Source organism: Arthrobacter sp. P1_D4 (genome assembly GCF_056406115.1).
The window spans coordinates 1-114669 of sequence record NZ_JBFUAU010000007.1; the positions used below are offsets into that span (position 1 = coordinate 1).

General features: G+C 68.1%; 101 protein-coding genes, 6 tRNA genes, 1 pseudogene and 1 riboswitch (1 of these 109 only partly in view). Of the genes and pseudogenes, 66 read left to right on the forward strand and 42 right to left on the reverse strand.

What is annotated here, in order from left to right; all coding sequences use genetic code 11:
* Both AC1D0A_RS07875 and lipB read right to left on the reverse strand, forming a co-directional pair.
* A pseudogene (locus AC1D0A_RS07875) lies at positions 1–145 on the reverse strand (lipoyl synthase); the annotation flags it as partial.
* Entirely contained in the window at positions 142–810 is a 669-nt protein-coding gene (lipB, locus tag AC1D0A_RS07880) for a lipoyl(octanoyl) transferase LipB (RefSeq protein WP_476945515.1), read from the reverse strand. The pseudogene AC1D0A_RS07875 and the gene lipB, both read right to left, overlap by 4 nt.
* A 107-nt stretch (positions 811–917) precedes the next feature.
* Here lipB and AC1D0A_RS07885 point away from each other — a divergent pair, with 107 nt between their 5' ends.
* The 6 genes from AC1D0A_RS07885 to AC1D0A_RS07910 all read left to right on the forward strand — a co-directional run bounded on the left by AC1D0A_RS07885 (position 918) and on the right by AC1D0A_RS07910 (position 7340).
* On the forward strand, positions 918–2543 hold the full coding sequence (locus AC1D0A_RS07885) for a serine/threonine protein kinase (protein WP_476945516.1): 1626 nt from the start codon (positions 918–920) through the stop codon (positions 2541–2543).
* Positions 2544–2622: 79 nt separating this feature from the next.
* Positions 2623–2988, forward strand: coding sequence for an amino acid permease (locus tag AC1D0A_RS07890; RefSeq protein ID WP_476945517.1), 366 nt, complete (start codon positions 2623–2625; stop codon positions 2986–2988).
* Between the two features lie 16 nt (positions 2989–3004).
* On the forward strand, positions 3005–3910 hold the full coding sequence (locus tag AC1D0A_RS07895) for an APC family permease (protein WP_476945518.1): 906 nt from the start codon (positions 3005–3007) through the stop codon (positions 3908–3910).
* A gap of 194 nt (positions 3911–4104) precedes the next feature.
* Positions 4105–5547: a glutamate/gamma-aminobutyrate antiporter GadC gene (gene gadC, locus AC1D0A_RS07900; protein ID WP_476945519.1), complete on the forward strand. Its 1443-nt coding sequence runs from the start codon at positions 4105–4107 to the stop codon at positions 5545–5547.
* On the forward strand, positions 5544–5990 hold the full coding sequence (locus AC1D0A_RS07905) for a hypothetical protein (RefSeq protein WP_476945520.1): 447 nt from the start codon (positions 5544–5546) through the stop codon (positions 5988–5990). The genes gadC and AC1D0A_RS07905 overlap by 4 nt, the downstream gene beginning before the upstream one ends.
* 3 nt (positions 5991–5993) lie before the next feature.
* Positions 5994–7340 (forward strand): M20/M25/M40 family metallo-hydrolase, encoded by a 1347-nt coding sequence (locus AC1D0A_RS07910; RefSeq protein ID WP_476945521.1) that lies wholly within the window; start codon positions 5994–5996, stop codon positions 7338–7340.
* Between the two features lie 9 nt (positions 7341–7349).
* On the opposite strand, the gene AC1D0A_RS07915 is transcribed toward AC1D0A_RS07910, so the two are convergent.
* The gene (locus AC1D0A_RS07915; protein WP_476945522.1) at positions 7350–8243 is read right to left on the reverse strand and encodes a TIGR01777 family oxidoreductase; all 894 of its coding nucleotides are present in this window, start codon (positions 8241–8243) and stop codon (positions 7350–7352) included.
* A 74-nt stretch (positions 8244–8317) separates the two neighbouring features.
* Here AC1D0A_RS07915 and AC1D0A_RS07920 point away from each other — a divergent pair, with 74 nt between their 5' ends.
* A complete protein-coding gene (locus AC1D0A_RS07920; RefSeq protein WP_476945523.1) occupies positions 8318–11911 on the forward strand; it encodes a S41 family peptidase in 3594 nt (1197 codons plus the stop codon).
* Positions 11912–12019: 108 nt separating this feature from the next.
* Here AC1D0A_RS07920 and AC1D0A_RS07925 read toward each other — a convergent pair whose 3' ends face one another.
* Positions 12020–12448, reverse strand: coding sequence for an OsmC family protein (locus tag AC1D0A_RS07925; protein ID WP_026266249.1), 429 nt, complete (start codon positions 12446–12448; stop codon positions 12020–12022).
* 134 nt (positions 12449–12582) lie between these two features.
* Between AC1D0A_RS07925 and AC1D0A_RS07930 the strand changes: the two genes are divergently transcribed.
* Entirely contained in the window at positions 12583–12966 is a 384-nt protein-coding gene (locus tag AC1D0A_RS07930; protein WP_476945524.1) for a VOC family protein, read from the forward strand.
* A gap of 83 nt (positions 12967–13049) precedes the next feature.
* Here the strand turns inward: AC1D0A_RS07930 and AC1D0A_RS07935 are convergent, their stop codons facing one another.
* From AC1D0A_RS07935 to AC1D0A_RS07950, 4 genes are all read right to left on the reverse strand, one after another.
* A complete protein-coding gene (locus AC1D0A_RS07935) occupies positions 13050–13400 on the reverse strand; it encodes a hypothetical protein (RefSeq protein ID WP_028276422.1) in 351 nt (116 codons plus the stop codon).
* 150 nt (positions 13401–13550) lie between these two features.
* Positions 13551–15314 (reverse strand): 2-oxoglutarate dehydrogenase, E2 component, dihydrolipoamide succinyltransferase, encoded by a 1764-nt coding sequence (sucB, locus tag AC1D0A_RS07940; protein WP_476945525.1) that lies wholly within the window; start codon positions 15312–15314, stop codon positions 13551–13553.
* Between the two features lie 126 nt (positions 15315–15440).
* The gene (gene lpdA, locus AC1D0A_RS07945; RefSeq protein ID WP_476945526.1) at positions 15441–16826 is read right to left on the reverse strand and encodes a dihydrolipoyl dehydrogenase; all 1386 of its coding nucleotides are present in this window, start codon (positions 16824–16826) and stop codon (positions 15441–15443) included.
* A 267-nt stretch (positions 16827–17093) separates the two neighbouring features.
* Positions 17094–18620, reverse strand: coding sequence for a leucyl aminopeptidase (locus AC1D0A_RS07950; RefSeq protein ID WP_476945527.1), 1527 nt, complete (start codon positions 18618–18620; stop codon positions 17094–17096).
* A 375-nt stretch (positions 18621–18995) separates the two neighbouring features.
* Here AC1D0A_RS07950 and AC1D0A_RS07955 point away from each other — a divergent pair, with 375 nt between their 5' ends.
* The 4 genes from AC1D0A_RS07955 to AC1D0A_RS07970 all read left to right on the forward strand — a co-directional run bounded on the left by AC1D0A_RS07955 (position 18996) and on the right by AC1D0A_RS07970 (position 24648).
* On the forward strand, positions 18996–19934 hold the full coding sequence (locus tag AC1D0A_RS07955) for a proteasome assembly chaperone family protein (RefSeq protein ID WP_079553781.1): 939 nt from the start codon (positions 18996–18998) through the stop codon (positions 19932–19934).
* Positions 19935–19968: 34 nt separating this feature from the next.
* Positions 19969–21300 carry an MFS transporter gene (locus AC1D0A_RS07960; RefSeq protein ID WP_476945528.1) on the forward strand — a complete coding sequence of 444 codons (1332 nt, stop codon included), beginning with the start codon at positions 19969–19971 and terminating at the stop codon, positions 21298–21300.
* A gap of 185 nt (positions 21301–21485) precedes the next feature.
* Positions 21486–23036: a DUF4192 family protein gene (locus AC1D0A_RS07965; protein ID WP_476945529.1), complete on the forward strand. Its 1551-nt coding sequence runs from the start codon at positions 21486–21488 to the stop codon at positions 23034–23036.
* Between the two features lie 283 nt (positions 23037–23319).
* Positions 23320–24648, forward strand: coding sequence for an RNA polymerase sigma factor (locus AC1D0A_RS07970; RefSeq protein ID WP_028276426.1), 1329 nt, complete (start codon positions 23320–23322; stop codon positions 24646–24648).
* Positions 24649–24920: 272 nt separating this feature from the next.
* On the opposite strand, the gene AC1D0A_RS07975 is transcribed toward AC1D0A_RS07970, so the two are convergent.
* Positions 24921–25142: a DUF7455 domain-containing protein gene (locus AC1D0A_RS07975; protein WP_026266251.1), complete on the reverse strand. Its 222-nt coding sequence runs from the start codon at positions 25140–25142 to the stop codon at positions 24921–24923.
* 250 nt (positions 25143–25392) lie between these two features.
* Here AC1D0A_RS07975 and AC1D0A_RS07980 point away from each other — a divergent pair, with 250 nt between their 5' ends.
* Complete coding sequence (locus AC1D0A_RS07980) at positions 25393–27501, forward strand: DNA gyrase/topoisomerase IV subunit B (RefSeq protein WP_476945530.1); 2109 nt, start codon at positions 25393–25395, stop codon at positions 27499–27501.
* 169 nt (positions 27502–27670) lie between these two features.
* Positions 27671–29197, forward strand: coding sequence for a M20/M25/M40 family metallo-hydrolase (locus AC1D0A_RS07985; protein ID WP_476945531.1), 1527 nt, complete (start codon positions 27671–27673; stop codon positions 29195–29197).
* A 102-nt stretch (positions 29198–29299) separates the two neighbouring features.
* Here the strand turns inward: AC1D0A_RS07985 and AC1D0A_RS07990 are convergent, their stop codons facing one another.
* The gene (locus AC1D0A_RS07990) at positions 29300–30289 is read right to left on the reverse strand and encodes a M56 family metallopeptidase (RefSeq protein WP_476945532.1); all 990 of its coding nucleotides are present in this window, start codon (positions 30287–30289) and stop codon (positions 29300–29302) included.
* A gap of 6 nt (positions 30290–30295) precedes the next feature.
* On the reverse strand, positions 30296–30682 hold the full coding sequence (locus tag AC1D0A_RS07995) for a BlaI/MecI/CopY family transcriptional regulator (RefSeq protein ID WP_018772400.1): 387 nt from the start codon (positions 30680–30682) through the stop codon (positions 30296–30298).
* A gap of 320 nt (positions 30683–31002) precedes the next feature.
* Here AC1D0A_RS07995 and AC1D0A_RS08000 point away from each other — a divergent pair, with 320 nt between their 5' ends.
* From AC1D0A_RS08000 to AC1D0A_RS08015, 4 genes are all read left to right on the forward strand, one after another.
* On the forward strand, positions 31003–32598 hold the full coding sequence (locus AC1D0A_RS08000) for a cytochrome ubiquinol oxidase subunit I (protein WP_243179398.1): 1596 nt from the start codon (positions 31003–31005) through the stop codon (positions 32596–32598).
* A 62-nt stretch (positions 32599–32660) separates the two neighbouring features.
* Positions 32661–33710 carry a cytochrome d ubiquinol oxidase subunit II gene (cydB, locus tag AC1D0A_RS08005; protein ID WP_223917101.1) on the forward strand — a complete coding sequence of 350 codons (1050 nt, stop codon included), beginning with the start codon at positions 32661–32663 and terminating at the stop codon, positions 33708–33710.
* 8 nt (positions 33711–33718) lie between these two features.
* Entirely contained in the window at positions 33719–37375 is a 3657-nt protein-coding gene (gene cydD / locus AC1D0A_RS08010) for a thiol reductant ABC exporter subunit CydD (RefSeq protein ID WP_476945533.1), read from the forward strand.
* Between the two features lie 21 nt (positions 37376–37396).
* A complete protein-coding gene (locus tag AC1D0A_RS08015) occupies positions 37397–38470 on the forward strand; it encodes a GNAT family N-acetyltransferase (RefSeq protein ID WP_476945534.1) in 1074 nt (357 codons plus the stop codon).
* A gap of 81 nt (positions 38471–38551) precedes the next feature.
* Here the strand turns inward: AC1D0A_RS08015 and AC1D0A_RS08020 are convergent, their stop codons facing one another.
* The 7 genes from AC1D0A_RS08020 to AC1D0A_RS08050 form a co-directional block, all read right to left on the reverse strand.
* On the reverse strand, positions 38552–39070 hold the full coding sequence (locus tag AC1D0A_RS08020) for a DinB family protein (RefSeq protein ID WP_243179378.1): 519 nt from the start codon (positions 39068–39070) through the stop codon (positions 38552–38554).
* Between the two features lie 176 nt (positions 39071–39246).
* On the reverse strand, positions 39247–39870 hold the full coding sequence (locus AC1D0A_RS08025) for a DUF305 domain-containing protein (protein WP_476944234.1): 624 nt from the start codon (positions 39868–39870) through the stop codon (positions 39247–39249).
* Between the two features lie 761 nt (positions 39871–40631).
* Positions 40632–42083, reverse strand: coding sequence for a multicopper oxidase family protein (locus AC1D0A_RS08030; RefSeq protein ID WP_476945535.1), 1452 nt, complete (start codon positions 42081–42083; stop codon positions 40632–40634).
* Between the two features lie 8 nt (positions 42084–42091).
* Positions 42092–42349, reverse strand: coding sequence for an SHOCT domain-containing protein (locus AC1D0A_RS08035; protein ID WP_476945536.1), 258 nt, complete (start codon positions 42347–42349; stop codon positions 42092–42094).
* 173 nt (positions 42350–42522) lie between these two features.
* The gene (locus AC1D0A_RS08040) at positions 42523–43926 is read right to left on the reverse strand and encodes an MBL fold metallo-hydrolase (RefSeq protein ID WP_476945537.1); all 1404 of its coding nucleotides are present in this window, start codon (positions 43924–43926) and stop codon (positions 42523–42525) included.
* 123 nt (positions 43927–44049) lie between these two features.
* Positions 44050–44808, reverse strand: coding sequence for a sulfite exporter TauE/SafE family protein (locus AC1D0A_RS08045; RefSeq protein ID WP_476945538.1), 759 nt, complete (start codon positions 44806–44808; stop codon positions 44050–44052).
* The gene (locus AC1D0A_RS08050; RefSeq protein WP_243179366.1) at positions 44805–45416 is read right to left on the reverse strand and encodes a rhodanese-like domain-containing protein; all 612 of its coding nucleotides are present in this window, start codon (positions 45414–45416) and stop codon (positions 44805–44807) included. The genes AC1D0A_RS08045 and AC1D0A_RS08050 overlap by 4 nt, the downstream gene beginning before the upstream one ends.
* A 124-nt stretch (positions 45417–45540) precedes the next feature.
* Here AC1D0A_RS08050 and AC1D0A_RS08055 point away from each other — a divergent pair, with 124 nt between their 5' ends.
* A complete protein-coding gene (locus AC1D0A_RS08055) occupies positions 45541–45798 on the forward strand; it encodes a metal-sensitive transcriptional regulator (protein ID WP_476945539.1) in 258 nt (85 codons plus the stop codon).
* Positions 45799–45971: 173 nt separating this feature from the next.
* Positions 45972–46355 (forward strand): VOC family protein, encoded by a 384-nt coding sequence (locus tag AC1D0A_RS08060; RefSeq protein WP_243179363.1) that lies wholly within the window; start codon positions 45972–45974, stop codon positions 46353–46355.
* A gap of 120 nt (positions 46356–46475) precedes the next feature.
* Here the strand turns inward: AC1D0A_RS08060 and AC1D0A_RS08065 are convergent, their stop codons facing one another.
* Positions 46476–49004 carry a DNA gyrase/topoisomerase IV subunit A gene (locus AC1D0A_RS08065; RefSeq protein WP_476945540.1) on the reverse strand — a complete coding sequence of 843 codons (2529 nt, stop codon included), beginning with the start codon at positions 49002–49004 and terminating at the stop codon, positions 46476–46478.
* 67 nt (positions 49005–49071) lie between these two features.
* Here AC1D0A_RS08065 and AC1D0A_RS08070 point away from each other — a divergent pair, with 67 nt between their 5' ends.
* From AC1D0A_RS08070 to AC1D0A_RS08080, 3 genes are all read left to right on the forward strand, one after another.
* Positions 49072–51783 (forward strand): bifunctional acetate--CoA ligase family protein/GNAT family N-acetyltransferase, encoded by a 2712-nt coding sequence (locus AC1D0A_RS08070; RefSeq protein WP_476945541.1) that lies wholly within the window; start codon positions 49072–49074, stop codon positions 51781–51783.
* Positions 51784–51863: 80 nt separating this feature from the next.
* The gene (locus tag AC1D0A_RS08075) at positions 51864–52607 is read left to right on the forward strand and encodes a DUF5998 family protein (protein WP_223917079.1); all 744 of its coding nucleotides are present in this window, start codon (positions 51864–51866) and stop codon (positions 52605–52607) included.
* Position 52608: 1 nt separating this feature from the next.
* The gene (locus AC1D0A_RS08080) at positions 52609–53898 is read left to right on the forward strand and encodes an alkaline phosphatase family protein (protein ID WP_476945542.1); all 1290 of its coding nucleotides are present in this window, start codon (positions 52609–52611) and stop codon (positions 53896–53898) included.
* A gap of 94 nt (positions 53899–53992) precedes the next feature.
* Here the strand turns inward: AC1D0A_RS08080 and sepH are convergent, their stop codons facing one another.
* Positions 53993–55420, reverse strand: coding sequence for a septation protein SepH (gene sepH / locus AC1D0A_RS08085; protein ID WP_476945543.1), 1428 nt, complete (start codon positions 55418–55420; stop codon positions 53993–53995).
* A gap of 322 nt (positions 55421–55742) precedes the next feature.
* On the opposite strand from sepH, the gene AC1D0A_RS08090 reads away from it, so the two are divergent.
* Positions 55743–56042: a DUF4193 domain-containing protein gene (locus AC1D0A_RS08090; RefSeq protein ID WP_243179335.1), complete on the forward strand. Its 300-nt coding sequence runs from the start codon at positions 55743–55745 to the stop codon at positions 56040–56042.
* Between the two features lie 117 nt (positions 56043–56159).
* Here AC1D0A_RS08090 and AC1D0A_RS08095 read toward each other — a convergent pair whose 3' ends face one another.
* Positions 56160–56645: a DUF3093 domain-containing protein gene (locus tag AC1D0A_RS08095; protein ID WP_476945544.1), complete on the reverse strand. Its 486-nt coding sequence runs from the start codon at positions 56643–56645 to the stop codon at positions 56160–56162.
* Positions 56646–56818: 173 nt separating this feature from the next.
* On the opposite strand from AC1D0A_RS08095, the gene dut reads away from it, so the two are divergent.
* The 4 genes from dut to AC1D0A_RS08115 all read left to right on the forward strand — a co-directional run bounded on the left by dut (position 56819) and on the right by AC1D0A_RS08115 (position 59544).
* Entirely contained in the window at positions 56819–57337 is a 519-nt protein-coding gene (gene dut / locus AC1D0A_RS08100; RefSeq protein WP_230010969.1) for a dUTP diphosphatase, read from the forward strand.
* A 182-nt stretch (positions 57338–57519) separates the two neighbouring features.
* Positions 57520–58266 (forward strand): DUF3710 domain-containing protein, encoded by a 747-nt coding sequence (locus AC1D0A_RS08105; RefSeq protein WP_243179332.1) that lies wholly within the window; start codon positions 57520–57522, stop codon positions 58264–58266.
* Entirely contained in the window at positions 58259–58714 is a 456-nt protein-coding gene (locus AC1D0A_RS08110) for a hypothetical protein (protein ID WP_243179330.1), read from the forward strand. The genes AC1D0A_RS08105 and AC1D0A_RS08110 overlap by 8 nt, the downstream gene beginning before the upstream one ends.
* Positions 58711–59544, forward strand: a complete 834-nt coding sequence (locus tag AC1D0A_RS08115) for a DUF3159 domain-containing protein (protein WP_476945545.1) — start codon at positions 58711–58713, stop codon at positions 59542–59544. The genes AC1D0A_RS08110 and AC1D0A_RS08115 overlap by 4 nt, the downstream gene beginning before the upstream one ends.
* Positions 59545–59626: 82 nt before the next feature.
* Here AC1D0A_RS08115 and AC1D0A_RS08120 read toward each other — a convergent pair whose 3' ends face one another.
* Both AC1D0A_RS08120 and AC1D0A_RS08125 read right to left on the reverse strand, forming a co-directional pair.
* Positions 59627–60370 carry a potassium channel family protein gene (locus tag AC1D0A_RS08120; RefSeq protein ID WP_018772421.1) on the reverse strand — a complete coding sequence of 248 codons (744 nt, stop codon included), beginning with the start codon at positions 60368–60370 and terminating at the stop codon, positions 59627–59629.
* Positions 60371–61042, reverse strand: a complete 672-nt coding sequence (locus tag AC1D0A_RS08125; RefSeq protein ID WP_028277003.1) for a potassium channel family protein — start codon at positions 61040–61042, stop codon at positions 60371–60373.
* Between the two features lie 154 nt (positions 61043–61196).
* Here AC1D0A_RS08125 and AC1D0A_RS08130 point away from each other — a divergent pair, with 154 nt between their 5' ends.
* The 12 genes from AC1D0A_RS08130 to AC1D0A_RS08185 all read left to right on the forward strand — a co-directional run bounded on the left by AC1D0A_RS08130 (position 61197) and on the right by AC1D0A_RS08185 (position 76261).
* Positions 61197–63173, forward strand: coding sequence for an APC family permease (locus tag AC1D0A_RS08130; RefSeq protein ID WP_173403080.1), 1977 nt, complete (start codon positions 61197–61199; stop codon positions 63171–63173).
* A complete protein-coding gene (locus AC1D0A_RS08135; protein WP_476945546.1) occupies positions 63170–64543 on the forward strand; it encodes a class I SAM-dependent RNA methyltransferase in 1374 nt (457 codons plus the stop codon). Before AC1D0A_RS08130 ends, AC1D0A_RS08135 begins: the two co-directional genes overlap by 4 nt.
* A 224-nt stretch (positions 64544–64767) precedes the next feature.
* A complete protein-coding gene (locus tag AC1D0A_RS08140) occupies positions 64768–67581 on the forward strand; it encodes an aconitate hydratase (RefSeq protein WP_476944123.1) in 2814 nt (937 codons plus the stop codon).
* A 108-nt stretch (positions 67582–67689) separates the two neighbouring features.
* Positions 67690–69663 (forward strand): 1-deoxy-D-xylulose-5-phosphate synthase, encoded by a 1974-nt coding sequence (dxs, locus tag AC1D0A_RS08145; RefSeq protein WP_028277006.1) that lies wholly within the window; start codon positions 67690–67692, stop codon positions 69661–69663.
* 74 nt (positions 69664–69737) lie between these two features.
* Entirely contained in the window at positions 69738–70295 is a 558-nt protein-coding gene (locus AC1D0A_RS08150) for a hypothetical protein (RefSeq protein WP_028277007.1), read from the forward strand.
* A 66-nt stretch (positions 70296–70361) separates the two neighbouring features.
* Positions 70362–70580 carry a helix-hairpin-helix domain-containing protein gene (locus AC1D0A_RS08155; protein ID WP_243179305.1) on the forward strand — a complete coding sequence of 73 codons (219 nt, stop codon included), beginning with the start codon at positions 70362–70364 and terminating at the stop codon, positions 70578–70580.
* A gap of 71 nt (positions 70581–70651) precedes the next feature.
* Positions 70652–71629, forward strand: coding sequence for an aldo/keto reductase (locus AC1D0A_RS08160; protein WP_243179303.1), 978 nt, complete (start codon positions 70652–70654; stop codon positions 71627–71629).
* A 113-nt stretch (positions 71630–71742) separates the two neighbouring features.
* A complete protein-coding gene (locus AC1D0A_RS08165; protein ID WP_476945614.1) occupies positions 71743–72771 on the forward strand; it encodes a nucleoside hydrolase in 1029 nt (342 codons plus the stop codon).
* Positions 72772–72915: 144 nt separating this feature from the next.
* Positions 72916–73737 (forward strand): ECF transporter S component, encoded by an 822-nt coding sequence (locus tag AC1D0A_RS08170; protein WP_243179295.1) that lies wholly within the window; start codon positions 72916–72918, stop codon positions 73735–73737.
* A gap of 50 nt (positions 73738–73787) precedes the next feature.
* Positions 73788–74546 (forward strand): energy-coupling factor transporter transmembrane component T, encoded by a 759-nt coding sequence (locus AC1D0A_RS08175; RefSeq protein ID WP_476945547.1) that lies wholly within the window; start codon positions 73788–73790, stop codon positions 74544–74546.
* Positions 74543–76135 (forward strand): ABC transporter ATP-binding protein, encoded by a 1593-nt coding sequence (locus AC1D0A_RS08180; RefSeq protein WP_476945548.1) that lies wholly within the window; start codon positions 74543–74545, stop codon positions 76133–76135. The genes AC1D0A_RS08175 and AC1D0A_RS08180 overlap by 4 nt, the downstream gene beginning before the upstream one ends.
* A 24-nt stretch (positions 76136–76159) precedes the next feature.
* Positions 76160–76261, forward strand: coding sequence for a VOC family protein (locus tag AC1D0A_RS08185; RefSeq protein WP_476945549.1), 102 nt, complete (start codon positions 76160–76162; stop codon positions 76259–76261).
* Here the strand turns inward: AC1D0A_RS08185 and AC1D0A_RS08190 are convergent.
* The 9 genes from AC1D0A_RS08190 to AC1D0A_RS08230 form a co-directional block, all read right to left on the reverse strand.
* On the reverse strand, positions 76258–78510 hold the full coding sequence (locus tag AC1D0A_RS08190; RefSeq protein ID WP_476945550.1) for a 3-hydroxyacyl-CoA dehydrogenase NAD-binding domain-containing protein: 2253 nt from the start codon (positions 78508–78510) through the stop codon (positions 76258–76260). The two genes, AC1D0A_RS08185 and AC1D0A_RS08190, sit on opposite strands and share 4 nt — an antisense overlap.
* Positions 78507–79844: a thiolase family protein gene (locus AC1D0A_RS08195; protein WP_476945551.1), complete on the reverse strand. Its 1338-nt coding sequence runs from the start codon at positions 79842–79844 to the stop codon at positions 78507–78509. The genes AC1D0A_RS08190 and AC1D0A_RS08195 overlap by 4 nt, the downstream gene beginning before the upstream one ends.
* Positions 79845–79992: 148 nt before the next feature.
* Positions 79993–81351: an HRDC domain-containing protein gene (locus tag AC1D0A_RS08200; RefSeq protein WP_476945552.1), complete on the reverse strand. Its 1359-nt coding sequence runs from the start codon at positions 81349–81351 to the stop codon at positions 79993–79995.
* Positions 81352–81412: 61 nt separating this feature from the next.
* A complete protein-coding gene (locus tag AC1D0A_RS08205) occupies positions 81413–82060 on the reverse strand; it encodes a DUF3000 domain-containing protein (RefSeq protein WP_018772438.1) in 648 nt (215 codons plus the stop codon).
* Between the two features lie 72 nt (positions 82061–82132).
* A complete protein-coding gene (locus AC1D0A_RS08210) occupies positions 82133–83221 on the reverse strand; it encodes a threonine aldolase family protein (RefSeq protein WP_476945615.1) in 1089 nt (362 codons plus the stop codon).
* 128 nt (positions 83222–83349) lie between these two features.
* On the reverse strand, positions 83350–84132 hold the full coding sequence (locus AC1D0A_RS08215; protein ID WP_459384439.1) for an SDR family oxidoreductase: 783 nt from the start codon (positions 84130–84132) through the stop codon (positions 83350–83352).
* The gene (locus AC1D0A_RS08220) at positions 84129–85535 is read right to left on the reverse strand and encodes a DUF6421 family protein (RefSeq protein ID WP_476945553.1); all 1407 of its coding nucleotides are present in this window, start codon (positions 85533–85535) and stop codon (positions 84129–84131) included. Before AC1D0A_RS08220 ends, AC1D0A_RS08215 begins: the two co-directional genes overlap by 4 nt.
* A 164-nt stretch (positions 85536–85699) precedes the next feature.
* Positions 85700–86224: a peptide-methionine (R)-S-oxide reductase MsrB gene (gene msrB, locus AC1D0A_RS08225; protein ID WP_476945554.1), complete on the reverse strand. Its 525-nt coding sequence runs from the start codon at positions 86222–86224 to the stop codon at positions 85700–85702.
* Positions 86225–86238: 14 nt separating this feature from the next.
* Entirely contained in the window at positions 86239–86727 is a 489-nt protein-coding gene (locus tag AC1D0A_RS08230) for a hypothetical protein (RefSeq protein WP_028277022.1), read from the reverse strand.
* 137 nt (positions 86728–86864) lie between these two features.
* Between AC1D0A_RS08230 and AC1D0A_RS08235 the strand changes: the two genes are divergently transcribed.
* Positions 86865–88217, forward strand: coding sequence for an alpha/beta hydrolase family protein (locus AC1D0A_RS08235; protein ID WP_476945555.1), 1353 nt, complete (start codon positions 86865–86867; stop codon positions 88215–88217).
* An 86-nt stretch (positions 88218–88303) separates the two neighbouring features.
* Here AC1D0A_RS08235 and ybaK read toward each other — a convergent pair whose 3' ends face one another.
* The 3 genes from ybaK to AC1D0A_RS08250 all read right to left on the reverse strand — a co-directional run bounded on the left by ybaK (position 88304) and on the right by AC1D0A_RS08250 (position 90290).
* Positions 88304–88801 (reverse strand): Cys-tRNA(Pro) deacylase, encoded by a 498-nt coding sequence (ybaK, locus tag AC1D0A_RS08240; RefSeq protein WP_476851506.1) that lies wholly within the window; start codon positions 88799–88801, stop codon positions 88304–88306.
* Positions 88802–88828: 27 nt separating this feature from the next.
* On the reverse strand, positions 88829–89302 hold the full coding sequence (locus tag AC1D0A_RS08245) for a SufE family protein (protein ID WP_476945556.1): 474 nt from the start codon (positions 89300–89302) through the stop codon (positions 88829–88831).
* A gap of 70 nt (positions 89303–89372) precedes the next feature.
* Complete coding sequence (locus AC1D0A_RS08250) at positions 89373–90290, reverse strand: sulfurtransferase (protein ID WP_476945557.1); 918 nt, start codon at positions 90288–90290, stop codon at positions 89373–89375.
* A gap of 226 nt (positions 90291–90516) precedes the next feature.
* Between AC1D0A_RS08250 and zapE the strand changes: the two genes are divergently transcribed.
* Entirely contained in the window at positions 90517–91554 is a 1038-nt protein-coding gene (gene zapE, locus AC1D0A_RS08255) for a cell division protein ZapE (protein ID WP_028277027.1), read from the forward strand.
* Between the two features lie 174 nt (positions 91555–91728).
* Here zapE and AC1D0A_RS08260 read toward each other — a convergent pair whose 3' ends face one another.
* From AC1D0A_RS08260 to AC1D0A_RS08285, 6 genes are all read right to left on the reverse strand, one after another.
* On the reverse strand, positions 91729–91998 hold the full coding sequence (locus AC1D0A_RS08260) for an antitoxin (protein ID WP_243179173.1): 270 nt from the start codon (positions 91996–91998) through the stop codon (positions 91729–91731).
* 248 nt (positions 91999–92246) lie between these two features.
* Positions 92247–92321: transfer RNA gene (locus AC1D0A_RS08265), tRNA-Val, on the reverse strand.
* Positions 92322–92359: 38 nt separating this feature from the next.
* Positions 92360–92432 (reverse strand) — tRNA-Gly (locus tag AC1D0A_RS08270).
* Positions 92433–92487: 55 nt separating this feature from the next.
* A tRNA-Val gene (locus AC1D0A_RS08275) sits at positions 92488–92562 on the reverse strand.
* Positions 92563–92601: 39 nt separating this feature from the next.
* Positions 92602–92672: transfer RNA gene (locus AC1D0A_RS08280), tRNA-Cys, on the reverse strand.
* Between the two features lie 46 nt (positions 92673–92718).
* Positions 92719–92791, reverse strand: a tRNA-Gly gene (locus AC1D0A_RS08285).
* A 381-nt stretch (positions 92792–93172) separates the two neighbouring features.
* Between AC1D0A_RS08285 and AC1D0A_RS08290 the strand changes: the two genes are divergently transcribed.
* The 15 genes from AC1D0A_RS08290 to hisF all read left to right on the forward strand — a co-directional run bounded on the left by AC1D0A_RS08290 (position 93173) and on the right by hisF (position 105203).
* Positions 93173–93244, forward strand: a tRNA-Val gene (locus tag AC1D0A_RS08290).
* Between the two features lie 86 nt (positions 93245–93330).
* Entirely contained in the window at positions 93331–94176 is an 846-nt protein-coding gene (locus AC1D0A_RS08295) for a cytochrome (RefSeq protein WP_243179171.1), read from the forward strand.
* A gap of 109 nt (positions 94177–94285) precedes the next feature.
* Positions 94286–94858 carry a peptide deformylase gene (gene def / locus AC1D0A_RS08300; protein ID WP_243179169.1) on the forward strand — a complete coding sequence of 191 codons (573 nt, stop codon included), beginning with the start codon at positions 94286–94288 and terminating at the stop codon, positions 94856–94858.
* A complete protein-coding gene (gene fmt / locus AC1D0A_RS08305; RefSeq protein WP_476943874.1) occupies positions 94855–95775 on the forward strand; it encodes a methionyl-tRNA formyltransferase in 921 nt (306 codons plus the stop codon). Before def ends, fmt begins: the two co-directional genes overlap by 4 nt.
* Entirely contained in the window at positions 95772–97373 is a 1602-nt protein-coding gene (locus AC1D0A_RS08310; RefSeq protein ID WP_476945558.1) for an RsmB/NOP family class I SAM-dependent RNA methyltransferase, read from the forward strand. The genes fmt and AC1D0A_RS08310 overlap by 4 nt, the downstream gene beginning before the upstream one ends.
* Before the next feature lie 66 nt (positions 97374–97439).
* Positions 97440–98096, forward strand: a complete 657-nt coding sequence (gene rpe, locus AC1D0A_RS08315; RefSeq protein WP_476945559.1) for a ribulose-phosphate 3-epimerase — start codon at positions 97440–97442, stop codon at positions 98094–98096.
* 106 nt (positions 98097–98202) lie between these two features.
* A riboswitch (FMN riboswitch) is annotated at positions 98203–98354 on the forward strand.
* 94 nt (positions 98355–98448) lie between these two features.
* The gene (gene pnuC / locus AC1D0A_RS08320) at positions 98449–99147 is read left to right on the forward strand and encodes a nicotinamide riboside transporter PnuC (protein ID WP_476945560.1); all 699 of its coding nucleotides are present in this window, start codon (positions 98449–98451) and stop codon (positions 99145–99147) included.
* A gap of 89 nt (positions 99148–99236) precedes the next feature.
* Positions 99237–100343: a bifunctional diaminohydroxyphosphoribosylaminopyrimidine deaminase/5-amino-6-(5-phosphoribosylamino)uracil reductase RibD gene (gene ribD / locus AC1D0A_RS08325; RefSeq protein ID WP_243179590.1), complete on the forward strand. Its 1107-nt coding sequence runs from the start codon at positions 99237–99239 to the stop codon at positions 100341–100343.
* On the forward strand, positions 100343–101029 hold the full coding sequence (locus tag AC1D0A_RS08330) for a riboflavin synthase (protein ID WP_243179154.1): 687 nt from the start codon (positions 100343–100345) through the stop codon (positions 101027–101029). Before ribD ends, AC1D0A_RS08330 begins: the two co-directional genes overlap by 1 nt.
* Positions 101026–101739 (forward strand): 3,4-dihydroxy-2-butanone-4-phosphate synthase, encoded by a 714-nt coding sequence (ribB, locus tag AC1D0A_RS08335; RefSeq protein WP_476945561.1) that lies wholly within the window; start codon positions 101026–101028, stop codon positions 101737–101739. The genes AC1D0A_RS08330 and ribB overlap by 4 nt, the downstream gene beginning before the upstream one ends.
* Before the next feature lie 13 nt (positions 101740–101752).
* Positions 101753–102448, forward strand: a complete 696-nt coding sequence (gene ribA, locus AC1D0A_RS08340; protein ID WP_243179150.1) for a GTP cyclohydrolase II — start codon at positions 101753–101755, stop codon at positions 102446–102448.
* Between the two features lie 44 nt (positions 102449–102492).
* A complete protein-coding gene (gene ribH / locus AC1D0A_RS08345) occupies positions 102493–102978 on the forward strand; it encodes a 6,7-dimethyl-8-ribityllumazine synthase (protein WP_243179121.1) in 486 nt (161 codons plus the stop codon).
* Between the two features lie 157 nt (positions 102979–103135).
* Complete coding sequence (locus tag AC1D0A_RS08350) at positions 103136–103399, forward strand: phosphoribosyl-ATP diphosphatase (protein WP_018772463.1); 264 nt, start codon at positions 103136–103138, stop codon at positions 103397–103399.
* A gap of 104 nt (positions 103400–103503) precedes the next feature.
* Positions 103504–104346: an ATP phosphoribosyltransferase gene (gene hisG / locus AC1D0A_RS08355; protein WP_028277039.1), complete on the forward strand. Its 843-nt coding sequence runs from the start codon at positions 103504–103506 to the stop codon at positions 104344–104346.
* A gap of 80 nt (positions 104347–104426) precedes the next feature.
* Positions 104427–105203 carry an imidazole glycerol phosphate synthase subunit HisF gene (hisF, locus tag AC1D0A_RS08360; protein WP_026536975.1) on the forward strand — a complete coding sequence of 259 codons (777 nt, stop codon included), beginning with the start codon at positions 104427–104429 and terminating at the stop codon, positions 105201–105203.
* A gap of 97 nt (positions 105204–105300) precedes the next feature.
* On the opposite strand, the gene AC1D0A_RS08365 is transcribed toward hisF, so the two are convergent.
* Complete coding sequence (locus tag AC1D0A_RS08365; protein ID WP_028277041.1) at positions 105301–105945, reverse strand: TIGR03085 family metal-binding protein; 645 nt, start codon at positions 105943–105945, stop codon at positions 105301–105303.
* A gap of 177 nt (positions 105946–106122) precedes the next feature.
* Here AC1D0A_RS08365 and hisI point away from each other — a divergent pair, with 177 nt between their 5' ends.
* The 9 genes from hisI to gltB all read left to right on the forward strand — a co-directional run.
* On the forward strand, positions 106123–106581 hold the full coding sequence (gene hisI / locus AC1D0A_RS08370; RefSeq protein WP_243179119.1) for a phosphoribosyl-AMP cyclohydrolase: 459 nt from the start codon (positions 106123–106125) through the stop codon (positions 106579–106581).
* A gap of 122 nt (positions 106582–106703) precedes the next feature.
* Entirely contained in the window at positions 106704–108281 is a 1578-nt protein-coding gene (locus AC1D0A_RS08375) for an anthranilate synthase component I (protein ID WP_476945562.1), read from the forward strand.
* Positions 108281–108973: a Trp biosynthesis-associated membrane protein gene (locus tag AC1D0A_RS08380; RefSeq protein ID WP_476945563.1), complete on the forward strand. Its 693-nt coding sequence runs from the start codon at positions 108281–108283 to the stop codon at positions 108971–108973. The genes AC1D0A_RS08375 and AC1D0A_RS08380 overlap by 1 nt, the downstream gene beginning before the upstream one ends.
* Before the next feature lie 130 nt (positions 108974–109103).
* Positions 109104–109400, forward strand: a complete 297-nt coding sequence (locus AC1D0A_RS08385; RefSeq protein WP_243179094.1) for an HGxxPAAW family protein — start codon at positions 109104–109106, stop codon at positions 109398–109400.
* Between the two features lie 2 nt (positions 109401–109402).
* A complete protein-coding gene (gene trpC / locus AC1D0A_RS08390; RefSeq protein ID WP_243179093.1) occupies positions 109403–110221 on the forward strand; it encodes an indole-3-glycerol phosphate synthase TrpC in 819 nt (272 codons plus the stop codon).
* Positions 110222–110348: 127 nt separating this feature from the next.
* Positions 110349–111713: a tryptophan synthase subunit beta gene (trpB, locus tag AC1D0A_RS08395; protein ID WP_243179091.1), complete on the forward strand. Its 1365-nt coding sequence runs from the start codon at positions 110349–110351 to the stop codon at positions 111711–111713.
* Positions 111710–112531: a tryptophan synthase subunit alpha gene (trpA, locus tag AC1D0A_RS08400; RefSeq protein WP_476945564.1), complete on the forward strand. Its 822-nt coding sequence runs from the start codon at positions 111710–111712 to the stop codon at positions 112529–112531. The genes trpB and trpA overlap by 4 nt, the downstream gene beginning before the upstream one ends.
* Before the next feature lie 3 nt (positions 112532–112534).
* Entirely contained in the window at positions 112535–113824 is a 1290-nt protein-coding gene (gene lgt / locus AC1D0A_RS08405; protein WP_476945565.1) for a prolipoprotein diacylglyceryl transferase, read from the forward strand.
* 268 nt (positions 113825–114092) lie between these two features.
* Positions 114093–114669 carry the 5' end (the start) of a glutamate synthase large subunit gene (gene gltB, locus AC1D0A_RS08410; protein ID WP_476945566.1) on the forward strand. It continues 4040 nt past the right edge of the window, so only the first 577 of its 4617 coding nucleotides appear in the window; the start codon lies at positions 114093–114095; its stop codon lies off the right edge, out of view.

A 114669-nucleotide genomic window follows, 5' to 3' on the forward strand; every position in this document is an offset into this window, starting at 1 on the left:
CCTTCTTGACGAGGTTTTTGAGCTGGACGAACTCCGGGCCCATCTGGACCTTGGCCTTGATCCATTCCGGCTTCCGTTCCACCGGTGTGGCCGCGTTTCGCTGCTCAATGCGCAGCATCTTCCGGCCTTCTGGTGCCAGTGTCACAGTAGAGCTCCTTCTGGGGTTGCAACTAGGGCTTGTTCATTCTTGCGCAGTTCTTCGATGATCCGCGACACGAGGTCCGCCGGGGTGACGTCCCTGCCAAGTTCCTGGGTGATAGTGGTGACTCCGGCGTCGCTGATCCCGCAGGCGATGATCTGACCGTAGGGGGCGAGATCGTTGTTGCAGTTGATCGCGAAGCCGTGCATGGTGACGCCTTCGTTGACGCGGATGCCGATGGCCGCGATCTTGCGGTCCGGACCCTTTTCGTCCTGTTCGATCCAGACGCCCGCGCGGCCCTTGATCCGGACGGCGGCGATGCCGTAGTCCGCCAGGACGGCGATGATGACCGCTTCCAGCCGCTCCACGTAGTCGCGGATGCCAGCCTTGTTCTTCAGTTTGATGATGGGGTAGCCAATGAGCTGGCCGGGGCCGTGCCACGTCAGCTTGCCGCCGCGGTCCACGGCCACAACGGGAGTTCCGTCGAAGGGCCGTTCATGGTCTTCGGTGCGCTTGCCTGCGGTGTAAACCGCGGCGTGTTCGAGCAGCAGTACAGTGCTGGGCGCGGTGCCTGCGAGGACCTTTTCATGCAATTCGCGCTGGATGTCCCATCCGCGCGTGTAATCGACGAAGTCCGGGGCGAGACCCAGCTGTTTGAACTCAAGAGTCATGGCATCAAGCTTAGACCCCGCCGCACCCACCTCCCGTTTGTGTGCTTAAGCTCTCATGCCTGTGGATAACTTCTGCACGATTCCGCGCAATCGACTATTCCTTGGGTATGGAAGATCTCCCGCCGGCCGCCGGTGAGGCCCCCCAGGTTCCCGGTTACGACGTCGGACGCCTCCTGGGGCGCGGCGGCAGCGCCACGGTCTGGCTGGTCACCGAACAGTCAACGGGCCGCGAGTTCGCCCTCAAATGCTTCGATGCCGACCGCGCCGCACCGGAAGAATCCGAGGCCGAGGACGTCATGCGGCGCGAAGTCCGGATCCTCTCCGCCCTGGCACACAGCCACCTGCTTCGCGTGCACGCCGTGGTGCGCCTGCCGGTTCACGACTCTGGCGGCAGCGGCCTCGGGCTTGCGCTGGACTACGCACCCGGCGGCTCGCTTGCGGCGCTCGTGGGAAGCCGGGGACGTCTGGGTCCCGGCGAAACGGTGACGGTCCTGACTCCTATCGCGCAGGCGCTGGCATACCTTCACGGCCAAGGCTTCACCCACGGTGATGTGGCCCCCGGCAACGTGCTTTTCACGGCCGAGGGCAAACCGCTGCTGGCCGATCTCGGCGTCGCGCGCATGATGGCCGACGCCGCTCCGGTCGCGGAAGAGGGCACAGCAGGTTTCCAAGATCCCGCCCCCTCGGACGCTGTGCGGGCCGGGCTGCAGCCCGAACGCGACATTTACTCCCTGGCAGCCTTGGGCTGGTATTGCCTCACCGGACGGGCCCCTGAGCCAGGGGCGCATCGTCCACCGCTGAGCCTTCTGGTCCCGGAGGTGCCGGCAGCGTTGGTGGCCGCCCTCGAAGCGGGGTTGAGCGGTGAGCGCCGGGAGCGTCCCCCGGCGGCGGAGTTTGCCGCTATGGTCTACCGCAGCGCCCGGGCGGAGCCCGTCGATCTGTCGGTCTCCGTGCACCCCACGGTCATCCCCCAACTGCTCACACGCAAGGCCGTGCAGTCCGGCCCGGGCCGGCGTCCAGGCGCTGTCCGGAAAGCCGGACTCCACCGCGGATTCCGAAGGTCCCCCGCGCGGCGGGCGCTGCTTCCCGCTCTCGCCGCTGCAGCCCTGGTGGCCGGCATCTGGCTGCTGGCCGGTGGCGGCCCGGCCCCCGACGCCGTCGCCGGGCTGTTTCCGGGGTTCGGCCCGGGCGAGAGCGTGCCGGTGCAGGCAGGAGTTGCCGCGGGTCAGGAGAGGCCGGCGGCACCGTCGGAGGGTCCGGCGGGCGTCTCGCCGCCCTCCACGGCCGACGGCGGGGCCACCGTAGTCCTTCCCGACCTGGAGGCGCTGCTGGCCTCGCCGGATCCGGCGGAGGCCGTCCGCGGTCTCGCCCGGCTTCGCTCGCTCGCGCTCAGCTCCGGGGACTTCGGCCTGCTCGATGACGTCAACGCCCCGGGGTCGGCAGCCGCCGCTGCCGACGCGCGGATCCGAACGCAGCTCAGCGCCTCCGGCCATGTCCTGGCCGGCTTCTCGACCTCCCTGACCCGGATTGAGGCCACCGCGGACAGCAGCCCCGCCCGGGCCGTGGTGGCCATCACCACCGCGCCGTCCGCGTACCGGGAGCTCGATGGGAACGGCGCCATAGTGGCTGAGGTTCCCGCCGCCTCCGCGCAGCAGCTTCACCTCGTCCTGGTGCCCGTCGATGGGCGTTGGCAGATTCAGGACGTTCTACCCCCGGGGCCCGAAGCGGGCTAGGGTTCCGCCGTCGGGGGACCGGTGGTAGCCTCCCTGCGAGACGGCTGCTTGCGAGTGCCTGACGCCGGAGAGGGACGCCATGTCGACCACGGTTCCGAAGAAGCAGATGACCGTCATCCAAGCAGCGTTCATCGGGGTGGGTTCCATGGTGGGCGCGGGAATCTTCGCGCTGCTGGGCGCAGCCGGCGCCGTCGCCGGCTCGGCCGTGTGGGTGTCCTTTCTCATCGCCGGCGCCATCGCCGGCCTTCAGGGGTACTCGTTTGCCAAGCTCGGCGCCACGTACCCGTCAGGCGGAGGCATGCTCGCCTACCTGGCCCGGGGGTTCGGGGAGGGGCACGTTACCGGGATCGTTTCGTGGTTGTTCTATGTGACCGGCGCGATCGTGGGGGCCATGGTGGCGTCGTCATTCGGGGGGGTATGCCAGCGCGGTCCTGACCGGTCGTGACCCAACCTGGGCCAAGGTGTTCGCTGTCGCCCTCATCGTGCTCATGACCTTCCTGAACGCTGTCGGTTCCACGGCGGTGGCCAAAGTCCAGTCGCTGATCGTGAAGGCGGTGCTGGCCATCCTGTCCGTGTTCGCAATTGTCACAATCGCGAACTGGAACCCCGCTCTCCTGGATCCGGCCGGCTACCCGGGCGTTCGCGAGATCATCGCGAGTGTGGCGTTGACGTTTTTCGCCTTCCTCGGGTTCGGCGTCATCACCTTCACCGCGAAGGATCTGCCTGCCCCGTCCCGTCAACTGCCCCGCGCCATGTACCTGGCGCTGGCGATCGCCACGACGGTGTACGTCGCGGTTTCCCTGGGCGTCTTCGGAACCTTGACCGCCGACCAGGTCGTCGCCTACGGCGCCACAGCGCTGGCCGAGGCCGCCAAGCCGACGCTGGGCCAGTTCGGATACGTGCTGATGGTGGTCACCGCCCTGCTCTCCACCGCCGGGGCGGTGAACGCCACCCTCTACCCCTCCGTGGGGATGACCCGGCACCTGGCCTCAGTGGGCCAGTTCCCGCCGGTGTTCGGCCGATCCGTGGGTCGCCGGCAAGTACCGGTCGGACTGCTGGTCATGGCCGGCCTCGCGGCCGTGATGGTGCTGCTGTTCAACCTGAACAGCATTGCCTCCCTCGGAAGTGCGGTGGCACTGCTCATTTTCTCCGCCGTCACCCTGGCCCACTTCAAGGTGTACCGGGAGACCGGCGCCCTGCTTTTCATGCTCATCATCGCCCTGATCGCGACCATGGGCACGTTCCTGGTGTTCTGCACCACCACGCTCGTCAACGAACCCGCAACCGCCGCCGCGCTGGTGGTCATCCTTGCCCTAGCGCTGATCACCGATTTGCTGTGGAAGCGCACCCGAAGCCGCGCAAATTAGCACTCCGGCGATCTGACGTATAGGGGAGTTGGGGACTGTTCCCCGCTAATTCCTAGGTCCATGCTGTAGGCACCGAGCACTTTGTGTGATAAGGGGGCAGTGGGCATGTTCAAGCCGACGACTACTCGCCCCAGGCGGTTTAGCTCCGCCTGGCCCGTGGCGCAGACCACGGGGCACTTGAGGGTGTGGCTCACGTGAGCGAACAGGCAGTGACCCGGCCGAAGGCACCACCGGCCGTGTGGATCTCGTGGGTGGCCCTGGCACTGATGACCACGAGTTCGGTGGCCAGTCTCCGTGCTGCCCCGACCATGGCCGTCTACGGCCTCGCTTCAGTCTTCCTCTACATCGTTCCCGCGATCGTCTTCCTCCTGCCCACGTCCCTCGTGTCAGCTGAACTGGCGTCCGGCTGGAAGGGTGGCGTCTACAACTGGGTATCGTCCGGAATCTCCAAACCCATGGGCTTCCTGGCGGTGTGGTGCCAGTTCGCGATGACGATTTTCTACTATCCGACCCTGCTGGGATTCGTCGCGAGCACCCTCGCCTACGTCTTCAACCCGGCGCTGGCCAGCAGCGGCGTGTGGACGGCCTTGGTGATCGTGGTGTTCTACTGGGCCGGCGTGTATGTCTCATCCCGCGGCACGAAGGGCGTGGCAGGCCTGGCCAGCGGTGGCCTGATCATCGGCACCCTGATCCCGGGTGCCTTGCTCGTCATCCTGGGTGTGGTCTTCCTGGGCCAGGGCAACCCGTCCGCCGCTCCGATGACCGCGGCAAACTTCTTGCCCGAATGGGCCGGGCTGGCCAGCCTGGTGCTGATCGTGAACAACTTCCTGTCCTACAGCGGCATGGAGATGAACGCGGTGCACGTGTCTTCCCTGAAGGACCCGCCCAAGGAATACCCGAAGTCGATGTTCCTGGCCATGGGACTCGTACTGCTGATCTTCATCCTGCCGGCGCTCGCGATCAGCTGGATCGTCCCGGCCGATGAACTCTCCCTCACGGCGGGTGTCATGCAGGCCTTCGACGCGGTGCTGTCGTCCTTTAACCTGCAAGGCCTCACTCCGATCCTCGGCATCATGCTGGTTGCTGCCTCCCTCGGCGGCATGCTGACGTGGCTGGCCGGTCCGTCCAAAGGCCTGCTGCTGATCTCGCGTGAGGAAGGCTACCTCCCGCCGTTCCTGCAAAAGCTGAACAAGAACGGCATCCAGCAGAACCTCCTGGTGGTCCAGGGGCTCGTCACTACCGTGATCGCGCTCGGCTACGCGCTCATCCCGGATGTCTCCAGCGCGTACTGGATTTTCTCGGTAATCACCACGCAGGTCTACTTGATCATGTACCTGCTGATGTTCGTGGCCGCGGTCCGGCTCCGCCGTAACGACCCGGAGCACCCGCGTGGCTACCGGGCGCCGATGCTGATCGGGCTGTGCGGCGTCGGCTTCGCAGCCTCCCTGGCCGCGCTGCTTGTCGGGTTCGTTCCGCCGTCGCAGTTCGGCGACGGCGATCCGCTCGTTTATTTCCTGATCGTGGGCGGCGGCGCACTGGGGCTCGGGCTGCTCGTGCCGTTCCTCTTCTACAGGTTCCGCAAGCCTTCCTGGAGGCTGCCCGACCAACAGACGCAGACGGAGGTCCCGAAGTCATGAGCACGCATCAGGAGTCCTCGACCAAGCGCAGCCGCTCGGTCGTTTACATCGTTGCCATGGTCCTGCTCGTGGTGTTCGCCGTCGTCGCACTGCTGAACTTCAGAACGGCGAGGGAGACCCAGCAATCCCTGGCGAAGGCCGACCAGCTGATCGCTGAGATTGAATCCGCCGGCGGGACGGCACCCTCGCGCGAGCAGATAGCCCGGGTGCTCGGTGACGACGGCGGCGCGGTTTGCGCGAACCCGAACGACGCGCTGAGCCGGGCCACCTTCTTGAGCCAGCTGGCGAACGGGGCAACCGGGCCCGGATACAGGCCGGTGATCGCGAACGCCCGGATCGCCGTCGGCGAGCTCGCGATTATCAAGGTCTATTGCCCGGACCAGCTCGCTGAGTTCCAGGAGTTCATCGACGACCTCAAGACGTCCACCACCGGTGGTGCGTGAGCCGTGGACCTGCGCGCCCGCATCACCGATCTGATGGGTCCGGCACGGGAAGAACTCGCCGAGTTCGTGGCCATCCGGTCGGTGGCGGATGCGCGGCAGTTTCCCGTCGAAGAGTGTGCCAAGGCTGCCCAGTGGGTGCTGGACAAGTTCGCCGGACTCGGATTTTCGGATGTGCACCTCGAACGGACCCCGGATGGCTCCGACGCGGTGGTGGGCTCCAGGCCCGGACCCGACCCGGACGCGCCCACCGTGCTCCTCTACGCGCACTACGACGTCCAGCCACCCCTCGATGACTCGGCATGGCGGACCCCGCCCTTCGAGCTCACTGAAGTGGACGGCCGCTGGTACGGCCGGGGCGCCGCCGATTGCAAGGGCAACATCCTCGCCCACCTGCTCGCCCTGAGGGCGCTCGGCAACGACGTACCGGTGAACCTGTTGCTGGTGGTCGAAGGGTCGGAGGAACAGGGCACCGGCGGGCTCGAGGCGTTCGTCGCCGGTCACCCGGACCTGCTCCGTGCCGACACCATCCTGGTCTGCGACACCGGCAACGCCGCCGTGGGCCACCCCGCAGCGACCGTGACCCTGCGCGGGATGGTCAATGTCGTGGTGACAGTGGAGGCGATGGCGTCAGAGCTCCACTCCGGCATGTTTGGCGGTGCGGCCCCCGACGCGCTCGCCGCACTGATCTCCATGCTGGCATCACTGCGGGACCGGCAAGGCAACACGACGGTCACGGGATTGGACAACGCCCAGACCTGGACCGGCGCCCCCTATCCGCCAGAGCAGTTCCGCACCGACGCCGGCGTCCTGGAGGGAGTGTCCTTGCTGGGGGACGGCACCGTGTCTGACATGCTCTGGGCACGGCCCGCGGTCACCGTGCTCGGCATCGACTGCCCGGCAGTGACCGGCTCGACGGCGGCGATCGTGCCGCGGGCCGCGGCACGCCTGAACCTGCGCGTCCCGCCGGGCATGGCGGCCGCCGACGCCCACACGGCGTTGGTCAGCCACCTCAAGGCCGCCGCGCCCTGGGATGTCCACGTCACGGTGGACCTCGAGGCGATTGGGGCACCATTCCAGGCGGCAGTTGGCGGCCCGGCCTTTGAAGCCATGAGCGCCGCGATGTCCCAGGCCTACGGCACGCCCATGACAACCCTGGGGCAAGGGGGATCGATACCGCTCTGCAACGTCTTCGCCGACACCTACCCGGGCGCCGAGATCATCCTGCTCGGCGTCGAGGAGCCACTCGCCCTGATCCATGCACCGAACGAGAGCGTCGATCCGCGCGAGATCAGGGCCCTGGCCGAGACCCTGGCCCTCTTCCTCCAGAGGTACCCGACGCTGCACGGCTAATAGCGGCAGCTAGCCGCGCCCCGCCACCCAGGCGGCGGCCCCGGCGAGGGACGGGTGCTGCCAGGCGAAGCTGTTTTCCGCCAGGACGGCCGGCTCTAGCCGCTGGCTCGCGAGCAGCAGCTCTTCGGCGAGATCGCCCATCACCAGCCGCAGCACCGGGGCGGGTACCCGCAGCGCCGCCGGCCGGTGCAGCGCCCTGGCCAGTTGCGTGATCAGGGAATTCACATCTGCGACTTCGGGGGCGCAGACGTTGACCGGCCCGGAGACGGGCGCCGAGAGAAGGAAGGAAAAGGCGGCGGCCACATCCGGCAGCGTGATCCACGGCCAGAACTGCCGGCCATCGCCGAGCGGGCCGCCGACGCCCAGGCGCAGCAGCGGCAACAGCCGGCCCAGTGCGCCGCCGGAACGGCTCAGGACGACGCCGGTGCGGGGCGTGACCACCCGGACTCCGGCAGGCGCCTCATGCGCCGCGGCCTCCCAGTCGACGCAGATCCCGGACAGGGTGCCGGTGCCGGCCGGCGCGTTCTCGCGCAGCACCGCCGTACCGGCGTTGCCGTAGTAACCGGAGGCCGACTGGCTCAGGAACACGGCGGGCGGCGCGTCGGTGCGCGCCATGGCGGCCGCGAGGGTCCGGGTAGCCCCCAGCCGGGAGGCGCGGAGCTCGTTGACCCGCGCCTTGGTCCAGGGCCGGTCGCCGATCCCGGCGCCGGAGAGGTTGACCACCGCGTCCGCGCCCTTCAGCGCCGTGTCGTCGATCCGGCCGGCGGCCGGGTCCCACTGGAACTCGGCTGGGGACGCAGGGGCACGCCTGACCAGGGCGACGACGTCGTGCCCCTCGCTGCGCAGTGCACCCGAAAGGGCAGTTCCGATCAGCCCGGAGGCCCCGGCAATAAGGATTCGCATGATCCATCTCACCATGCCCGGCACGGCCGCGAAACCTCCCGGGCCGTAAGGACCGTTGTGGCTATGATCGAACGATGACCCCCTCGAGTTACTTCCGTTTCCCGCATCTGCACGGCGATCTGGTCACCTTTGTGGCCGAGGACGACGTCTGGATTGCACCCGTGGGCGGGGGCCGCGCCTGGCGCGTATCCTCCCTGCAACTGCCGGCCCGCAACCCCCGCTTCACCCCCGACGGCAAGCGTCTGGTCTGGACCGTCGTCCAAGGGACTGCCCCGGAAGTCGTCACGGCAAACGTCGACGGCGGCGGCTACAGCCAGTTGAGCTACTTCGGCCACCCTTCCACCCGGGTCAAGGGCTTTACCCCGGACGGCGACGTCCTGGTCACCAGCGCGTTCCGCCAGTCCGACAGCCGTCACACCCACGCCTACAGCCTCCCCGTGACCGGCGGCTGGGCGCAGGAACTCCCGTTCGGCCCGGTCGAGTCCGTGGCCTATGGCCCCGTCGTCGGCGACGAACGCCCTGTGGTGCTCGCCAGCGTCCTCTCGCGTGAGCCGGCCTGGTGGAAGCGCTACCGCGGCGGCGCCACCGGCAAGCTGTGGATCGACGCCGACGGAAACGGTGAATTCGTCCGGCTCGCTGCCGCGCTGGACGGAAACCTCACCGACCCCCTGTGGGTCAAGGGACGGATCGCGTTCCTGTCCGACCACGAGGGCTACGGAAACCTCTATTCCGTCCTGCCCAACGGCAGCGATCTGCGCCGCCACACGGACCACGAGGACTTCTATGTCCGCCACGCCGCCACCGACGGCGAACGCGTGATCTTCGAATCGGCCGGTGAGCTCTGGCTGCTGCCCAGCCTCGACGCCGAGGCCGTCAAGCTCGACATTGTGCTCGGTTCCGCCTCGCAGGCGCGCCGGCCCGCCCCGCTGAAGCCCTCGAAGCACCTTGGCGACGTCGTACCGGACCGCACGGGCGCGTCCAGTGCCGTCGAATCCCACGGAACCGTCCACTGGCTGCGGCACAAGGACGGCCCTTCCCGCGTCCTTGAGGCCACCCCGGGCGTACGGGCACGGCTGCCGCGGCCCTTCGGCGAGGGCCGGATCGCCTATGTCGCCGACCACGACGGCGTCGAGGCACTGTACCTGAAAGCCATTGCGGCGCCCCTGGCCGGAGCGGCTGCGGCAGCATCGAAGGCCCCGCAGCCGGCCGTGCAGTCCGCTGCCGAGTCAACGGCCCAGCCGGCAGCTTCCGCCGGGGACGCCGGCATGCGGTTGCCGAAGCCGGTGTCCGCAGCCGCGCTGACCGGCGCAGGATCAATCCCCGCCGCTGCAGGCGGTTCCGTGTCCGGCCCGGTCACAGCGATCCCGGCCCCGGCTGCCGCAGACGCAGCCGGCTCGATCTCCGGCTCCGAGCCCGACCGTGCCGGTGCCGCCGTGGAGGCCGCGCCCGCCTCCGATGAACTGACGCGGATCGACTTCCCCAAGCCCAGCCGGGCCAGCGCCATCGAAGCCAGCCCGGACGGGCGCTGGCTCGCCGTCGGCACGGCCTTCGGTGACATCTACCTTGCCGACACCCGCGCGGGCACGATATCCCAGCTGAGCAGCATCGGCGAGGGCAGCATTGAGGGATTCACATGGTCCCCGGACTCCGCGTGGCTCGGCTGGTCCGAGCCGGTCACGTCCTTCGGGTCCCGCAGCCGGCTCCGGATCACCCGGATCGACGGCGGCACTGGAGCTGCGATCATTGACGTCACCGACGGCCGGTTCCGCGACGAGTCGCCGTCGTTCACCCCGGATGGCAAATACCTCGCCTTCCTCTCCAACCGCAGTTTCGACCCGGTTTACGACGGGCACTCCTTCGATCTGTCCTTCCCGAGCCCGATCAAGCCGTACCTCGTCGCCCTCGCCGCCGACACCCCGTCGCCCTTCGGCCCGAGCGTCGACCTTCACTTCGACGCCGATGCCGACGCCGAGGCAGGTGCCGCCGGAACAGCGGGTGCTGCGTCCGGGCCGCAGCCGGCGGCCGAACCCGTGCCGTCCGTGCGGGTCGACGCCGAGGGTCTGGCCCACCGCGTCATCGGGGTCCCGGTACCGCAAGGCAACTACGCCGGACTCACCGCCGTCGCCGGCGCCCTGCTCTGGCTGGACAGCGAGCTCGCCGGCACCACCGGTGAGGGCCGGGCCAGCCTTGAGGACAAGGGCGCGGCGCCGAGCCTGGTCCGTTACGACCTGGCCAAGCGCCGCACCGCCACGATCGTTGAGGCCCTGGACAGCTACCGGCTCTCCGGCGACGGCGAAAAGATCGTGTTCATCCAGGACAAGCAGATCCGCGTGGCGCCGGCCGCCGCCAAGGCCGATGAGGACTCCGACCAGCTGGTCAAGGTGGACCTTGGCCGCATCCGGGTGCAGCTGGACCCACTTAGTGTGTGGGGCCAGGCCTTTGACGAGGCATGGCGGCTCCAGCGCGACTTCTTCTGGACCGAGGACATGGCCGGCCAGGACTGGGAGTCCGTCCACGCCCGCTACCGCCCGGTGGTGGAACGCCTCGGCTCCCATGACGACCTGGTGGACCTGCTGTGGGAGCTGCACGGCGAGCTCGGCACCTCCCACGCCTACGTCCGGCCCATGGCCGCTGTCGAGAACGGCAGCAGCCCGCAGGGCCGCCTCGGCGCGGACCTGGGGTTCACCGGCGAGGGGTGGGAAATCACCCGCATCCTCGCGGGGGAGTCCTCGGACCCGCTGGCCACTTCGCCGCTGACCCGTCCCGGCGCCGACGCGAAGCGGGGCGACATCCTGCTGGCGATCGACGGCGTCGAACTGACCCAAACGCGGACCCCGGCGATGCAGCTTGTCGGSGCGGCCGGCCGCGCCGTGGAACTTACCCTGCGCAATGGCGCCGGCCATGGTGCGGCCGCGGGCGCCCAGCGCCGCGTGGCCGTGGTCCCGGTCAAGGACGAGGAGCGCCTGCGCTACCAGGAATGGGTCTCCGGCAACCGGCGAACTGTCCGGGAAGCCTCGAACGGGACGTTCGGCTACCTGCACATCCCGGACATGATGGCCAACGGCTGGGCACAACTCCACCGCGACCTCGACACCGAAACGGCCCTGGACGGACTGATCGTCGATGTCCGGCGCAACCGTGGCGGCCACACCTCCCAGCTCGTGGCCGAACTCATCGGGCGCAAGGTCACCGGCTGGAGCATGCCGCGCGGGGAAAAGCCGCGGACGTACCCGCACCACGCTCCCCGCGGACCGGTCATCATTCTCACCGATGAGTTCGCCGGCTCCGATGGCGACATCATCACGCAGGTCTCCAAGCTGCGGGGGATCGGGCCCGTCATTGGCACCCGCACCTGGGGCGGCGTCGTCGGGATCGACAACCGCTTCGCGCTGGCCGACGGCACCGGCGTCACCCAGCCGCGCTACGCCACCTGGTTCGCCGGTGGCGTTGGCTGGGGCGTGGAAAACTTCGGCGTCACCCCTGACATCGAGGTGACCTTCCCGCCGCACGCCTACGCCGCCGGAACCGACCCGCAACTGGAATACGGCATCGGGGCGCTGAAGGAAATGATCCAGGAACTGCCCACGGACCGTCCGCCGCTGCGCGAGGGTTACCGCCGGGTCCGGCCCGCACCGCTGCCTGCGCGCCAGCAGGCCGGCCAGGCCTAGGCGCTCCCGGGCGCGGCCCCCACAGACGGTCCGCGCAGGACAGACGGCAAGGCCCCCGCCACCCTGGATATCCCAGGGCGGCGGGGGCCTCGTCGTACTGCGGCCGGGCTAGGAGGCCAGGGTGGCGTCCAGGGTGATTTCGATGCCGGTCAGGGCAGCGGAGACGGGGCAGCCGGTCTTGGCTTCCTCGGCCAGCCGCTGGAAATCGTCGGCGGAAATGCCCGGGACGCGCGCGGCCAGGGTGAGGTGGCTGCCGGTGATCCCGGTACCCGGCTGGAACGTCACGTCAGCCTTGGTGTTGATCTCCTCGGCCGTGTGGCCGGCCTGGGCCAGGGCGTTGCTGAACGCCATCGAGAAGCACGCGGAGTGCGCTGCCGCAATGAGCTCCTCGGGGCTGGTCTTGCCCTCGGCGGCCTCGGCGCGCGCCTTCCAGGTGACGTCGAAGTTGCCCAGCCCGGAGCTGTCCAGGGTGGTGTTGCCGGCGCCTGTCATCAGGTCGCCATTCCATACAGTGTGTGCGGTGCGTGTTGTAGCCATGTCCACTCCTCGACGTCGTTGTGAATCAGGGGTCCGGCTGGTGCCGGAGCCTGCCGTGATCAATCCTAGGGATTCTGTGCGGCCGCCGCACGGGGGTTCCGCTGTCAGAGGATTGTGACCCGTACAGTGTCGTCATGGAACTTACCGAAGATGCGCAGGTGCCAGGGGCGCCCGTGGCGCGTATTGCCACGATCATGGTCAACGCCGTCGATGCCGGGCGCCTGGCGCAGTTCTGGGCCGACTTGTTGGGTACGGCCGTCTCCTCGCGCTTCGAGCAGTTCGTCTGGCTGGAGCCCGCCGGCCCAGGGGCCCCGCAGCTGGCCTTCCAGCAGGTCCAGGACCCCACGGAGGGCAGGCGGCGCCTGCACCTGGACATCCATGGGCCCGACCCTGCGGCGTTGCGCGCCCGCGCCGAGTCCGTCGGTGCCGGGTTCGTGGAGGGCAATGGTATCGGCGACTTCCACTGGGATGTGATGCAGGATCCCGAGGGCAACGAATTCTGCATCGCCGGCGACTGACGGCTTAACGGTGGCAGTTAAACAACGACGGCGCCACACCCCCGCGGGGGAGCGGCGCCGTCATGGCGGGTGCAGTCAGCCGGTTACTGCCACAGGGTCGCGATCGCAACGTTGAGCAGTGCCAGGCCGCCAACGCTGTTCGCAAGGCCCTTGCTGATCGGCTCGCCCTTCTTGTACTTGCGGCGGCCAATGAAGGCCAGGACGCCGACGATCAGGGCGATGACAAGCTTGACGCCGAGCTTGGCGTAGTTGGCGTTCATGTCCAGGACCGGGATCAGCCCCATCATGATGATGCCCGTGATCAGCTGCAGCATCGCGCCGTCGAACTGGCGCGGGTGGACGGTGGGCTTCTTCATCTGGCCAATCCAGATGCCGACAATCATGGCGGCGCCGATGATGTGCAGGAAGACCATGACGTTATAGACGATGTTCATGGCATCAGTGTAGCCAGAGTCTTCTACGCACCGTAGTAGGACCCGCCGCGGCCCCGGGGAGGAACAGCAAAAACGGCGACGGCGGCACGGGCGCCCGGGGGTTTCCCACCGGMGCCCGCACCGCCGTCGCCGTCGGTGTGCTTTTGGACCCTAGAGTCCGAGGTCGGCCTCGAAGGCGCCTTCCTCAAGGCGTGCCTTCAGCGTCTGCAGGAAGCGTCCTGCGTCGGCGCCGTCGACCAGGCGGTGATCGTACGTCAGGGAGAGGTACATCATCGAACGGATGGCCAGCGAGTCATCGCCGTTCTCGTCGGCGACCACTACGGCCCGCTTGACGATCGCGCCGGTGCCGAGGATGGCAACCTGCGGCTGGTTGATGATCGGGGTGTCGAACAGGGCGCCCACCGAACCGATGTTGGTGATGCTGAAGGTGCCGCCGGAGAGCTCGTCCGGGCCGATCTTGCCGTTGCGGGTGCGGTCGGCGACGTCGGCAATCTTGCCGGCCAGGCCGGCCAGGTTCAGGTTGCCGGCGTCCGAGATGACCGGAACCAGCAGTCCCTTGTCGGTGTCCACCGCAATCGCCAGGTGCTCGGCGTTGTGGTAGGTGATCTCCTGCTTGTCCTCGTCGTAGGAGGCGTTGACCTTCGGGTGCTGCTTCAGGGCCTCGGCAACAGCCTTGGCGATGAAGGGCAGGAAGGTCAGCTTGGAGCCGTTCTGGGCCTGGAAGGAGTTCTTGGCCTTGGCGCGCAGCTTGGCAACCTTGGTCATGTCGACCTCGTGGACCTGGGTCAGCTGGGTGGAGATGTCCAGCGACTCGCGCATGCGGCGGGCAATGACCTGGCGGATGCGCGGGGCCTTCTGCACGGTGCCGCGCAGCGAGGACGCAGCACTTGAAGTCGGCACAGTGGTCGAGGCGGCTGCCGGCGCAGACGCGGCGGGGGCTGCAGCCGGTGCTGCCTTTGCCTCGGCAGCTGCCAGCACATCCTGCTTGCGGATGCGGCCGCCGACGCCGGTGCCGGTGAGGGCCGCGATGTCGACGCCCTGCTGGTTGGCCAGCTTGCGGACCAGGGGAGTGACGTAGCCGGACTCTGCCGGTGCGGCAGCTGCTGCCGCAGGCGCGGGAGCTGCCGGGGCGGCGGGCGCTGACGGAGCGGCCGCTGCGGGAGCTTCCTGCTTGGGAGCCTCCGGTGCTGCTGCCGGGGCGGGGGCGGCCGGCGCTTCCTGCTTGGGAGCTTCCGGTGCTGCATCCTGCTTGGGGGCCGCAGCGGGCGCCGGTGCTGCCGGTGCCGCGGCGCCGGAACCGATGACGGCCAGAACGGAGCCGACCTCGGCCGTCTCGTCCTCGTTGACGCGGATTTCCAGGAGGGTTCCGGCAACCGGGGACGGGATTTCGGTGTCGACCTTGTCGGTGGAAACCTCGAGCAGCGGCTCGTCGACCTCTACGGTGTCGCCGATGCTCTTCAGCCAGCGGGTCACAGTGCCTTCGGTGACGCTTTCACCCAGGGCAGGCAGCGTGACGTCGTGTCCTTCACCTGCCGGAGCAGATTCCGGAGCGGCGGCAGGGGCCTCGGCGGCCGGAGCCTCCGCGGGAGCCTCTTCTGCGGCCGGCGCCGCTGCGGCGGGAGCCGGTGCCTCTTCGGCGGCTGCGGCCGGAGCCTCTGCCGCAGCCGGGGCGGCGTCGCCGGAGCCGATGCGGACCAGCGGGGCGCCAACTTCAGCGGTCTCGTCCTCGGCGACGAGGATTTCCTCGATCACGCCGGCGATCGGAGAGGGGATCTCGGTGTCTACTTTGTCGGTGGAGACTTCGAGCAGCGGCTCGTCCACCTCTACCCGGTCACCGACCTGCTTGAGCCAGCGGGTGACGGTTCCTTCGGTGACGCTCTCACCGAGGGCGGGCAAGTTAACGGATTCAGACATGTCGTCCCCGTTCTCCTTATTGATCTTTAGTGCGGATGATTGCTGCCTTGGTCGAGCTTAGTGCACCCGGTTTTTCGGGCCGGGTGCACCAAGCTCTGAGTTCATGCGGTGGTGCGGGCGGAGCTGCTAGCCGTGGAGGGGCTTGCCCGCCAGCGCCAGATGCGCCTCGCCCAGGGATTCGTTCTGGGTGGGGTGGGCGTGGACCAGCTGGGCCACGTCCTCCGGGTAGGCTTCCCAGTTCACGATCAGCTGTGCTTCACCGATCTGCTCGCCCATGCGGGCGCCGATCATGTGGACGCCGACGACGGGGCCGTCCTTCTGGCGGACCAGCTTGACCAGGCCGGACGTGCCCAGGATGGAGCTCTTGCCGTTGCCGGCCAGGTTGTATTCCTGGGTCTGGATCTGGTCCTCGCCGAACTTCTCCTTGGCGGCCTTCTCGCTGTAGCCGACGGTGGCGATCTCGGGTTCGGAGTAGGTGACCTTGGGGATGTTGACGTCCTCGACGATGACCGGCTTCAGGCCGGCGATCTCTTCGGCGACGAAGATGCCCTGCTGGTAGCCGCGGTGCGCGAGCTGCACGCCGGGGACGATGTCGCCGACGGCGAAGATGTTGCCGACGCCGGTGTGGAGGCGCTCGTTGGTGATGACGAAGCCGCGGTCGATCGTGATCCCGGCCTCTTCGTAGCCGAGGTTCGCCGTGACGGGGCCGCGGCCGACGGCGACGAGCAGGAGGTCGGCCTCGAAGGTCTTGCCGTCCACGAGGGTGACCTTGACGCCGTCGTCGTTCTGCTCGACGCCCTGGAAGAAGACACCGGTGGAGAACTTGATGCCGCGCTTCTTGAAGGCGCGCTCGAAAGCCTTGACGATCGTGGCGTCCTCGTTCGGAACCAGCGACGGGAGGCCTTCGACGATCGTGACGTCGACGCCGAACGACTTCCAGACCGAAGCGAACTCGACGCCGATCACGCCGCCGCCCAGGATGATCGCGCTCTTGGGGATGTAATCCATGGTCAGGGCTTCGTCGGAGGTGATGACCTTGCCGCCGATTTCCAGGCCCGGCAGGGTGCGGGAGTACGAGCCGGTCGCGAGGACAATGTTCCTGCCCTTGTACGCGGTGCCGTTCACGACGACGGTGTCGGTGCCCTGAAGCTTGCCCTCACCCTCAATGACGGTGATGCCCTTCTTGCCCTTGATCAGACCCTGCAGGCCCTTGAACTTGCCGGCAATGATGCCGTCCTTGTAAGCGTTGACAGCGGTGATGTCGATGCTGTCAAGGGTCACGTTGACGCCGTACTTGGCCGAGTCGCGGGCGTGGTCCGCCAGCTCTGCCGAGTGCAGCAGGGCCTTGGTGGGGATACAGCCGTTGTGCAGGCAGGTACCGCCGAGCTTGCCCTTTTCGATGAGGCCGACGGTGAGGCCAAGCTGGACAGCACGCAGTGCGGTGGCGTAGCCGCCGCTGCCGCCGCCGAGTACCAGGATGTCGAATTCTTGCGCAGTTGCCTGATCGGCCACTAAAACGCTCCCTCGCGTGAACGATGACACGAGAGTACGCATCATCTGGTCTTGGAACCTGTCTGCTGTGATTGTGCCAGCCGGCCGGTTCCCTTTCATTTGTGACTACTACATTGGGGTCTGCTTCTGGGAAACAAGGTTTACCTTAGCGAACCACTAATACATGCTCCACCTTGCCATGGCGTTTGTGGAGCGCTTGTGTCCAGTGTCACGCGCCTTTGTGGCCGGGAAGGCATCGCCGCCCCGGCCACAAAGCCGCGATGCGCGCTAGACGGTCTTGGTGAGGATGTCCTCGACGTAGGCCACCAGGGTGCGGACGGTGCAACCCGTGCCCTGTTTGTGGTTGTAGCCGTAGGGGCTGCCGTTATTGAACGACGGGCCGGCGATGTCGATGTGCGCCCACGGGATCTGTTCCCCGTCCTTGCCCTTGCCGACGAACTCGCGCAGGAAGACGGCCGCCGTCATCATGCCGCCGTGGCGTTCGCCAATGTTGGCGATGTCGGCGACCTGGGAGTCGAGGCTGGCCCGGAGTTCTTCCGGCAGCGGCATGGGCCAGACGAGCTCGCCGGCCCGGTCCGCGGCGGTCTTGATGGCGCCGGTGAGGGAGTCGGAACCCATCACGCCGGCGGTGCGGTCGCCCAGGGCAATGAGCTGGGCACCGGTGAGGGTTGCGACGTCGATGATGGCGTCCGGGAATTCCTGGCTGGCGGCGACGATGCCATCGGCCATGACCAGGCGCCCCTCGGCGTCGGTGTTGAGGACCTCAACGGTCTTGCCGCCGAACATCGTCAGAACGTCTGCCGGGCGCTGTGCAGCGCCGGAGGGCATGTTCTCGGCGATGCAGAGCCACGCGGTCGCCTTGACGGGCAGCCCGAGGCCCGCGAGGGCCAGGACGGTGTTGAGGACGACGGCGGCACCCGCCATGTCGGACTTCATGTCGCCCATGCCCAGGGCCGGCTTGATGGAGATGCCGCCCGTGTCAAAGGTGATGCCCTTGCCCACGAGGGCGATCTTGGCCGTGGCCTTCGCCGGGGCGTATTCGACCTTTACGAGGCGCGGCTGCCGGGTGGAGCCCTTGCCGACGCCGAGGATGCCGCCGAAGCCCTCCTTCTCAAGACGCTTCTCGTCCCAGACGGTCACCTTCACCGGCAGGCCCTTGGACAGTTCCTTGGCGGCGTCGGCGAAGGACTCGGGGTAGAGGTGGCTCGGCGGCTGGTTGACCAGCGTGCGGGTCGCGTTCACGGCCGTGCCGATCAGGGATGCCCGGTTCAGGACCGGCGCCAGCGCCTTGTCCGTGGCGAAGTCGGTGCGGATGATGACGTTCTTCACCGGGTCCTTGAGCCCGTCCTTGGAGGACCGGAACTCCGTGTAGGAGTAGGCGCCCATCGCGGCGCCCTCGGCGACCGCCGCAACCTCGGCCAGGGTGGTCGTGGGCAGGGCCAGGGTGACGGTGGCGACGCCGGCCAGCTGGCGGACGGCCGAGCCGGCGGCACGGCGCAGTGCCTCCTCGGAGAGCGGCTTCGTGGCGGAAAGCTTGCCGACGCCGGCGAGCAGCAGGATGGTCGCCCCCGCCTCGGGCAGGCCGGGCAGCCGGTGAGCCTGGTCCGCCGCGCCGGTGATGCCAAGAACGCTCAGTGATTCCGCCAGGGCCTCCGCGGCCTTGGCCGTCAGCGGATTGTCGAGCAGAACGGGGCCGTCAGGACCCTGTCCGACGCCGATGACGAGGGCATCGCTGGGGGACTTCTTCAAATCCCCTGCGACTGCACTAAGTTTGACTTCACTATTCTTGACCACGAGGACAGTCCTCAATTCTCTGTGATGGTTCTCGGTGATATTCGGCAGGAACTGCATGTTTGGCGTCCTGCCACGGATCCCGGGGCGCCGTCGGTTTGGGACGCAACCCGGTGTCTGCAAAACAGGCCCTAGGGCCATCACCGATCGTAGTCTCTCGACCGTGCGGAAATTCAATCGAATGAGAGCTGGAGCACACCCCGGGCAGGAATTAGCCCGGGTGCCGGGGCGTTGTATTGGTAGAGACGCTGCGGAGCGATGAGTGCTCCATGGGACTGGCCGGCAGGATGCGCCTGACTGGCCGTTCCGCCAGGCACCGCCCGAATGGCGGACTGCGCCCCGCTTCTCCCACCGCCGCCATCGTGAAAGGAACACGCCGTGATTGAACGGATTTCCGGCTCTTTGCTGGATCCCCAGTCGCTCTATATCCGTGATGACGCGCTGTTCTCCAGCACCGAACTGCGCGGACTCAACCTCGTCATGGGGTTCACCGGCTTCGCCGACGCGGGCCACGTGGTCCGGCAGATCACCGCAGAACTGCTGGACACGCTCGATGCCGAGATGATCGCCGAGTTCGACGCCGACCAGCTGATCGACTACCGGTCCCGGCGCCCGCAGGTCAGCTTCGTCGAGGACCACCTGCAGGACTACCAGGCACCGAGCCTGGCGCTCTACCGGCTGGTCGACGGACTGGGCAGCCCGTTCCTGCTCCTTGCCGGGTTCGAGCCGGACCTGCAATGGGAGCGCTTCGCGCGCGCCGTCGTCGGTCTCGTCGAAGAGCTCGACGTCAACCTCGTCACCTGGATCCATTCGATCCCGATGCCCGTTCCCCACACCCGGCCGGTCGGTGTGACCGTGCACGGCAACCGGCCGGAGCTGATCGAGGGAATCTCTGTCTGGAAGCCCACAGTGGAGGTGCCGGCCGCGGTGGGCCACATCCTGGAGCTGCGGCTGACGGAGGCCGGCCGGAACATCGCCGGCTATGTGATCCATGTGCCGCACTACCTGGCCGAAGCCGAATACCCCACAGCCGCCGTCGCCGGGCTCGAGTACCTGGGCGCGGCAACGTCGCTCATGCTGCCGACCGACCGTCTGCGCGAGGCGGGACGCGAGGTGGGCCGGCAGATTGCCGAGCAGATCGAGGCATCCGAGGAGGTCCAGCAGGTGGTCTCACGGCTGGAGACCCGGTACGACGAAAAGGCCGAGGGGACGGTCCGGAGATCGCTGCTGGCAGACGAGAACGACCAGCTGCCCAACGCCGACGCTCTTGGTGCCGCCGTCGAGGCGTACCTGGCCCGTAAAGAACCCGGCGAATAAATACTATTTATCCTGAGCCGGGCATAATGGGGGAGTGACCTCTCCCCGCGCCTGGCTGATCTGGATCGTCGGGATCTTCGCCTATCTCGTGGCGGTCAGCCAACGGACCTCCTTCGGGGTGGTCGGCCTGGAGGCAACGGAACGCTTCCATGCCAGTGCCGCGGAGATCTCCTTCTTCACCGTGCTGCAGCTGCTGGTTTATGCGGCGCTGCAGATTCCTGTGGGCATTCTGGTGGACCGGTTTGGCTCCCGCGCGATGCTCGCGGGCGGCGGTGTCCTGATGGGACTCGGCCAGCTTCAGCTGGCGTTTGCCGACAACATTCCCGGCGGAGTCCTGGGACGTGTGCTGGTGGGCGCCGGTGACGCCATGACGTTTATTTCCGTCATCCGGCTCATCCCGCTCTGGTTTGCCCCGGGGCGCGTCCCGCTCCTGACGCAGTTGACCGGCATGTCCGGCCAGCTCGGCCAGCTCTTCAGCGTGGTGCCGTTCGCCATGATCCTGCACTCCGCGGGGTGGACTCCCGCCTTCCTGACGCTCGCCGCGATGTCCGGCCTCGCCGTCGTGCTGGTGCTGATCCTGCTCCAGGACCTTCCGCCCGGGCACTCCGCACCGGCACAGTCCCAGGGGCTGCGCGCCACCGGCATTTCGCTGGGACACGCCTGGCGGCAACCCGGGACCCGGCTCGGGCTGTGGAGCCACTTCACCGTCCAGTTCAGCGGCACCGTTTTTGCCATGACGTGGGGCTACCCTTTCCTGATTTCCGCCGAGGGACTGGACCGCGGCACGGTCTCGGCCCTCATGGCGCTGTACGTCGCCGGCGCCATCGCCGCCGGACCCCTGATGGGCCGATTCGTTGCCCGGCATCCGCTGCGGCGCTCCACTATGGTGCTGCTCATTTCCGGATGCACCGCTGCCGCCTGGGCGGCGGTTCTGCTGGTGCCGGGACGCGCGCCGCTCTGGCTCCTGGCTGCGCTGGTGGTGACCCTCGCCGTCGGCGGCCCCGGTTCCATGATCGGCTTCGATTTCGCCCGGACCTTCAACCCGGCCCACCGGCTCGGCACCGCCACCGGGATCGTCAACGTGGGCGGCTTCATCGCAGCGCTCGTGTCCATTTACCTGATCGGGCTGGTGCTCGACGTCCTGCATGCCTCTGGGTTCTCGAAGGGGGAGCTCTACGGCCTGGATCCGTTCCGCGTGGCCCTGAGCGTGCAGTTCCTGCTGCTGGCCGGGGGAGCAGGAGCCATCATGGTGACCCGGCGGAAGGTCCGGCGCCAGATGGCGGCCCAGGGAGTCATGGTTCCGCCGCTGCTCAAGTCCCTGGCCGAGCAGCGCAGGCTGGTCGCGGAGCGCCGCCGCACGCCCTGAACCAGCTGTTTGGGCGGTATGGGCTGGTCTGCCGGCGATTGTCATCAGGCGTTCGTGCCTTTGTGCGTCCAGTCACTGTTGCTTATCCACGGATGGCTATCCCCGGTCGTCTATCCACCGTCGTTTATCCACATAGCGCAACCCGGTACTGTCGCCGGGGACGCGGCCGCCGCGAAGCTGGGCTTATGACAGCTCCCGATCACCTGAGAATCACCGGCCCCGAAGACATCCTGGGCTTCATCCCGCACTCCCTCGGCTACTGGCCGGAAAACAGCCTCGTGGCCATGACCTTGCAGGGCAAACGTCTCGGAGCCACCTTGCGGGTCGACCTCCCCGTGCCCGGAGGCGGCTCAGGCCGGAAGGACATGCTGGCCGGTTTCGCCCGAAATGTCGTGGCCTATCTGCAGGCGGACGACGCGGCCGACGGTTCGCTGCTGGCCTTCTTCACTGACGCCGACTCCGACGCCGACGCCGACACGGAGACGGACAGCGCCGGCGACGGCCATGCGTGGGCGGACCTGCTCAAAGAACTCGAGCTTGCCCTTGAGGCAGCCGGATTGCCGTTGAGGGATGCCTGGATTATCGGTACTGAGTTCTGGCGCAACGCACACTGCAGCGATCCGGACTGCTGTGGGATGCCCGGCCGTCCGGTCGAGCAGATCAGGAACAGCAGGCTCAACGCCGAGATGGTCTACCGCGGCAGCAGCGTCGGCGCGGTCCCCGGCACCCAGGGGACCAGCCCGGCGCCGCTGCCGGTGGACCCCGCGGTGAGCCTTGCCGAGTGCGGCTGGGCGGAGCAATTCTCCCCGCGACGGCGGGACCGGGCCCAATTCGACCAGGTCCTCGATGTCTGGATGATGGCCATGCAGGCCGCCATTGGCCAGGAGCCCCTTCCGGTCCCCACCCCGGGTGACGTGGCTAGGGGTGCCGTCCCCGACGCCGGGACCGACGCCGGGACCACCGGCTCCGGGACGCCCGACGCCGGGACCGACGCCGGGACCACCGGCTCCGGGACGCCCGACGCCGGGACCGACGCCGGGACCACCGGCTCCGGGGCGCCCGATCCCTGGACTATTGGCCGGCCGCTTCAGCTCTCACCGGAACTCGCCGGCTACCTGCGGGCCAGTCTGTGCATTCCGTCATGGCGGGATGCGGTCCTGGTGATGGCGGCCGCCGGACGGTCCGCGGCCGAACGCGGCGCCGAGGACTTCGGTATCTTCGACCCAAACCCCGGGTCCGCCGCTTTCCCCGATAACACGCCCGCCTCAAGGCCCCGACCGACGCCCAGCCCCCTGCCGGGTCCAATGTCCGGCCGCACTTCCCGGTCCAGGACCGCTCCGCGGATGCCCCTGCCGGTGGCACCCGGCAGCGGCGGGTCCGCCGCCGGCGCCGTGCCTGCAGCCGGAGCTGTTCCCGGTTACGGAGAAGTCCTGCTCGGACTGGCGCCGTCGGTTCCGGACTGGACCCTGATGGTCGGGCTCGAGCGGGTCCTGGAACGGCTCGGCCCCCTTGGTGACGGGGAAGCAACGGCAGCCGCCGTGACGGCGCGGGGCTGGATCGAATGGTGCCGTGGCCGCGGCTCCTACGCCGACGCGCTCTACCGTCAGGCCTTGCAGGGCCACCCGGGATACAGGCTCGCGGAACTGCTGGCAGAGCTTGGCCGGCGCGGCACCCTTTGCGGCTGGGCTGCCAGGCGGGAGGCGGCCTGGCAGAAGTTTGCCCCGGACGCGGCATGAGGTCCTGACGCGGCGTGCGAGCCGCCGCGATATCGTCGACCCGGCGTCGCGAAAGGCACCCGGCCTGAAAACCGTGAGACAATGGTTGCCGAGACCCGGTTGGGTCCGTGTATCAAGTGCCCTAAATGATCCTTGGAAACAGGGAACATTAAGGCCGCGCCAGCAGTTCTACTAAGTGGCTCTGCTGGTCGTGGTTGCACCTGATGTTGAACACGGACTTGACAGGGTCATAGTGGTGTTGCCCGTATGGTGATTCCGCAGACCGCAGCTAGAAAGGTTTTCAGTGACCCCGTCTTCCGCGAAGAAGGAACCCGCCGACCAGGCCGAATTGTCCCCTGAGGAGAAGAAGGCGGCGACCAACGCCAAGCGCGCCGCCACGCGCGCAGCCAACAAGGCTGTCAAGGACGCCGCTTCCGCAGAGGGTGGCGACACCGTCGCCAAGCCTGAGCCCAAGAAGCGCGGGCCCAAGCCCGGCGCGAAAGCCGCGGCAGAAGCCGCCGGCAACTCTGCCAGTACGTCTGACGATGACGTCGACGCCGAAGAGGATCTCGACGACATCACGCCCGACGCCGCCGAGCTCGGCGACGAAGTAGAAGGCGAGGAAGTCGCCGGCAAGGCCGCGGCCACCACCGGCTCCGGCTTCGTCTACTCCGACGCCGACGACGACGACGCTCCGGTGCAGCAGGTTATGTCTGCCGGCGCCACCGCCGACCCCGTCAAGGACTACCTGAAGCAGATCGGCAAGGTCGCCCTGCTGAATGCCGAACAGGAAGTAGACCTGGCCCTGCGGATCGAGGCCGGTCTCTTCGCTGAAGAAAAGATCGCCGCCGACGACGGCACTATGGACCCGAAACTCAAGCGCGAGCTCGAATTCGTCATCCACGACGGCAAACGGGCCAAGAACCACCTGCTGGAGGCCAACCTCCGCCTCGTCGTCTCGCTGGCCAAGCGCTACACCGGCCGCGGCATGCTGTTCCTGGACCTGATCCAGGAAGGCAACCTGGGCCTGATCCGTGCGGTCGAGAAATTCGACTACACCAAGGGCTTCAAGTTCTCCACCTACGCCACCTGGTGGATCCGCCAGGCGATCACCCGCGCCATGGCCGACCAGGCCCGCACCATCCGCATCCCGGTGCACATGGTGGAAGTCATCAACAAGCTGGCCCGCGTCCAGCGCCAGATGCTGCAGGACCTCGGCCGCGAACCCACCCCGGAGGAACTGGCCCTCGAACTCGACATGACCCCGGAAAAGGTCGTGGAGGTCCAGAAGTACGGCCGCGAGCCCATCTCGCTGCACACCCCCCTTGGCGAGGACGGCGACTCCGAATTCGGCGACCTCATCGAGGACTCCGAAGCCGTGGTTCCCGCGGATGCCGTGAGCTTCACCCTGCTGCAGGAACAGCTGCACTCGGTGCTGGACACCCTCTCCGAGCGCGAAGCCGGCGTGGTAGCAATGCGCTTCGGCCTTACCGACGGCCAGCCGAAGACTTTAGACGAAATCGGCAAGGTCTACGGTGTGACGCGTGAGCGCATCCGCCAGATCGAATCCAAGACCATGTCCAAGCTGCGGCACCCGTCGCGCTCACAGGTCCTGCGCGACTACCTGGACTAAGCGCCACTGGTCGCAGACCGGGTAAAGGTTCCCAGCAATGCGGGGTCGCTTCCCGCCCATCCTCACCGGAGGAACGGGCCGGAAGGGACCCCGCATTGCTTTTTGCCGCTGCGGCGGGGTGCACGGCACCTAAGCGAACCGGCACCTGACGAACCAGCACTTAACGAATCAGCACTTAACGAATCAGGGCCCCTCCGGTATGGAGGGGCCCTGATGCAGTGGTCTCAGGTCGCCGGGAACCCTGTAGGGTGCCGGGCTGAAGCCGGTGCGGTCTAGTCGACCGGAACCGGAGCCTTCTGGTGAAGGCGGTCAGTCTCATCATGCCAGTCTGAACTGAGCGGCTTGAGGGTCGGTTCTACGGCGCGTGCGTGGTGGCCGCAGAAAAGAAGCTCACCGCCGGAGGCACCGAGAACAACTCGGACATATGCCTGTGCTCCGCAACGATCGCACCGGTCTGCGGCGGTCAGTGTGCGGTCCGCAACTGCTGTTGTCATGTTCGGCCTCCTTAGTAGATCGGTATACCTATATAACCAGCATTCGTGGCCAAACCATGGCACGGATGGCCTACTTTCGCTGTCCGCGTATCACGTCTCAGTAACGGCGGGTGGCCGGAGTGCCCCCGCGGGGAGTGGCAGACCATCGATCACCCGGAGTCCGACTAACCTAGGAAGAGCGTCAAATTCTGTGACTGCCGCCTGCGCACGCTGCGGTGGCTGTCCCGATCCTGTAAGGAGTTCACGACCCGTGGCACCCAGTTCTGATTACACCGCCCGGCACCTCTCCGTGCTGGAGGGCCTCGAGGCCGTCCGTAAGCGCCCGGGCATGTACATCGGCTCCACGGACTCCCGCGGCCTCATGCACTGCCTCTGGGAAATCATCGACAACTCCGTCGACGAGGCCCTCGCCGGCTTCGGCCACGACATCAAGATCATCCTCCACGCGGACAACTCGGTCGAGATCCACGACGACGGCCGCGGCATCCCCGTGGACGTCGAACCGAAAACCGGGCTGACCGGCGTCGAGGTCGTCTTCACCAAACTGCACGCCGGCGGAAAGTTCGGCGGCGGCTCCTACACCGCTTCCGGCGGCCTGCACGGCGTGGGCGCCTCGGTGGTCAACGCGCTCTCGGCCCGCCTCGACGTCGAAGTGGACCGCGGCGGCAAGACATACAAGATGTCCTTCCGCCGGGGGGAACCGGGCCGGTTCAAGGATCCGGGCACCAAGCCGGACCCCGCGACTCTCTTCGAACCCTTCATCGACGGCTCTGTGCTCGATGTCGTGGGCAAGGCCAAGCGCGGCGTGACCGGAACCCGGATCCGCTACTGGGCGGACCGGCAGATCTTCACGCCCGACGCCAAATTCTCCTACGATGACCTCGCCGCGCGTGCGCGCCAGACCTCGTTCCTGGTCCCCGGGCTGAAGCTCACGGTCCGGGATGAACGCAGGATTGCCGGCACGCCCGGAGAATCGGGCCCGCATGAAGAGGTTTTCCACCACGACGGCGGCATCTCCGAATTTGTCGACTTCCTCGCCGCCGACCCCGCCGTCACGGATATCTGGCGTCTCCATGGTGCCGGGAAATTCAAGGAAACCGTCCCCGTCCTCGACGAAAAGGGCCACAGCCAGCTCGCGGAGGTCGAACGCGACTGTGAGGTCGACGTCGCGCTGCGCTGGGGGATCGGCTACGACAGCACGGTCCGGACCTTCGTCAACATCATTTCCACGCCCAAGGGCGGCACCCACCAGTCCGGCTTCGAGCAGGCCCTGCTCAAGACCTTCCGGAAGGCCGTGGAGACCAATGCCCGCAAGCTCAAGGCCGGCACCGACAAGATCGAAAAGGACGACATCTTCGCCGGCCTGACCGCGGTCCTGACCGTCCGGCTGGCCGAACCGCAGTTCGAGGGCCAGACCAAGGAAATCCTGGGCACCTCCGCCGTCCGGGCGATCGTGGCCAAGGTGGTGGAACAGGAGATCACCGCGAAGCTGACCTCCGCCAACCGCAACGACAAGGCCCAGTCCGCGCTGCTGCTGGAAAAGATCGTCAGCGAGATGAAGTCCCGCATCTCGGCGCGGGTCCACAAGGAAACCCAGCGCCGCAAGAATGCGCTGGAAACCTCCTCCATGCCCACCAAGCTCGCCGACTGCCGCACCGACGACGTCGGACGCTCCGAACTGTTCATCGTCGAAGGCGACTCCGCACTCGGCACCGCCAAGCTGGCGCGGTCCTCCGACTTCCAGGCGCTCCTGCCGATCCGCGGCAAGATCCTCAACGTCCAGAAGGCCTCGGTGGGGGACATGCTCTCCAACGCCGAGTGCGCTGCTCTGATCCAGGTGGTGGGGGCCGGTTCCGGCCGCACGTTCGACATCAGCGCCGCCCGGTACGGCAAAGTGATCCTGATGACCGACGCCGACGTCGACGGTGCGCACATCCGGACCCTGCTCCTGACGCTCTTCTTCCGCTACATGCGTCCGATGATCGACGAGGGGCGCGTCTTCGCCGCCGTCCCGCCGCTGCACCGGGTGGAGGTCGTCAACGCCGGCCAGAAGGCCAACGAGATGATCTACACCTACTCCGAGGCTGAGCTCCATGTCCTGCTGGCGCGGCTCGCCAAGGACGGCAAGCGCTACAAGGAACCGATCCAGCGGTACAAGGGGCTGGGCGAAATGGATGCGGAGCAGCTGGCCGAAACCACCATGGACCCGCGGCACCGAACGCTCCGCAAGGTCGGGATCGAGAACGCCAAGCAGGCCGAAGAGACTTTCGACCTCCTCATGGGCTCGGACGTGGCGCCGCGCAAGGATTTCATCATTGCAGGCGCCGCCAACCTGGACCGGGAGCGCATCGACGCCTGACGTTCCGCCGGCGGGGACGGGGCCGGCGACGTAAATCTGTGCCGTCGCGGCTGCTTCGCCGGCGCCTGGTTCTCTCAACCTTTGCCCAAGGTGCTTCCGATAGCTTCATCTCACCCATGCGGGCAAGGACGCCCGGATCGGATTCCGCAGCCGAATCCAGGAGAACCCTATGAAGCAACGCCGGAATATCCGCCGTGCGGCCATCGCCGCCTCGATCGGACTGGCGGCCAGCCTTGCGCCGCCCGCACTCGCTGACAACGGAACAAACACGGCACCCCTGCGCGCTGCCGTGTCGGCAACAAACATCATGAAACACCTCGCCGCCCTCCAAGCCGTCGCGGACGCCAACGGTGGCACCCGGGCTGCCAGCACTCCGGGATACGAAGCCTCTGCCCAGTACATCGAGCGCAAGTTGTGGGCCGCCGGCTACACCCCGGTCCGCCAAACCTTCCCCTACGAGCGCTACGACACCGTCTCGGCGTCGATGGAGCGCCTCTCGCCCTCCCCGCGAACCTACGCCTATGACGCCCCGGACGGCTTCCTCGATATGAACTATTCCGGTTCCGGCAACGTCACGGCCCCGCTGAGCGCCGTCGACATCAACCTGGCCGGCGACCGGGCCTCCACCAGCGGCTGCGAGGCAGCCGACTTCGGCGGGTTCACGGCGGGCAACATCGCCCTGCTCCAGCGCGGCACCTGCACCTTCCGGGTCAAGGCGGACAACGCCGCCGCGGCCGGGGCGGCAGGCGTCATCATCTTCAACCAGGGCAATGCGGACCCGGCGGACGAGCGCTTTGCCCTCTTCGGCGGCACGCTGGATGCGCCTCAGGCAGGTATCCCGGTGGTCAGCACCAGCTTCGCCACCGGCGCCGATCTCGCCGGGCTGAACGGCGTGAGCATGCACCTCGCTGTGAACTCCACCGTCACCAAGCTGACCTCGTTCAATATCCTGGCCGACACCGGCGGACGCGCGGACCGCACCGTCCTGGTGGGGGCGCATCTGGATTCCGTGCCGGAAGGGCCGGGCATCAACGACAACGGCACCGGGACAGCCGCCATTCTCGAGACGGCGATCCAGCTGAAGAAGTCGGGCCAGACCCCCGTGAACAGGGTCCGCTTCGCCTTCTGGGGAGGGGAGGAGCCCGGACTTGTCGGCTCCGACTTCTACACATCCCAGCTGACGACGAGCCAGATCAGGGCCCACGCGGTCAACCTCAATTTCGACATGGTCGGCTCGCCGAACTTTGTGCGGTTCGTCTACGACGGCGACGGCTCCTCCTTCGGCACGAAGGGCCCCAATGGCTCCGGGCTCGTCGAGAAGGTCTTCCTGGACTACTTCAAGTCCCAGAACCTGCCTACTGCGCCGACCCAGTTCGACGGGCGCTCGGACTACTCCGGGTTCATCAACAACGGGATTCCGGCGGGTGGCCTGTTCACCGGCGCGGAAGACCTTAAGACGGCGGCGGAAGCGGCAGTGTTCGGCGGGATACCGAACGTGGCGCATGACGCCTGCTACCACCAGGCCTGCGACACCATCGCCAACGTCAACACCACTGTGCTGGAGCAAATGGCCGACGCGATCGCCCACTCGACACTGACCTTCGCCATGACCACCTCGGCGATCAATGGAACGTCCAAGGGCAACGGGTCCGGCAACGTCGACCTCCAATTCAAGGCCAGCAAGCTGCTGAAATAGCGGCGCTGATGGCTAACCTGGCCCGAAACCGGCCGCTCCGCCGCTGCTGTGGCGGGCGGTCCGGCGCCGGGGCCGGATGACAGGACTGGCAGGGAGCCGGACTTAGCCGAGCAGGCCAGGGACCAGCAGCAGGGCCGTCGGCACGGCCAGCAGCAGCACGCAGCAGGCCAGGACAGCGGCGCGCAGCGGTTCCGGCAGCGGCGGCTGCGGCGAGAGCAGGCGGCTGACGCGTGACGCCGTTGTACCCGCTGAGCCGCTGCCTCCGGTGGCGCCGGGCTGGCCGGGGTCGCCGTCGGCCACGCCGGGCTCGCCGAACGCCAGGCGCACCGCGGGGGTGGCCGGGGACCCGCTGGCCACAATGGCAATCGCCCTGATCAGGGTCGCCTTGCTCTCCGTCTTGAGCGCAACGTCGTCGGCCAGCATCTCGATCAGGGAGTTGACCGACTCCTGCGCCAGCCGGGTGGTGGGCAGCCAGGGCAGCGCCTGGCGCCACGCGGCGAAGGCCCACAGCAGGAGGTGGTGGCGCTGGCTCAGGTGGGCGTTCTCGTGAATCAGCACGGCACGCAACTCATCGGGCTCCAGGGCGGCCATGAGGCCGTCGGAGAGAACCGTCACGGACCGTGCGCCGCCGGGCAGGCAGTACGCCACAGGCGAGTCCACGTTCAGGACCATCGTCCCCGGGCCGTCGGAGGACGGCGACGCCAGGAGGTCCAGCAGCTCGCGGTGGCGGCGGCGCTGGCGCTGGATCTTGTAGTACGTCAGCAGCAGGGTAAATACCAGGTGCGCCGTCAGCAGGGCCGCTGCCGAGAGCGCAAAGATGTGCCAGAAGCCCAGTTCCGTGGTGGGGGCATTGTGGAAGACCATGCCAGCCAGCGCCCGCAGGCCCGAGAGCAGGTTGTCCCCGACCGGCTCGAGCCCGTAAACCAGCATGGCGCCGATCATGGACAGGCCGCCGGCCAGGGCGATCGCCTGCCACAACAGCATCGCCGTGAAGGGGGAGCGGGCCGGCCACTGGGCACGGGAGAGGAGGATAGGCACCGGCCACGCCAATGCTATCGCCAGGACCGCCAGAAAATATGAGGTCCAGAACATCGGGCGCTAGCTGCGGCCCAAAAGCTTGCGCAGGGTTTCTGCCTCGTTATCCGTGACGGAACCAATGAACCGGGCCAGGACGGCTTCGCGGTCCGGAGCGGAGCCGAGGACCTCGTGCATGAGTTCCGCGGTGTGGTCCGCACGGCTCGAGACGGCTTGGTAGCGGTGCGGGCGGGTGCCGCGTTCGCGTTCCACCAGGCCCTTCCGCTCAAGGCGCGAGAGTACGGTCAGCACCGTGGTGACCGCGAGGTCTTTGCCCACGTGTCCGGCGCTGCCGTCCTGGGGCTGGGTGCTTTGTGCGAGGAGGTCCCGCAGCGTATTGGCTGTCGCAGCTTCTTGGCCTGCCCAGAGCAGGTCCATCACTGCCCGTTCCAGTTCACCGAGACTTGCCATTGCGTACATCCTTCTATGCCTGCCGCGCCGGCGTCATGCTGGGAAACTGCTGGTGCCTGCCGGGGCGGTGTATGTGAATACTTCGTTTACAAATTTACCGCGTTTTGCGCGTTCTTTCTACATGAAGTAGAACACGGCCGCCCGGCGTGTCGCGCCGCCGGCCCCGGGGCGGCGGGACAGGGGCTTTTTTCCATTGCAGGCCGTGACGTGCCGTGGGAGTCTGAGTTACGGGGAAGCGGCGATGTGTTCTACACTCTGTAGAAGAATCATTTCTACGCCACGTAGAAGTTGCTCGGACCTAGCCAAAAGTAGGGACTGCCTTGGACGCCTTGGAAATCGCACGCTGGCAATTCGGAATCACCACGGTCTACCACTTCATGATGGTGCCGCTCACGATCGGCCTCGGGCTGGTGGTGGCTGTGATCCAGACGCTCTGGTACCGCACCGGCAAGCCCGAATATCTGCGTATGACCAAGTTCTGGGGCAAGCTCTTCCTGATCAACTTCATCATGGGCGTGGCCACCGGAATCGTGCAGGAGTTCCAGTTCGGTATGGCCTGGAGCGAGTACAGCCGCTTTGTCGGTGACGTTTTTGGCGCCCCGCTGGCCCTGGAAGCGTTGTTGGCGTTCTTCGTCGAGTCAACCTTCCTGGGCCTGTGGATCTTCGGCTGGAAACAGCTCAAGCCCGCCATCCACCTGGCCTGCCTCTGGATCGCCGTCATTGGCTCCGTCTTCTCGGCCTACTTCATCATCGTGGCCAACAGCTGGATGCAACACCCCGTCGGCGTCGAAATGGTCAACGGCCGCCCCGTCATGACCGACGCGTGGGCCGTCTTCACCAACAACACGGCCCTGGTCGCCGTGCCCCACACTCTCTTCGGTGCCCTCGCCGTCGCCGGCGGGTTCCTGCTCGGCATCGCCTGGTACCACCTGTGGCGCCGCCGCCACGACGGCATCGACACCATCGGGGCCGACGGCAAGGTGATCCCCGGCGAAGCCGCCGGCATCCTCGGCCGGGACCGCAGCGACCACACCGTCTGGATCCGCTCGCTGAGGATCGGCGCCGTCGTCGCCATGATTTCCTTCGCGGGCACCGCCGTCACCGGAGATCTGCAGGGCAAGCTCATGTTCGAGCAGCAGCCCATGAAGATGGCCGCCGCCGAGGCAGCCTGCCATGATGGCACCGGCTTCTCGGTCCTCAGCGTCGGCAACCTCGGCGCCAAGAACTGCGATGACATCGTGGCCGTGATCGAGGTCCCGGGCATCCTGTCCTTCCTGGCCAAGGGCGACTTCACCACGGAGGTCAAGGGCGTCAACAGCCTGCTGGGCGAGTACCAGGACAAGTACGGCACTACCCTGCCGGACAACCCCATCTACGGCGACCGCGCCGGACAGCAAATCCAGTACGTGCCCGTCATGGAAGTCACCTACTGGGGCTTCCGGATGATGATCGGCTTCGGCGGCGTGGCCGCCCTCGCCGCCCTTCTGGCGCTGTGGGCCACCCGCAAGGGAACCGTGCCGGCCTCCCGCGGCCTCATGCGCTTGGCGGTGTTCGGGATCCTCGCACCGTTTGGTGCCAACGCGGCGGGCTGGATCTTTACCGAGATGGGCCGCCAGCCGTTCGTCGTCGCCCCCAACCCGGACCCCAGCGGCATCGACCAGGTCTTCATGTTCACCGCCGCGGCTGTCTCACCGGGAGTCTCGGCCGGAGAGATCCTGACCTCCCTCGTGGTCCTGACCTCCATCTATGCTGTGCTGCTGGTGGTGGAGGTCAAGCTCCTGGTCAAGTACATCCGCGGCGGCGTGGCCTCGGCCATGCCGGAACTTGCCCACGCCCCCGTTGACGAAAACGAGGACAACACCCCCCGGGGCGGTCCCGGCAAACCCGACGACGACGTCCTGGCGTTCGCCTACTAGGCGCCCGCCCGGCACCCCACCACCCAGCAACCCACACGAAAAATACGCAGAGGATTCTCAGCATGGAACTGCTACCCACCATCTGGTTCGTTGCCATCGCGGTGCTGTGGACGGGCTATCTCTTCCTCGAGGGCTTCGACCTCGGCGTCGGCATGCTGATGAAGGGGTTCGCCCGGAACAACACCGAACGCCGCGTCCTGATCAACACGATCGGCCCGGTCTGGGACGGCAACGAGGTCTGGCTCCTGACCGCCGGCGGCGCCACCTTCGCGGCGTTCCCGCTCTGGTACGCCTCGCTTTTCTCCGCCCTGTACCTGCCACTCCTGCTGGTTCTCGTGGCGCTCATTTTCCGGGCGGTCGCCTTCGAATACCGCGGCAAGGTGGACAACCCCCGGTGGCGCGCCCGCTGGGACTGGGCCATCTCGGCAGGGTCGTTCGTCGCGGCCTTCGGCGTCGGCGCCGCACTGGCCCTGACCACCACGGGACTGCCGCTGAACGCCAACGGCGACCGCGAGGGCGGCCCCTTTGCCTGGTTCAGCGGTTACGCCGTGCTCGGCGGACTCGCCGTCGTCGGATTCTCCCTCCTGCACGGTCTCGGGTTCCTGGCGCTGAAGACCGACGGCGAGGTACGCCACCGGGCGCGGGCCTGGTTCGTCCGGCTGCTGCCTGTGCTGCTGCTGCCCATGGCCGGCTGGGCGGTGAGCCTCCAGCTCCTCAGCGGCGAGGCCTGGACCATCGCCGCCGTGGTCGCCGCCGTCGTCGCCGCGGTCCTGGCGTGGAATTTCGCCCGCAAGGGGGCCGAAGGCCGTGCCTTCATGTCGCTGGGTGCCTTCCTCCTGCTCGGCAGCGCCTCCATCTTCGGTGCCGCCTTCCCCGTGGTTCTTCCGTCCACGCTGGATCCCGCGTTCAATCTCACCGTCTCCAACGCCTCGTCCTCGGACTACACCCTGGGCCTGATGAGCATTGTGGCGTGCATCGGGCTGCCGCTGGTCCTGGCGTACCAGGCCTGGACGTACTGGGTGTTCCGGCGCCGGGTGAGCGCAGCGCATATCCCGGAGGCGCACAGCTTCCTTCCCGCGATCGCCGCCAAAGCGCTGGCACCGAAGGACTAACTTCCCAGATGAGACCGTTCCCCGCCGGCCCCTCGACCCGTTCCGCCCTCTACCTGCTGGGACTGCTTGCCGCCCTGAAGGCGCTCTCGCTCGTGCTCATGGCGCAGGCCGTGGCTTCGATGCTCGCCGGACTCGCCGCTCATGACCCCGCCTGGGCAGACCAGCTGGTTCTGGGCGCCGCGGGGGCAGTGCTGCGCTCACTGACGGTATGGGGCCAGTCCGTGGCCTCACGCCGGGCGGCGCTCGGAGTGAAGGAGGAGCTGCGCTCGCAACTGCTGGAGCAGGCGCTCAGGAACGGCACGCGGTCTGCCGGGCCCGCCGACGGCGGCCTCGCCGTGCTGGCAACCCGGGGCCTGGATGCCCTGGATAGCTACTACACCCAGTTCCTGCCCGCGCTGGTGAACTGCGCGGCCATTCCGCTGCTGCTGGGCGCCCGCATCCTGTTCGCCGACTGGGTCAGCGCCGTGGTGATCGTGCTGACGGTGCCGCTGGTGCCGCTGTTCATGATCCTGATCGGGCGGTACACCGAGGAACGTGTCAGGGACGCCCAGTCCGCACTGGCACGGCTCTCCGGGCACATGCTCGAGCTCGCCAAAGGCCTGCCCGTCCTCGTGGGCCTGGGCCGGGCCTCGGCCCAGCGCCAGGCGCTGGAGGACATGTCCGAGGAATATCGTTCCCGGACCATGGGGACATTGCGCACGGCCTTCCTCTCCGCCCTGGCCCTGGAGCTCATCTCGACGATTTCCGTGGCGGTCGTCGCCGTGTTCATCGGCGTCCGCCTGGTCCACGGCGACATGGCGCTTGAGGCAGGGCTGCTTGCGCTCATCCTCGCTCCCGACTGCTACCTTCCGCTCCGGGAGCTCGGCACCGCACACCACGCCAGCGACGACGGCCGGGCAGCGCTCGCCGAAACCACAGCAGTCCTCGCGGACCCCGGAGCCGCACCCCTGGATCCGACGCCGGCCTCCGGTCCTGCTGCCGGCCCGCCCGCCGTCACCGTGGACGGACTGACCGTCCGCTTCGGCGGAGGCACGGACGCCGCGGTCGGACCGTTGAGCTTCACTGCCGCGGCCGGCCAGATCACGGCACTCGACGGTGCCAGCGGCGCCGGCAAGAGCACCGTGCTCGGAGTCCTCTCCGGGACCGTCGGGACGGACGCGGGGACCGCCGTGTCCGGACGCCTCGGAGGATTCACGACGGCGGAGGTCGCCTGGGTGCCACAGCACCCCGTCATGGTGGCCTCCACGGTGCTGGACGAGATCCGGCTGTATCTCGGCGTTCCCGCCGCCGCCGCCGGCACCGAGGTGGGCGGCACCGACGTGGGCGCGGAAGCCGATGCGGCAGTGAGGTGCCTGGCAGCCGTGGGCGCGGGGCACCTGGCGGCCAAGCACCCGGCCGAGCTGAGCCCGGGAGAGCTGAGGCGGGTTGCGCTGGCCCGCGGGCTGGCGAGGATCGAGGCCGGCGCCCGCGTACTGCTCCTGGATGAACCCACCGCCCATCTGGACCGGAGATCGGCCACACTGGTCAATCGGGCCCTCGCCGGGCTCCGCGGAAAGGTCACCGTGCTGCTCGTTGCGCACGACCGGCACACCCGGGACCTTGCCGACACTCTCGTCGCGGTGACGCCGGGCGCCGGCGGCCACCACGGCGGTGAACCTCCGGCCCTCGTCCCGCCACTGCCGGCATCCGCCGGGGGAGAGCCGGGCGTGCGGGCGGCGGCTATCCGGCCGCCCTTCCTCGTGGACGCCGCGGCGCCGGGCCACAGCCAGGGCCCGGCCCCAAGCCCGACCCCGGATCCGGCTCCGGGCCGCCCCGAAACCGGCACCGCTCCTGCCGCGGCCGCCGGTTCGGCCCGCTCAATCGGCTCCGTCTCCGGCTCCGGCTCCGGCTCCGGCGCGGCCGGCCCGTCCGGTTCGGTCCCTGCCCAGCTGCGTCGCCTGCTGGCCCCGGTCAAGGGCCGGTTCGCCGCCGCCGGAGCCGTAGGCACGTTGGCGGCCCTGTTCGCCGTCGCCCTCGCGGGGCTGTCCGGCTGGCTCATCATCCGGGCCAGTGAACAGCCGCCCATCCTGTACCTGCTCACCGCGATCGTCGGCGTGAGGTTTTTCGGCGTCGGCAGGGCGTGCCTGCGGTACTCCGAGCGGTTGCTGCTGCACGATGCCGTGTTCGCCGCCTTGACCCGGCTCCGGGGCCGGCTCTGGGAGTCGCTGAGCCGCCGCGCGCTGTCCCTGCGCCGGCTCCTGCAGGGCGGCAACGTACTCGGCACCGTGGTGGACGACGTCGACACGGTCCGCGAGCTTTTGCCCCGCGTCGTGCTGCCGCCCGTGACCGCCATCGCTGTCGCCGCGGCCGCAGTGGCCGGGATCGGGCTGCTGCTTCCCGCTGCGCTGCCTGCCGTGGCCGCCGCAGCGCTACTGAGCATTGTCGTTGCCCCCGCCCTGGCGTTGGCCGCCGACCGCATGTCCGCCGGCACCGAACAAAACCTCCGTTCCGGCGTGCTCCGTCACGTTGCCGCTGCCCTGGACGCCCGCGCAGAACTGCACGCGAACGGCGTCAGCGCCCCCGTGCTCGCTGCGATTGGCCGGGCGGACCGGGCCGCGACGGCAGCCTCACAGCGGTCGGCATGGGCGGAGGGTCTCGGCCAGTCCCTGACCGTCCTGGCCTGTGCCGTGGCCGCCCTGGCCAGCGCCGTGCTGGCCGCCCCGCTCGCCCTGAGCGGCGCGGTCGAACCGGAGACTGTTGCCGTCGTCGTCCTCGTGCAGCTGGCCCTGGTGGACCCTTACGCGGCCATCACCACGGCCGTGCGGCAGTATCCCGCGCTCCGCGCCGTGATGCGGCGGATCAGCGCGGCAGGAGTCCTTGAGGCGGGGGCGAACAGTGACGCGGACGGCGGCGCCGCAACGGGCGGACTGGTGCCCGTGGCTTCGCGGCCCGGCGGCCGGCCAGGGATTGAACTCGTGGACCTCGCTGCCGCGTGGCCCGGCGGCGGAAATGTCTTCAGCGGACTCACGGCCGAGGCCCGCCCCGGGCGCTGGCTGGCCGTCACCGGCGCCTCCGGCTCCGGCAAGTCGACCCTCCTGGCCACGGTCCTGGGGTTCCTGCCGGCGGCCGGCGGCCACCTGTACCTGAGCGGACGCGCCGCCTGGTGCCCGCAGGAGGCACACCTGTTCGACTCGACCATCCGCGGCAACCTTCTCCTGGCGCGGCCGGAGCCGGCTCCCGCCGGTACGGACAGTGCGCAGCGTGGACCCGGCGGCGCCGTGGTGGCCAACGGGGACGAGCAGCTGCGGGCTTCCCTCGACGCCGTCGGACTCGGCCCGATGCTGGCCCGGCTTGAGGACGGCCTGGACACCCGGATCGGCCCGGGCGGGGCCTTCCTCAGCGGCGGAGAGCGTACGCGCCTGGCCGTTGCGCGCACGCTCATGACCGGGGCCGACGTCATCCTGCTCGATGAACCGACTGCGCACCTCGATGCCGAGTCAGGCAGGCTCATGCTCGCCGAATTGCGCGACGGGCTGCGCGACCGGACCGTTGTCCTGGTCACCCACAACCCGGACGATATCGACGCCGCGGACACCAGACTGGACCTGGACGCCGCAGCCGCGGCTGCCGCCACGGGCGCCGCGGGCGAGGGTCCGGCGACGGCGGCCGTGCTGGCGCGCGGGTAACCCGCCTATTAGCCTGTTGCCATGAACCGCAACGGCGAGCTCCACCCCCGGCAAGCACTTGACCCCCGGCTGTCCTGGCGGCCGGCGGAGCGCCGCGACCTCGACGCGTGGGCCGGCCTGATTGCCCGCACGGCCGCCGTCGAGCAACCCGTCTGGTTCGAGCGCCAGGCGGATCTGGAACAGATCCTGGAGTCGAAAAATAACCCGGTAACGGCGAACACCATCATCGGCTTCGATCCGGAGGGCGTTGCCCGGGCCTACGGCCGGATCACCAAGAACCGCGACGGTGACAAGGCGAACGGCTCCGGCTGCGTTGACCCGGAGTGGCAGGGGAGCGGGATCGGCACCTTGCTGCTGGGTTGGATGGAACAGCGGACCAGGGACCGCTTTGCCGAGGACGCACGGCCTGCCGGCACGGTTGGGGATGCCGGCGATGCCGGCGACGGCGATGCGGGCGGCACCGGGGGCGTCCCGCGCCCGAGACTGCGGCTCCATACCGAGCAGCAGCACCAGCACCAGGCCGCCTTGTTCGCCGGTTCCGGCTACGGCATTGTCCGCTATTACAACGAGATGCACCGGCCACTGACCCAGGCTGTGCCTGAATCCTCCCTGGACCCCGGACTGGAGCTCGTCACTTTTGGGCCGGAGCTGCATGAACCGGTGCGGCTGGCGCACAACGCGGCATTCCGGGACCACTGGGGCAGCGAGCCCCGCGACCAGGAGGGTTGGGGCTATGTGGTGAATGATCCGCAGGCCCGGCCGGACCTGAGCGGCGTCGTGCTGGACCGTTCTACCGGCACGGTGGCCGGGTACCAGTTGGCCACCCACGACGTCGAGGCCGCCCTGACCCGCGGCTTCCGCGAAGGCTACACGGAGCTCCTTGGCGTCCGGCGGGAGTACCGTGGCCGGGGCATCGCGCAGGTGCTCTTGGCCGATGCCATGCGCCGCTTCGCCGCCGCGGGCATGGACGTGGCCTCGCTGGATGTCGACTCGGAGAACCCGACCGGGGCCCTCGCGCTCTACCTCAAGATGGGCTATGTGGCCGTCAACCGGAGCATGGCGTGGGACAAGGAGCTTCAGCCGGCCGTGCCGTAGGGGCCGCCTCAGGGAACCGCAGACCCTGCGGCTTCCCGCCGGCCGTCCGCGCGCCTGCCGTCCGCGCGCCAGTTCTTCGCGTTAGCCGTCCACGTCGTGGAGGTGGTGGACGACGTCGTGCAGGAAATACTGCGCGAAGGTCAGGACAGTGAACACTGAGCCGTTGCTCCGGGTCCCCAAGCGGACCCAATCCTCCTCCTTTACCCGTGCGAAGGACGCGGCAATCTGCTCGCCCTCCGCCGTCAGCTCGACGCCGACCTGGGCTGGATCGGCGTTGGCGTAGTCCTGCTCGATTGCCGTCTTGTCCTGGTCCCAGTCATCGAACCGGGCATCGTCCTCGGACAACATGAGGGACAGGCGGTGATCGAAAAGTGTGAAGACGTCCCGGACGTGGCAGCCATACTCGAGGACGGACCACGTGGCCTCGTTGGGCCGTTCCGTCGCGTCCGGCCGTCGGAGGGCTGCACGCCACCGCGGGAGCATGCTGATGACGATCCCCGGCACCGTGGCCGGGGTCGCGGTGGAGACATCGAAACCGCACTCGGGGCAGGGCTGCGACAGGACCCAAGTCCAGTCCTTGGAATCCGGAATGATAGGCATTCCAGCAGTGTAGGTGCATTCGTTCCGCCGGGCATCCCGGCCCGTCGCTGCAGCCGGTGCGGCACCCAGGTACGAGGCCAAAGCAGCACCGCCGTCGGCCGATGCTTTGGACTACGTCGGCCGGGGCCGCCCAGTTGACGGCCCCGGTCCGAAGGCGGACCGGGGCCGGGACGCTGCTAGAGGCTGGCCAGCAGGTCCTTCATTTCCTGGATTTCAGCTTCCTGGGCGCTCACGATTGCCTTGCTCAGGCTGAGGGCGTCAGGGTTCTTGCCTTGGCTGCTTTCAGTCTTGGCCATCATCACCGCGCCCTCGTGGTGGACGATCATCTGGGCCAGGAACAACTTGGCCGCGTCGGCGCCCTGGGCGGCATCGAGCTTCTTCAGGTCGTCGTCGCCCATCACCCCGTCACCCATGCCATGGCCGGACGCCATCTGGGCGGGTTCGTTCCAGGTCTTGAGCCAGCCCGTCATCTGCGCGATTTCGGGTGCCTGTGCGGCCTTGATCTTTGTGGCGAGCGCGGTGATCCGCGCGTCCATGCCCTGCTTCCTGAGCATCATGTCGCTCATTTCCACGGCCTGGGCGTGGTGCGGGATCATCCCTTGGGTGAACATGGTGTCTGCCGCGTTGTGGTCCGCGGTTGCGGGCGCCGAGCTGGACGACGTGCCCATGCCGCCGCTGCCCATGCCCGGCATGGTGCCGGCGGGTGTGCTTCCGGAGGTGCCGGCGCAGCCGGCAAGGGCGATGGCGGCGGAAATGCCGAAGGCAGAAATTGTGGCAGAAATGGTCAGGGTTTTCTTCATGGGGTCAGGTCCTTCAATCATCAATCAGCGTTGTGGCACGCCTGCGGATGACACGCCCGCGCCGCTGGAAGAACGGGATGGAGCGTGCCGGGTAAGTGGGGACGCCGGACAACGACACGGCGCGATCCCGTCTTACGTCCGGCTGATGGACAGATCGCCCGGCGAAGGACTTGCGGGGAGACAGCAGTAGGCCCTGACGGCGGCGTCGCCGTGCGTGTCCGGGTTGTGCATCGAGGCCGGCGCCATGCCAGGTGGGGGCGCGGCCAGGGACGTCATTGCCGCCGAGGGCACACAGGCCGAGTGCATTGACGCAACGGCGGCGCAGTTCGATTGGCATACGCACGACACCGCGGGGGCAGCGGCCCGGCTGTCGGCCGTCAGGTCGGGACCGGCTGGGGTCGCAGGGCGCGGAGCCAAGGAGTCATGGCCCATAGTGCGCTCTTGCAGGGCATGGGCGGCCGGATGAGGTGCGAGGCCGGTCTCCGGCCGGGAAGATGGCCCCGCGGCTTCCGCGGAGGATGTCACCGCGGTCATGGCATGAGCGCCATGCATTCCGGTCATGACGTGCATCCCGAGGAATCCAGCCACGACAGCCAGCAGGCCCGCTAGCAGGAAGCCGCGGCGAAGGGCGGTTGCGGCATGGCTCATGAAAGCTGCGGCCATGGCATTCTCCCTCCGGTTGGCAGTGTTGGATGGTAGCCAGGTCAAGGCTACAGGCTGGGCATTGGCCGGGCCGTCGTCGGGATACTTGCTCCCGGTGGCTAGCGGACTTCGATGACGCCCATCATTCCTTGGTCCTCGTGGTCCAGGATGTGGCAGTGGTACACGGAGCGGCCGGTGAAATCCTTGAAGTGGATCCGGACCCGCACCTGCCCGTTGGCGGGTATGTTGACGACGTCACGCCAGACGGGCTGGCCCGGCGCCTGGCTCTGTTCCTCGATGATCTGCATCGGCCAGACGTGCAGGTGGAAAGGATGGTCCATCGGGCTGGGATTGATCAGGGTCCACTCCTCCACCGTCTGCGCGGCCACAGTGGAGTCCGTCCGGCTTGCGTTGAATTCACGGCCGTTGATGGTGAAACTCATTCCCATCCCCATGCCCATGCCGCCGACGGCGAAGGTCAGCTGCCTGCGGGCGGCAACGGCCGCGGTCCTCAGGTCTGCCGCTGCGGGCCGGGCCGGCACCGCCGGAGGAGGAGCGGCCGGGGCGCCGGAGACCGAGAGGGTCGCCAGCACGAGATCCCCTGTGCCCTGGGCGCCGTTGGGGGCTGGCCCTGCCGGTCCCGTCATGCCGGCCATGCTGCCACGGTTGTAGTAGACGGCACTGAGAGTGGCGTCGCCCTCGACAGCTGTGACCAGGACATCTGCACGGTTGCCCGGCGCCAGCAGCACCTCGTCCGCGTTCCGGGGCGTGGGGAAGCGGCCGGAATCCATGCCGAGGAGCTGCATCTGCTGCCCGTCCAGGCGCAGCTGCAGGTAGCGGGCCACGCACGTGTTCACGATCCGCCACCGCTCACGCTCGCCCGGCCGGGCGGAAAGTTTCGGGTTGCTTTGTCCGTTCACCAGGACAAGTTCACCTTCCCGGCCGAGCATCCGGTCCATGGGCGAGGGGCCGGCGACGGTTCCGGAGCCGTCCAGGGTGATGTCAGAGACGACCATCACCCGCTCGCGGCTGACGTCCACGGGCTGTGCGTCCTCGACGATGATCGCACCGAACAGGCCGGCGAAAATCTGATCGGCGACCATGCCGTGATGATGGGGGTGGTACCAGTACACGCCGGGCGGGTGGTCCGCAGGGAGCCGGTACTCGTAGCGGAACGAGTGGCCGGGCTCGACGACGTTGAAAACGTTGTCTCCGTTGCCCTGGGGTGAAACGTGGAGTCCGTGGACGTGCAGGTTTGTCGGGACGTCCATGCTGTTGACCAGCTCGACGGCGAACACGTCCCCACCCCTCAAACGCAGGGTTGGGCCGGGGATTCCGCCGTTGTAGCCAAGCGCCGAGGCCTGCTGGCCGCCGAGCTGCACTGAGCCAGCGGACGCTTCGAGCCGGACCTGCAACCGTCCGTTGCTGCTGCGCAGCTGCTTCGGCTCGGTGAAGTCTCCGCCCGCGACGGTCGAGAACCGGGAACTGCCCGTCCACCAGAGCCCGGCTCCGCCGGCGGCTATGGCTGCCGTGCCGAGGCCGCCCAGCCGGAGCGCGTTCCGGCGGCTCATTGGGAGCACTATTGGTCCTCGCCGAGAACCTTTAGCTGCTCGCGGTATTGCTCCGCCGTCAGTTCACCCCGGGCAAAGCGTTCATCGAGGATCTGCCGGGCCCGGCTCCTGCCGGGGTAGGGACCCTGCGGTCCCTGCATCCCGCCGTGAGTGCCGCCTCCGGCAAACATGCGCACGGCGACCAGTACCAGCAGCGCTATGCCGATGAGCAGGAGTACGCCCCACATCCACATCCAGCCCATATTCATGCCGTAGCCCCACATCAAGACCGGTGCCCTTTCGCCTCAGACCATTGCTATTCCGATTCTTTGGCCGACCTCGGCTGCCCGGTAGAGTCCGAAGGCCTTCCCGCCCGGGAGCCTTCGACGCCGTCCGGCGGCGGTCTCCGTTGGCTTCGCGTGCCTCTGGCCGGCGTGGCGACGGACGTCCCTTCCCAGGGTCAGCGGGATGAGGCCACGGAGTGCCGGTGGGCGGCCCAGGCCGCGTAGCTGCCGTCGAGTTCAACGATGTCGTACCCGGCGCGGCGCAGGGCGCTGGCCGCGACGGAGTTGCGGATGCCGCTTTGGCAGTAGGTCACGATAGTGCCTCCGGCCGGGAGTTCGTCGAGGTGCCACATGACGCGGCCGCCGCTGAGCTGGTGGGATCCGGGGATGTGTCCGGCCAGGTGCTCGGTGCGGTTGCGGACGTCCAGCACCATCGCAGCGTCAAAGTCGGCCAGATCGGCAGGCTGGATCAGCCGCGGGGTAGAGGTTGGCAGGCCTTCGACGCCGGTGAGGTAGCCAGCGATGTTGTCGATGCCGACGCGGACCAAGTGATCCCACATCTCTTGGGCCTGCTCCGGCCCGGCGGCCAGCAGAACCAACGGGTTCTTATCGGTTTCCGGGTTCACGACCCAGGCGCCGTAGCTGGCCACTGACTTGCCGGCGGGGATGTTCAGGGAGCCGGTGACGGTGCCCTCATGGACCTCGGTGTTGGAGCGGGTGTCTATGAAGGTTGCCTTGTCCGCAGCCAGATCCCTGGCCACGGCGGCGATGTCCAGCTCCTGCAGCGGGGCACGTTCCCTCAAAATTGCCGGGCCGATACGGTTTTCGCGCTTCATCCGCCCGAAGTAGGCGTGGGCGTCCGGCTGGCCGTCGAGAAGCTCATTGACGAACCCCTGCTCGTCGTTCGCGGCGAGGTACGGGCCCCACCAGGCGTAGAGCCGTTCGTAACCGACGGTGGTGGAGGGGATGGCGCCCAGGGCCTTGCCGCAGGCGCTGCCGGCGCCGTGGGCCGGGTGGACCTGGACGTAGTCGGGCAGGGGCAGGAATTTGTCCCGCAGACTGGCGAAGAGCTGCCTGGCACCCTCAAACCGTGTGTCCACGCCGCCGGCCGCTTCGTCCAGCAGGTCCGGGCGCCCCAGGTCACCGGAGAAGACGAAGTCGCCGGAGAGCAGGTAGCCGGGCTGGTCGCTGAAGGCGCCGTCAGTCACCAGGAAGGACAGGTGCTCCGGGGTGTGGCCCGGGGTATGCAGAGCCTGGATGGTGATGTTGCCGAGTGCGATCCTGTCGCCGTCGTAGAGCCGTTCGCCGTCGAATTCGTACTGCCAGTCCGGGCCACCTTCGCCGGAGACGTAGATCGTGGCGCCGGTGGCGGCGGCCAGCTCGCGGGTGCCGGAGAGGTAGTCGGCGTGAATGTGGGTTTCGGTGACGGCCACAATCTTCATGCCGTTCTTCTCGGCCAGTTCCTGGTAGACCGCGATGTCCCGGCGGCCGTCCACAACAACAGCCTCACCCTTGGCCTGGCAGCCAATCAGGTAGCTGGCCTGGGCGAGGTCTTCATCGTAAATGCGCTCGATAAGCATTGGTGCTCTCCTTCGTGGGGGAAGTTTGGTATCTGATCCTGCGTGCCGGCTGTGCCAGGTTTTCGGTAGGGCGTTAGGGGTCCCGCTGGAGCTTCTCCAGCGGCAGGGTTGGGGGTTGGCGGGTCAGGCGGTGACGGTGCTCGTTGTGACCCATGCCGCTACGACAAAGATGAGCATCGCGAAGGAGACCCGGATGTGCTTGTCCTGCAGCCGGCGGGCAAGCCGGGCAGCAAAGAGGGATCCAAGGATGGCCGGGACCGCGAAGCCCAGAACCGTGGGCCACTCGATCGTGAAACCTGCGGCGTGGGCCCCGAAGCCCGCCGTCGAATTGATCACAATGATGGCCAGGGAGGAACCGACTGCCTGTTTCATGCGCAGCCCCAGGAACAGTGTGAGAGCCGGGGTGATCAGGAACCCTCCGCCCACACCCAGCAGCCCTGTGAGGAACCCGACCAGGAGGCCAACCCCGACGGCCTTTGGGGCGCAGGTGCGGAAAGCCCTGGTGGGCCCGATGCTGCAGGAACCGTCGGTTTCCTTGGTCCGCGCGAGCATCCGGATCCCCGCGATCACCATGATGCCAGCGAAGGCGAGCATCAGGATGTTCGGATCGAGCAGGCGGCCCAGAGCGGTTCCGGCCCAAGCGGCAGGGATGCCCGCGGCACCGACAATCAGGACCACTGGCCAGTTGATGCCCTCACGGAGCCTGGGCACCAGTGCCGCCAGGGACGAGATGCCCACCACGAGCAGGGAGGTGGGAATGGCCTCCGCGGGGCTCATGCCCACGCCGTAGACCAGGGCGGGAACGGCGATGATCGACCCGCCGCCACCCACCACACCGAGAACGATGCCGACGACGAGCCCCAGAGACAGGGCCGCGATCATGCTGCCGGAGCCTGCTCAGCCGGAACAACCGGCAGGTTCATGATGGCGGTTTCGCGCGTGGGCTCCGTGGCGGACTTGTTCCACGGCAAGGCCGAGATGGCCCGGCCCATGGCGCAGGTGTTGGTCGCCGCGGAAAAGGTCAGGCCAGCGCCGATGACGCCGGCAAGCGTCCGGATCCTGGGGGAGACGAACTTGCCGCCAGCCAGGCCGAGGACCACCAGCGACCCGGCGGCGAGACGGACCTGCCGCTCCAGGTCCCAGCGTTCCTTGCCCTTGACCACGTCACCCCCGGCCGCTGCGAAGCCGGGGACGCCGCCGGTCAGGACGTAGGCCGTATTGATGCCGGAACTGCCGAGGCGCTGCCGCGCCTGTTCAGCGCGGGCCCCTGACTGGCAAACGAGGACGACGCGGCTACCCAGACGGGCGGCAAGCTCATCGGTGTGTTCGGACAGCAGCGGCAGCGGCACGTTGTATGACCCGCGAATGTGCATGGACTCGAACTCAGCGGCCGAACGGACGTCAATGATCATGAGGTCCTGATGCTCGGTGACCCAGCTGCGCAAGGTCTCCGGAGCGAGAGCGGAAATGGCGGTGGAAGGCGAAATCATGGGGGCCTCTCGAAAGGGGTCGTGGGTGAATACCCCACCGAGTATGGCAGATACCCGCGGGGGTATGCAAAATACCCGGTGGGGTATATGGTGATGGCAAGCCCCCTACGCCTTTGGAGACCTCATGCAACTCGATCCGACTGAACTAACCCCCGTGGTCAACCGCCTCAAGCGCGCCCAGGGTCAGCTCGCTGCTGTGACCCGCATGCTGGAGGAGGGCGGGGATTGCAGGGCCATCGTCACGCAGTTGGCGGCCGTCTCGAAGGCTCTGGACAAGGCCGGATTCGCGATCATCGCCAGCGGACTTGAGCAATGCCTCGTCCGCGAAGACACCACCATGGGCCGGAAGGAGCTCGAAAAGCTCTTCCTCTCCCTCGCCTGACCAGCGGGGGACATCTCGCCTAACCAGCGGGCGACATCCGGGCGCCGTGTCGGGGCAGTTCCGCACCAACGCCCCCGCCGGCCAAGGAATTCAGCGTCGCGGTTTCTCAGGTACGTGGGGGATGGGGAGGAGTATCATTCCTTCCGGGGGGCGGGCCTGGAAAGAGAATAGCCATGCTCAAGGACAAGCAAGTCGGCGCAGTGCTACCGGCAGCGGACATCGCCCGTGCACGGGATTTCTACCGCGATAAGCTCGGGCTCGAACCCGAGAACGCGGATGCCGAGGACAACCTGCAGTACAAGTGCGGCGGAGGTACCGGCTTCCTCCTGTACCAGACGCCCAATGCCGGAACGGCCAAGAACACGCAGATCGGCTGGGTGGTCGAGGACCTTCCGGGTGCCGTTGCGGAACTCCGAGCCAAGGGAGTCGTCTTCGAAGAATACGACTTCCCGGGCCTAAAAACGGAGGACGGCATCGCCACCACTCCGGACGGAAGCTCGGCCGCGTGGTTCCTGGACACGGAGGGCAACATCCTGAGCCTCAACCACATGCCCTAGCGCCGGCACACAGGATGCAGGCAAGGCTTCCGGGGCTGAGATCTCCGGAGGCAACGCTTGATCACGAAGCCCGGCCGGAGCGCGACAGCGCCGCCGGCCGGGCTTCGTTCGTCCGCGGTCCTACGTGTCGTTGCCGGCTTCCGGGTCCTCTGACCACGCCATGCTGGGTCCAATGGCGTCGATCGCCTGGGACAGCGGAATGCCGGAGCCGTCGCGGCGGCCATGCTCGCCGGGGAGTGAGCGCGCCACACCTGCCAGGGAGGACGCCTTGGCCGGACCGTGCCCAGCCCAGCCGAGCAGCAGCGTGTCCTCGCCCTTGAGGAAACGGTGTGCCCGCACCCCGGCAGTCGCCCGGCCCTTGATCGGGTACTCGGCCAGGGCGGTGACCTTCGCGGCCCCGGGGGCTGTGCCCGGCAGCGCGCCTTCGGTCCCCGCGATGGTCACGACGACGGCGGCGGCGTCAGCGGCGCTGGCGGTCCCGAAGAACATCACCCGGTCCCCGGCGGCCAGCTTGATCCCGGCCATGCCGCCGGCCGTCCGGCCCTGCGGGCGGACGGCGGAGGCGCTGAAGCGCAGCAGTTGGGCCTGCCGCGTGATGAAGACGAGGTCGTCGTCGTCGGACCCGGCGGGGGCAACGCCCACCACAGTGTCCTTGTCTTTGAGCGCGATCGCTTCCCAGTCTTCGCGGTTCAGCGGATAGTCCGGCTGCACCCGCTTGACCACGCCCTGGGCGGTTCCGATTGCCAGGACCTGGTCCAGCGGTGCGAAGGCCACGAGTGATTCCCCCTTGAGCAGAGTGATGAAATCCTTGGCCGCTACCCCGCCGGCCATGTTGGGGGTACCCGAGGTTGGCGGCAGCACAGGCATGTCCATGACCTGCAGGCGCAGCATGCGGCCCTGCGAGGTCACGGCGGCGATCTCGCCGCGGGCGGTGGTTTTGACCACGGAGGAGAAAACGTCATGCCGGGTCCGCGGTCCGGCCTCGGCCAGGCTGTCCTGGTTGGCGGTGCGGGCAATCTGTCCGGACACGGTGAGGATGGCCCAGCAAGGATCGTCCGCGATCTCAAGGGCCAGCGGTGCGGCCTTGCCCTTGGCCCCGGCGGCTGCGCCCAGTGCCGCGGCGACGGTGGGGGAGACGGCCTCGGATTCCAGCAGGACGGTCCGGCGCGGTGTGCCGTACTTCTCCGCGATCTCGCCGAGTTCGTCGGACACCAGGGCACGGAGCAGCACGGGGGAGCCCAGGATCGCCTCAAGCTCCGCGATCTCCCGGCGGAGCTCCTCCTGCTCCTTCTCCAGCTCGACCCGCGAATACTTGGTCAGCTGCCGCAGCCGCAGTTCCAGGATGTAGTTGGCCTGGATCTCGGAGAGATCGTAGATGGACATCAGCCGGGTACGGGCCTCGGCCACCTCGTCGGAGGACCGGATGATCTGGATGACCTCGTCAATGTCCACTATCGCGACCAGGAGGCCTTCGACCAGGTGCAGGCGGTCCTTCTTCTTGCCCAGCCGGAACGCGGTGCGGCGCCGGACCACGTTGATCCGGTGGTCCACGTAGACCGAGAGCAGCTGGAGCAGCCCGAGGGTCTGCGGCTGGCCGTCGACGAGCGTCACGTTGTTGATGCCGAAGGAGTCTTCCATCGGGGTGTAGCGGTAGAGCTGCTGGAGCACGGCAGTGGGGTTGAAGCCGTTCTTGAGCTCAATGACCAGGCGCAGGCCGTGCTTGCGGTCGGTGAGGTCCACGACGTCGCTGATGCCGGTGAGCTTCTTGCCGTTGACGGCATCCTTGATCTTCTCGATCACCTTTTCCGGGCCCACCATGTACGGCAGTTCCGTGACCACCAGGCCGGTGCGGCGGGCAGAGAGCTGCTCGATGTCCACCTTTGCCCGGGTCTTGAAGGAGCCGCGGCCGGTGGCATATGCGTCGCGGATGCCGTCCAGGCCCACGATCCGGCCGCCGGTGGGCAGGTCCGGGCCGGGGACGAACCTCATGATGTCCTCGAGCGTGGCGTCCGGGTTGTCGATCAGGTGCCGGGCCGCGGCGATGACCTCCACCAGGTTGTGCGGGGCCATATTGGTGGCCATGCCGACGGCGATGCCCGTCGCGCCGTTGACCAGCAGGTTGGGGAACGCGGCCGGCAGCACGTCCGGCTGGGTCAGCTGGTTGTCGTAGTTGGGAACGAAATCGACGACGTCCTCGTCGAGGTGGTCGGTGAGGGTCAGGGCCGCGGCCGCCAGCCGGGCTTCCGTGTAGCGGGGCGCCGCCGGGCCGTCGTCGAGCGAGCCAAAGTTGCCGTGTCCGTCGATCAGCGGCAGCCGCAGGGAAAAGTCCTGGGCCATGCGCACCATGGCGTCGTAGATCGCGGCGTCACCGTGCGGGTGCAGCTTGCCCATGACCTCGCCTACCACGCGGGCGCTCTTGACGTGGCCGCGGTCCGGGCGCAGCCCCATGTCGGACATCATGTAGAGGATCCGCCGCTGGACGGGCTTCAGGCCGTCGCGGGCGTCGGGGAGGGCCCGCGAATAGATCACCGAATAGGCGTATTCGAGGAATGAGCCTTCCATCTCGGACGTGACATCGATATCGACGATGTTCTCAACGAAATCCTGGCTGGGTTCCCCTGCCGGGGGCGTGGTTTGGCGGCGTGCCATAAGGCTGGTGGATCCTTCTGAGGGGTGCTGAACGGGTACTGCGTAAGTTTATGACTAGGCTAAGCCTATGGTGGATCAGCCGGCGGACGGCGTATATCCGGAATATTGGGAAGCCGATGTTGTCCTGCGCGACGGCGGCACGGCGCACGTGCGCCCCATCCACCCCTCCGATGCAGATGCGGTCCAGGCCTTCCACGTGGGCCAGTCCCAGAAGTCCATCTACATGCGCTTCTTCGCCTTCAAGTCCAGGCTTTCCAGCAAGGAACTCAAGCGCTTCACCGAGGTGGACTACAAGGACCGGGTGGCCCTGGTGATCACCATCGGGGGCGAAATCCTGGGCATCGGCCGTTACGACCGGCTCGATGACCCGGCCGAGGCCGAGGTCGCCTTCAACATCGCCGACGCCCACCAGGGCCGCGGCATCGGCTCGATCCTGCTCGAACACCTCGCCGCCGCGGCCCGCGAGAACGGGATCCGCAAGTTCAGCGCCGAGGTGCTTCCGGAGAACCGCAAGATGCTCATGGTCTTCTCCGACGCCGGCTACGACGTCAAACGCCACTTCGACGACGGCGTCGTCAGCCTCGAGTTCAACATCGACCCCACCGACAAATCCCGCGCCGTGATGGAATCCCGCGAGCACCGCGCCGAGGCCCGCAGCATCCAGGAACTGCTCGCCCCGGCGTCCGTGGCCGTGATCGGAGCCAGCCGCAAATGGGGCACCGTGGGCTACCAGCTGCTCGAGCATGTCATCGAAGGCGGCTTCAGCGGCCCGGTCTATGCGATCAACCCGGAGGCCCTGGAACTGGCCGGCATGCTCTCCTTCGCCCGGCTCTCCGAGGTTCCCGGCCCGGTCACGCTCGCCATCATCGCGGTCCCGTACGACGAGGTCCCCAAGGTGGTCCAGGAATGCGCGGCCGCCGGGGTCAAGGGAATCGTGGTGGCCACCGCTGGGTACGCGGACGACGGCGAACGCGGCCTGGCGCGCCAGCGCGAACTGGTGCGGCAGGCCCGGGAAAACGGCATGCGCGTGATCGGCCCGGCGTCCCTGGGCATCGTCAACACCAACCCGGCCGTGTCCCTCAACGCCTCGATGGCACCGGCCCTGGCCCGCCGCGGCGGCCTGGGGCTGTTCAGCCAGTCGGCCGCGATCGGCGTCTCCCTCTACGCGGCCTCCAGCCGGCGCCGGGTTGGCATCTCGACCTTCCTTTCGGCCGGCAACCGGGCCGACGTCTCCGGCAACGACATGATGCAGTACTGGGAAGATGACGCCGACACCACGGCGGTGGGCCTGTACCTGGAATCGATCGGCAACCCGCGCAAGTTCTCCCGGCTGGCCCGCCGCCTTGCCCGCACCAAACCGGTGATTGTGGCCAAGTCCGACGCCATGGGCCTGAACCTGCCGCCCGGTCATGCCGTCCGCACCACCCAGGCTCCCTCGGAAGCGTTGGACGCCATGATGCGGCAGGCGGGGGTGATCCGGGTCGAGACCATCGAAGAGCTCATGGACGTCGCCCAGATCGTCTCGAGCCAGCCGCTGCCCGGGGGCCCCGGCATCGCCGTCTTCAGCAACTCGCGCGCCCTTGGCAAGGTGGTCGCGGACAGTGCCGCCCGCCAGGGGCTCGGCGTGGAACGGATCGTGACCGACGTTGACCTCGACGCGGGCATGTCACGGGCGCTGCCTGCCCTGCGGCGGAGCCTGCAGGAAACCCTGACCGCGGACACGGTGCACGCCGCGGTGGTCGCGCTGCTGCCGGCGCACGGTCTCACCGTCGAAAAGATCGCCGGTGTGCTGGCCGAATGCTCCGCGGCGGCCGGCAAGCCGGTGGTGGCCGCCTTTAGCGGAATCCTTGATCCCTCCATCTATGTGGAGGGCATGGTCGGCGCCGAACCTGACCAGCCCCACCAGGCCGCCCCCGCTCCGCCGGTCCCGTGCTACTCCAACCCGGGTGCGGCGGTGGCGGCCCTTGCCGCCGTCGTGCGCTACGCCCAATGGCTGGACCGGGACCAGGGCCTGTTCGTGGAACCCGAAGGGTGCCACCCGGAGCCCGCCCGGGCGGACCTGGAGGTCCTTCTGCGCGATGTGGGCGGCGAGCAGCTCGTCCGGCTGGACCAGGACACGGCCGCCCGGCTGCTGGGCCACTACGGCATCCGGCTGGTCCCGTCCGTCGGGTTCCAAACGGCGGAGGAGGCCGTGGCCGCGGCCGGGCAGCTCGGCTGGCCCGTGGCATTGAAGACCACGGACCCGGCCCTGCGGCACCGGCTGGACCTGGGAGGTGTGCGGCTGGACATCCAGGACGCCGATTCGCTGCGGCGCAACGTGCTGGAGATGCGCAAGTCGCTCGAGCGGTACGGCTCGCCGTCCCTGGAAGTGCAGACCATGGTGCCCGTGGGGCAGGCCTGCACTTTCCGCGCCATCGAAGACCCGCTACTGGGGCCGGTGATCTCCTTTGGCCTGGCCGGAGACGCCGTGAACCTGCTCGACGACTGGGCCCACCGCGTGCCGCCGCTCTCCGGTTCCGACGTCCACGACTTCATCCGGGCGCCCCGGGCGTCGCGGAAGCTTTTCGGCTACCAGGGCCTGCCCGCCGTCGACGTCGCGGCGCTCGAGGACCTCGCCGCCCGCCTCACCAGGCTGAAGGACAACCACCCGGAGATCGCGCTGGTGCATTTCAATCCCGTCCTCGCCGGGCCCGATGGTGCCTCGATCCTGGCCGCCGATGTCAGGATCGCGAACGCCGCCCAGCGGACCGACAGTGCGCGCCGGGCGATGCGCAGTTAGGGTCGAACCTCCCGGGCTGCAGCCCGTGTCCGGGGCCCGGCAGTTAGCAAGTCCCCAGCTGATCTGTGAAAATGGAGACTATGAGCACCCAGCCTCCAGCACCCAAGCCCCTGGCGACCGCCCCCGCACGCCAGACCGCGCACCACCACGGCCTCCATGACCACAGTGCGCAGGGCCAGAGCCTGGAAGGGGCCCTCCAGCAGGCCGGTTTTTACCCCCGGCTCGTGGCCGACGTCGTCGCCGATGCCCTGGATGGCCGTGATTGCGTGGCCCACCTCGTACATCTCGAGACACACTTCGACAGGGCCGAGGTCCGCCGCCACATCACCGTTCTGGTGTTGACCGACGACATGTTGGTCATCACCCATGTCGACGACCAGCAGCTCGACGAGGCCGGCGAGCAGACCGTCGCCCAGGTGTCCACCGAGTCCGTTCCGGTCACCCAGATCCGCTCGGTGGTCTTGAGCTATGTCTACGCCCAGCCGCAGGACTACAAGCCTTCCGACCCTGTCCGCGAGCTGACGTTGTCCATTGCATGGTCCGGCGGCCAGCGCCTCGACATGGGTCCGGCCAGCTGCGGGGACCCGCAGTGCGAGGCCGATCACGGCTACAGCGGCACCATTGCCCAGGAAGACATCGTCCTGCGCATCAGCGCCGAAGCGGACGGCCTGCAGGCCGTACAGGACGCCAAGCTCTTCGCCCGCGCCCTCCGTGCCGTGAACACCGGCTCCGCGGCGCCGGTCCCGCACAACGGGCCCGGGCTGCCGCCCCGACCGCGGATGGGCGTGTTCGGAAACCGCCTCAGCCGCGGCCACCAGCGCTGACATGGCCCATCTCCGTCAGCCTGAGCCAGCCGAAGATCAGCTGTCAATCCCGGTATTGGCTCCCTCCCTGGCCGCCGACGCCGCCGCCGTCCCGCTGGCCGCCGGCGCTGGTCCGTCCCCGCTCCCGGCCGCCCCGGCGTTCGGACACCGTTCCATCGCCGAGGTGCTCACCAGCGCCGCCGCCAGCCTGGGTGTCCCGGGCTTTGAGAACAAACTGAACCTTCCGGCCGCCAAACGCGTGTGCGTGGTGCTGGCCGACGGGCTGGGCCGGAACCTGTTGAAGCAGAAGAGCGCCCACACCCCGTTCCTGCGTGCGGTCCAGCAGGCCGGCCAGGGCCAGGTGCCCGTGTCGCTGGACTCGGCGTTCCCGTCCACCACCGCGGCATCCCTCGCCAGCTTTGGCACCGGACTGTCGGCGGGCCAGCACGGCATGGTGGGCTATGACGTCCTGGATCCGGATCAGGACCGGGTAGTGAACATGCTGGGCAACTGGGACGCCGGCGTGGACCCGCGGACGTGGCAGCCGTTCCCCACCGTTTTCGAACGGGCCGCGGAACACGTCGGTGTCACGACGGTCAGCCTGCCGCAGTTCAGCACCTCGGCCATGACCGAGGCCGCGCTCCGCGGAGGCCGCTTCCTCACCGGAACCACGTCGCACGCCCGGACCGAAGCTGCCGCCGAGGCCATGGCCAGCGCCGGTCCCTCGCTGATGTACTTCTATGTCAATGAGCTCGACAAGGCCGGGCACCGCCACGGCTGCCAGTCAGCCCAGTGGGAGCACCAGCTGGAAGAACTCGATGCCACGGTGCGCCGGCTCAACGCCACCCTGCCGGCCGGCACCACGGTGCTGCTGACGGCGGACCACGGAATGGTGGACGTGCCCGAATCGCAGCGGATCGACTACTCCGCGGAGCCGGCGCTGCTCGCCGGCGTGCGGCACACCGCTGGAGAGCCGCGCATGGTCCACCTCTACCTCGAGGATAGGACGGACGACGCCGCCCGCGGCCGCCTGCTGGCCAACTGGCGGTCCCGTTTCGGGGACAGAATATGGGCCTTCACCCGTGAGGAAGCGATCGCGGGCGGCCTGTTCGGCGACGTGCGCGCCGAGGCCGTCTCGCGGATCGGCGAGGTCATGATCGCGGCCCGGGACGCGCTGGCGCTTTATGATACACGCAGGGTCCGGCCCACTGCCCTTGAGGTTGTGGGCCAGCACGGTTCCCTGACGAAAGCCGAGCGGGAAGTCCCGCTGCTCTACTTCCAGGCCGACGGTAAAAAAGCGCCCCGCGGCTGACGCTCCCGCCTGAATTCGGGACGGAAATCCCTGCCTGAAATTTCGGGACGGAAATCCCTGCCTGAAATTCTTGCCGGAAACGCGGGCCCGGCTCTTATTGGTCGTTGCGGGTTCCGAAGACGATTTCGTCCCAGCTCGGAACGCTGGAGCGCTTCGGCTTGGCCGGCTGGCGCTCGGGCTGGTCCGTTCCGGGCTCGTTCCGGGCAGCGGCGTGGGATTCGCGGTGCTGCCGCCGGGACGTTCCGCCGCCGATCAATTCATCCAGGCCCGGGCTCGCGGTCGGGCCGCTCTTAGGGGCCGGGCGCAGTTGCGAGGCCGCGATGGTGACTTCCCGGGTCTCGGTGCTGACGCCATCGTGCAGTTTCAAGGCATCGTCCTCCTCCGGGAGGCGCGGTGCGAGGCTCAGCCGCGAGAGCATCGACGGCCTGCCGTCGCGCCGCCGCGTGAAGGGGTCGGTTTCCGACGGGGCGGCCGCCTCCACTGCCGGTACGTCCGGCAGGCCGGGGTTGATGAGGGCCGGGTCGGTCTGGGCCGGGGCGGGATCGCCCTCCGCAGCGGATTCGGGGACGGCATCCGGTTCCACAGCTGCCGGAAGCCCGGCTGCTTCCGGGACCTCCGAGGGACGGGGGTGGGCCGCGGGGACGCCGGTGGTCAGGAGCGTGGCAAGGGCGTCGTCCGCGTCCTCGTCCACGCCGATCCGCTGTCCGCGGCGGGAACGCAGCATGTCCAGCAGCCCGTCGGCGTCTTGTTCCTGGTGGATCCTGTCCTGCTGGAGCAGCATCTGGTGAATAATGCTGTGCTGGCCGGTCGCTGTGCGGGCCGCTGCCTCGGCATCGGTTTCAAAGTCGAAAGGCCGGTCGGAGACGGCGGTAAGGCGCCGGGTCGGCACGGGGCCTTCGAGCGGCTCAAGTTCGCTCAGCTGCTGGGCCCAGCGGTTGGCGTTTTGCAGGGTCTTCCGGGCGGGATGGAAGGTCCACAGGGCCGGCGGCTCCTCGCCGATACCGGCCGGGCCGCCGGGCTTGGGCTCGAAGCGGGCCACCACGTTCCAGCTGCCGTCGGGACGTCGCCAGGAATCCCACTCAAGTGTTGAGGGCTCGACGCCGTAGGCCCTGAGCCGGTGCTCCACCATCTCGCTGAGGGACGCCGGGTTTTCACCGAACACCGACCGGTAGGCGTCGTGGCCCGGGGCGGGGGAGGCGACCTCCACCTTGCGGGCCTGCTGCGCGATGTACTCGCGTTCGGCCAGGACCGGGCCCTCATAGCGCTGGACTTTCTCCAGCGGAATTCCGGACAGTTCCGCCACTTCGGCGGCGGTGGCCCCGTTGCGAATCCTGGTCTGGATGTCGCGCGGCGACATGGCAATAGGGGGTGCGGCCGCGCTGGACGCGGTCTTCGCCGACGTCCGGCTGGCTGCCACCCGAAGTGCTTCATCGATCGGCAGCTGGAACATCTCGCCGCCGGTGCCACTCAACAGGAGATGCTCTCCGTCGTCGTGGACGCCTACAAGCCGTAGATCCTGCATACAAATCCTCCACCCTGGCATTACTAACAATCGAAACTCTGCCACCAGCCGGATGCATTTCGGCTTAGGACGGCAGGCGCGCCGTGATTTTCCGCTACTTTCCGCCGGTTTTTGCCGGTCTGCGGGAGAGATCGGGGCGAGGGGACCGGTGGGCTCTGGCATTCGGGAGGCGCTTAAGCAAAAATGACCCGACACCGGGCACAAAAACCGCATGTCCGGCGTTACAACGGTGAACCGTTCCCGGAGCCCAGGGTTACCATCCCGGCGGGCCATCCTGGAACGGCGAATCAATCGAACGAATGCGGAGTGTGAGCAACAAATAATGGCGACTGATTACGATGCGCCGCGTAAGACCGAAGAAGACATCAGCGAGGATTCGATTGAGGCTCTGAAGGCGCGGCGTACGGAGAAGCCTTCCGCCGTGGTGGATGAAGATGAGTCCGACCTCGCCGAAGGCTACGAACTTCCCGGCGCGGACCTGTCCGGGGAGGAACTGCTGGTCCGGGTCCTGCCCGCTCAGGCTGACGAATTCACGTGTGCCTCCTGCTTCCTCGTCCGCCACCGTTCGCAGATTGCCCGCGAAAAGGACGGCCTCAAGTACTGCAAGGATTGCGAGGGCTAGGCGCGCGGCAGTCCTGACCAGGAACCCGGATTCCGGGCACGCATCTCAGGACCGGGGAGGGGGCGACGTGAGGTCCCCTCTGGGAGTTGGGGAGAGCCGTGCAGGAGGCGGTGGGAACTAAGCGTTGAGCGCGGCGATCAGTTGCTCCGGGTGGCGGCTGGACGCCAGCCAGTACGGGGTGCGGTCCGAGGGGTCCTGGATCTCGATCCGGACCACCGGATCCACCCAGCCGCGGATACACAGGAACGCCAGCCCATTGAGCCGGGTGCCCCGCTCCGCCGTCGCTTCTTTGCCCCGGAACGCCGTGGCCTTGCCCAGGAACCCGCGATCAATCGTGGCCCTGCCCACCTTCAGGGTGGTCCTCGTGACCGTGATTGACGGCGTGGACAGGACCAGCAGCACGGAGATGATGACGAAGAGCACGATCGCTGCGGTAATACCGGCCCAGATGCTGATGGGCGCCAGCATGAGGATCCCGGCGCTGGAGAACCCCGCCGCAACCAGCCAGATCCAGAAGTTCGGCCAAAGCTTCTCGGAGTAAAGGGCAGTGGAGTCGCTCGGGGCGCTCTTCGGGGCAGGCGCGGCTGCGCTGGATTCGGGCATAAGCACAGCTTTTCATCTTTCCCGGGCTATTTCACCTCGGCCCCGCCCGGCTCCAGCCCTGGATCCACCCGCATTCACCCGCATCCACCGCGTACCAGTCCCGCGGGCGGCGTGCGCGGGCAGGCCGGCGGCGGCTAGGACGATGTTCCTTGCGGGCGTTAGAGTGAGGGACTGTGACTGAAGAAAACACCGCCGTCGCCAGTGCCGCCCCAACGGCCAGCGACGCAGCCTACGGAACGCCCACCTTGACGGTACAGCTGAAAATGCTCGACGACGGGCTCGAGCCGCCATCGTACGCGCACCCGGGCGACGCGGGCGCTGACCTTCGTGCCCGCGAGGACGTCGTCCTCGCCCCGGGGGAGCGCCGCCTCGTCCCGACAGGCGTCTCGATTGCGCTCCCGGATGGATTCGTTGCGCTGATCCACCCCCGGTCCGGCCTCGCCACCAAGCACGGACTCACGGTGGTGAACGCCCCGGGGACCGTGGACGCCGGCTACCGCGGTGAAATCGCGGTGACACTGCTCAATACGGACCGGGACGAGGCGATCGAGCTCCGCCGCGGCGATAGAATTGCACAAATGGTCATTCAGCGCGTGGAGTACGCCAGGTTCCTCCCGGTCGAGGAGCTCGACGGCTCCGTCCGCGGCGGGGGAGGCTTCGGCTCCACCGGCGGTTTCGGCGGACCGGCCTGAGCGCAGGCCCCGGCAACACCACGGGAGCCAACTGCGTTTCAGCAGTGCCGCAGGCACCGCAGCACATGCAGTCAATGATGCACGGAATAAGGAGCCGGCCGCGGGGTAGCGGGCGGCCACGCGGACAGGCGCCAGGACGGCGCCGGGCGGCGGTACAGGATCACAACTGAAGGAGACACCCCATGGTTTTTGGGCGCGGCAGGAAAGCCAAACAGGAGCAGCCGACCGGGGCCGATACGGACCAGAACGCTGTGGCCACGGAAGCTGCTGGTGACGCCGCCGCGACACCGGCCGGGAACGTTGCCAAAACCGCCGGCCGGGCCGCGACGGGCCCCTTCGACGTCTCGGAAATCGACGACCAGGACGGGTATGTGGACCTCGGTGCGCTGCTGATCGCACCCCGGGAGGGACTCCAGCTCCGCTTGGAGGTTGAAGAGGCGAGCCAGCGCGTCGTCGCCGTCACCATGGACCTGGAGGGATCGAGCCTTCAGCTGCAGGCCTTCGCCGCCCCCCGCTCCGAGGGCCTGTGGGATGAAATCCGTGAGCAGATCGGGCAGTCGGTCGGCAGCCAGGGCGGCCAGGTCGAGGAAGTCGAGGGCAGCTTCGGCACCGAACTCGTGGCGAAGCTTCCCGCCGGCGGCGCGGACGGCAGCCAGGGGTACCGCGTGGCCCGGTTCATCGGCGTCGATGGCCCGCGCTGGTTCCTCCGCGGAGTCTTCGGCGGCGAGGCAGCCCTTGACCGCGACGCGGCGGCCGGACTGGAGGGGCTCTTCCGGAAGATCGTCGTGGTCCGCGGCGAGAACCCCATGCCGCCGCGTGACTTGCTGCAGCTGCGCCTGCCCAAGGACACCGCCGCTGCACCGTCGCCGCAGGCGGCCCCCGAATTCGAACAGCCCGAACGCGGACCGGAGATAACTCAGATTGGCTGATGCCGCCGGCAAGAAAGCCACCGCCGCCATGTCCGTCCGGGACTTGCCGGACCGCGGGCGGGTGCTGTGCCACGGCTTCATCGAGTCCGTCACGTACGTGCCCGCCAACCAAGTGGCTTCCTTCATTGCGATCCTGATCGATCACGACCTACCTGCGCCCGTCAGCCGTTTCCCGGGTTTTGGTGCCAAAGCCGGCTCCGGTGCCGGGGCGGCCAGCAGCCTGCCGGTCAACGGGGTATCAACACACCGGGTGCGCCCCGGCGCTCAGCGCCAGCGGCCGGCCGGTCCCAAGGAGCGGCTGCGCGTTGTTTGGCTGGGCCGGCGCCGGATCCCCGGCGTCGACGCCGGAACAGAGCTCCGGCTCGAGGGCATGGTCACCATCCGCGACGGGCTGCCCACGATCTTCAACCCACGCTACGAAATACTCTCCCGCCAGGAGGAGCAATGACCTTGCCCGAACACCCCGAGCGGGACCGCCCGGAGCGGCCTCAGCAAGACACCGACCGGCAGGAGCCGGCGGAATCCGCGGACGGCGGCCGGGACATCTCCGCACCCGTGACTTCCGAGCCCACCACCGCCCAGCCCACAACCGCCGCGCCAACTGTCGCTCAGCTTGCCGGGGACTACGCGGCCAAGGCCGGCCTGCACCGGTCGAGCAACGGCAACATTGATGTGCTTAGAAGCGCCGGCGGCATCCAGGGCATCGCCGAGAGCATCCTCCCGGGCCTGGTCTTCCTGATTGCCTTCACCATCGACCGGGAAAACCTGGCGATGGCCGTCACGGCCTCCCTGGCGGTGGCCGCCGTCTTCACCGTGGCGCGGCTGGTTCAGCGCAAACCACTGACGCAGGCTCTCGCCGGCTTCATCGGCGTCGGCCTCTCCGCCTGGCTGGCCACCTCGACCGGCAAAGCAGAGAACTTCTACGTCCTGGGGTTCTTCACCAACGTCGGCTACATCCTGGCAATGTCGATCTCCGTGGCCGTGCGCTGGCCGATCGCCGGCCTGCTCTTCGGCTTCATCCGCAACGAGGGCCTGGAATGGCGCAAGGACCCGAAACGGATCAGGGCGTACAGCATCGGCACGTGGGTGATCGTTGCCGTGCTGGTCCTGCGGCTCGTGGTGCAGGTTCCGCTCTACTTCATGGGCGAGCAGGGCCTCGCCGCCCTCGCCACCACCAGGCTCATCATGGGCGCGCCGCTGTACATCCTCGGCATCTGGATTGCCTGGCTGATCACCCGGCCGGCCCCGGTGCCCGCCGCGGCCCCAGAGGCCAACTGACCCGATGCGCTATCAGATATGGCCGTTCCCAAACTTCGGGAACGGCCATATCTGATAGCGCATCTATTGGGAGCGGAACGGATCAGCCGTCGAAGCCGTCGTCCCCGGCCGGCTGGGTGCCGTGGCCGTGCTGGTCCGAGGTCACCGGGTGCTGGTCCTCCAGCGGTGATTCGGGCGCCAGCAGGGCGCGGAGGTCGTCCTCGGCCGCGATCGTGGTGACAAAGAACAGCTCGTCGCCGCCGTCGATCACGTCGTCGCGGCTCGGCGTGATGGGCGCCTGGTCCCGCAGGATCGCAACGAGGGTGGCGTCCTCGGGCCACTGGACATCGCCCACGGTCAGCCCGATCACATGCGAGTCGTGCGGGACCGTGAACTCCACCAGCGAGGACACCCCGGTCTGCAGTGTCAGCAGCCGCACCAGGTCACCGATCTCCACCGCCTCCTCCACCAGGGCGGTCATCAGCTGCGGGGTGTTGACCGCGACGTCGACGCCCCAAGAGTCGTCGAACATCCAGTCGTTCTTGGGGTTGTTGACCCGGCCGACGGTACGCCCGACGCCGAATTCCGTTTTGGCCAGCAGCGAGACCACCAGGTTGACCTTGTCGTCACCGGTGGCGGAGACCACGACGTCGGCGTCCTCGAGTTTGGCGTCCTGCAGCGTGCTCAGCTCGCAGGCATCACCGACCAGCCAGTGGGCTCCGCGCAGCCCGCTCCGGCCGATGACCTCCGGCTTCTCGTCGATCAGCAGGATTTCGTGCTTGTGGGCCAACAACTCGCGGGCGATCGAGGACCCGACGCTTCCGGCACCGACGATGACGACTTTCACTCAGGACTCCTTGGCGGGGGATTTGGCGAGAATATGGCCGATTTCCGAGCTCCGGTCCACGTTCAGCATGGCGTGGACGGTGTCGCCGTCCTGGTAGGACGTGCCGGCAACGGGCAGCATGCCCTCGCCGAACCGGGTCAGATACGCGATCCGGATGCCGGCCGCCTTCTCGATCGAGGAGATCGGGTGCCCGATCCAGTCCGGGTTAAGGTCAACTTCGGCGAGGACCAGCCGGCCCGAGGGCTCCCGGTAGTCGCCGGCGATGTGCTGTTCGGGCAGGATGCGGCGCAGCACCTGGTCGGCGCTCCAGCGGACCGCGGCGACCGTGGGAATGCCGAGGCGCTGGTAGATTTCGGCGCGGCCCGGATCGTAGATCCTGGCCACCACATGGGGAACGTGGAAAGTCTCCCGCGCCACCCGGGTGGCGAGGATGTTGGAGTTGTCGCCGCTGGAAACGGCCGCGAAGGCATAGGCCTCCTCGACGCCTGCCCGCTTCATCGTCTCGCGGTCAAACCCGACCCCCGTGACCTTCCGTCCGGAAAACCCGGTGCGGAGCCGCCGGAAGGCGCGGTCATCCTGGTCGATGATGGCCACCGAATGACCGGCGTCCTCGAGCGTGTGTGCCAGGGTTGACCCGACACGGCCACAACCCATGATCACGAAGTGCGCCACAAGGGCCTCCTCTTGGTTCTGCGTCTGATACTGCGTAAAACTCTACCGGCCACGCGGTGCCGGAAGGCCACGGCCACGGGGCGCCGGCCGACGTCCTTGCGGACGCCAACTTCGCCGTCATGACATCGCGTCCGAATCAGACTAGCTTTGTGTGGTGCTGACAATTTTCAATGCCGTGAAGCGGGTGCTGGTAGGCAAGCCCTTCCGGAACGACCGTCTGGCCCACACGCTCTTGCCGAAGCGGATCGCGCTGCCCATTTTCGCCTCGGACGCGCTGTCCTCGGTGGCCTATGCCCCGGATGAAATCCTCCTGACCCTGGCCCTGGCCGGCGTGAGCGCGGTCGCCATCGCTCCGTGGGTGGGCCTCGCCGTCATGGTGGTGCTTCTGACCGTCGTGGCCTCCTACCGCCAGAACGTCCACGCCTACCCCTCCGGCGGCGGCGATTACGAGATTGCCAACGTCAACCTGGGCAAGTTCGCCGGCCTCACCGTGGCCTCGGCGCTGCTGGTCGACTATGTGCTGACGGTGGCTGTGTCCATGTCGTCGGCCGCGACGTACCTGACCACCGCCGTGCCCTCGCTGCACGGGCAGCAGGCGGCGATTGCCACGATCGGCGTCATCATCCTGGCCCTCGTGAACCTGCGCGGGATCAAGGAGGCGGGCAGCGTCTTCGCCGTCCCGACCTACATCTTCATGGCCTCGATCCTGGGTATGACCGCCGTCGGGGTCTTCCAGGCCGCAACCGGCCAGCTGGGGCAGGCACCGTCGGCGGCGTTCGAGATTGTGCCTGAGCCGGGCTTCGACGAAGGACTTGTCGGTCTGGCCGGCGCGTTCCTGCTGCTGCGTGCCTTCTCCTCCGGCGCGGCGGCCCTGACCGGCGTCGAAGCCATCAGCAACGGTGTGCCCAACTTCCAGAAGCCGAAGAGCAAGAACGCGGCCACCACGCTGCTGCTGCTGGGCGTGATTGCCTCGGCCATGCTCGCGGGCATCATCTACCTGGCCAACGCCACCAAAGTGCACATCGTGCTGGACCCGGCGACCGAATTCCTGCTGAACGGCAAACCGTTGGAAGAGGGCTACATCCAGAACCCGGCCATCAGCCAGATCGCGCAGACCGTCTTCGGCGAGGGCTCCATCCCGTTCTATATCGTGGTGGCCGCCACCGGCGTCATCCTGGTGTTCGCCTCCAACACGGCGTTCAACGGTTTTCCGGTGCTCGGCTCGATCCTGGCGCAGGACGGCTACCTGCCGCGCCAGCTGCGCACCCGTGGCGACCGGCTGGCCTTCAGCAACGGCGTCCTGGCCCTGGCGGCCGGCGCCCTGGTGCTCATCATCGCCTTCAACGCCGACGTTACAAAGCTCATCCAGCTCTACATCGTGGGCGTCTTCATCTCCTTCACGATGAGCCAGCTGGGCATGATCCGGCACTGGGGCCGGGAGCTGAAGCTTTCCAAGGAACCTGCCGTGCGGTTGCGCATCATCAAGTCCCGGACCATCAACACGGTGGGCTTCTGCATGACCGCCCTGGTCTTGGTGATCGTCCTGATCACCAAGTTCTCGCAGGGCGCCTGGATCGCGCTGCTGGCGATGTTCGTGCTGTTCCTGATCATGTGGAGCATCCGGGCGCACTATGACAACGTGGCCAAGGAACTCGCCGTCGACGAGGACTCCTCGCCGCGCGCCCTACCCACCCGGGTGCACGCGGTGCTGCTCGTCTCGCACGTGCGCAAGCCGGTTCTGCGCGCCCTCGCCTACGCCCGGGCCTCCCGCCCGTCGCGGCTGGACGCCATTACCGTGGACATCAGCTCCGAGGAAACCGAGGCGACAGTTGCGGACTGGGAGAAGCTCGAAATCCCGGTACCCCTAACCGTGCTGGCCAGCCCGTTCCGCGAAACGGTGACCCCGATCATGGACTACATCAAGAACATGCGCCGCGATTCGCCGCGCGACCTGATCGTGGTCTACATCCCGGAGTACGTCGTGGGCAAATGGTGGGAGCAACTCGTCCACAACCAGACCGCGCTGCGCATCAAAACCCGGCTGCACTTCGAGCCCGGGGTCATGGTGTGTAGTGTGCCGTGGCAGCTGAAATCGTCCGAAGAAGCCAAGAACCTGCAGGATATCCAATGACCCACGACACCCGGACGCACGCCCACACCGATACCCGCACCGAACTGACGCTCGACGTCGGACCCGTCGCCCACGGCGGGCACTGCGTTGCCCGGCACGAGGGACGCGTCATCTTCGTCCGGCACGGGATTCCCGGCGAAAAGGTCCGTGTCCGGCTCACTGAGGACGGCCCGGCCGCGAAATTCTGGCGCGCCGATGTGGTGGAGGTCCTGGAGCCCTCCCCGGACCGGGTGCCGCACTTCTGGGACCTCGCCGATTCCGCGCGCTCCTGGTCGCACCGGCACCCGCCCGTCGGCGGCGCCGAACTCGGCCACATCTCTCTGGCGCGCCAGCGCAGCCTCAAAGCCGAGGTACTGGCCGAACAGCTCAAGCGGCTGGCCGGCGTCGAACTTGCGCCGGCGGGGCAGCTCACAGTCGAAGCCGTCGGCACGGCCGCGGGGGAGCCGGCCGCGTCCGGCCTGGGCTGGCGGACGCGKGCCGGCTTCGCCGTGACGGCGGCCGGCAAGCTCGGCATGCACGCCCACCGCTCCGATGCCATCCTGCCCGTGCGCGACATGCCGCTGGCCGTGGACGGGATCAACGCGCTCCGGCTCTGGGACATCGACCTGCAGGGCATCGACCGGGTCGAGGTCGCCGCCCCGGCGAACGGCTCCCGGCCGCTGGTGCTGCTGGTGCCAGCCCCGGGAACCCGGTCCAAGCGGCTCAGCGGCATCCTGGCCCAGCTGCCCGACGACGTCTCGGTCGCCAGCCTGGACCCGGCCACCGGCGAGGTGCTGCAGTTGCGCGGCCGCACCTACGTCCAGGAGTCTGCAGCGGGCCACGAGTACCGGGTTACCGGCGACGGCTTCTGGCAGATCCACCGGGATGCCCCGGAGACACTCGTCGGCGCCGTCACCGGCTTCCTGCACGACGGCGGCTACCTCGCGCCGGGCTCGGTGGTGGCGGACCTGTACGCCGGGGCCGGGCTGTTCACGGCACCGCTGGCCGATGCCGTGGGCGTGACCGGATCCGTGCTCTCGGTCGAGGGAGCCCCGGGAACCAGCCGCGATGCACGCAAGAACCTGCACGACGCCGCCCAGGTCGAGATCGTCCAGGGCCGTGTGGAGCGCGTGCTGCGGCAGAAACCCCGCAACTTCGACGCCCTGATCCTGGACCCGCCACGCGCAGGTGCCGGCAAGGCGGTAGTCAAACAGTTGATGGACGCCGGTCCCCGGGCCGTCGCCTACGTCTCCTGCGATCCGGCCTCATTCGCCCGCGACCTGGGCTATTTCCGGCAGGGCGGCTGGGGCCTGGCCGGGCTGCGTGCCTTCGACCTGTACCCGCATACCCACCACATGGAGACTGTGGCGTTGCTGACTCCTCAACCGTGATGCCACTAGGATGGGCGTAGTAGTCCGTCGTCGCGCTCCATCATCAGTGGTTAATTGAGTACTGGCGTTGAATTAACCACCTGCGTTGATTTAGCGGCCGTTCCCTGCGTTCTTACCTGCATTGCGTACCATGATGTACCGATGCCTGTATTAGTTAGGCCGACCTAACTAGCAAGGGTCCAGTAGCGCGACAAAGATGAAACTGTTGCGAGAGGAGTCCTGCGATGAGCATTGTGGACAGCTTCGGTTCAAAAGGCAAACTTAATGTAGCCGGAACCGAATATGAAATTTTCCGGTTGAACTCCGTCGAAGGTGCAGAAAACCTTCCGTTCAGCCTCAAGGTATTGCTTGAAAACCTGTTGAGGACCGAGGACGGTGCCAACATCACGGCCGACCACGTCCGTGCGCTGGCAGGCTGGGATCCCAGCGCCGAGCCCGACACCGAGATCCAGTTCACGCCGGCGCGCGTGATCATGCAGGACTTCACCGGCGTGCCGTGCGTCGTTGACCTCGCCACCATGCGTGAGGCCGTCAAGGAGCTCGGCGGAGACCCGAAGCGGGTCAACCCGCTGGCACCGGCCGAAATGGTCATTGACCACTCGGTCCAGATTGACGCCTTCGGCAACTCCGGCGCACTGGAGCGCAATATGGAGATCGAATACCAGCGCAACGGGGAGCGTTACCAGTTCCTGCGCTGGGGCCAGACTGCATTTGACGACTTCAAGGTCGTCCCGCCGGGCACCGGCATTGTGCACCAGGTCAACATCGAGTACCTGGCCCGCACCGTTATGACCCGTGAAGTCGACGGCGTTGTCCGCGCCTACCCGGACACCTGCGTCGGCACCGACTCGCACACCACCATGGTCAACGGCCTGGGCGTGCTGGGCTGGGGCGTTGGCGGCATCGAGGCCGAGGCTGCCATGCTTGGCCAGCCCGTGTCCATGCTCATCCCGCGCGTCGTGGGCTTCAAGCTCACCGGCTCCATCCCGGCCGGCGCCACCGCCACCGACGTCGTCCTGACCATCACCGAGCAGCTGCGCAAGCACGGTGTGGTCGGCAAGTTCGTCGAGTTCTACGGTGAAGGCGTCGCGGCTGTGCCGCTGGCCAACCGTGCAACGATCGGCAACATGAGCCCGGAGTTCGGCTCCACCGCCGCGATGTTCCCGATCGACGACGTCACCCTCGACTACCTGCGCCTCACCGGCCGGTCCGACGAGAACGTCGCGCTCGTGGAGTCGTACGCGAAGGAACAGGGCCTCTGGCACGACCCCTCCCGCGAGATCAAGTTCTCCGAGTACCTCGAACTGGACCTGTCCACGGTTGTTCCGTCGATCTCCGGCCCGAAGCGCCCGCAGGACCGCATCATCCTCACGGAGTCCAAGGCCCAGTTCCGCGAGGACCTGCGCAACTACGTGAAGGAAGACCTGGCCGACGGAAGCCTGGACGAAGCGATCGACGAAAGCTTCCCGGCTTCGGACTCGCCCTCGTTCACCGCCTCTTCGTCGCACCCGAGCGACGTGGCCCCGCACGCGCACGGCCCGAAGTCCAACGGCCGCCCGTCCAACAAGGTCAGCGTCAAGACCGCGGACGGACGCGAGTTCGAGCTCGACCACGGCGCGGTCTCGATCGCCTCGATCACCTCCTGCACCAACACGTCCAACCCGTCCGTGATGCTGGCCGCCGCACTGCTGGCCCGCAACGCCGTCGACAAGGGCCTGACGTCCAAGCCCTGGGTCAAGACCTCCGTGGCTCCCGGTTCCAAGGTAGTCACCGACTACTACAACAAGTCGGGCCTGACCCCGTACCTGGAGAAGCTCGGCTTCTACATCGTGGGCTATGGCTGCGCCACCTGCATCGGCAACTCCGGTCCGCTCGACGCCGAGATCTCCGAGGCCATCCAGGCCAACGACCTCTCCGTCACCGCGGTGCTCTCCGGCAACCGTAACTTCGAAGGCCGGATCAACCCGGACGTGAAGATGAACTACCTGGCCTCCCCGCCGCTGGTCATCGCTTACGCCCTGGCCGGTTCCATGGACTTCGACTTCGACAACGACGCCCTGGGCCAGGACGAGGCCGGCAACGACGTCTTCCTGAAGGACATCTGGCCGAACCCGGTCGAGGTCCAGCAGGTCATCGATTCCTCGATCGACAAGGAAATGTTCGCCCGCGGCTACGAAGGCGTCTTTGAGGGCGACGATCGCTGGAAGGCGCTCGACACCCCCGCCGGCGACACCTTCGCCTGGGACGAGAAGTCCACGTACGTCCGCAAGCCCCCGTACTTCGAGGGCATGAAGGCCCAGCCGGAGCCGGTCCAGGACATCACCGGTGCGCGTGTGCTGCTCAAGCTGGGCGACTCCGTCACCACGGACCACATCTCCCCGGCCGGTTCCTTCAAGTCGGACACCCCGGCCGGCCAGTACCTGCTGGCCAACGGTGTGGAGCGCAAGGACTTCAACTCCTACGGCTCACGCCGTGGCAACCACGAGGTCATGATCCGCGGCACGTTCGCGAACATCCGCATCAAGAACCAGCTCCTGGACGGCGTGGAGGGCGGCTTCACCCGCGACTTCACCCAGGCCGACGGCCCGCAGGCCTACGTCTACGACGCCGCGCAGAACTACCAGGCAGCCGGCACCGCGCTGGTGGTCCTGGCAGGCAAGGAGTACGGCTCGGGTTCGTCCCGTGACTGGGCCGCCAAGGGCACTGCCCTGCTGGGCGTCAAGGCTGTCGTTGCCGAGAGCTACGAGCGCATCCACCGCTCCAACCTGATCGGCATGGGTGTCCTCCCGCTGCAGTACCCGGCCGGCCAGAACGCCGCCAGCCTGGGCCTGACCGGTACGGAAACCTACGCAGTTGAGGGCGTCACCGCCCTGAACGACGGCACCACGCCGAAGACCCTCAAGGTCACGGCCACCGCCGAAGACGGTTCCGTCACGTCCTTCGACGCCGTGCTGCGCATCGATACGCCGGGCGAGGCGGACTACTACCGCAACGGCGGCATCCTGCAGTACGTCCTGCGCCAGATCTCCGCACACTAGCGGAGCTGCCGGGCACGCTCCGGTAACGCATGCAACGGCCCCGGCCGGTCACTGACGCCCGGAGGCGTTAGAGTTAAAAGGCATGTCTACCACCCGAAGGAGGGGCCGTTGGGAATCTTGGACACCATCCGGAATCCGCAGGACCTGAGTAAGTTGTCCGGGGCGCAGCTGGATCAGCTGGCAGCCGAGGTCAGGGATTTCCTGATCGGCAACGTCTCCCGGACGGGAGGGCACCTGGGCCCGAACCTCGGCGTCGTCGAGCTCACCATCGCGGTGCACCGGATCTTCGATTCCCCCCGCGACAGCATTGTCTTCGACACAGGGCACCAGTCCTACGTGCACAAGCTCCTCACCGGACGGCAGGATTTCAGCACGCTCCGCCAGCAGGGCGGCATGTCCGGCTACCCGGACCGCGCCGAATCCGAGCACGACATCGTCGAAAGCTCGCACGCGTCTTCCTCGCTGTCCTGGGCCGACGGCATCTCGCGCGCCCGGCAGCTGACCGGCGACGGCGACCGCTTCGTCGTCGCGGTGGTGGGCGACGGCGCCCTGACCGGCGGCATGGCGTGGGAGGCCATCAACAACATCGCGGCGGACAAGAAACGCCGTGTCGTGATCGTGGTCAACGACAACGGCCGCTCCTACGCCCCGACGGTCGGCGGGTTCGCCGACTACCTGGCGTCCCTGCGCCCCACCATCGATTCCCTCCGGGCCGCGCCCTCCTATGAAGGCACGCTCGAGTGGTGGAAGCGCAAACTGCAGAAGGGCGGCCCCGCGGGGCAGTTCACGTACAAGAGCCTGCACGCCATGAAGAAGGGCATCAAGGACTGGTGGGCCCCGCAGGGCATGTTCGAGGACCTCGGCATGAAGTACATCGGTCCCGTCGACGGCCACGACCTCCAGGCCATGGAAAACGCCCTGTCCACCGCCAAGAACTATGCCGGCCCCGTGATCGTGCACGCCATGACGGAAAAGGGCCACGGCTACGCCCCGGCCCGCGCCCATGAAGCGGACCAGTTCCATGCCGTGGGGATCATCGATCCGGAGACCGGCGCACCCACCGAGGCCGGTGGCGCGAAGTCCTGGACCGCGGTGTTCGCCGACGAGATCGCCGACATCGCCGACGAGCGCCAGGACATCGTCGGGATTACCGGTGCCATGCTGATTCCGGTCGGGCTACACAAGTTCGCCGCCCGGCACCCGGAGCGCGTGTTCGACGTCGGCATCGCCGAGCAGCACGCCCTCACCTCGGCTGCCGGCATGGCGTTCGGGGGACTGCACCCGGTGGTCGCGGTCTACGCGACGTTCCTGAACCGTGCCTTCGACCAGCTGCTGATGGATGTCGCCCTGCACAAAGCCGGCGTCACGATCGTGCTGGACCGGGCCGGCGTCACCGGACCCGACGGCGCAAGCCATCACGGCATGTGGGACATGGCCATGGTCCAGATCGTCCCCGGGCTGCACCTCGCCGCGCCGCGCGACGCCACCCGGCTGAGGGAGGAACTGCGCGAGGCTGTGGCCATTGAAGACGCCCCGAGCGTGCTCCGCTACTCTAAGGGCAACGTCGGCCCCGAAGTCGATGCGGTCGAACGCCTGGAGGACGGCGTGGACGTGCTGGCCCGCCGGCCCGCGGGCTCGAGCGAGAACGACGTCCTGATCGTCAGCGTGGGCGCCATGTCAGAACTCGCTCTGGACGTCTCCGGCCGGCTCGGTGCCCAGGGCATCAGCTCCACGGTGGTGGATCCGCGCTGGGTCCTCCCGGTCCGGCAGTCCATCATCGATCTCGCCGCGCGCCACCGCCTGGTCATTTGCATTGAGGACGGAGTGCGGGCCGGCGGCGTCGGTTCCCGGATCCGCCAGGAGATGCGTGCCGCGGGCGTCGACACCGCCCTCAACGAGGTGGGCCTGCCGGTCGAGTTCCTCGAACACGGCACGCGCAGCCAGGTGCTCGAACGCGTGGGCCTGACCGCCCAGCAGATCACGCACGACGTCGTCGCCCAGGTCCTGGGCACCAAGGTGCCGTTTGCGCGCCCCTTGCCCGGCCAGGAACACCCCAGCACCGGCAGCATCCCGCAGCTGTAGCCAGCACATCCGTTGAGCACTACCCGTGGGCGCCACTGAATCCGGCGCCGGACGGCCCAGGAAGGAACTGGCATATGAGTGGAATTATCAGAGTTTACAAGCGTGACGAAGAGGGCACCCTGCACTTCAGGGAGGCCTGGTTTGATGAGGACTACAGCCAGTTCGTGATGAACCACGGCGTCGTCGGACACCAGAGCAAGACGGACGAGACCGACGTCGCGGACGCCGAGGCGGCGGAGCGCCTCATGGACGCCTTCGCGGCGCAGTGCGCCGAGGACGGCTACGCCGAAATTCCGGCGGAGGAACAGTCCTGGGTAGTAGCCCAGTACGCGCTGAAGACCAAGGAGGGGACCAGCCGCGACCGGTACCTCGAGGAAAAAGCCAAAGACGCCCTGATCAGCCATCTGGCCTGGCGGGGCCTGGGGATCGTGGACCGCAGCGAATTTTCCGACGCCCGGCTCAACATCTTCTGCCTCACCCCGGACGTGAATAAGACCGTCAACGCCATCAAGGTCTGCATCCGCGGCGAAGACCTCGACTTCACCAAACTGAGCATTGGCGCCGCGCCGTTTGGCGAGGATACTTTCAAGCTCAAGCACTCGCCGAAGCCGGCAAACAGCTTCACGCTTTAGGCAGCACGGGCAAGGAGCCGGGCACGGCTCACACCAGTTTGGGGGCACGGACTGAAAGGCAACGCAATGACGCGCAAACCCTCGAAACCAGGCTGCACCCCGCTGCCCGCGGGACTCGCGGCGCCCGCGCGAAAGTCGCTCGCGCACGCCGGGATCGAGACCCTCGAAAACCTCGTGCAGCTTGGCCGGCGCCGGCTTGCCGGGATGCCGGGCGTCTGCCCCCGGACCCTCGCGCAGCTCCAGGACGCCATGGACGAGCACGGGCTGAAGCTGCCGGCAGGGTAGCGGGGGTCCGCTCCTCCGCCGCCCGCGGCGGCCTGGCCGGGACACCCGCCGGGGCGATATAGGCTAAAACCATGACTGAATACCGCCGCGTTGGAACTTCCGGACTGTCCGTCTCTGTCGTGGGACTTGGCTGCAACAACCTGGGCCGGTCCGGGACCGTGACTGAATCGCAGGAAGGCACCGACGCCGTCGTGCACGCGGCGCTCGACGCCGGGATCACCTTCTTTGACGTCGCGGACGCCTACGGCCGCGAGCCCGGCCTCAGCGAGTCAATGCTCGGCAAGGCCCTCGGTTCCCGCCGCGACGATGCGGTCATCGGCACGAAGTTCGGCATGGACATGCGCGGCGCCAACGGCGAGGACTTCGGTGCGCGCGGATCCCGCCGCTACATCATCAAGGCGGCGGAGGCCTCGCTGCGCCGGCTCGGTACGGACTGGATCGACCTCTACCAGTTCCACACCCCGGACCCGCTCACGCCCATCGACGAGACGCTCTCGGCCCTCGACGACCTCGTCACCAGCGGCAAGGTCCGCTACATCGGCCACTCCAACCGGGCCGGCTGGCAGATCGCCGAGGCCGAGTACGTGGCACGCGCCCGCGGGGGAGCCCGCTTCATCTCCAGCCAGAACCACTACAACCTGCTGGACCGGCGCGCCGAACTCGAGGTCACCCCTGCAGCCGAGGCCTACGGCCTGGGCGTCCTGCCGTACTTCCCGCTCGCCAACGGCCTGCTGACCGGCAAATACTCCGCCGGCCAGGCCCCCGAGGGAAGCCGGCTCAGCCACACCCGCACCAACCTGGTCCACGACGCCGACTGGGAACAGCTGGGTGCCTTCGGCAAGTTCGCCGCCGACCGCGGGCTCAACGAAGTCCAGGTGGCCTTCTCCTGGCTGGCCGCCCAGCCGTCCGTCAGCAGCGTCATCGCCGGCGCCACCACCCCGGAGCAGGTACGCCAGAACGCCGCCGCCGTGGCCTGGAAACCCAGCCATGCCGACCTCGCCGAGCTGGACGACCTCTTCCCGCGCACGCCCAAGGTGGCGCTGTTCTGAACGGTCAAGATCTGAACAGTCCAGGTCTGAACGGTCCAGGTCTGAACACTGATCGTCTGAACAGTGCTGCAAGCGCCGGGGCGGCGGTACCTGCCGTGACGCATTCGATCCTGATGGATGTCGACACCGGGATCGACGACGCCCTGGCCCTGGTCTACCTGCTGTCCCGGCCCGAGGTCCACGTCCAGGCGATCACGTGCACCGCCGGGAACGTCGGGGCCCGGCAGGTGGCGCTCAACAACCTGGCCCTGCTGGAACTCTGCGGCCGCGAGGGCATCGAGGTGGCCATCGGTGCCGAGGTCCCGCTGGAGATCCCGCTGGTCACCACCGAGGAGACCCACGGGCCGCAGGGCATCGGCTACGCCGAGCTGCCGCCGCCGCGCCAGCAGATCTCGGCCCGGCACGCCGTCGACGTCTGGGTAGAGGAGGTGCGGGCGCACCCGGGGGAGCTCACCGGCCTGATCACCGGGCCGCTGACCAACTTCGCCCTGGCCCTGCGCCGGGAACCGGAACTTCCCCGGCTGCTCAAGGGACTTGTGATCATGGGCGGCAGCTTCTACTACCAGGGCAACACCACCCCGACGGCCGAATGGAACACCTCGGTGGATCCGCATGCCGCCAAGGAAGTGTTTGCCGCCTACCGGGGCCTGCCCGAGGACAAACTGCCGATCCTGTGTGCCCTGGAAATGACCGAGCGGATCGAGATGCACCCGGAGCACCTGCGCCGGCTTGGCGAGGCCGCCGGTGCACCGGAGCCCGAACTCGTCCTCCCCGAGCAGCCCGAAGGCCAGCGCAGCCGGTCCGGGAACCCACTCGTCGAGTGCCTCTCCGACGCCCTGCGCTTCTACATGGAATTTCACCGGCTCTATGACCAAGGCTATGTGGCGCACGTGCACGACGCCTTCGCGGCCTGCGCTGCCGCGGGGCGCACACCGTTCGCCACCCGGCCGGCCACGGTCGACGTCGAAACGGATTCGCCCCTGCTGATGGGTACCACGGTGGCCGATTTCCGCGGGCTGTGGGGGTTGGCGCCGAACGCCAGGATCGTCTCCGACAACAACCCCGGGCACTGCTTCGACGAATTGATTTCCTCGATCGGCGCCCTGGCCCGGGACGTGGGACGCCGGACGCCGACGGGCTGAAACCGGACAGTATGGCTGAGCCAATGCGGGGGGTGCCCACACGGGTCTGCGGATCGCTAGTATGGCCGCCGCTCGCTAGGATGGTAGCTGCGCCGAGGTGACATGAGGCGGAACTTGTTGCACCCAGCCAAAGGAACACCCCTCATGTCACAGCCAGCCCTCACCATCATTGCCCCTGGACAGGCGGCCGGCCGCAGGCGCCGCCTGCTCGAAATCGCCGGGGCCGCCGCGATCGCCGCCACCTACATCTTCCTGGTGCTGACCCAGCCCGCTGACATTGCCAACGGCCCGGCCAGCTTCTCGGCCCTCGTTGCCCTCGGCGGCTTCCTGCTCGGCGCAGTGCTGCTGATTGCGGCCGTCCTGCCGGCGCTGCCCACCTCCACCGTGGTCCTCATCCCGGTGGCGCTGGTCCTGAACGTGGTCCTCGGACAGCTGATGGGCAGCACGGGCCTGCCGTTCTACATCGACGCGATCGGCACCGTCCTGATCGCCGTCCTCGCCGGACCCGCAGCGGGCGCCGCCACAGGCGCGCTGTGCAGCATCGTCTGGTCCTTCTTCAACCCCACCGTCCTGCCGTTCGCCGCCGGTGCCGCCCTCATCGGCTTCCTCGCCGGCATGGCCGCCCGCGGCGGCCTGTTCCGCCGCTTCTACCTCGCCCCCGTCGCCGGCTTCGTCACCGGCATCCTGGCCGGCGTCGTCTCCGCCCCGATCGCCGCGTTCGTCTTTGGCGGCACGTCAGGGCTGGGTACCGGGGCGATCGTCAGCGCCTTCCGCGCCATGGGCGATACCCTCCTGGCCGCCATCACCAAGCAGGCACTGATTTCCGACCCCATGGACAAGGCGATCGTCTTCACCATCGCGGCGCTGCTCGCCTACGCCCTGCCCCGCCGCACCACCTTCCAGTTCCCCTTCGTGCGGCGCTACCGGGTGCTCGCCGGCAAGGCCCCGGCAGCACCGGACGCCTGAGCCCCGCGGCGGCTGGGACACCCCGACCCTGCGACACTGACACAGCGACCATGACACCGCGACTGCACCCCTTCACCACGCTGACCCTCGCCGTATGCGCCGCCGTCGTCACGACGGCGGCCGCGTATTGGCCGTTGTCTGTCGCCGTGGCCCTCGCCGCGGTGATCCTTGCCGCGCGCCATGGCATTGCGGGGCGCGTCCTGACCGCAGGAGCCGTGATCCTGACGCCCCTGTGCCTGTCCCTGCTGGTGCTGCACGGCCTCTTCTTCCCTGAGGGCCAGACCGTGCTGGCCCAGTGGGGCCCGGCGAGGGTCACGGCCGAGGGTCTGGGCTTCGCACTGGAGCTGGGAACCCGGACCACGGCCTGCGTGCTGGTATTCCTGCTCTTTTCCTTCACCGTGAGCGTCCCCGACCTCGTCTCCGCCCTCGCCGGGCGTAGGATCCCGCCGCAGTTCGGCTTCGTCCTGGCCTCCACGCTCACCCTCCTGCCCGCCGTCGCGGGCCGCCTGGACCGGATCCGGCAGGCCCAGGAAACCCGCGGGATGGTGGTCGGACGCGGCCTGCTGTCCCGCCTCGGCACCCTCCGTCTGCAGATGGTGCCGCTGGTCCTGGCACTGATTGACGACGCCGGAAGCCGGGCCCAGGCGCTCGACGCCCGCGGCTTCGGCAGCCCGGGGCCCCGGACCAGCTACCGCGAAGTCGCCGACCCGCCCGCCCAGCGGCTCTTCCGTGCAGCCGCGCTGGTGTTCGCGGCGGCCGCCGTCGCCGGGCGGATTATGGCCTCCTGGCCTGCCGGGGCGGCGTCATGACGGCCGCCACCCGCACGGCGCTTCAGATCCGGATCGAGGCGTTCACGTTCCACGGCGATGACGCCCCGGTGCTGAGGGATGCCGCACTCTCGGTCACGCCGGGTTCCCTGACCGCCGTCCTGGGCGGGTCCGGGAGCGGAAAATCCACGTTGGGCAAACTTTTGGCCGGCTGGCTCCGGGCCGGTCACGCCGGACAATTCCGCGGCAGCCTGGAGCTCGGTGGCACGGTGCTGGAATTCCGCGGCGTGCCCGAGGACCCCCGGATCAACCCCGCCGAGTGGTCCCGCCGCGTGGCCTTCGTTCCGCAGGACGCCGCGGCGATGCTCTCCTCGGTGCGCGCCACGGTCGCGGAGGAGTTGGCCTTCGGCCTGGAAAACCGCGCGACGGCCCGGGAGGACATGCTCCGCGCGGTGGAGCGCACGGCTGCCCGCACCGGACTCTCTCACCTGCTGGACCGGGACCCGGCCACGCTCTCCGGCGGGGAGCTGCGCCGGCTCGCCGTGGGCTGCGCCGTCATCGCGGAACCGGACGTGCTCATCCTGGACGAGCCGTTGGCATCGCTGGACGCCGCCGGAGCCGCGCAAGTCGAGGCACTGGTCCGCAGCCTCTGCGGCGCCGGGACCGGCGTCGTCCTCCTGAGCCAGGCGGCGGACCGGCTCGCCGGGGAAGCCACGCACTGGACGGTTCTCGACGCTCAGACGGCGCACGACGGCAGGACGGTCACCGCTGCCGGGACGGTCACCGCTGCCGGGACGCCGGCGCAGCTGGCCGGCTCTGCCGAACTGGAGCGCGCCGGAGTGATTGGCATAGGCGGGCCCGGCGGTATTGTGCCCAGCGTCCTGGGGTCCGGCGTTGCCGCCGGGGCCCGCCGTTCCGGGCCCGTGCCTGCCGCGGTGCCCGGTCCCGGCCCGGCATCGCTGGAACTGCGCGGGGTTGGGTTCGGCTACGCTGGGGACCCGCGGCGGCACGGCCCCGGCGCGCAGGACCGGGTCCTCCGGGACGTGGATTTGGCCGTGCGCCCTGGCGAGATCATCGCCGTGACCGGGCCCAACGGCGCCGGCAAGTCGACACTGCTGCGCCACTTCAATGGACTGCTCCGGCCCTCGGCCGGGGACGTGCTGGTCTGCGGGCGCAGCATTGCCGGCGTGCCGGTGGGAAAGGTCGCGGCTTCCGTGGGCCTGTTGTTCCAGCACCCCCGGGACCAGCTCTTCGAACGGACCGTCCTGCGGGAAGCCGCGTTCGGACTCCGGCAACTCTCCGGAAAGGCCGCCGCCGAGGGCAAGGCCCGGGCCGCTCTGGCCGCGGTGGGCCTGTCCGGTACCGAGGCGGCACACCCGGCCGAGCTGTCCGCCTCCCGGCAGCGGCTGCTCGCCCTGGCCACGGTCCTGGCCCGCGAACCGGCGGTGTTGGCCCTGGACGAACCGACCGTCGGGCTGGACCGGCACGGCCTCGAGGCGCTGCAGGGCGCCGTCGACCGCGCCGCCGCGCGGGGCGCCGCCGTCGTCATGGTCACGCACGACCTGGACTACGCACGGAGGAACGCGCACCGCGTCCTGGAACTCAGCGGCGGGAGGCTGCGGGAAATCTGACTGGGGCCGCGGGGTAGGCAGGGAATGCAACGCGCAATTTATGACGCGCAATGTATGATCCGGGACGGCCGGTGGTTCAACTTCAAGGACCCCGACGGCAACGTGCTGATGATCTGCGAGTGCTAGCAGCAACATGGCGCCGCCGGGATGCCCGGACACTGTCCCGAAAGCAGCGCCGCCGCCCGGACCAAAGTCCGGGCGGCCGGGGCCAGGAACTTCTTGCCGTTGACCCGTTCCGAGGCGCCCACCCGGTCCAGATACGGGGTGATCCCGCCCAGGAACATCGGCCAGCCCGCGCCGAGGATCATGCAGAGGTCAATGTCCTCGGGACCGGCCACAACGCCTTCCTCGAGCATCAGTCCGATTTCCTCCGCCAGTGCGTCCTGCGTCCGGCGCAGCACCTCCTCGCCGGTGGACGGGGTGCTGCCAAATGACATCAGCGCCAGGGTTTCGGCCGGAATGAACGGCTTGCCGTCCGGGCCCGGCACCGGTGCCCCGTTCTGCACGGCCCAAATGGACGTCACACCGTTGTCGATCAGCGCCTGCAGGTTCGCCGAGACCCTGAAGCGGTCCCCGAACGCCGTGTGCAGCGATTCCTGGACATGCTGCGCCACGGGCAGGCCCACCATGGCGCCGAGCACAAACGGCGTCATGGGCAGGCCCATCGGCCGCAGCGCGTTATCGGCCACGTCGGCGGGCGTGCCCTCGTCGAAGGCCGCGGTGACTTCACCCATGAGGCGCAGCAGGACGCGGTTGACCACAAACGCGGCGGCATCCCTGACCAGCACCGCCGACTTCTTGAGCCCCTTGGCGAGCTCGAACGCGGTGGCCAGCACGGCGTCGTCGGTCTTCGGTGCCCGCACGATCTCCAGCAGCGGCATCACAGCCACCGGGTTGAAGAAGTGGAAGCCGACCAGGCGCTCGGGGTGCTCAAGGTCCTCCGCCATCGCGGTGACGGACAGCGAGGACGTGTTGGTCGCGAGGATGCACTCTTCCGAGACGATCGCCTCGACTTCCTTGAAGACCTGCTTCTTGACGTTGAGTTCCTCGAAGACGGCCTCAATGACGAAGTCGGCGTCGGCGAAGGCCTCCTTCGAAACTGATCCCGTGACGAGCGCACGGGTGCGGTTGGCGGCGTCGGCGCTGATCCGGCCCTTCGCCAGCAGCTTGTCCACCTCGGCATGGACGTACCCCACGCCCTTGTCCACGCGGGCCTGGTCGATGTCCGTGAGCACCACGGGCACCTTGAGCTGGCGGGCGAAGAGCAGGGCGAGCTGGCTGGCCATCAGGCCGGCACCGACGACGCCGATCTTCGTCACCGGGCGGGCGAGCTTGCGGTCCGGGGCGCCGGCGGGACGCTTGGAGCGGCGCTGCACGAGGTCCAGGAAGGCGTACACAGTGGAGCGGAACTCGTCGGTCTGCATAAGGTCGGCGAGCGTCTCGCATTCGAGTTCAGCGGACTGCGCCTGGGTCAGGGTGCGGTTGGCCTCCATGACATCCAGGACCTTGGCGGGCGCCGGGGAAGCGTTGGAGATCTTCGCCTCCACGAAGGCCCGCCCCTTGGCGACGGCGGCCGCCCAGCGGGCGGCGACCTCCGGAGCGGACGGGTCCACGGCGTTCGCCCGCTCCGGCGCCACGGCACCGGCAATGACTTTTGCGGCCCACGCCAGGGACTGTTCCACAAAGTCGGCCGGCTCGAACATCGCGTCCGCCATGCCCAGCTGGTAGGCCTGCGGCCCGGTGAGCATGCGGTTGTTGCTCAGCGGGTTTTCGATCATGACCTTGAGGGCGTTCTCCGGCCCGATCAGCCGCGGCAGGATGTGGACCCCGCCCCAGCCAGGGATGAGTCCGATAAACGCCTCGGGAAGGGCCAGAGCGCCGGCGCCGGTGGAGACCGTGCGGTAGGTGGACTGCAGCGCGATCTCCAGGCCGCCGCCCAGGGCCAGGCCGTTGATGAACGCAAAGCTCGGCACGCCGAGGTTCGCCAGGGTGGCGTAGACGTCGTGGCCGAGCTGGGCCATCCACAGGCCCTGTTCGCGTCCGCTGACGGACTTGACCGTGGAGAGGTCGGCGCCGGCCACGAGGAAGTACGGCTTGCCGGTGACGCCGACGCCGGCAATCTCGCCCCGGGCCGCGCGTTCCTTCAGCCCTTCCAGGACCGTGCCGAGTTCGATCAGCGTGTTGGGTCCGAGGGTGGTGGGCTTGGAGTGGTCCAGGCCGTTGTCGAGGGTGACCAGCGCGAAGATGCCGGGGCTTTTGCCGTCAGTCGTCTCCCCATCGTCGACGGGCGGCAGTTCGATGTCCTGGACGTAGGAGTGGGTGACCGTCTCGTTCGGGAAGAGGTCTGCAAGCTTGCGGAAATCAGCGGCGCTCATGCTGTGGCTCCAGTCTCGGTGGTCGTGGTCGCTGCGTGCTGTGCTTCGGTGTTGTGCATTTCTATGCCCGGTGCTTCGGTGCCGTAATCCGCGTGATGCGGGTTCTCCCAGATTACGGTGGCGCCCATGCCCAGGCCGATGCACATCGTAGTCATGCCAAAGCGGACCGAGGGGTCCTCCTCGAACTGCCGGGCCAGCTGGTTCATCAGCCGGACCCCCGAGGACGCCAGCGGGTGCCCGACGGCGATCGCGCCGCCATACCGGTTGACGCGCGGGTCGTCGTCGGCGATCCCGAAATGGTCCAGGAAGCTCAGGACCTGGACGGCGAAGGCCTCATTGATTTCGAAGAGCCCGATGTCCCCGATGCCGAGCCCGGCGTTCTTGAGCGCCTTCTCGGTGGCCGGGACCGGGCCGATGCCCATGACCTCGGGTTCCACACCGGCGAAGGCATAGCTCACCAGGCGCATCCTGACCGGCAGCCCGAGTTCCTCGGCGGCATCCGCGGAGGCCAGCAGGGCTGCGGTGGCGCCGTCGTTCAGGCCCGCGGCGTTGCCCGCCGTGACCCGGCCGTGGGCGCGGAACGGCGTCTTAAGCGTGGCCAGGTCTCCGAGCGAGGTACCGGGGCGCGGGGGTTCGTCCACGGTGTTGACGGTCCAGCCCTGGCCCGGCTTCATCGTGGCGACGGGTACGAGGTCGGGCTGGATCTGGCCGTTGGCGTAGGCTGCGGCGAGTTTGTCCTGCGAGGCGACGGCGTAGGCGTCGGTGCGGTCCTTGGTGATGGCCGGGAAACGGTCGTGCAGGTTCTCGGCCGTGTTGCCCATGTTCAGCGCGGCGGGGTCCACGATCCGTTCGGACATGAAGCGCGGGTTGGGGTCGGCGCCGGCGCCCATCGGGTGGTTGCCCATGTGTTCCACGCCGCCGGCGATTACGACGTCGTACGCGCCGAAGCCGATGCCGCTCGCCGTCGTGGTGACGGCGGTCATGGCGCCGGCGCACATGCGGTCGATCGCGAAGCCGGGCACGGTGCGGGGGAGCCCGGCCAGCAGGGCGGCGGTGCGGCCGATGGTCAGGCCCTGGTCGCCCGTCTGGGTGGTGGCGGCGATCGCGACCTCGTCGATCCGGTCCGCGGGAAGCGAGGGGTTGCGGCGCATCAGTTCGCGGATGCACTTGACCACGAGGTCGTCGGCGCGGGTGCCGGCGTAGATGCCCTTGTCGCCGGCGCGGCCGAACGGGGTGCGGACGCCGTCGACAAAGACGACGTCGCGCACGGTCCTGTTTCTTCCGATGCTCGGGTTTGCGCTGCTGGGTTTTCCGCTGGTGCGGGCTTGGCTCACGGCGTACTCCTCATTGAGACATGGTGCCGGAACCGTGCCGGTGGCAGGGGTTGCCACAGGCAGGAAAGTTCCGAACGACATCATGCATCATGTTACTCGCCAGTAACATAGCTGGCAAGGAGGAGACGAGCGTCCCGGGAAGGAGCTGCTAGACGGTGGAACCCGACGGCGCCTCCGCGGCGGCCTTGGGTTCCTTTGCGGGCAGCGGCTCGGGGTGCAGGAAGGCCTCGGCAATGAGCGGAGCCGTGATTTCGATCTGCCACTGGCGCGCCCCGAGGTTCGCCAGTTCCTCGGCCACGCCTTCCTCGCTGCATTCTGCCGGTGGACGCCAGGCGACCCGCCGAAGATAGTCCGGGGTCAGCAGGTTCTCCACCGGCAGGTTCAGTTCCTCGGCCCTGCCCTGGAGTTTCGGACGGGCGGTGGCGAGCCTGGCGGCCGCCTCCGGGTCCCGGTCCGCCCAGACGCGCGGGGGCGGGGGAGCGTTGGTGGGCAGGTGCAGCGGCGGCAGGTCCTCCAGGGCCCGGGCCACGCCGATGCAGCGCAGCCAGCGGGGGGCTTCCCGCTGCGCGGCGCGGCCGTGGAAGCCCTTGGTGCCCAGGAGCTGGGGAACCGTGGAGGGCATCGCCTTGGCCGCGGCGACGAGCGCGGAGTCGGGGATCAGCCGGCCGGGGGCGACGTCACGCTTCTGGGCCAGGGAATCGCGTTCCAGCCACAGCTCCCGGACTGCGGCCAGTTGGCGGCGGTCCCGGATCTGGTGCAGTCCGGAGGTCTTGCGCCACGGATCAACGCGCGGCGGGGCCTGTCCGGCTTCGAGGATGGCGGCGAATTCCTGCTCGGCGTATTCCAGTTTCTCGTCCGCCACGAGCAGCTCAATCAGTTCCTCGCGCAGCTCGGTCAGGACTTCGACGTCGAGCGCGGCGTAGCGCAGCCACGGTTCCGGCAGGGGCCGGGTGGACCAGTCGGCGGCGGAGTGTTCCTTGGCCAAGCCGAAGCCCAGGAGCTGTTCGATGACGGCGGCGAGGCCCACCCGGGGCAGTCCGGCCAGGCGGGCGGCGAGCTCGGTGTCGAAGAGTTTGTCCGGCCACATGCCGAGTTCGGACAGGCAGGGCAGGTCCTGGCTGGCGGCGTGCAGGATCCATTCGACGCCGCGCAAAGCGTCATTGATGATGCTGAGGTCACCGAAAGGTTCGGGATCGATCAGCCAGGTTCCGGAGCCTTCGCGCCGGATCTGGACCAGGAAGGCGCGCTGGCCGTAGCGGAATCCCGAGGCGCGCTCCGCGTCCACGCCCGCAGGGCCGTGGCCGGCGGCGAGAGCCGCGGCGCAGCGTTCGAGTCCGGACCGGGTTTCAATGACCAGCGGCACGCCGTCGCGGGGAATGTCGAGGTCGATCACTTCAGGGACCAGGCTGTCGAAGCCTTCCACGGTGATGTGGGCTGTGGTGTCAGCAGCCTCGGCCGTGGTGCGACTGGCGCCGGCCGTGCTGATTTCCGGATTCTGAGGGGTCATGGTCTCTACAGTTTACCGACAACATGGCGTATAGGACCGTGACCGCGGCCGAACAGGCGCCTCATGCGTGTCCGCGGGGGCGGCGGGGAAGGGCCGTGACGCCCTCGGGCAGGGGCGGCAGTCCGGCGAAGGTGCAGACCATGTCCGACCACGCCTCCAGGTGCGAGGTGATGTCCGGGGTGGCCGGGGTCCAGGAGGCGCGGAGCTCAATGTCGATTGAATTCGGCCGGTCCGACAACGTTCCAAAGCTCTCCGAGAGCACCCGGGTGGCGGTGCCGCCGGCGGAGCGGTAAGGGGCCTGATGGTTCTCCAGCGCTTCGACCAGCCAGGTCCACGCCACGGACCCCAGGAGTTCGTCGTTGCCCATCTCGGGTTCCAGCTGGGCGCGGATGTAGGTGACGATCCGGAATTCCCCGTCCCACACGGCAGAGCCGTCGGGATCGTGGAGCAGAATGAAGCGGCCAGTGGCCAGCTCGACGTCGTCGCTGCCGGACGCCCGTGCCAGGGCAGCGGCGGCCGGGCCGTGGACCGGTCCGCCGGCGGGGGAGTCGCCCGGGCCGATCACTTCCGCGCCCAGGGCCACCGCGAACGGCGCCAGACGGGACGGGGCCGGAATTTCGTCCAGGTGCAGCTCGCTGCGGCACCGTGCCTGCCGAAGGGTCCCCAAGGCGAAGAGGAAATCTGCCGGAACCTGATCGAGGGAGCTCACCTTGGAAGGTTATGCAACGGCCGGAGCCCTGCCCGGCAGGCTCGCCGCCGGGCAGGGGAAGCGGTGCACGGTTCAGGCAGCGGCGAGCTCGCGCTTGATGGCCGCAATGAAGGAATCAACGTCATCCTCGGTGGTGTCGAAGGAGCACATCCAGCGGACCTCGCGGGCCGCCTCGTTCCAGTCGTAGAAGCGGAAGGACTTGCGCAGCCGGTCCGCGACACCGGCAGGCAGGACGGCGAAGACGCCGTTGGACTCGGTCTTCTGGGTCAGTTCGACGCCGGGGATCGCCTCGACGCCGGCGCGCAGCCGGGAGGCCATGGCATTGGCGTGCGAGGCCGAGCGCAACCACAGCTCACCCTCGAGGAGGGCAATGAACTGGGCGGACATGAACCGCATCTTGGAGGCCAGCTGCATGTTCATCTTGCGCAGGTAGACCAGGCCGTGTGCGGCCTCAGGGTTCAGGGCGACCACAACCTCGCCGAACAGCAGGCCGTTCTTCGTGCCGCCGAAGGAGAGGATGTCCACGCCGGCGTCACGGGTAAAGGCCCGCAGCGGGACCCCCAGGTGGGCGGCGGCGTTGGCCAGCCGGGCACCGTCCATGTGCAGCTTCATGCCCTTTGCGTGGACATGCTCAGCGATGGCCCGGACCTCGTCCGGGGTGTAGCAGGTGCCAAGCTCGGTGGTCTGGGTGATGGACACGGCCAGCGGCTGGGCGCGGTGCTCATCGCCCCAGCCCCAGGCTTCCTGGTCGATCAGTGCGGGGGTGAGCTTGCCGTCGGTGGTGGGGACCTGCAGCAGCTTGATGCCGCCGATCCGCTCCGGTGCACCGTTTTCGTCCATGTTGATGTGGGCGGTGGAAGCGCAAATGACCGCACCCCAGCGCGGGAGGAGCGACTGCAGGGACAGGACGTTGGCTCCGGTGCCGTTGAACACCGGGAAGCACTCGATGCCTTCGCCGAAGTGCTCTTCCATCAGCTGCTGCAGACGCGCGGTGTAATCGTCCTCACCGTAGGAGACCTGGTGGCCTTCGTTGGCGGCGGCCAGAGCCGCGAGAACTTCCGGGTGCACGCCGGAATAGTTGTCCGAGGCGAAGCCGCGGACGGAGGGATCGTGGAGCCGCACCGAAGTGCCGGCAGGGACAGTGTCAACTGTGCTGGTCATCGTTTTGCTCACGCTTTCAGTCTAAGAGGTCGGGCCGCCCGGGCTAAGCCCGGGGCCCTGGATCGGGGCCCAGACCCTGTGCCACAGACGCTGGGGCTGTGGATCCGAGCCGCGGAATCAGGGATGTTTCAGCGGCTGAGCAGCAGCCGCTGGCCGTTCAGGTCGCCGGCAGGAGCGTTGAAGAGTCCCGCTGCGGCAGCCGCCAGGTCAGCCACGTCCGTGAAGCCCGGGAATTTGCGGTCCGGGGCCTTGGCCCGCATTTGCGCGTCAACGAGGGCTTTCACCACGAAAATGACGGCGGCGCTGCGCAACGCGGCGCTGTCCTGCCCGGCGTTGTCCTGTTGCGAGCTGTCCTGCCCGGGAGTGCCGGTGGCGTTGCCCGCGGCGTGGGCCCGGCGGAAGCCGTCAGCGACCGCCAGCGTCCAGGCCTCGGCGGCCGCCTTGGCCGCGGCGTAGCTCGCCCCCGCCGCCGTCGGGGCGCTTACCGCCGTGGAGGACACCATGGCGAAGCGTCCGGCCTCCGAGGCAGCGAGGTCGTCGAAGAAGACGCGTGTGACGTTCCGCAGGGTCGTGACGGCGTTGCGTTCCAGGAAGTCCCAGTCGTCGTCGCTCTGGTCCGTGATGCCTTTCGCGCCGCGCCAGCCGCCCACCAGGTGGATAACGCCGTCGACGCGTCCGGCCATGCCTGCAATGCTTTCCCGCAGGGCGCGGACGTCGGCCAGGCTGGCGAGGTCGCAGGCGAGCGGCGTGACGCCGTCGCCGGCCTCGGCGGCGGCTGCCTCGATGCGCGCGGCATCCGATCCGACCGTGAAGACCCTGTGGCCGGCGCCGCGCAGGGCGCGGGCCGTCGCGATTCCCGACGGCCCGCTGCCCCCCGTGACCAGCACGTTCAAAGTGCGTCCGGCGCTCATCCGGCGTTCAGGGCCTGGGGGTCGCCGGACTTTGATCCCGTGTCTGAGGACCCTGTGATGCCGGCAGTGGATTCGATGACGGGACGCATCTTCTTCTCCAGCGCCTCGTAGAACATGGAGAGCGGGAACTCGTCGTCGAGGACCTGGTCCGTGAGGCCGCGGGGCGGACCGTCCAGGGGGAGGGCGTCCGGACCCTTGGCCCAGACCGAGGCCGGGTTGGGCGTGACCGTGCCGGAGATGAGCTCGTAGGCGGCGAGCCAGTGGGCCATCTTGGGGCGGTCGATCGAGCGCCAGTAAAGTTCCTCGATCTTCGCGCCGAGTTCAACCACGACGTCGGCAGCCTCGTCCCAGTCGATGCTGAGTTTGCTGTCGGTCCAGTGCAGGACGTGGTGCTGGTGCATCCAGGCGAAGAGCAGCTGGCCGCCAAGGCCGTCGTAGTTCCGCACGCGAGTGCCGGTAATGGCGAAGCGGAAGATGCGGTCGAAGATCACGGCGTACTGGACCAGCTTGGCGTGCCGGCGGGCCTCCGGGTCAGCGTCCTCGTCCTTCTCGATCTTCACGGATTCGCGGAAGGCGGTGAGGTCGCAGCGCAGCTCCTCCAGTGAATAGAGGAAGAACGGCATGCGCTGCTTGATCATGAACGGGTCGAAGGGCAGGTCGCCGCGCATGTGGGTGCGGTCGTGGATCAGGTCCCACATGACAAAGGTTTCCTGCGTCAGCTGCTGGTCCGCCAGGAGCCCGGCGGCGTCCTCGGGCAGCTGCAGGGAGGTGATCTCGGCGGCGGCGCGCAGGACGCGGCGGAAGCGTGCGGCCTCGCGGTCGGCGAAGATCGCGCCCCACGTAAACGTCGGGGTCTCGCGGACCGCGACGGTCTCGGGGAACAGGACTGCGGAGTTGGTGTCGTAGCCTGCGGTGAAGTCGAGGAACCGGATCGGGACGAAGAGCTTGTTGGAGTATTCGCCGGTTTCCAAGCCGCCGATGAATTCCGGCCAGATGACCTCGATCAGCACGGCCTCGACGAGGCGGCTGCTGCTGCCGTTCTGCGTGTACATCGGGAACACGACCAGGTGCTGGAGTCCGTTGACCCGGTGCTGCTGCGGCTGGAACGCCTGCAGGGAGTCCAGGAAGTCCGGGACCCCAAAGCCGCCATCGGCCCAGCGGTCAAAGTCGGTGACCAGCAGTTCCAGGTAGTTCGCGTCGTGCGGGAAGGACGGGGCCAGGGCCGCGACCGCCGTGGTGATGGTTGCGACGTGGCCGGCCGCGGCTTCGTGGGCTTCGGCATCCGGCACGGATCCGTCCTGGACCTGGAGAGCGCGCAGGGCGGTGGCGGCAGCCTTGAGCCGCAGCCATTCCTGGTTGCCGGCGGTGATCGGGGCGGGGGCGGTAAGAGCGGTCGTGGTCATCGTCGACGGTCGCCTTTCTGTTTGCTGTGGAGCGTGTCGCTGGATCTGAATCGAGCGTAGCAAGCAAGCAGAGACTCTAATGCAAAATTGCCTCGAGCATAAGAAAGTCTGTGGCAAGTGATTCTGAAAAGCCGTTCCAGCGGAAGGAGAGGCAGGGCTGCGGGCTACTGCCCGGCGTCGTCCGCGGGAACCAGCTTCAGGGAAACCGAGTTGATGCAAAAGCGCTGGTCCGTGGGGGTGCCGTAGCCCTCGCCGTCGAACACGTGCCCCAGGTGGGAATCACAGGTGCTGCAGCGGACTTCCACCCGGTCCATGCCCATGGTGCGGTCATGGATGTAGCGGACGGTGCCCTCGGCGAGCGGCGCCCAGAAGGACGGCCAGCCGCAGTGCGAGTCGAACTTTTCGTTGCTGGTGAAGAGGTCGGTGCCGCAGGCCCGGCACTTGTAGACACCCCGGGTGTGCGTGTCCCAGTATTCGCCGGTGTACGGCCGCTCGGTGCCTGCCTGGCGGAGCACGCGGTACTCCTCAGGCGTCAGTTCCTCGCGCCACTGGGCGTCCGTCTTTTCGACGGGCGTTCCGGCCGGAGTCTGGTCAAAGGCCGTGGCGGCGGGGTCGGCGGCGGGTTCGGTCGCGGGCTCGGTGGCGGGCACTGCCGAGGGCATGGATTTAGGCCTGTTAAAGATACTCATAGCCTCAATAACGCTCAGGAGTCCCCGATAAATCCCGAACCGGCGTACAGATGCAGGACGGGCAGCCCCAGCTTGTCCTGTGCCTTGGTGGCCCAGTCGGTGTGGAACGTGTCGGCCACGGCGTGCGGGCGGGTGATGACCACCGCCTGTCCGGCGCTGAGTTCCTTGACCTTGGCAACCAGGCCGTCAACGGCCTTGCCCTCGACGACTTCGCCCGAGACGCCGCCGCCCAGACCGGCCAGCGCGGCCAGTGAGGCGGCCAGGGTGTCGGCTGCTTCGGCCCGCTCCCCGGCGGGATCCGAGTGTGCTGTCAGTTCACGGAAGGCCTTGGCGATTTCAAGCATGGAAAGGTTTTCCAGGAAATCCACCACCAGGTGCCGCTCGGTGTTGGCCGGCACCAGGATCAGCAGGGGCGCATCACCGCCGGCAATCAGGGTTTCAATATTGACGCGGTCATCCGCACCGAGGGGCTCTTCTGTCAAAATGACGATTGGATCACTCATGACCCCAGCCTAGTCGCGCTCGTGTTGACCTGCATCGTTGTGTCCCGGGGGACCCTGGCGTGTCTGTACCGGCCCGACCGTGCGCCTGAAACCCCGCCGATGCCGTGGTTGGGCTGCGCTTCAGTAAGAATGGTGCCATGGCATCCTCCCTGCGCCTCCGCCCGGACCTCCGCCAGGCCGCTGCCCGCCAGGCCGCTGCCCGCAGAACAGCACTCCCCGTCGCGCCAGCCCCCGGCGGCGTGACGTCCGGGAGCGCCAAGTGGGCGGTGGGGGGCATCATCGGCGGCAGCGCCGCTGCGGGCGTCCTCGCCGCCGGCTCCTCGGCCCTCGCCCTCTACTTCGCCCGCCGCGTCATCACCCCGGCCCGGTTCCGGGCAGAGGACCAGGAAGTGCTGGCCGTCATCCGCGAGGGACGGGCCCTGCGGGTCATTTTCGCAGCCACCCCCGACGCCACGGTGGACGGGGTGTACGGATTCTTCTTCGACGGCGGCCGCGGGCATGCGCGGATCGGCCGGATCCTGTCCTACTCCCCGGCCGAACGCACCGTGCTGCGCGAGGTCGAGCACGTCTACAGCGGTGACATGGCCACGGCCCGGCGCGGCTGGTGGAGCGGTGCGGCCTATCCGGATCCGGCCGCCCTGGGGTTTCCGGTGGAGGACGTGCTGATCGACGTCGACGCCGGGACCGCGCCGGCCTGGCTCGTCCGCGCCGCGCCGGCCGTGGCGGAGGATGTGGCCCCCGACGTGTGGGCGATCATGGTGCACGGGCGCGGGGCCACCCGGCAGGAAGGGCTGCGGGCCGTCCGGACCGCCAGGGAACTGGGCATGTCCAGCCTGCTGATCTCCTACCGCAACGACGGCCTGGCCCCGTCAGCCAGCGACGGGCGGTACGGCCTGGGCTCCACCGAATGGCGCGACGTCGAGGCCGCCATCGGCTACGCCGTGCAGCAGGGCGCCCGCGAGGTGGTTTTGTTCGGCTGGTCGATGGGCGGCGCGATCTGCCTCCAGACCGCTGACCTTTCCCGGCACCGCCACCTGATCCGGGCCATGGTCCTGGACGCGCCGGTGATCAACTGGGTCAACGTGCTGGCCCACCACGCGGAGCTGAACCGGATTCCGTCGTCCGTGGGCCGCTACGGACAACTCATGCTCAGCCACCGCCTGGGCCGTCGGCTGACCGGCCTGGCCGCGCCCGTCGACCTCAAAGCGATGGACTGGGTCTCGCGGGCCGTGGAGCTGAGGACGCCGACCCTCATTGTGCACAGCGTGGACGACGAGTACGTACCTTACGGGCCCTCCGCGGCGCTGGCCGAGAAAAACCCCGAGATGGTCACCTTCGAGCCCTTCGACAAGGCCCTGCATACCAAGGAATGGAACGTGGACCCGGAACGCTGGGAGCGGCAGGTCTCGGCCTGGCTCCGGCAGCAGCTGGCGCCCCGCGCCAACCCCGGCGACCAGGAGCCTCCGGCCGGCAATGCCGCATCCAGTTAACAGTTCACTGACAGTTCGCTGACAGATCACGGCAGTGTTGTGCACGAACAATGCGGCACCCTGTCGTCTCGACATCTGGGGCCGGGTCAGTCGCGCCGGGTCCCGATCCTGGCGGTGCGGGCAGCCGTGAGCCGAATGAGCTCGGCCGGATCCAGCTCGATGTCCAGGCCGCGCCGTCCGCCCGAAACGAGGATGGTCTCCAGCGCCAGTGCGCTCTCATCCACCACCGTGGGGGAGGACTGGCGCTGGCCGAGCGGTGAGATGCCGCCGAGAACGTATCCGGTCCGCCGCTGCGCCGCGGCCGGATCGGCCATCTCTGCTTTCTTGCCGCCTAAAGCCGCGGCCATCGCCTTGAGGTCCAGGCTGCCGCTGACCGGCACGACGCCGACGGCGAGCCGGCCGTCGACGTCGACCATCAGGGTCTTGAACACCCGGTCAGGGTCGACGCCGAGCACTTCCGCCGCTTCCAGGCCATAACTGGCCGCCGCGGGGTCATGGGTGTAGGGGTGGGCCACAAAGGGAACCCCGGCGGCCGCGAGTGCCGCGGTGGCCGGAGTTCCCTGCGACGCGTGCTTGCGGGCCATGTTCTCTGGCTGTCCGGGCGCTGAGGGTCAGGACTGCGCCGACGGCTGGCGGTCTCCGGACGCGACGACCTTGCGCTTGATCCGGCCCAGCATGGCGGTCATTCCGCGCATGCGCAGGGGAGTGATGGCCCGGGTGAGGCCCAACAGTTCGGGCATGTCGTCCGGGACGGCCAGGATTTCCGCGGCGCTGAGCCCGTCGAGTCCTTCGTGGAGGACTCCGGCAAACCCGCGGGTGGTCGGGGCCTCCTTGGGTGCCTTGAAGTAGAGCCGGACGCGCTCAGGCGAATCGTCGTCGGCCTGTTCCGTCTCGACGGTGAGGAACAGCGGCGTCTGGCACTCCACTACCTGCTCGAGCAGCTCCGGGTGATCCCGGAGCCGCTCCGGAAGTTCCGGAAGCCCCTGCGAGAACTCAAGGAGCAGCTGCAGCCGCTCTGCTTCGGTCAGGGCCTGGAAATCGTCGACAATGTCCGCCAGCGCGGCGGGGAGGGCTGAAGTATTCATCACTCCCAGCTTACGCAGGCGCGCCGATTGTGTCCCTGTCGGGACCGGTCCCGCTCCACGGTCACCGCGGCTAACGGCCGGCCGGAACCGCGCCGCGTTCGGCACCCTTGACGATCGGGACGCGCACGGCGTTGCCCCATTCGGTCCAGGAGCCGTCGTAGTTCCGCACGGTCTCAAAGCCCAGCAGGTACTTCAGCGCAAACCAGGTGTGGCTGGACCGCTCGCCGATCCGGCAGTACGCCACGACGTCGTCGCCTTCGTTCAACCCGGCCTCGCCGAGGTAGAGGGCCTCGAGCTCGCCGCGGTTCCGGTACGTGCCGTCGCCGGCCGCCGCACGGGCCCAGGGGATGGAGGCCGCCGTGGGGATATGGCCGCCGCGCAGCGCGCCCTCTTCCGGGTAGGCGGGCATGTGGGTGCGCTGGCCGGTGTACTCCTCGGTCGAGCGGACGTCGATCAGCGGCTTGCCGAAGTGCGCCAGGACGTCATCCTTGAAGGCGCGGATCGGGGCGTCGTCCCGCTCCACGACGGGGTAGTCGGCGGGGGTGGCGGCGGTCGTGACGGTGGAGAGCGCCCGGCCTTCCGCGATCCACTTGTCCCGGCCGCCGTCCAGGAGCCGGACGTCCTCGTGGCCGAAGAGCGTGAACACCCACAGGGCGTACGCGGCCCACCAGTTCGACTTGTCGCCGTAAATGACCACCGTGCTGTCCCGGGAAATGCCCTTGGACGCGACCAGCGCGGCGAAGGCTTCGCCGTCGACGTAGTCGCGGGTCACCTCGTCGTTCAGGTCCGTGTGCCAGTCGATTTTCACCGCGCCGGGGATGTGTCCGGTCTCGTACAGCAGGACGTCTTCGTCGGATTCGACCACCACGAGATTGCCGCCGTCGAGGGCCCCATCCTCGATCGCGGTGGCCAGCCATTCCGTGGACACCAGGCGGTCAGGGTGGGCGTAGGCGGCGAATTTCTCGTTCTGCTCAACGGGGTAGGTCATTGCGATGGCCTTTCACTTGAACGGTCAGGAGGCCGGGCGCGGAAAGCGTGCGCCGCGCCAGGCCTGTTACAACACTAGTCACGGGCCGGTGGGAATGCTCCACCGGGTTCACACGGGGAAATGTGGTCTTCCTCACGCCGGCCGCGGGTCCACAGCCGCGCACGCGGGCCGGCCAGGCTTTGCCGGTATTCTTGCTGGGGACAAGAGACCAGCAGAACGGACCACCTTGGTACAGATCGAACAGCTCGCCGCCCGCACACCGGCAGTTTCCGTGGATGAACTCCTCAATGGGTTCTATCCATCGCCGCGGTTCGGTGAGGTGTCGTTTTCCAGCTACCGGCCCGATCCCGCCCAGCCCAGCCAGGCCCATGCGGTCCATGCCCTGCAGCATTTTGCGGCCGGCGTGGGCGCACGCGACGGCGACGGGCTGTTCAAGCGGCTCTTCGGCAAGAAGGACACTTCCCGGGCCGGGATCTACCTCGACGGCGGATTCGGTGTGGGCAAAACCCACCTGCTGGCATCGCTGTGGCACGCCGCCCCCGGGCCCAAGGCCTTCGGCACGTTCGTCGAATACACCAACCTCGTCGGTGCGCTGTCCTTCCGCAAGACCGTTGAGGCCCTGAGCCACTACAAGCTGGTCTGCATCGATGAATTTGAGCTCGATGATCCGGGCGACACTGTGCTCATGTCCCGGCTCATGCGCGAACTCGCCGACGCCGGCGTGAAGCTTGCCGCCACATCGAACACGCTGCCGGGGTCCCTCGGGGACGGGCGCTTCGCCGCCGTCGACTTCGCCCGGGAAATCCAGGTGCTGGCGGACCAGTTCGACGTCGTGCGGATCGACGGCGAGGACTTCCGCCACCGTGGCCTGCCGGCCGCGCCGTCGCCGCTGCGCAATGATGACCTGACCCACCACATGCATGCCGAGTTCGACGGCAAGACCGTGGCCCGCGATGAGTTCAGCACCTTGATCAACCACCTGGCCGGCGTGCACCCGAGCCGTTACCGCCAGCTGCTGGAGGGGATCGAGGGCGTGGTCTGGAAGAACGTGCACACGATTACCGAGCAGGCCGTTGCGCTGCGCTTCGTGGTGCTGGCTGACCGGCTGTACGACAAGGACGTGCCCATCCTTGCCAGTGGTGTGCCGTTCGACCAGCTCTTCACCGAGGAAATGATGACCGGCGGGTACATGAAGAAGTACTTCCGCGCCGTCTCCAGGCTGACCGCGCTGGCCCGCGAGGGCCAAAACCACGAACCGTCCTAGCGCCGGTTCCCACCAAGTACAACGCCAAATCCAACGCGGGCTCAGTTACGGCCCATCCGGATGCGCCGGATGGGCGCGAAGTGACCCCGCGTTGCCTGGTTGAAGTCGCCGTTAAATGCCGGAGGTGCCGGCGCCGCCTCTCGGCGGGACCGGCACCTCGCTGACGGATCTGGGTCAGAGGCCTGGCTGGCGGGGTTCCCCGGTTACGGGGGGCTCACCGGCTGCGGGAGTCTGATCGGCGACCGGGGCCGAATTCGGCCGGTCGTTCGCCTTGTCCACGAAGTCGGAAGCGCCACGCTGCACGGCATCGATCGTGCCGGCGTGCTTACCGCCGGTCTTGGAGTCGACGAAGTCGCCTGCCTTTTCGATGCCGTCCTTGATGGCTTCTTCGTTGCCACCAATAACTTGCTGAGCCTTGCCCTTTAGATCGTCAAGTAAACCCACGGGCACCTCCCTTCGGTCGCGGAGCCAGATCGCTCCTTGCGTTTTCTACCCTAGCGGGAGGTGGCGGGGGTGCCAAGGGTGTCCGCCCAGAGGATAAAAGATGGAAGGCCAGGTGCACAGGGTAGAAGGGCCCGGAGTGCACCAATCCCCAGTACACAGACCCGCAGTGCACAAACCCGCAGTGCACAAACCCGCAGTTCACAAACAGGAGCACACAAAAAAGAGCAGCTCCGGGGGAGCTGCTCTTGTGGTGGGCGATACTGGGATCGAACCAGTGACCTCTTCCGTGTCAGGGAAGCGCGCTACCGCTGCGCCAATCGCCCGCAACCGGAAGGATCCGGAGTGGAGTTGTAATGAAGAGAGCGGACGACGAGATTCGAACTCGCGACATCCACCTTGGCAAGGTGGTGCTCTACCAGCTGAGCTACGTCCGCATTTAGTCCATGCCGGCTGGGCCGGTGGTACTGCATCAAGCAAGTTGCCTTGCTCTGGTGGGCGATACTGGGATCGAACCAGTGACCTCTTCCGTGTCAGGGAAGCGCGCTACCGCTGCGCCAATCGCCCCTTGCATCCGATCGAAACCGGAAACCAGGGTTTTCACCGAGGTGGGTACGGGATTCGAACCCGTGTATACGGCTTTGCAGGCCGCTGCCTCGCCTCTCGGCCAACCCACCGTGTAGACAGGATTCCGAAGAACCTTTGCCGTGACAGTGTCCTGCGAGCGGACGACGAGATTCGAACTCGCGACATCCACCTTGGCAAGGTGGTGCTCTACCAGCTGAGCTACGTCCGCATTGTTGGTGTGCATTTCCTTGCCGCATTCGGCATTTCCTCGCGTTCCAACGAGTAAGAACTCTATAGGAGGTTCTGGGAATCTACAAATCGAGACCCATTGCACCGCGTTCCATGGCCTTACTTCCCCGAGTTCTAGGGGATTTTGCTAATTACAGCGCTGTAATTAGCCTCGGTGTCCAGTCGTGGCCCTAAGCGGCGCCGGGACTACTGACCGGGCCTTCAGAGTGGCACGACTGGAACGGCCGGTGGAGGGCTGGTTGACACTGCCCGTGCACGGGCCTGTTGCGGGCGAGTATTGGGACCCCATTCCCGCCGCGGCCAGGTTCCCACGGGTCGATTTCTAAAATCCGCCCGGGTGGGCTAGCATTCAATGTCGTTAGGGCGATTGGCGCAGTGGTAGCGCGCTTCGTTCACACCGAAGAGGTCACTGGTTCGAACCCAGTATCGCCCACTAACGAAATGGTCTGTTCCGCTGACTCAGCGGGGCGGGCCATTTTGCTTTTCATCGTTGTCTGACCCCCGTGAAAGAGTCTTCATATGACCGCTCCACTCCTCGCCCACGCCACGGACTATGGCCGCATGTACGCCCGCTCCACGTCGGCACAGTTCTCTGTCCCTTCCATCACCACGGTGATCGGCCAGCAGCCACACGGCCTGGATGGCTGGTTCGGGTACATGGGCGCCAACAGCCTGGCCCAAGATCCCGAGCTCCCCGGCATCCTGGGGAGCCCGGCCAAACTGCGGCAGGCGGTCAGCCGGGCCGCCAAGGCGGCGGAGTCGTACCGGGACGATGCCGCCAAACGCGGCGACCGGGTCCATAACTATTGTGAGCAGGTTGCGCTGCGTGCGCTCGGCCGGCCGCACCAGATGAAGGAAACACGGGAGGCGCTGGCCGCCAACGGCGAGGAAGCCTTCGCGGCACGCTTCGACGAATGGTGGGAGCTCTTCCAGGTTGAACCCATCGCTCCGGAAATTACGGTGTGGAACAAGACGGTCGGCTATGCCGGCACCCTGGACCTCGTGGCACGGATCAATGGCCGGACCTGTCTTATCGACTACAAGACCAAGGGCACCAGCCGGGACGGCACCGTCAAACCGCTTGATGACAAGGTGGTCATGCAGCTCGTGGCGGGCATGAAGGCTGAGGAAAGCCTCGTGGATCCCGTCGCGGGGGAGTGGGAGGCCTGGCAGCACGGCGAGTCCCCGATCCTCCTGGCCGTGGCGGTCGGCGAGACCGAGGTCCGTCCGCAGCGGGCCAACCCCGAGGTCCTGAAGCATCACTGGTGGAAATTCTGTGCGCTGCGCCGCGTGTGGGAGATGTCCGCCGACACGGCAACCGCCGGAGCAGCACTGCTCCCGCTGGCGCCGCCCGTGAAGCGCTGACCAGAAGCAACCAACAGAAGCAACCAACAAAAGCAACCAACAGAAGCACGGGCAGCTGCAACTAAACTGGACTGGACCCCTAGCCGCCCACCGTGAGGACAGACTGCACATGGCCATTTTGAATATCCGCATCATCGGAGATCCTGTGCTGCGCACAGTCGCCGATCCCGTGACGGAATTCGGGCCTGAACTGGCAAAGCTCGTCGCCGACATGACCGAAACCATGGAGGATGTCGAGGGCGCCGGCCTGGCCGCGCCCCAGGTCGGTGTGAGCCTGCGCGTCTTCACCTACCGGATCGGCGGCGTCGAGGGTCACATCGTCAACCCGGTGCTGGAAAGCAGCGAGGACTTCCAGCCGGACCAGGTTGAGGGATGCCTGTCCATCCCGGGTCTGGGCTTCCCCGTCCGCCGGTACCGCCACACCCGGGTGACCGGCGTGGACCTGCACGGCAACCCCGTCACCGTGGAGGGCGAGGACATGCTGGCGCGCTGCTTCCAGCACGAGACCGACCACCTGGACGGCATTCTCTACACCGACCGGCTCGAGGGCGAAGACCGTAAGGCCGCCCTGCGCGCCATCCGCAATGCCAACTACGACGCCATCACGGAACAGACAACCACCAAGCGCGCGAAGAGCGTCGGGACGAGCTTTGGCGGGTCCAGCTTCGGAATCACCCCGTGAGGGTTCTCTTCGCCGGAACCCCCGCTGTCGCCGTGCCGTCGCTCGACGCCCTTGTCGACGCCGGGTTCGACGTCGTCGCTGTCCTCACCCGCCCGGACGCACCGCTGGGACGCAAGCGCGTCCTGACGCCGTCGCCCGTGGCCGCCAGGGCCGCCGAGCTCGGCATTGAGATCATCCACGCCGCCAAAGTCGATGCCGGGGTCACCGCCCGCATTGCCGCCGCAGCACCGGACGTTGCGGCGATCGTGGCCTATGGCGGGCTGATTCCCCCCGCGGCCCTCGCTGTCCCCCGCCACGGCTGGGTAAACCTGCACTTCTCCTTACTGCCGGCCTGGCGCGGCGCAGCCCCCGTGCAGCGCGCCGTCATCGCCGGCGACGACGTCACAGGTGCCGTCACCTTCCGCCTGGAGGAGGGGCTGGACACCGGTCCGGTCTTCGGGACCCTCACGGAGACCGTGCACGCCGCCGATACCGCCGGGGCCCTGCTCGAACGCCTCTCCCACAGCGGCGCGGTCCTGCTGGCCCAAACGCTGTCCGCCATCGACGCAGGCAAGGCCGTCGCGCTCCCGCAGCAGGGCGACGTCAGCCTGGCACCCAAACTCAGTCTCGAAGACGGCCGGCTCGACTGGCAGCAGCCCGCCCTGGCGATCGGCCGCCGTGCCCGCGGCGTCACGCCGGAGCCGGGCGCCTGGACACTTCTGGAGGGCCAGCGGATCAAACTGGAGCCAGTGCTCCCGGCAGCGGACTCGGCGGCGCTTCGGCCCGGACAGCTGGCCATGGACGGGAAACGGGTTCTCGTCGGTACGGGATCGCACCCGGTGGAATTGACGCGGGTGCAACCCGCGGGCAAGAAAATGATGGCCGCCGCTGATTGGGCGCGTGGGCAGGCAACACTTGAAAGCGTGGTATTCGAATGAGCGGTTCCGGGACCAGCGGCAACAGCCGAGGCAGTGGCCAGGGCGCCGGGGGCGGCAGCAGGCGGAACGCCCAGGGCCGGGAACGCAACCGCGGCCCGCAGCGCGGCTTCACCGAGAGCGCCCCGTCCCAGCGGACCCGCCGTGCCGATCCGGCCCGGCTGGTTGCCTTTGAAGTGCTCCGCGCCGTGGCCGCCGAGGACGCCTACGCGAACCTGGTGCTCCCGGCCCGGATCCGGCACCACGGGCTGGACAAGCGCGACGCCGGTTTCGCTACCGAGCTCAGCTATGGCGCCCTCCGCGGCCAGGGCACGTACGACGCCATCCTGGCCCGGTGCGTGGACCGTCCGCTTGAGGAGCTGGATCCCGCGATCCTGGATGCCCTGCGGATCGGGGTGCACCAGCTGCTCGCCATGCGCGTGCCCGCTCACGCCGCCTTGGACCAGACGGTGGGGCTGGCCCGCGCCGTGATCGGGGCCGGGCCCTCCGCACTGATCAACGCCGTCCTGCGCAAAGTCTCCGCCCGCACCCTCGACGAGTGGCTCGACCTGCTGCTCAGCACCGAGACCGATGCCACCACGATCGCGTCCATCCGCTACGCCCACCCGGAATGGATCGTCCGCGCGCTCCGCCAGTCGCTCGTGGCCCACGGCCGGGCGGTTTCTGAGATTGACGCGCTCCTCGAAGCCGACAACGCCGCGCCCGTGGTGAACCTTGTGGCGCTGCCCGGCATCGGCAGCCTCGACGAGGCCCTGGAAGGCGGGGCCACCCCGGGCGAGCTCGTCGAGGGATCCGCGCTCTCCAGCGGCGGGGACCTCGGCCGGCTCGCCTCGGTCCGTGACGGAAGCACCCGAGTCCAGGACGTCGGTTCGCAGCTCGTGGCCCGCGCCATGGCCGCCGTCGATCTCGGCACAACCCCCGGCGCCCGGCCCGAAAACAACATCAGCGCAGACCCCGGCACAAATCCTGGCGGCGAAACGGGGACGGACAGCGGGGGCGCGGGGGAGCGCTGGCTGGATCTCTGTGCCGGTCCCGGCGGCAAAGCCGCCCTGCTCGGAGCCCTCGCCGGGCAGCGGGGAGCCCACCTGCTGGCCAACGAATTCGCCCCGCACCGTGCCAAACTCGTGCGGCAGGCCCTGTCGGCGGTCCCGGGGGGGGCCTGGGAGGTCAGGACCGGGGACGGCCGCGACATTGGCGCCGAGCAGCCGGAGTCGTTCGACCGCGTCCTGGTGGATGTCCCGTGCACCGGCCTGGGCGCCCTGCGCCGGCGTCCGGAGTCGCGCTGGCGGCGCACCCCCAAGGACCTCGTGGACCTTGGCCCACTGCAGCGCCAGCTGCTCAATTCCGCGATCGACGCCGTCAAGCCCGGCGGCGTGGTGGCGTACGTGACATGTTCGCCGCACCCGGCAGAGACCACCGCCGTCGTCAGTGATGCCCTGCGCAAGCGCGAGGACCTCGAACTCCTCGACGCCGGCGCCGTGCTGGACGGCGTCAGCCTCACCGGCCACCTCGAAGCCGGGCACGAGCTCACCGCCCAGCTCTGGCCGCACGTGCACCAGACGGACGCCATGTTCCTGGCGCTGATTCGCAAGTTGGCCTGAGTTTCGCTGATACTGGGGCCCTGTCACCAAGAACGAACCAGCAAAGTACGAACGTGAAGGAAATCCATGGCCCAGTGCTGCATCAACCCGAGCATCCTTTCGGCTGACTTCGTCAACCTTGAGGCCGAACTGCGCCGCATCAGCAATGCCGATGCGGTGCATGTGGACGTCATGGACAATCATTTCGTGCCCAACCTGACCATCGGGCTGCCTGTGGTGCAGCGCATCCAGGCCGTCAGCCCGGTGCCGCTGGACGCCCACCTGATGATCGCCGACGCGGACCGCTGGGCGCCGGGCTTCGCCGACGCCGGGGTGGCCTCGGTGACGTTCCACGCCGAAGCCTCGATCGCGCCGATCAAACTCGCGCGGGAACTGCGCGCCCGCGGGGCCAAAGCCGGCATGGCGCTGCGTCCGGGCACCCCCGTGGAGCCCTATCTGGACATGCTCCCGGAACTGGACCTGCTGTTGATCATGACGGTGGAGCCAGGCTTCGGCGGGCAGTCTTTCCTGGACCTGACGCTGCCCAAGATCCGGCGGGCCCGCGCTGCCATTGACGGCTCCGGGGTCGCGGTGGCCCTGCAGGTGGATGGCGGCATCACCGAGGAGACGATCGTGCGCGCGGCAGAGGCGGGGGCGAACGTCTTTGTTGCGGGGTCAGCCGTCTACGGCGCCGCGGATCCGGCGGCGGCTGTCGAAAGGCTCCGGGCGGCGGGGTCCCGCTGACGCGCGGTCCCGGCAGGGAACTGCTGCGAAGATGACGCCGGGCGTAACATCGGCATCCGGGGAATAGCCCGGGCAGGGCCGCAGTTGTGTCAGAATAACAACACACATACGTGCTCCGGGGTCGGTGTAAGTCCGAACCGGCGGTGACAGTCCGCGACCCGCGCGCCAGCGCCCTCCCTCGGGAAGGAAGCCGGCAAACGGTTGAACCGGTGAAATTCCGGTACCGACAGTTAAAGTCTGGATGAGAGAAGCACGTACAGCTGTTACTGCGGCGCCCCAACGGCGCCGCATAATTGCGCTGTCGTATACCCCCGGAGCCATCGCGGTTCTTGAGGGAAGGAACGACACACACATGGACCCCTTGCGATGGCTCTTCGAAGCGCAGATCCCCGTAGGCGGATCTGTCCTGATTCTTCGTGAAGTGCTAGGCAACATCTTTGGCCTCGCCAGCGCCGTCGGCGGCATGCGCCGCCGGGTCTGGGCATGGCCCGTCGGCATCGCCGGCAACTTGCTGCTCCTGACGGTCTTCCTGGGCAACGTCTTCGGTTCCGCCACGCCGGCCACGCTGTGGGGCCAGGCCGGACGCCAAGTCATGTTCATCGGCGTCGCCCTCTACGGCTGGTACCGCTGGCAGCAGGGCAGGAAGTCCGGCAGCGGCGGCACTGCCGTCGCGCCGCGCTGGGCCGGCAACCAGACCCGGGTGATTCTTGCCCTCAGTCTCGTGGCCGGCACCATGGCGCTTACCCCGGTCTTCGACTCCCTCGGCTCCTACCCGCCGGTCTGGGCCGACGCGTGGACGTTCATGGGCTCGCTGCTCGCGACATACGGCATGGCGCGGGGCTGGACGGAGTTCTGGCTCATCTGGGTGGCGGTGGACATCGTCGGTGTGCCACTGCTGTTCAGCGCCGGCTACTACGCCAGCGCCGTCATGTACCTCTTCTACGGCTTCTTCACCCTGGCCGGGTTCTTTGTCTGGTGGCGTGCCTCCAGGCTGGCGAACCTGCCGGTCACGGTCGAAACCGCCTTCCCCGACCCCGTGGTGGCCAAGTGAGTGCCCTCAACAGCGCCGGATTCAGCGCCGCCCCGTCCGGCACTGCCCAGTCCGGCACTGCCGCGTTCAACGCTGCCGAGAATGCTGCGATGCAGGCTGCCCTGGCCGCCGCGGCGCAGGGCCCGCGGGGCGCCAACCCGCTCGTCGGCGCCGTCGTCGTCGGGACCGACGGGACGCACCTCGCCACCGGTTACCACCGCGGCGCAGGGACTGCCCACGCCGAAGCCGACGCCATCGGCCAGGCGAAAGCGGCGGGCCGGGACCTCCGCGGCGCGGCGATCGTGGTGACGCTGGAGCCCTGCAACCACTGTGGGCGCACCGGCCCCTGCGCGCAGGCGATCATCGATGCCGGCATCACCGACGTCATCTACGCCGTCGACGATCCCCACGACCCGGCGGCCGGCGGCGCCGTGACGCTCCGGGCCGCGGGCGTCCGTGTCCGCTCCGGGCTGGCGGCCGAGGCGGCGCTGGACCTGAACCGGCGCTGGTTCGACGCCGTCGCCGCCAAACGGCCCTTCGTCACCCTGCATATCGCCCAGACTCTCGACAGCCGCATCGCCGCCAGCGACGGCACCAGCCAGTGGATCTCCAGCCCGGAATCGCTTGCGGACAACCACGCCCTGCGCGGCCGGATAGACGCCATCCTGGTGGGCACCCAGACGGTCCTGATCGACAACCCCCGGCTTACCGCCCGGAACGCCAACGGCGAAGCAGAGGGCAAACAGCCGTTGCGCGCCGTGATGGGGTACCGGGGCATTCCCGACGACGCCGCCATCCACGGAGCCGACGGCAACGTCCTGCACCTGGCCACCCGCGACCCGCGCGAGGCCCTGGACCAGCTGTTCGCACACGGCGTCCGGCACCTCATGGTGGAGGGCGGCTCACGGATCCTGAGCGCGTTCCTGGCCGCCGGCCTGGTCGACGAACTCATCGTCTACCTGGCGCCCACACTGCTTGGCTCCGGCACCGCCGCCCTGGACGACCTCGGCATCACCACCCTGGCCGATGCCCAGCGGTGGGAATGGGACCCGGCATCCGGAGGCGCCGTCCAAGTCCTCGGCCGCGACCTCCGGCTCCATCTGCGCCCGGCCGCCACCGCCGATGATGCTGACCCGGCCGGCCCGGCCGCCACCCCTACTTCATCCGATACCACCCCGCACCGCACCGGCGCGGACACCGCCGCAGGAGGCAATTGATGTTTACCGGAATTATCGCCGAGCAGGGAAAGGTGCTCTCCGTTGAGCGCAACGGGGACAGCAGCGCCACCGTTCGGCTCCATGCGCCCGGCGCCACGGACGGTCTCGCCCTGGGCGGTTCCATAGCGGTCAACGGCGTCTGCCTCACCGCCACGCAGATCGACGGCAGGGACTTCAGCGTTGACGTCATGGGCGAGACCTTGGTCCGCAGCACGATCGGAGAACTCACGGCGGGCGATCCCGTCAACCTGGAACGCTGCGTCCCCGCCGGGGGACGGTTGGACGGCCACGTGGTCCAGGGCCACGTCGACGGCGTCGGCCAGCTCGTGGAGCGCGAGGGGCTTGGCAACTGGGACCGGCTGCGGTTCGCGGTGCCGGCCGGGCTGGCCCGGTACATCGCCGAAAAGGGATCCATCGCCGTCGACGGCGTCTCCCTCACCGTCACGGCAGTCAGCCCGGCCAACGATCCGGCGCCCTGGTTTGAAGTAGGGCTCATCCCGACCACCCTGGCCGAGACCGGCCTGGGCCAGAAGACACCCGGCGGCCATGTAAACCTCGAAGTCGATGTCCTGGCGAAGTACACCGAACGCCTGCTGTCCTTTGCCGGCGGTTCATCGCCCGCCGCGCACAGGGCAGCCGAAGGTTCCGCCGGAGAAGCCGCCCTCACGGACGGGGCCGCGAAATGAGCCGGGTCACGGACCAGCCCGGCCATGACGTGGCCGGGGTGCTCCGCGCCACCGCTGCCGGCACCGGGCGTGTAGGCCTCGATCCGATCGAGGACGCCATCAGCGCCATGGCAGCCGGGCGCCCCGTCCTGGTGGTGGACAACGAGGACCGCGAGAACGAAGGCGACATCATTTTCGCCGCCGAGCACGCCACCCCCGCGCTGATGGGCTGGACAGTCCGCTACAGCTCCGGAGTGATCTGCGTACCGCTCGACGCCGGCCGGGCCGACGCCCTGGCGCTGCCGCCAATGGTGGCAATCAACGAAGACGCCAAGGGCACCGCCTACACCGTGTCCTGCGACGCCGCCGTGGGTGTCAGCACCGGAATTTCCGCCACGGACCGCGCCCTGACGGCCCGGATCCTGGCCGACCCGCAAAGCCGGCCACATTCCTTGACCCGTCCCGGGCATGTTTTTCCCCTCCGCGCCGTTAAGGGGGGAGTGCGGGAACGTCCCGGCCACACCGAAGCGGCCGTGGACCTGTGCCGGCTCGCGGGCCTGGAGCCCGTGGGCGTGATAGCAGAGCTTGTGTACGACAACGGAGAAATGATGCGGCTGGACGGATTGCGCGGCTTCGCCATCGAGCATGGCTGCCCCCTGATTTCGATTGCGGATCTGGTGGCGTATCTTGAAGCGGAACAGCACGGCAGCCACGCAGCGGACCCTGTCTGATGGAGGAGAAATAATGACGACTTCGGAGACCCGAGAAGAGACGGCCATGGCACGTCAACCGCATCCGGTCAGCGCAGGACCCATCGTCCAGCTGCCCACCGCATTTGGCGACTTCGTGGCGCAGGCCTGGACCGACCTCGCCACCGGCGCGGAGCACCTGGCCGTCAGTTCACCGATGGCGCCGGTTGACGGCGAGCCACCGCTGGTCCGCCTCCATTCGGAGTGCCTGACCGGCGATGTGTTTGGCTCCTACCGCTGCGACTGCGGCGAACAGCTCGCCTATGCGCTCGAGCTGATCAACGAACTCGGCGGCACCCTGCTGTACCTGCGCGGCCAGGAGGGCCGGGGGATCGGCCTGGCGAACAAGATGAAGGCCTACGCCCTGCAGGAGGCCGGTTTTGACACTGTGGAGGCCAACGAACAGCTCGGGCTGCCGGTCGACGCGCGCTGCTACAAGGCCGCGGCCCAGATCCTCGCGGAGATGGGTCTCCACGAGATCCGGCTGCTGAGCAACAACCCGGACAAGCAGGACCGGCTTGCGCAGGCAGGCGTCAAGGTGGTGGAGATGGTCCCCACGGAGGTCCCCTCCCGGGAGCAGAACATCCGCTACCTGCAGACGAAGAAGGACCGGATGGACCACCGCCTGGTCCTGGACGTTGAACCGGCTCCGGCCGCCGGCCTGTCCGGATTCGAGCACGACCAGGACTGACCGGGCAGCAACACGACCACCAGACTCAATAGCAAGGAATACCTATGAGCGGCCACGGCGCCCCCCAGATCGACCTCAGCACCTTCAAGCCCGAAGAAACCTCACAGCTCAAGCTGGCCATTGTGGCCGCGAGCTGGCACACCCAGATCATGGACGGGCTGCTCGACGGTGCCCTGCGCGCCGCGAAGGACGCCGGCATCAATGAGCCGACCGTCCTGCGCGTGCCGGGCACGTTTGAGCTCCCGGTCGCGGCCGCCCGGCTGGCACCGCACTTCGACGCCGTCGTGGCGCTCGGCGTCGTCATCCGGGGCGGTACCCCGCACTTCGAATATGTCTGCGAGGCGGCCACCCTGGGCCTGACCGAGGTCAGCGTCCGCACCGGGATTCCCGTCGGGTTCGGCGTGCTGACGTGCGATACCGAGCAGCAGGGGATCGACCGGGCAGGCCTGCCCGGATCCACCGAGGACAAGGGTCACGAGGCCGTTACCGCCGCCCTGGCCACGGCAGTGACGCTCAAACAGTTCGGCTGAACCGCCAAGCTGCAGCTTTTGCCGGTGCGGGCGGCTCCGTGGCCACCCGCGCCGGTTGAGTGTGCCGGCCGTGTTGGATATGTAGTGCCTCACATCTCCGCCGTCATGCAACGCCCCGGCGGGCGTTCCCGCGCCGGGAGCAAGTAGGCTTGGGTGCGTGAAGAATTTCGAGTCGCTGTTCGCAGAACTGAGTGAAAAGGCAGCCGTCCGCCCGGAGGGCTCCCGCACCGTCGCCGAACTGGATTCCGGAGTCCACGGCATCGGCAAGAAGGTCGTGGAGGAAGCAGCCGAGGTTTGGATGGCTGCGGAGTATGAATCCGATGAGGCCGCCGCCGAGGAAATTTCCCAGCTGCTCTACCACCTGCAGGTTCTGATGCTCGCCAAAGGACTCACCCTGGAAGACGTCTACAAGCATCTGTAGCCGCGCCCGCACCGGACACCGCCATGACTTCGCTGGCGGATCCCGTGCACAGCGTGGCCGATGTGCCCGAACAGAGACTTCCACACCCAAGAGAGACTTTCCCCATGCTTAGAGTTGCCGTCCCGAACAAGGGATCCCTGTCCGAAGCTGCCGCGGCCATGCTTGCCGAGGCAGGCTACCGCCAGCGCCGCGACACCCGCGAGCTTGTCATGGTGGACCCGGACAACGACATTGAGTTCTTCTTCCTGCGCCCGCGCGACATAGCTGTGTACGTGGGCCAGGGAACGCTCGACGTCGGCATCACCGGCCGCGACCTGCTGCTCGACGCGGAGGTCGAGGCTGAGGAACTGCTGCCGTTGGGCTTCGCCGCTTCCACCTTCCGCTTCGCCGGCCCGGTCGGCGACTTCACCACGGTCGCCGAGCTCGAGGGCAAGCGCCTGGCCACGAGCTACGACGGACTGCTGCGCGGCTACCTGGCCGCACGCGGCATCAACGCCAAGGTGGTCCGCCTTGACGGCGCCGTCGAATCCTCCGTCCGCCTCGGCGTCGCCGACGCGATTGCCGACGTCGTAGAGACCGGCACCACGCTCAAGGCCGCCGGCATGGAGATCTTCGGCGAGCCGATCCTGAATTCGGAGTCCGTGCTGATTGGCCGCAAGGGCGAGCAGAACCCTGCCACGGAGGTCCTGATCCGCCGGCTCCAGGGCGTCCTCGTGGCCCGGCAGTACGTGCTGATGGACTACGACATCCGCAAGGAACTCGTGGAGCAGGCCGCCGGGCTCACCCCGGGCCTGGAGTCGCCCACCGTGTCGCCGCTGCGCGATTCGGACTGGGTGGCCGTCCGCTCGATGGTGCCCAAGCGGGAAACCAACCGGATCATGGACGAGCTCTACGACCTCGGCGCCCGCGCCATCCTGGTCAGCAGCATCCACGCCTGCCGCATCTAGGCGCCCCGCCGGGTCCCGCCAGGAACACCTTCAGCAATCACCCTGCAGCAATTACCCGCCTGCAAGTACCAGGAGAAGTCATGACTGTTGCCGTGCGCGTCATCCCGTGCCTCGACGTCGACGCCGGCCGCGTGGTCAAGGGCATCAACTTTGAGGGCCTCCGCGACGCGGGGGACCCGGTGGAACTGGCGCACCGCTACGACAACAGCGGCGCCGACGAGCTGACCTTCCTTGACGTCACGGCGTCCTCCGGCAACCGGGAGACCACGTTCGACGTCGTCCGCCGCACCGCCGAGGAAGTCTTCATCCCGCTGACGGTCGGCGGCGGCGTCCGTGGCGTGGCCGAGGTGGACAAACTCCTGCGCTGCGGCGCGGACAAGGCCGCCATCAACACCGCAGCCGTGGCCCGGCCGGACGTGATCGACGAGATCACCCGGCACTTCGGTTCCCAGGTCCTGGTGCTTTCCCTCGACGCGCGCCGGACCCGTCCGGGCTCGCAGCCCACCCCGTCCGGCTTCGAGGTCACCACGCACGGCGGACGGCAGGGGACCGGCATCGACGCGATCGCCTGGGCGCGGGAAGCGGCCGACCGCGGGGTGGGTGAAATCCTGCTGAACTCGATCGACGCCGACGGCACCAAGGACGGCTTCGATCTGGAACTGATCCGCCTGGCGCGGGCGGGGGTCAAGGTCCCGCTCATCGCCTCCGGTGGTGCCGGCAAGCCGGAGCACTTCCCGCCGGCTGTGGCAGCAGGCGCCGACGCCGTCCTGGCGGCCTCGGTCTTCCACTTCGGCCCGCTGGACATGATTGCGCAAGTCAAGGCCGCGATCCGCGACGCAGGCTTCGAAGTCCGCTAGTCCCCGCCGCTTAAAGCAACGCGGGGTCACTTACCGCCCATCCCGGAGGGGATTTTGGGCCGTAAGTGACCCCGCGTTGTTGGTTCTGCGGAGCGTGTTAGAGGCCGACTTCGGCGGACTGCAGGAGCGCGACAGCGTCCGGCTGGCCTTCAAAGGTCACGAGGGCGTGGCGGGTGCGGCCGTGGGCGTGCATGAGCAGCTCGCCCGGTTCGCCGACGATGGCCACGGACACGGGGGCGCGTTTGGCGACATGCCGCGGACCCGAGGGGCTCACCAGCACGATGCCCAGATCCACGCCGCGGTACAGGATCGCGGCCCGCTTGACGAGCTCATCCCACAGCGCGTCCGAATAGGCCTGGTCCAGGGCGCGCGGGGCCCAGCGGTCCACGGCGCGGCGGACGTCCTCGGTGTGCACAAAGTACTCGATCAGGTTGGAGCTTTCGTCCAGCGCCTTGATCCGCAGCGGGGACAGCGCCGGGGGACCGGCCCGGAAGTCGTTGACCAGCTTGGCGTAGTCCTCGGTGGTCTTCAAGGTGCCCGCCAGTTCGGCCGTCGCCTGGTCCGAGGCCTTGGACAGGCGCTTGATCAGCAGGCCCAGTCCGACGGCGATTTTCCGCTCGCGCAGGTACAGGTGCGCGGCAAGATCGCGGGTGAGCCAACCTGTGCAGAGCGTGGCGGCATCAGGGCCGGCCGCCAGCAGGGTTTCGGCCAGGACTTCTCGGGACGGTTCGACGAAATGCATCACTTGTGAAACTAGCACGAGACGGCCGTGCGTGGGCACAGGAATCGCCGCCGCAACCGCGCCCGGCCGCATGATGCGGGGCCGGACCGCGGCGCCGGGCCGATTGGCGCGCCAGTGTTAAGCGGCGGGACCTGTCCGCAGGGCGGCAACCGGCCCGGAGGCACTAGACTTGATCTGATGTCTGAGCAGCCCGCCTCCGCCCCCAGCCCCATCAACGGCAGCCCCATCAACGGCAGCGCCATTAACGGCAGCGCCGTCGATCGCAGTCCCGTCAGCGGCAGCCCCCTCCCGGCCGGACTGGCGGACGCGCTCAAGCGCGACAGCGCCGGCCTGGTGGCCGCCATCGTCCAGCAATTCGACACCCACGAGGTGCTGATGCTGGGCTGGATGGACGACGAGGCGCTGCACCGCACCCTGACCAGCGGGCGCGTGACCTTCTTTTCGCGCTCCCGCCAGGAGTACTGGCGCAAGGGAGACACCTCCGGGCACGTGCAGTGGGTCAAGTCGCTCGCCATGGACTGTGACGGCGATGCGCTGCTGGTGCGGGTCGACCAGGTCGGCGCGGCCTGCCACACCGGAACCCGCACGTGCTTCGACGGCCGCGAGCTCGACGCCGTCGTTGGCCACGGAGGCTAGGCGCCCGGCACACCGGCAGAGCGCCCCGGCGCTTCCACAGCTTCACGAACCGGACCCCAGGCAGGATCCCATGACCGGATCCGGTCGCAGGTCCACCTAAAGAACAGGCGGAAAGCACAGCCATGCAGGACCTTGGAATCATCAGCCCCGGCCTCGAAGAGTTCCGCGAACTCGCAGGCCACAGCCGCGTCATCCCCGTCCGGCTCAAGGTGCTGGCTGACGCCGAAACCCCGATCGGGCTCTACCGCAAGCTCGCCCATGGGCAGCCCGGAACGTTTCTGATGGAATCTGCGGCGGTCGGCGGCGCCTGGTCGCGCTATTCCTTCATCGGCTCCCGCTCCCGGGCGACCCTGACCACCAAGGACGGCAACGCGCACTGGCTGGGCGAGCCCCCGGTCGGTGTGCCCCTGGACGGCAACCCCGTGGACGCCATCCGCGACACCGTCGCCGCGCTGCGCACCGAGCGCTTCGACGGCCTCCCGCCGTTCACCTCGGGACTGGTCGGGTTCCTGGGTTGGGAAACCGTCCGGCACTGGGAGAAACTGACCAGCCCGCCGGAGGACGATCTCCAACTGCCGGAAATGGCCCTCAACCTGGTCACCGACATGGCGGTCCACGACAACATGGACGGCACCGTCCTGCTGATCGCCAACGCCATCAACTTCGACAACAGCACCGAACGGGTCGACGACGCCTGGCATGACGCCGTCGCCCGCGTCAAAGCCCTGCTCGAAAAGATCAGCCGCCCCGTGGAGCAGCCGGTCTCCGTGCTGGAGACGGCTGCCCTGGATTTCGCGTCCAGTGTGCAGGAGCGTTGGGACGAAACCGAGTACCTGGCCGCCCTGGACCGCGGCAAGGAAGCGATCGTGGACGGTGAGGTCTTCCAGGTGGTGATCTCCCGCCGCTTCGAAATGGAGTGCGGCGCCGACCCCCTCGACGTCTACCGGGTCCTGCGGAACACCAACCCCAGCCCCTACATGTACCTCTTCAGCTTCGAGGACGCCGCCGGCCGCGAATACACGATCGTCGGCTCCTCGCCGGAGGCCCTCGTCACAGTGACAGGGGACGAAGTCATCACCCACCCCATCGCCGGCTCACGCCCGCGCGGCAAGACGTTCGAGGCGGACAAGGCCCTGGCCGAGGAACTGCTGGCGGACGAGAAAGAACGCGCCGAGCACCTGATGCTGGTCGACCTGTCCCGCAACGACCTCTCGAAGGTCTGCGTGGCAGGATCCGTCGACGTCACGCAATTCATGGAAGTGGAGCGCTTCAGCCACATCATGCACCTGGTGTCCACTGTGGTCGGCGAGCTCGCCCCGGCCGCCAAGGCCTACGACGTGCTCAAGGCCACGTTCCCGGCCGGCACCCTCTCCGGCGCCCCGAAGCCGCGGGCCCTGCGCCTGCTGGACGAACTTGAACCGCACCGGCGCGGCATCTATGGCGGCGTGGTGGGGTACCTGGACTTCGCCGGGGACATGGACATGGCGATCGCCATCCGGTCGGCCCTGCTCCGGGAGGGACGCGCGTACGTCCAGGCCGGCGGCGGGATCGTCGCAGATTCGGTGAACCCGACCGAGGCCCAGGAAACCGTGAACAAGGCCGCCGCCCCGCTGCGCGCCGTGCACACCGCCAGGTCGCTGCACAACATCAGCGTTGAGGCAGTCACTGACGCAACGCCCGACGCAGGAGCCGAGTCCTGATGGGGGAGCCGGAAGCCACCGCCAAGAACAGCGCCAAAAACACCGTGAAGACCACTGTAAAGAGCACTGTGAAGAGCACCAAGAGGTCCGCCGTCCCCGGCTGGGCCCGCAAGTCCACCCTGGTCCTGGTAATCGCTGCCCTGGCCCTTGCCGTGTTCGGGACCACCACCCAGACCTGGCTCACGGTGCACCTCGATCCCACGCAGCTCGGCGCGGCCGTGGCCAGCCAGGACGGACTGCAGGTTCAGGGCAGCAAGGCTGCCACCACCGTGACAGCCCTGGCGCTTGTGGCCCTCGCCGGCGGCCTCGCGGCCTCCATCGCCGGTCGCGTGGCCCGCTGGGTCATCACAGCGATCATCCTCCTCGCGGCCGCGGGCATCGTCGCCGCGGCAGCCGTTGTACTGGCGGACCCGCTGGCCGCGGCGCAGGGATCGATCGCGGCCGCCACCGGAATCAGCGGCAGCAGCGTGCAGGTGGACGTCACGGTGTTCCCCATCCTCGCCGTCGTCGCCGGTGCCCTGCTGGGACTCAGCGCCCTGGCGATCGTGCCGGCCGGCCGCTACTGGAAGACCCGCACCAAATATGACGCGGCCGCCGCCGGCGGAACTGCAGCCGGCGGTAATGCGCCGGCCGCCCCCGCTGACGAGATTGACAGCTGGGACAGGTTGTCCCGCGGTGACGACCCCACCTGAGCCGATGCCGCGGGCGCGACCGGCAACGCGGCCAGTAACCCGGCCAAAGCAACGCGGCCCAGCAACGCGGCCAAATAACACAGCCAAAAAATGGCAGAATGTAAGCAGTATTCATCCTGAGGAGATTTCAATGAGCAAAGCCACTGTTTCCGCATCCACGTCCGCTGCGCCGAAGGGGCCGAAGGGCGTCTACGACGACGTCGATCACAGCGAAGCGCCGGGCCACGGCAACAGCCCGGCCGCGTGGACCTGCGTGATCGTGATGCTGATCGGCGCCCTCATTGCGTCCATCGCCTTCGTCATCGCCAACACCCCGATCTTCGTTGCAGGTGCGGCGGTCATGGTAATCGGCCTGCTCGCCGGCTGGGCCATGCGCAAGGCCGGCTACGGCGTCGGCGGCAGCAAGCTGAAGAACTCCGGCCACTGAGCGTGAGCGTTCTCGACGACATCAATGCCGGTGTCAGGGAGGATATGCAGGCGCGCCAGCGTCTGGTTACGCTCGCGGAGCTGAAGGAGCGTGCCGCCGAGGCGGCGCCCGCCCGTGACGCCTGGGCCGCCCTCGGCGGCACCTCAAGCAGCCGGGACCAGCTCAAGGTGATTGCCGAGGTCAAGCGCCGCAGCCCGTCCAAGGGCCCGCTCGCGGACATCGCCGATCCCGCGTCCCTCGCCGCGCAGTACGCCGACGGCGGGGCCGCCGTGATCAGCGTCCTGACCGAGGAGCGCCGCTTCGGCGGCTCCCTGGCCGATCTGGACGCCGTCCGGGCCGCCGTGGACATCCCGCTGCTGCGCAAGGACTTCATGGTTGACGAGTACCAGATCTGGGAGGCCCGGGCGCACGGCGCCGACCTGATCCTGCTGATCGTGGCCTCGCTCTCGGACGCCCAGCTGCGTGAGTTCACGGCCCTCAGCCGCGAGCTCGGCATGAACGTGCTGGTCGAGACCCATACGGCGGAGGAAATCGAGCGCGCAGTCGCCGCGGAGGCCCGGATCATCGGCGTCAACGTACGCAACCTCAAGACGCTCGACGTCGACCGTTCCGTCTTCGCGGCGCTGACCGGCGGCATTCCCGCCGGTGCGCTCGTGGTCGCCGAATCCGGTGTGCGCGACGTCGAGGACGTCAAGCACTACGCGGCCCGCGGAGCCAACGCGGTCCTGGTCGGCGAGGCGCTGGTCAGTGACGCGACGCCCCGCGAGCGGATCGCCGAATTCATGGCTGCCGGCGCGACGGCAATCGCCGCGCGCGCCTGAGGCCGGCCGGTCCTGGCGCCTCCGTCCGGACCGTGAGCGGTGCCGGGCCCGCGATTTTGCCCGGACCAATGAGCGGATCTCATCAGCAGATCCCCAAAGCTAGCAGTGGAACAGGATGGTGAGACTGATGGTCGATGCACCAGCAGCCGGCTCTGACGAAAGTACCGTGGACGCGTTCCTGCAGGGCGGCCGCCCCGCGGAGCACCCCGCGCAGGGCGAACCGTCCCTGCGCCACGCCCCGGGGCCCTACTTCGGGAACTACGGCGGCCGGTGGATGCCAGAGTCGCTCATCGCGGCCCTGGACGAGCTCGAGGACACCTTCGAGAAGGCCAAGGCCGATCCGGAGTTCACGGCCCAGATCGCCGACCTGAACAAGAACTACTCGGGCCGGCCATCGCTGCTGACCGAGGCCAAGCGCTTCGCCGAGCACGCCGGCGGGGTGCGGATCTTCCTCAAGCGCGAAGACCTCAACCACACCGGCTCGCACAAGATCAACAACGTCCTGGGCCAGGCGCTGCTCGCCAAGCGAATGGGCAAAACCCGCGTCATCGCCGAAACCGGCGCCGGCCAGCACGGCGTGGCCAGCGCCACGGCCGCAGCCCTGCTGGGCCTGGAATGCGTGGTCTACATGGGCGCCGAGGACTGCCGCAGGCAGTCTCTCAACGTGGCCCGCATGGAACTCCTTGGGGCCACGGTCATCCCGGTCACCAACGGATCCCAGACGCTCAAGGACGCCATCAACGAGGCCCTGCGCGACTGGGTGGCCAACGTGGGCAACACGCACTACCTGCTGGGCACCGCCGCCGGAGCACACCCGTTCCCGGCGATGGTCCGCTACTTCCACGAAGTCATCGGTGAGGAAGCCCGCGCCCAGATCCTGGACCAGACCGGCCGGCTGCCGGATGCCGTCTGTGCCTGCATCGGCGGCGGCTCCAACGCCATCGGCATCTTCCACGGCTTCCTCGATGACCCTTCGGTCAAGATCTACGGCTTCGAAGCCGGCGGCGAGGGCGTCGAAACCGGACGCCACGCAGCCACCATCACCCTCGGCAAACCCGGCGTACTGCACGGCGCCCGCTCGTACCTCATGCAGGACGACGACGGCCAGACCATCGAGTCGCACTCGATCTCCGCCGGCCTGGACTACCCCGGCGTCGGCCCCGAGCATTCCTACCTCGCCGACATTGGCCGGGTCAGCTACGAGCCCATCACGGACAGCGAAGCCATGGAGGCCTTCCGCCTCCTGTGCCGCACCGAGGGCATCATCCCCGCCATCGAGTCCGCCCACGCCCTCGCCGGCGCCATCAAGGTGGGCCAGCGGCTCGCCGCAGACGCGGCGGCAGGCAAGGCTACAGACGCCTCAGAGAAAATCGTGATGGTGAACCTCTCCGGCCGCGGCGACAAGGACGTGGCCACGGCCGCGGAATGGTTCGACCTGCTGGACAAGGATTCACCTGAAGCCGAAATCGCCAAAGAGGGGGAACAGCTGTGACCACCAGCCAGGACAGCAACCAGCACGCCAGCAAGTCGGCCGCGGCCATTGACCGCGCCCGAGCCCAGGGCCGGGCGGCCCTGATCGGCTACCTGCCCGCCGGCTACCCGAGCGTTAAAGACACCATTGCCGCCGGCATCGCCCTGGCCGAGAACGGCGCCGACCTCATCGAGATCGGCATCCCGTACTCGGACCCGGTCATGGACGGCCAGGTCATCCAGGCCGCCACGACGGAGGCCCTCGCGAAGGGCTTCCACGTCCGGGAGGTCTTCGACGTCGTCCGAGGCATTACGAGCAAGACCGACGCCGCCGTGCTGGTCATGACGTACTGGAACCCCGTGGTCCGGATGGGCGTGGACGAGTTCTCCCGCCGCCTGGCCGAGGCCGGGGGAGCCGGGCTCATCACGCCCGACCTCATTCCGGACGAGGCCGCCGAGTGGATGACGGCCTCGGACAAGTACGGCCTGGACCGGGTGTTCCTGGTAGCTCCCTCGTCCTCGCCCGAACGCATGAAACGCACGGTCGACGCGAGCCGCGGCTTCGTCTACGCCGTCTCCATCATGGGCGTCACCGGCGCCCGGACCTCGGTCAGCTCCGCGGCCAGGGACGTCGTCGCCGCCGCGCACGCCGCGGGCGCCGAACGCGTCTGCGTGGGCCTCGGCGTCTCCACCGCCAGCCACGTCCGCGAGATCGCCGAGTACGCCGACGGCGTGATTGTCGGCACCGCCCTCGTCGCGGCCATCCGGGACGGCGGCGTGGATGCGGTAGCCTCCTTGACGAAAGACCTCAGCACCGGCCTTACCAAGGAAGAAGCGTAAGCAATGCAGTCAGTCCTCCACGCGGCGGCGATGATTCCCGCGAGCATTCCGAGCCCCAGCTGGTCCGGATTCGACATCCCGCTGCCGTGGGGGTCCCTGCGCATCCACGCCTACGCCCTGTGCATCCTCGCCGGCATTATTGCCGGCCTGTGGCTGACCTCGGTCCGCTGGGCACGCCGCGGCGCCCCCGAGGGCAGCGTCTGGGACATCGCCATCTGGGCCATCCCGTTCGGCATTATCGGCGGACGGCTGTACCACGTGTTCTCCTCTCCGGACGCCTACTTCGGCCCGGGATTCGACGGCACAGGGGACCTGTCCCTGATTCCGCAGATCCAGCGCGGCGGCCTGGGCATCTGGGGCGCCGTCGTGCTCGGCGCCGTGGGCGCCTGGATCGGGTGCCGGCGTGCCGGGGTGAAGCTGAGCGCCTTCATGGACGCCGCGGCCCCCGGGCTGCTGCTGGCCCAGGCCATTGGCCGGTGGGGCAACTACTTCAACCAGGAACTCTTCGGCGGCCCCACCACGCTTCCGTGGGGGCTGCAGATCGATCCCAACAACCCGAACTTCCCCCCCGGCATGCCGACGGACACGCTCTTCCACCCGACGTTCCTCTACGAGTCGCTGTGGAACCTGGCCGGCGTGCTGATCCTGCTGGCCCTGGACCGCAAATTCAGCTTCCGCCGCGGCCGCCTCTTCTGCGTCTACGCCATGTACTACACCCTGGGCCGCGTCTGGATCGAGGCCATGCGGATCGACGATGCCGAACAGATCACCCTCTTCGGGCTCACCACCAGGCTCAATGTCTGGACCAGCATCATCGTCTTCGCCGGAGCCCTGCTCGCCTTCATCCTCCTCGGACTGCGCAAGCGCTCCGAGCCGGACACCCCGTTCCTCCCCGGCCGTGCACCCGCGGAGACGAAGCCGGCAGGGACCCAGCCGGTGGAGACCACGCCGGCTGAGGAAAAGACGGCTGAGGCGAAGGCAGAGTCAGAGCCGGACGCTGACGCGACCGACGCCGACAGCGCTGACCGCGCCACCGGCGCCGACAGTGCTGCCCACGCCGACCGCGCCACCGTTCCCGCAGACGCGGCAACCATCCGCCATTCGGACGCCGCTGTCTCAGATAGTGAATCCCGTGCTAATCTCCGGAATAACCAAAGCGGACCAGTTCGCGCATCCGAGGATGCGGACAGGGACTCCACGGGCGGCACCGCGCCCGCCAATGGAGCTCCGGCAGCCGGAGTTTCCGGCCGCCAGGGAACTGGAACCGCGCCGGAGGCTGAGGGCACCAAGTAGCTCAGCGCCGGCACTTCGGGTTGACCGGAGCCACCGCTCACCGGACCCGACTCCACAGCGTCGTGGCAAGAGGGCTTGCCGTGGACAGCAGATCGAAGCTGTCCATGCAAGCCCGGGCCAGCACCTGCGTAACTGTTAGTACAGGAGGCCGGGCTGGCCTACAATTCCAGTTAGAAAAACACTCTGTTGCGCCCGTCACACACCGGCGTGCCGAGTGGGGCCAATGTTGTCCCTCCCATACGCACGATCAGGAGGAAGGACGTCTCCAATGACCCAAACTCTTCACAGCCCCAGCTGGTCCGATCCGGACCAGCCCTCGGCTGCCGCGTCACCTTTCAGCCGCTTCGCGGCGATTCCGGCCGCTGCCGGACTCTACAATCCGGAGAACGAGAAGGACGCCTGCGGCCTGGCCATCATCGCCACGCTCCGCGGTGAGCCTGGCTACGACATCGTCGACGCCGCCCTGACCGCCCTGCGCAACCTCGAGCACCGCGGTGCCGTGGGCGCCGATGAAGGTACCGGCGACGGCGCCGGCCTCCTGATGCAGGTGCCGGACGAATTCTTCCGCGCAGTCACGGACTTCGAACTTCCGGCCCCCGGCCAGTACATCGTGGGAACCGCGTTCCTGCCCGCCGAGCAGCGCGAATCCGACGCCGCCCGCGCCGGCATCGAAGGCCTCGCCGCGGACGAGGGCCTGACCATCCTGGGCTGGCGTGAAGTCCCGATCGTGGCCGACCTGGTCGGGGCCATGGCGCGGGCCTGCATGCCGTACTTCTCGCAGCCGTTCTTCGCCTCCAGCACCGGGGAAACCCTCGAACGCAACGAGCTCGATTCCCGCGCCTGGC

Excerpts from the sequence above, each read along its gene's own strand:
- AC1D0A_RS08330 (WP_243179154.1), top strand. The coding sequence starts at position 100,343 with ATGTTTACCGGAATTATCGCCGAGCAGGGAAAGGTGCTCTCCGTTGAG.
- AC1D0A_RS08220 (WP_476945553.1), bottom strand. The coding sequence starts at position 85,535 with ATGACCACGACCGCTCTTACCGCCCCCGCCCCGATCACCGCCGGCAAC.
- AC1D0A_RS07995 (WP_018772400.1), bottom strand. The coding sequence starts at position 30,682 with ATGGCAAGTCTCGGTGAACTGGAACGGGCAGTGATGGACCTGCTCTGG.
- AC1D0A_RS08060 (WP_243179363.1), top strand. The coding sequence starts at position 45,972 with ATGCTCAAGGACAAGCAAGTCGGCGCAGTGCTACCGGCAGCGGACATC.
- AC1D0A_RS08380 (WP_476945563.1), top strand. The coding sequence starts at position 108,281 with ATGGGGGAGCCGGAAGCCACCGCCAAGAACAGCGCCAAAAACACCGTG.
- ybaK (WP_476851506.1), bottom strand. The coding sequence starts at position 88,801 with ATGGCCCGCAAGCACGCGTCGCAGGGAACTCCGGCCACCGCGGCACTC.
- def (WP_243179169.1), top strand. The coding sequence starts at position 94,286 with ATGGCCATTTTGAATATCCGCATCATCGGAGATCCTGTGCTGCGCACA.
- AC1D0A_RS08160 (WP_243179303.1), top strand. The coding sequence starts at position 70,652 with ATGACTGAATACCGCCGCGTTGGAACTTCCGGACTGTCCGTCTCTGTC.
- cydD (WP_476945533.1), top strand. The coding sequence starts at position 33,719 with ATGAGACCGTTCCCCGCCGGCCCCTCGACCCGTTCCGCCCTCTACCTG.
- hisI (WP_243179119.1), top strand. The coding sequence starts at position 106,123 with ATGTCTGAGCAGCCCGCCTCCGCCCCCAGCCCCATCAACGGCAGCCCC.
- AC1D0A_RS08230 (WP_028277022.1), bottom strand. The coding sequence starts at position 86,727 with ATGAGTGATCCAATCGTCATTTTGACAGAAGAGCCCCTCGGTGCGGAT.
- AC1D0A_RS08065 (WP_476945540.1), bottom strand. The coding sequence starts at position 49,004 with ATGGCACGCCGCCAAACCACGCCCCCGGCAGGGGAACCCAGCCAGGAT.
- AC1D0A_RS07990 (WP_476945532.1), bottom strand. The coding sequence starts at position 30,289 with ATGTTCTGGACCTCATATTTTCTGGCGGTCCTGGCGATAGCATTGGCG.
- ribB (WP_476945561.1), top strand. The coding sequence starts at position 101,026 with ATGAGCCGGGTCACGGACCAGCCCGGCCATGACGTGGCCGGGGTGCTC.
- AC1D0A_RS08175 (WP_476945547.1), top strand. The coding sequence starts at position 73,788 with ATGACACCGCGACTGCACCCCTTCACCACGCTGACCCTCGCCGTATGC.
- AC1D0A_RS07925 (WP_026266249.1), bottom strand. The coding sequence starts at position 12,448 with ATGGCTACAACACGCACCGCACACACTGTATGGAATGGCGACCTGATG.
- ribD (WP_243179590.1), top strand. The coding sequence starts at position 99,237 with ATGCAGGCTGCCCTGGCCGCCGCGGCGCAGGGCCCGCGGGGCGCCAAC.
- AC1D0A_RS08375 (WP_476945562.1), top strand. The coding sequence starts at position 106,704 with ATGCAGGACCTTGGAATCATCAGCCCCGGCCTCGAAGAGTTCCGCGAA.
- pnuC (WP_476945560.1), top strand. The coding sequence starts at position 98,449 with ATGGACCCCTTGCGATGGCTCTTCGAAGCGCAGATCCCCGTAGGCGGA.
- AC1D0A_RS07930 (WP_476945524.1), top strand. The coding sequence starts at position 12,583 with ATGGAACTTACCGAAGATGCGCAGGTGCCAGGGGCGCCCGTGGCGCGT.
- AC1D0A_RS08180 (WP_476945548.1), top strand. The coding sequence starts at position 74,543 with ATGACGGCCGCCACCCGCACGGCGCTTCAGATCCGGATCGAGGCGTTC.
- sucB (WP_476945525.1), bottom strand. The coding sequence starts at position 15,314 with ATGTCTGAATCCGTTAACTTGCCCGCCCTCGGTGAGAGCGTCACCGAA.
- AC1D0A_RS08040 (WP_476945537.1), bottom strand. The coding sequence starts at position 43,926 with ATGCTTATCGAGCGCATTTACGATGAAGACCTCGCCCAGGCCAGCTAC.
- msrB (WP_476945554.1), bottom strand. The coding sequence starts at position 86,224 with ATGAGTATCTTTAACAGGCCTAAATCCATGCCCTCGGCAGTGCCCGCC.
- AC1D0A_RS08210 (WP_476945615.1), bottom strand. The coding sequence starts at position 83,221 with ATGACCAGCACAGTTGACACTGTCCCTGCCGGCACTTCGGTGCGGCTC.
- AC1D0A_RS08310 (WP_476945558.1), top strand. The coding sequence starts at position 95,772 with ATGAGCGGTTCCGGGACCAGCGGCAACAGCCGAGGCAGTGGCCAGGGC.
- AC1D0A_RS08115 (WP_476945545.1), top strand. The coding sequence starts at position 58,711 with ATGACCTTGCCCGAACACCCCGAGCGGGACCGCCCGGAGCGGCCTCAG.
- AC1D0A_RS08365 (WP_028277041.1), bottom strand. The coding sequence starts at position 105,945 with ATGCATTTCGTCGAACCGTCCCGAGAAGTCCTGGCCGAAACCCTGCTG.
- cydB (WP_223917101.1), top strand. The coding sequence starts at position 32,661 with ATGGAACTGCTACCCACCATCTGGTTCGTTGCCATCGCGGTGCTGTGG.
- AC1D0A_RS08095 (WP_476945544.1), bottom strand. The coding sequence starts at position 56,645 with ATGCCCGAATCCAGCGCAGCCGCGCCTGCCCCGAAGAGCGCCCCGAGC.
- trpB (WP_243179091.1), top strand. The coding sequence starts at position 110,349 with ATGGTCGATGCACCAGCAGCCGGCTCTGACGAAAGTACCGTGGACGCG.
- hisG (WP_028277039.1), top strand. The coding sequence starts at position 103,504 with ATGCTTAGAGTTGCCGTCCCGAACAAGGGATCCCTGTCCGAAGCTGCC.
- AC1D0A_RS08105 (WP_243179332.1), top strand. The coding sequence starts at position 57,520 with ATGGTTTTTGGGCGCGGCAGGAAAGCCAAACAGGAGCAGCCGACCGGG.
- lipB (WP_476945515.1), bottom strand. The coding sequence starts at position 810 with ATGACTCTTGAGTTCAAACAGCTGGGTCTCGCCCCGGACTTCGTCGAT.
- AC1D0A_RS08245 (WP_476945556.1), bottom strand. The coding sequence starts at position 89,302 with ATGAATACTTCAGCCCTCCCCGCCGCGCTGGCGGACATTGTCGACGAT.
- AC1D0A_RS08055 (WP_476945539.1), top strand. The coding sequence starts at position 45,541 with ATGCAACTCGATCCGACTGAACTAACCCCCGTGGTCAACCGCCTCAAG.
- ribA (WP_243179150.1), top strand. The coding sequence starts at position 101,753 with ATGACGACTTCGGAGACCCGAGAAGAGACGGCCATGGCACGTCAACCG.
- AC1D0A_RS07975 (WP_026266251.1), bottom strand. The coding sequence starts at position 25,142 with ATGACAACAGCAGTTGCGGACCGCACACTGACCGCCGCAGACCGGTGC.
- AC1D0A_RS08235 (WP_476945555.1), top strand. The coding sequence starts at position 86,865 with ATGGCATCCTCCCTGCGCCTCCGCCCGGACCTCCGCCAGGCCGCTGCC.
- AC1D0A_RS08200 (WP_476945552.1), bottom strand. The coding sequence starts at position 81,351 with ATGACCCCTCAGAATCCGGAAATCAGCACGGCCGGCGCCAGTCGCACC.
- AC1D0A_RS07885 (WP_476945516.1), top strand. The coding sequence starts at position 918 with ATGGAAGATCTCCCGCCGGCCGCCGGTGAGGCCCCCCAGGTTCCCGGT.
- AC1D0A_RS08030 (WP_476945535.1), bottom strand. The coding sequence starts at position 42,083 with ATGAGCCGCCGGAACGCGCTCCGGCTGGGCGGCCTCGGCACGGCAGCC.
- AC1D0A_RS08050 (WP_243179366.1), bottom strand. The coding sequence starts at position 45,416 with ATGATTTCGCCTTCCACCGCCATTTCCGCTCTCGCTCCGGAGACCTTG.
- AC1D0A_RS08090 (WP_243179335.1), top strand. The coding sequence starts at position 55,743 with ATGGCGACTGATTACGATGCGCCGCGTAAGACCGAAGAAGACATCAGC.
- AC1D0A_RS08150 (WP_028277007.1), top strand. The coding sequence starts at position 69,738 with ATGAGTGGAATTATCAGAGTTTACAAGCGTGACGAAGAGGGCACCCTG.
- AC1D0A_RS08025 (WP_476944234.1), bottom strand. The coding sequence starts at position 39,870 with ATGAAGAAAACCCTGACCATTTCTGCCACAATTTCTGCCTTCGGCATT.
- AC1D0A_RS07935 (WP_028276422.1), bottom strand. The coding sequence starts at position 13,400 with ATGAACATCGTCTATAACGTCATGGTCTTCCTGCACATCATCGGCGCC.
- AC1D0A_RS08155 (WP_243179305.1), top strand. The coding sequence starts at position 70,362 with ATGACGCGCAAACCCTCGAAACCAGGCTGCACCCCGCTGCCCGCGGGA.
- AC1D0A_RS08140 (WP_476944123.1), top strand. The coding sequence starts at position 64,768 with ATGAGCATTGTGGACAGCTTCGGTTCAAAAGGCAAACTTAATGTAGCC.
- rpe (WP_476945559.1), top strand. The coding sequence starts at position 97,440 with ATGGCCCAGTGCTGCATCAACCCGAGCATCCTTTCGGCTGACTTCGTC.
- AC1D0A_RS08045 (WP_476945538.1), bottom strand. The coding sequence starts at position 44,808 with ATGATCGCGGCCCTGTCTCTGGGGCTCGTCGTCGGCATCGTTCTCGGT.
- AC1D0A_RS08015 (WP_476945534.1), top strand. The coding sequence starts at position 37,397 with ATGAACCGCAACGGCGAGCTCCACCCCCGGCAAGCACTTGACCCCCGG.
- AC1D0A_RS08080 (WP_476945542.1), top strand. The coding sequence starts at position 52,609 with ATGGCCCATCTCCGTCAGCCTGAGCCAGCCGAAGATCAGCTGTCAATC.
- sepH (WP_476945543.1), bottom strand. The coding sequence starts at position 55,420 with ATGCAGGATCTACGGCTTGTAGGCGTCCACGACGACGGAGAGCATCTC.
- AC1D0A_RS07890 (WP_476945517.1), top strand. The coding sequence starts at position 2,623 with ATGTCGACCACGGTTCCGAAGAAGCAGATGACCGTCATCCAAGCAGCG.
- AC1D0A_RS07905 (WP_476945520.1), top strand. The coding sequence starts at position 5,544 with ATGAGCACGCATCAGGAGTCCTCGACCAAGCGCAGCCGCTCGGTCGTT.
- AC1D0A_RS07985 (WP_476945531.1), top strand. The coding sequence starts at position 27,671 with ATGAAGCAACGCCGGAATATCCGCCGTGCGGCCATCGCCGCCTCGATC.
- AC1D0A_RS08190 (WP_476945550.1), bottom strand. The coding sequence starts at position 78,510 with ATGAGCGCCGCTGATTTCCGCAAGCTTGCAGACCTCTTCCCGAACGAG.
- lgt (WP_476945565.1), top strand. The coding sequence starts at position 112,535 with ATGCAGTCAGTCCTCCACGCGGCGGCGATGATTCCCGCGAGCATTCCG.
- AC1D0A_RS08295 (WP_243179171.1), top strand. The coding sequence starts at position 93,331 with ATGACCGCTCCACTCCTCGCCCACGCCACGGACTATGGCCGCATGTAC.
- hisF (WP_026536975.1), top strand. The coding sequence starts at position 104,427 with ATGACTGTTGCCGTGCGCGTCATCCCGTGCCTCGACGTCGACGCCGGC.
- AC1D0A_RS08070 (WP_476945541.1), top strand. The coding sequence starts at position 49,072 with ATGGTGGATCAGCCGGCGGACGGCGTATATCCGGAATATTGGGAAGCC.
- AC1D0A_RS08075 (WP_223917079.1), top strand. The coding sequence starts at position 51,864 with ATGAGCACCCAGCCTCCAGCACCCAAGCCCCTGGCGACCGCCCCCGCA.
- AC1D0A_RS07965 (WP_476945529.1), top strand. The coding sequence starts at position 21,486 with ATGACAGCTCCCGATCACCTGAGAATCACCGGCCCCGAAGACATCCTG.
- AC1D0A_RS08250 (WP_476945557.1), bottom strand. The coding sequence starts at position 90,290 with ATGACCTACCCCGTTGAGCAGAACGAGAAATTCGCCGCCTACGCCCAC.
- AC1D0A_RS07915 (WP_476945522.1), bottom strand. The coding sequence starts at position 8,243 with ATGCGAATCCTTATTGCCGGGGCCTCCGGGCTGATCGGAACTGCCCTT.
- ribH (WP_243179121.1), top strand. The coding sequence starts at position 102,493 with ATGAGCGGCCACGGCGCCCCCCAGATCGACCTCAGCACCTTCAAGCCC.
- AC1D0A_RS08170 (WP_243179295.1), top strand. The coding sequence starts at position 72,916 with ATGTCACAGCCAGCCCTCACCATCATTGCCCCTGGACAGGCGGCCGGC.
- AC1D0A_RS08385 (WP_243179094.1), top strand. The coding sequence starts at position 109,104 with ATGAGCAAAGCCACTGTTTCCGCATCCACGTCCGCTGCGCCGAAGGGG.
- AC1D0A_RS08185 (WP_476945549.1), top strand. The coding sequence starts at position 76,160 with ATGCAACGCGCAATTTATGACGCGCAATGTATGATCCGGGACGGCCGG.
- AC1D0A_RS08020 (WP_243179378.1), bottom strand. The coding sequence starts at position 39,070 with ATGCCTATCATTCCGGATTCCAAGGACTGGACTTGGGTCCTGTCGCAG.
- AC1D0A_RS08165 (WP_476945614.1), top strand. The coding sequence starts at position 71,743 with ATGGATGTCGACACCGGGATCGACGACGCCCTGGCCCTGGTCTACCTG.
- AC1D0A_RS08215 (WP_459384439.1), bottom strand. The coding sequence starts at position 84,132 with ATGAGCGCCGGACGCACTTTGAACGTGCTGGTCACGGGGGGCAGCGGG.